117 protein-coding genes and 1 tRNA gene (1 of these 118 cut by a window edge) are annotated in these 108,586 nt (G+C 67.5%); 52 read left to right on the plus strand and 66 right to left on the minus strand.

The window, feature by feature from the left end; genetic code table 11:
• Positions 1-173: 173 nt before the first annotated feature.
• From feoB to AAHM44_RS04635, 4 genes are read right to left on the minus strand one after another with little or no spacing between them, the layout of a single operon-like run.
• A complete protein-coding gene (gene feoB / locus AAHM44_RS04620) occupies positions 174-2,024 on the minus strand; it encodes a ferrous iron transporter B (protein ID WP_342249225.1) in 1,851 nt (616 codons plus the stop codon).
• Entirely contained in the window at positions 2,021-2,293 is a 273-nt protein-coding gene (locus tag AAHM44_RS04625) for a FeoA family protein (RefSeq protein ID WP_269576536.1), read from the minus strand. The genes feoB and AAHM44_RS04625 overlap by 4 nt, the downstream gene beginning before the upstream one ends.
• Before the next feature lie 45 nt (positions 2,294-2,338).
• On the minus strand, positions 2,339-2,998 hold the full coding sequence (locus AAHM44_RS04630; RefSeq protein WP_446745952.1) for a COQ9 family protein: 660 nt from the start codon (positions 2,996-2,998) through the stop codon (positions 2,339-2,341).
• Positions 2,995-3,924: a DMT family transporter gene (locus AAHM44_RS04635; protein ID WP_269573376.1), complete on the minus strand. Its 930-nt coding sequence runs from the start codon at positions 3,922-3,924 to the stop codon at positions 2,995-2,997. Before AAHM44_RS04635 ends, AAHM44_RS04630 begins: the two co-directional genes overlap by 4 nt.
• Positions 3,925-3,980: 56 nt before the next feature.
• Between AAHM44_RS04635 and AAHM44_RS04640 the strand changes: the two genes are divergently transcribed.
• Positions 3,981-5,087 (plus strand): alkene reductase, encoded by a 1,107-nt coding sequence (locus AAHM44_RS04640; protein WP_342249227.1) that lies wholly within the window; start codon positions 3,981-3,983, stop codon positions 5,085-5,087.
• Here AAHM44_RS04640 and AAHM44_RS04645 read toward each other — a convergent pair.
• From AAHM44_RS04645 to gltX, 9 genes are all read right to left on the minus strand, one after another.
• Positions 5,084-5,812: a carboxypeptidase-like regulatory domain-containing protein gene (locus tag AAHM44_RS04645; RefSeq protein ID WP_342249228.1), complete on the minus strand. Its 729-nt coding sequence runs from the start codon at positions 5,810-5,812 to the stop codon at positions 5,084-5,086. The two genes, AAHM44_RS04640 and AAHM44_RS04645, sit on opposite strands and share 4 nt — an antisense overlap.
• A gap of 92 nt (positions 5,813-5,904) precedes the next feature.
• Positions 5,905-6,243 (minus strand): hypothetical protein, encoded by a 339-nt coding sequence (locus AAHM44_RS04650; protein ID WP_342249229.1) that lies wholly within the window; start codon positions 6,241-6,243, stop codon positions 5,905-5,907.
• Between the two features lie 142 nt (positions 6,244-6,385).
• Positions 6,386-6,805, minus strand: coding sequence for a 6,7-dimethyl-8-ribityllumazine synthase (gene ribH / locus AAHM44_RS04655; protein WP_184163183.1), 420 nt, complete (start codon positions 6,803-6,805; stop codon positions 6,386-6,388).
• A 1-nt stretch (position 6,806) separates the two neighbouring features.
• Positions 6,807-7,943 (minus strand): 3,4-dihydroxy-2-butanone-4-phosphate synthase, encoded by a 1,137-nt coding sequence (gene ribB / locus AAHM44_RS04660; protein ID WP_269573372.1) that lies wholly within the window; start codon positions 7,941-7,943, stop codon positions 6,807-6,809.
• Entirely contained in the window at positions 7,930-8,538 is a 609-nt protein-coding gene (locus AAHM44_RS04665; RefSeq protein ID WP_269573371.1) for a riboflavin synthase, read from the minus strand. The genes ribB and AAHM44_RS04665 overlap by 14 nt, the downstream gene beginning before the upstream one ends.
• Positions 8,538-9,467 (minus strand): bifunctional diaminohydroxyphosphoribosylaminopyrimidine deaminase/5-amino-6-(5-phosphoribosylamino)uracil reductase RibD, encoded by a 930-nt coding sequence (gene ribD / locus AAHM44_RS04670; RefSeq protein WP_342249281.1) that lies wholly within the window; start codon positions 9,465-9,467, stop codon positions 8,538-8,540. Before ribD ends, AAHM44_RS04665 begins: the two co-directional genes overlap by 1 nt.
• A gap of 14 nt (positions 9,468-9,481) precedes the next feature.
• Positions 9,482-9,829, minus strand: coding sequence for a hypothetical protein (locus AAHM44_RS04675; RefSeq protein WP_184163191.1), 348 nt, complete (start codon positions 9,827-9,829; stop codon positions 9,482-9,484).
• A gap of 65 nt (positions 9,830-9,894) precedes the next feature.
• Positions 9,895-10,572: an energy transducer TonB gene (locus AAHM44_RS04680; protein ID WP_342249230.1), complete on the minus strand. Its 678-nt coding sequence runs from the start codon at positions 10,570-10,572 to the stop codon at positions 9,895-9,897.
• An 85-nt stretch (positions 10,573-10,657) separates the two neighbouring features.
• Positions 10,658-11,983: a glutamate--tRNA ligase gene (gene gltX, locus AAHM44_RS04685; RefSeq protein ID WP_269573368.1), complete on the minus strand. Its 1,326-nt coding sequence runs from the start codon at positions 11,981-11,983 to the stop codon at positions 10,658-10,660.
• 128 nt (positions 11,984-12,111) lie between these two features.
• Here gltX and AAHM44_RS04690 point away from each other — a divergent pair, with 128 nt between their 5' ends.
• Positions 12,112-13,047: a ribose-phosphate pyrophosphokinase gene (locus AAHM44_RS04690; protein ID WP_184163198.1), complete on the plus strand. Its 936-nt coding sequence runs from the start codon at positions 12,112-12,114 to the stop codon at positions 13,045-13,047.
• Positions 13,048-13,078: 31 nt separating this feature from the next.
• On the opposite strand, the gene AAHM44_RS04695 is transcribed toward AAHM44_RS04690, so the two are convergent.
• Positions 13,079-13,828 (minus strand): sulfite exporter TauE/SafE family protein, encoded by a 750-nt coding sequence (locus tag AAHM44_RS04695; RefSeq protein WP_342249231.1) that lies wholly within the window; start codon positions 13,826-13,828, stop codon positions 13,079-13,081.
• 265 nt (positions 13,829-14,093) lie between these two features.
• Between AAHM44_RS04695 and AAHM44_RS04700 the strand changes: the two genes are divergently transcribed.
• Together AAHM44_RS04700 and AAHM44_RS04705 are read left to right on the plus strand one after the other, a co-directional pair.
• Positions 14,094-14,417, plus strand: coding sequence for an antibiotic biosynthesis monooxygenase family protein (locus tag AAHM44_RS04700; protein ID WP_342249232.1), 324 nt, complete (start codon positions 14,094-14,096; stop codon positions 14,415-14,417).
• A 44-nt stretch (positions 14,418-14,461) separates the two neighbouring features.
• Positions 14,462-15,697, plus strand: a complete 1,236-nt coding sequence (locus AAHM44_RS04705; RefSeq protein ID WP_269576534.1) for an MFS transporter — start codon at positions 14,462-14,464, stop codon at positions 15,695-15,697.
• 144 nt (positions 15,698-15,841) lie between these two features.
• Here AAHM44_RS04705 and AAHM44_RS04710 read toward each other — a convergent pair whose 3' ends face one another.
• Positions 15,842-18,136, minus strand: coding sequence for a CDC48 family AAA ATPase (locus AAHM44_RS04710; protein ID WP_342249233.1), 2,295 nt, complete (start codon positions 18,134-18,136; stop codon positions 15,842-15,844).
• 351 nt (positions 18,137-18,487) lie between these two features.
• Between AAHM44_RS04710 and AAHM44_RS04715 the strand changes: the two genes are divergently transcribed.
• On the plus strand, positions 18,488-19,387 hold the full coding sequence (locus tag AAHM44_RS04715) for a LysR substrate-binding domain-containing protein (protein ID WP_184163206.1): 900 nt from the start codon (positions 18,488-18,490) through the stop codon (positions 19,385-19,387).
• 42 nt (positions 19,388-19,429) lie between these two features.
• Here AAHM44_RS04715 and AAHM44_RS04720 read toward each other — a convergent pair whose 3' ends face one another.
• Positions 19,430-19,861: a peptidylprolyl isomerase gene (locus tag AAHM44_RS04720; RefSeq protein ID WP_221416155.1), complete on the minus strand. Its 432-nt coding sequence runs from the start codon at positions 19,859-19,861 to the stop codon at positions 19,430-19,432.
• A 137-nt stretch (positions 19,862-19,998) separates the two neighbouring features.
• Here AAHM44_RS04720 and mgtE point away from each other — a divergent pair, with 137 nt between their 5' ends.
• The gene (gene mgtE / locus AAHM44_RS04725; RefSeq protein ID WP_269573364.1) at positions 19,999-21,402 is read left to right on the plus strand and encodes a magnesium transporter; all 1,404 of its coding nucleotides are present in this window, start codon (positions 19,999-20,001) and stop codon (positions 21,400-21,402) included.
• Between the two features lie 31 nt (positions 21,403-21,433).
• Positions 21,434-21,832, plus strand: coding sequence for a DUF1489 family protein (locus tag AAHM44_RS04730; RefSeq protein WP_269573363.1), 399 nt, complete (start codon positions 21,434-21,436; stop codon positions 21,830-21,832).
• Here AAHM44_RS04730 and AAHM44_RS04735 read toward each other — a convergent pair.
• Genes AAHM44_RS04735 through pabB form a run of 4 tightly spaced genes read right to left on the minus strand, consistent with a single transcriptional unit; the run spans position 21,829 to position 25,994 of the window.
• On the minus strand, positions 21,829-22,293 hold the full coding sequence (locus AAHM44_RS04735; RefSeq protein WP_269573362.1) for a HEAT repeat domain-containing protein: 465 nt from the start codon (positions 22,291-22,293) through the stop codon (positions 21,829-21,831). The two genes, AAHM44_RS04730 and AAHM44_RS04735, sit on opposite strands and share 4 nt — an antisense overlap.
• A 1-nt stretch (position 22,294) precedes the next feature.
• Positions 22,295-22,960 (minus strand): peptide-methionine (S)-S-oxide reductase MsrA, encoded by a 666-nt coding sequence (gene msrA / locus AAHM44_RS04740; protein WP_184163216.1) that lies wholly within the window; start codon positions 22,958-22,960, stop codon positions 22,295-22,297.
• 26 nt (positions 22,961-22,986) lie between these two features.
• Positions 22,987-24,186: a pyridoxal phosphate-dependent aminotransferase gene (locus AAHM44_RS04745; protein WP_342249234.1), complete on the minus strand. Its 1,200-nt coding sequence runs from the start codon at positions 24,184-24,186 to the stop codon at positions 22,987-22,989.
• A 50-nt stretch (positions 24,187-24,236) separates the two neighbouring features.
• Complete coding sequence (pabB, locus tag AAHM44_RS04750; protein WP_342249235.1) at positions 24,237-25,994, minus strand: aminodeoxychorismate synthase component I; 1,758 nt, start codon at positions 25,992-25,994, stop codon at positions 24,237-24,239.
• Positions 25,995-26,074: 80 nt separating this feature from the next.
• Between pabB and AAHM44_RS04755 the strand changes: the two genes are divergently transcribed.
• Complete coding sequence (locus AAHM44_RS04755) at positions 26,075-26,737, plus strand: MBL fold metallo-hydrolase (RefSeq protein ID WP_342249236.1); 663 nt, start codon at positions 26,075-26,077, stop codon at positions 26,735-26,737.
• A gap of 53 nt (positions 26,738-26,790) precedes the next feature.
• Here the strand turns inward: AAHM44_RS04755 and AAHM44_RS04760 are convergent, their stop codons facing one another.
• Positions 26,791-27,219, minus strand: coding sequence for an MAPEG family protein (locus tag AAHM44_RS04760; RefSeq protein WP_269573358.1), 429 nt, complete (start codon positions 27,217-27,219; stop codon positions 26,791-26,793).
• Between the two features lie 186 nt (positions 27,220-27,405).
• On the opposite strand from AAHM44_RS04760, the gene rpmF reads away from it, so the two are divergent.
• The 5 genes from rpmF to AAHM44_RS04785 are packed head-to-tail and all read left to right on the plus strand — an operon-like array spanning position 27,406 to position 30,435.
• The gene (gene rpmF, locus AAHM44_RS04765; RefSeq protein ID WP_184163223.1) at positions 27,406-27,585 is read left to right on the plus strand and encodes a 50S ribosomal protein L32; all 180 of its coding nucleotides are present in this window, start codon (positions 27,406-27,408) and stop codon (positions 27,583-27,585) included.
• A gap of 40 nt (positions 27,586-27,625) precedes the next feature.
• Positions 27,626-28,657 (plus strand): phosphate acyltransferase PlsX, encoded by a 1,032-nt coding sequence (gene plsX, locus AAHM44_RS04770; protein ID WP_184163226.1) that lies wholly within the window; start codon positions 27,626-27,628, stop codon positions 28,655-28,657.
• Between the two features lie 10 nt (positions 28,658-28,667).
• Positions 28,668-29,639 (plus strand): beta-ketoacyl-ACP synthase III, encoded by a 972-nt coding sequence (locus AAHM44_RS04775; RefSeq protein ID WP_342249237.1) that lies wholly within the window; start codon positions 28,668-28,670, stop codon positions 29,637-29,639.
• A 39-nt stretch (positions 29,640-29,678) separates the two neighbouring features.
• Positions 29,679-30,053, plus strand: coding sequence for an integration host factor subunit alpha (locus AAHM44_RS04780; RefSeq protein WP_184163232.1), 375 nt, complete (start codon positions 29,679-29,681; stop codon positions 30,051-30,053).
• 13 nt (positions 30,054-30,066) lie between these two features.
• Positions 30,067-30,435: a MerR family transcriptional regulator gene (locus AAHM44_RS04785; protein ID WP_184163235.1), complete on the plus strand. Its 369-nt coding sequence runs from the start codon at positions 30,067-30,069 to the stop codon at positions 30,433-30,435.
• Positions 30,436-30,439: 4 nt separating this feature from the next.
• On the opposite strand, the gene AAHM44_RS04790 is transcribed toward AAHM44_RS04785, so the two are convergent.
• From AAHM44_RS04790 to AAHM44_RS04800, 3 genes are read right to left on the minus strand one after another with little or no spacing between them, the layout of a single operon-like run.
• The gene (locus tag AAHM44_RS04790; RefSeq protein ID WP_342249238.1) at positions 30,440-30,973 is read right to left on the minus strand and encodes a SixA phosphatase family protein; all 534 of its coding nucleotides are present in this window, start codon (positions 30,971-30,973) and stop codon (positions 30,440-30,442) included.
• Positions 30,974-30,983: 10 nt separating this feature from the next.
• Positions 30,984-33,686 carry an ATP-dependent DNA helicase gene (locus AAHM44_RS04795; protein ID WP_342249239.1) on the minus strand — a complete coding sequence of 901 codons (2,703 nt, stop codon included), beginning with the start codon at positions 33,684-33,686 and terminating at the stop codon, positions 30,984-30,986.
• Positions 33,683-34,762: a hypothetical protein gene (locus AAHM44_RS04800; protein WP_342249240.1), complete on the minus strand. Its 1,080-nt coding sequence runs from the start codon at positions 34,760-34,762 to the stop codon at positions 33,683-33,685. The genes AAHM44_RS04795 and AAHM44_RS04800 overlap by 4 nt, the downstream gene beginning before the upstream one ends.
• A gap of 282 nt (positions 34,763-35,044) precedes the next feature.
• Here AAHM44_RS04800 and AAHM44_RS04805 point away from each other — a divergent pair, with 282 nt between their 5' ends.
• The 3 genes from AAHM44_RS04805 to nhaA all read left to right on the plus strand — a co-directional run bounded on the left by AAHM44_RS04805 (position 35,045) and on the right by nhaA (position 38,579).
• On the plus strand, positions 35,045-35,725 hold the full coding sequence (locus AAHM44_RS04805) for a hypothetical protein (RefSeq protein WP_269573352.1): 681 nt from the start codon (positions 35,045-35,047) through the stop codon (positions 35,723-35,725).
• Positions 35,726-35,823: 98 nt separating this feature from the next.
• A complete protein-coding gene (locus AAHM44_RS04810) occupies positions 35,824-37,401 on the plus strand; it encodes a lysine--tRNA ligase (protein WP_342249241.1) in 1,578 nt (525 codons plus the stop codon).
• The gene (gene nhaA, locus AAHM44_RS04815) at positions 37,398-38,579 is read left to right on the plus strand and encodes a Na+/H+ antiporter NhaA (RefSeq protein WP_342249242.1); all 1,182 of its coding nucleotides are present in this window, start codon (positions 37,398-37,400) and stop codon (positions 38,577-38,579) included. Before AAHM44_RS04810 ends, nhaA begins: the two co-directional genes overlap by 4 nt.
• Here nhaA and AAHM44_RS04820 read toward each other — a convergent pair.
• Positions 38,480-39,664, minus strand: a complete 1,185-nt coding sequence (locus AAHM44_RS04820) for an MFS transporter (RefSeq protein WP_342249243.1) — start codon at positions 39,662-39,664, stop codon at positions 38,480-38,482. The two genes, nhaA and AAHM44_RS04820, sit on opposite strands and share 100 nt — an antisense overlap.
• A gap of 196 nt (positions 39,665-39,860) precedes the next feature.
• Here AAHM44_RS04820 and AAHM44_RS04825 point away from each other — a divergent pair, with 196 nt between their 5' ends.
• On the plus strand, positions 39,861-41,096 hold the full coding sequence (locus AAHM44_RS04825; RefSeq protein WP_342249244.1) for an MFS transporter: 1,236 nt from the start codon (positions 39,861-39,863) through the stop codon (positions 41,094-41,096).
• Here AAHM44_RS04825 and AAHM44_RS04830 read toward each other — a convergent pair.
• The 3 genes from AAHM44_RS04830 to AAHM44_RS04840 form a co-directional block, all read right to left on the minus strand.
• Positions 41,093-41,554 carry a hypothetical protein gene (locus AAHM44_RS04830; protein ID WP_342249245.1) on the minus strand — a complete coding sequence of 154 codons (462 nt, stop codon included), beginning with the start codon at positions 41,552-41,554 and terminating at the stop codon, positions 41,093-41,095. The two genes, AAHM44_RS04825 and AAHM44_RS04830, sit on opposite strands and share 4 nt — an antisense overlap.
• A gap of 85 nt (positions 41,555-41,639) precedes the next feature.
• Entirely contained in the window at positions 41,640-42,569 is a 930-nt protein-coding gene (locus AAHM44_RS04835) for an electron transfer flavoprotein subunit alpha/FixB family protein (RefSeq protein ID WP_269573345.1), read from the minus strand.
• Positions 42,566-43,318 (minus strand): electron transfer flavoprotein subunit beta/FixA family protein, encoded by a 753-nt coding sequence (locus AAHM44_RS04840; protein ID WP_342249246.1) that lies wholly within the window; start codon positions 43,316-43,318, stop codon positions 42,566-42,568. Before AAHM44_RS04840 ends, AAHM44_RS04835 begins: the two co-directional genes overlap by 4 nt.
• 198 nt (positions 43,319-43,516) lie before the next feature.
• Here AAHM44_RS04840 and AAHM44_RS04845 point away from each other — a divergent pair, with 198 nt between their 5' ends.
• On the plus strand, positions 43,517-43,975 hold the full coding sequence (locus AAHM44_RS04845; RefSeq protein ID WP_342249247.1) for a hypothetical protein: 459 nt from the start codon (positions 43,517-43,519) through the stop codon (positions 43,973-43,975).
• A gap of 72 nt (positions 43,976-44,047) precedes the next feature.
• Here AAHM44_RS04845 and sucC read toward each other — a convergent pair whose 3' ends face one another.
• Positions 44,048-45,250, minus strand: coding sequence for an ADP-forming succinate--CoA ligase subunit beta (gene sucC / locus AAHM44_RS04850; RefSeq protein WP_269573342.1), 1,203 nt, complete (start codon positions 45,248-45,250; stop codon positions 44,048-44,050).
• Between the two features lie 167 nt (positions 45,251-45,417).
• On the opposite strand from sucC, the gene AAHM44_RS04855 reads away from it, so the two are divergent.
• The 4 genes from AAHM44_RS04855 to AAHM44_RS04870 are packed head-to-tail and all read left to right on the plus strand — an operon-like array spanning position 45,418 to position 49,106.
• Positions 45,418-45,915, plus strand: a complete 498-nt coding sequence (locus tag AAHM44_RS04855; RefSeq protein ID WP_342249248.1) for a hypothetical protein — start codon at positions 45,418-45,420, stop codon at positions 45,913-45,915.
• Between the two features lie 23 nt (positions 45,916-45,938).
• Positions 45,939-46,439 (plus strand): beta-carotene hydroxylase, encoded by a 501-nt coding sequence (locus AAHM44_RS04860; protein ID WP_342249249.1) that lies wholly within the window; start codon positions 45,939-45,941, stop codon positions 46,437-46,439.
• A gap of 34 nt (positions 46,440-46,473) precedes the next feature.
• Positions 46,474-46,899, plus strand: a complete 426-nt coding sequence (gene msrB / locus AAHM44_RS04865; protein WP_184163282.1) for a peptide-methionine (R)-S-oxide reductase MsrB — start codon at positions 46,474-46,476, stop codon at positions 46,897-46,899.
• Positions 46,900-46,949: 50 nt separating this feature from the next.
• The gene (locus AAHM44_RS04870; RefSeq protein WP_269573339.1) at positions 46,950-49,106 is read left to right on the plus strand and encodes a transglycosylase domain-containing protein; all 2,157 of its coding nucleotides are present in this window, start codon (positions 46,950-46,952) and stop codon (positions 49,104-49,106) included.
• Between the two features lie 36 nt (positions 49,107-49,142).
• On the opposite strand, the gene AAHM44_RS04875 is transcribed toward AAHM44_RS04870, so the two are convergent.
• The 3 genes from AAHM44_RS04875 to AAHM44_RS04885 are packed head-to-tail and all read right to left on the minus strand — an operon-like array spanning position 49,143 to position 50,829.
• A complete protein-coding gene (locus tag AAHM44_RS04875; RefSeq protein ID WP_446745955.1) occupies positions 49,143-49,769 on the minus strand; it encodes a M48 family metallopeptidase in 627 nt (208 codons plus the stop codon).
• 44 nt (positions 49,770-49,813) lie between these two features.
• Positions 49,814-50,248 (minus strand): YcgN family cysteine cluster protein, encoded by a 435-nt coding sequence (locus tag AAHM44_RS04880; RefSeq protein ID WP_184163288.1) that lies wholly within the window; start codon positions 50,246-50,248, stop codon positions 49,814-49,816.
• The gene (locus tag AAHM44_RS04885; protein ID WP_269573337.1) at positions 50,245-50,829 is read right to left on the minus strand and encodes an SCO family protein; all 585 of its coding nucleotides are present in this window, start codon (positions 50,827-50,829) and stop codon (positions 50,245-50,247) included. The genes AAHM44_RS04880 and AAHM44_RS04885 overlap by 4 nt, the downstream gene beginning before the upstream one ends.
• 69 nt (positions 50,830-50,898) lie before the next feature.
• On the opposite strand from AAHM44_RS04885, the gene AAHM44_RS04890 reads away from it, so the two are divergent.
• Entirely contained in the window at positions 50,899-51,516 is a 618-nt protein-coding gene (locus tag AAHM44_RS04890; RefSeq protein WP_269573336.1) for an ankyrin repeat domain-containing protein, read from the plus strand.
• A gap of 188 nt (positions 51,517-51,704) precedes the next feature.
• Here the strand turns inward: AAHM44_RS04890 and AAHM44_RS04895 are convergent, their stop codons facing one another.
• The 11 genes from AAHM44_RS04895 to AAHM44_RS04945 all read right to left on the minus strand — a co-directional run bounded on the left by AAHM44_RS04895 (position 51,705) and on the right by AAHM44_RS04945 (position 58,556).
• The gene (locus AAHM44_RS04895) at positions 51,705-52,202 is read right to left on the minus strand and encodes an MmcB family DNA repair protein (protein WP_342249250.1); all 498 of its coding nucleotides are present in this window, start codon (positions 52,200-52,202) and stop codon (positions 51,705-51,707) included.
• A 50-nt stretch (positions 52,203-52,252) separates the two neighbouring features.
• Positions 52,253-52,861 (minus strand): cell wall hydrolase, encoded by a 609-nt coding sequence (locus AAHM44_RS04900; RefSeq protein WP_269573334.1) that lies wholly within the window; start codon positions 52,859-52,861, stop codon positions 52,253-52,255.
• A gap of 192 nt (positions 52,862-53,053) precedes the next feature.
• A complete protein-coding gene (locus AAHM44_RS04905) occupies positions 53,054-53,392 on the minus strand; it encodes a DUF1491 family protein (protein ID WP_446745953.1) in 339 nt (112 codons plus the stop codon).
• Positions 53,392-53,883: a PaaI family thioesterase gene (locus AAHM44_RS04910; protein ID WP_269576531.1), complete on the minus strand. Its 492-nt coding sequence runs from the start codon at positions 53,881-53,883 to the stop codon at positions 53,392-53,394. Before AAHM44_RS04910 ends, AAHM44_RS04905 begins: the two co-directional genes overlap by 1 nt.
• The gene (locus AAHM44_RS04915) at positions 53,843-54,310 is read right to left on the minus strand and encodes a PTS sugar transporter subunit IIA (protein ID WP_184163303.1); all 468 of its coding nucleotides are present in this window, start codon (positions 54,308-54,310) and stop codon (positions 53,843-53,845) included. The genes AAHM44_RS04910 and AAHM44_RS04915 overlap by 41 nt, the downstream gene beginning before the upstream one ends.
• Positions 54,311-54,353: 43 nt before the next feature.
• A complete protein-coding gene (hpf, locus tag AAHM44_RS04920) occupies positions 54,354-54,956 on the minus strand; it encodes a ribosome hibernation-promoting factor, HPF/YfiA family (RefSeq protein WP_184163307.1) in 603 nt (200 codons plus the stop codon).
• A 74-nt stretch (positions 54,957-55,030) separates the two neighbouring features.
• Positions 55,031-55,723 (minus strand): DNA polymerase III subunit epsilon, encoded by a 693-nt coding sequence (dnaQ, locus tag AAHM44_RS04925; RefSeq protein ID WP_269573333.1) that lies wholly within the window; start codon positions 55,721-55,723, stop codon positions 55,031-55,033.
• 7 nt (positions 55,724-55,730) lie between these two features.
• Positions 55,731-56,336, minus strand: a complete 606-nt coding sequence (coaE, locus tag AAHM44_RS04930; protein WP_342249251.1) for a dephospho-CoA kinase — start codon at positions 56,334-56,336, stop codon at positions 55,731-55,733.
• Entirely contained in the window at positions 56,333-57,142 is an 810-nt protein-coding gene (aroE, locus tag AAHM44_RS04935; RefSeq protein WP_342249252.1) for a shikimate dehydrogenase, read from the minus strand. The genes coaE and aroE overlap by 4 nt, the downstream gene beginning before the upstream one ends.
• Positions 57,139-57,693, minus strand: a complete 555-nt coding sequence (locus AAHM44_RS04940) for a Maf family protein (RefSeq protein ID WP_446745956.1) — start codon at positions 57,691-57,693, stop codon at positions 57,139-57,141. Before AAHM44_RS04940 ends, aroE begins: the two co-directional genes overlap by 4 nt.
• Positions 57,694-57,731: 38 nt before the next feature.
• Complete coding sequence (locus tag AAHM44_RS04945) at positions 57,732-58,556, minus strand: pyruvate, water dikinase regulatory protein (RefSeq protein WP_269576529.1); 825 nt, start codon at positions 58,554-58,556, stop codon at positions 57,732-57,734.
• A gap of 301 nt (positions 58,557-58,857) precedes the next feature.
• Here AAHM44_RS04945 and hemE point away from each other — a divergent pair, with 301 nt between their 5' ends.
• From hemE to AAHM44_RS04965, 4 genes are all read left to right on the plus strand, one after another.
• Positions 58,858-59,907 (plus strand): uroporphyrinogen decarboxylase, encoded by a 1,050-nt coding sequence (hemE, locus tag AAHM44_RS04950; RefSeq protein ID WP_446745957.1) that lies wholly within the window; start codon positions 58,858-58,860, stop codon positions 59,905-59,907.
• A 2-nt stretch (positions 59,908-59,909) separates the two neighbouring features.
• Complete coding sequence (locus tag AAHM44_RS04955; protein WP_342249254.1) at positions 59,910-60,362, plus strand: CopD family protein; 453 nt, start codon at positions 59,910-59,912, stop codon at positions 60,360-60,362.
• Positions 60,363-60,589: 227 nt separating this feature from the next.
• Positions 60,590-61,846, plus strand: coding sequence for a transcription termination factor Rho (gene rho / locus AAHM44_RS04960; protein ID WP_184163328.1), 1,257 nt, complete (start codon positions 60,590-60,592; stop codon positions 61,844-61,846).
• 122 nt (positions 61,847-61,968) lie between these two features.
• Positions 61,969-62,670: a TerC family protein gene (locus AAHM44_RS04965; RefSeq protein ID WP_342249255.1), complete on the plus strand. Its 702-nt coding sequence runs from the start codon at positions 61,969-61,971 to the stop codon at positions 62,668-62,670.
• 87 nt (positions 62,671-62,757) lie between these two features.
• Here AAHM44_RS04965 and AAHM44_RS04970 read toward each other — a convergent pair whose 3' ends face one another.
• From AAHM44_RS04970 to AAHM44_RS04980, 3 genes are all read right to left on the minus strand, one after another.
• Positions 62,758-63,087 (minus strand): SMR family transporter, encoded by a 330-nt coding sequence (locus AAHM44_RS04970; RefSeq protein WP_269573327.1) that lies wholly within the window; start codon positions 63,085-63,087, stop codon positions 62,758-62,760.
• Positions 63,088-63,308: 221 nt separating this feature from the next.
• Entirely contained in the window at positions 63,309-64,010 is a 702-nt protein-coding gene (locus AAHM44_RS04975; protein WP_269573326.1) for a dienelactone hydrolase family protein, read from the minus strand.
• Positions 64,007-64,486, minus strand: coding sequence for a methylated-DNA--[protein]-cysteine S-methyltransferase (locus tag AAHM44_RS04980; RefSeq protein WP_269573325.1), 480 nt, complete (start codon positions 64,484-64,486; stop codon positions 64,007-64,009). Before AAHM44_RS04980 ends, AAHM44_RS04975 begins: the two co-directional genes overlap by 4 nt.
• Before the next feature lie 47 nt (positions 64,487-64,533).
• On the opposite strand from AAHM44_RS04980, the gene AAHM44_RS04985 reads away from it, so the two are divergent.
• The 6 genes from AAHM44_RS04985 to AAHM44_RS05010 are packed head-to-tail and all read left to right on the plus strand — an operon-like array spanning position 64,534 to position 70,222.
• Positions 64,534-64,773: a DUF6489 family protein gene (locus AAHM44_RS04985; RefSeq protein WP_184163342.1), complete on the plus strand. Its 240-nt coding sequence runs from the start codon at positions 64,534-64,536 to the stop codon at positions 64,771-64,773.
• On the plus strand, positions 64,773-66,056 hold the full coding sequence (gene mnmE, locus AAHM44_RS04990) for a tRNA uridine-5-carboxymethylaminomethyl(34) synthesis GTPase MnmE (RefSeq protein WP_342249256.1): 1,284 nt from the start codon (positions 64,773-64,775) through the stop codon (positions 66,054-66,056). Before AAHM44_RS04985 ends, mnmE begins: the two co-directional genes overlap by 1 nt.
• A 56-nt stretch (positions 66,057-66,112) precedes the next feature.
• Complete coding sequence (gene mnmG, locus AAHM44_RS04995; RefSeq protein ID WP_342249257.1) at positions 66,113-67,945, plus strand: tRNA uridine-5-carboxymethylaminomethyl(34) synthesis enzyme MnmG; 1,833 nt, start codon at positions 66,113-66,115, stop codon at positions 67,943-67,945.
• Positions 67,942-68,565: a 16S rRNA (guanine(527)-N(7))-methyltransferase RsmG gene (gene rsmG, locus AAHM44_RS05000; protein ID WP_342249258.1), complete on the plus strand. Its 624-nt coding sequence runs from the start codon at positions 67,942-67,944 to the stop codon at positions 68,563-68,565. The genes mnmG and rsmG overlap by 4 nt, the downstream gene beginning before the upstream one ends.
• Positions 68,562-69,344, plus strand: a complete 783-nt coding sequence (locus AAHM44_RS05005) for a ParA family protein (protein WP_269573321.1) — start codon at positions 68,562-68,564, stop codon at positions 69,342-69,344. The genes rsmG and AAHM44_RS05005 overlap by 4 nt, the downstream gene beginning before the upstream one ends.
• The gene (locus AAHM44_RS05010; RefSeq protein ID WP_269573320.1) at positions 69,341-70,222 is read left to right on the plus strand and encodes a ParB/RepB/Spo0J family partition protein; all 882 of its coding nucleotides are present in this window, start codon (positions 69,341-69,343) and stop codon (positions 70,220-70,222) included. Before AAHM44_RS05005 ends, AAHM44_RS05010 begins: the two co-directional genes overlap by 4 nt.
• A 109-nt stretch (positions 70,223-70,331) precedes the next feature.
• On the opposite strand, the gene holA is transcribed toward AAHM44_RS05010, so the two are convergent.
• From holA to AAHM44_RS05030, 4 genes are all read right to left on the minus strand, one after another.
• Positions 70,332-71,348: a DNA polymerase III subunit delta gene (gene holA / locus AAHM44_RS05015; RefSeq protein WP_342249259.1), complete on the minus strand. Its 1,017-nt coding sequence runs from the start codon at positions 71,346-71,348 to the stop codon at positions 70,332-70,334.
• Positions 71,345-71,860, minus strand: coding sequence for an LPS assembly lipoprotein LptE (gene lptE, locus AAHM44_RS05020; RefSeq protein ID WP_269573318.1), 516 nt, complete (start codon positions 71,858-71,860; stop codon positions 71,345-71,347). The genes holA and lptE overlap by 4 nt, the downstream gene beginning before the upstream one ends.
• Positions 71,857-74,394 carry a leucine--tRNA ligase gene (gene leuS / locus AAHM44_RS05025; protein WP_342249260.1) on the minus strand — a complete coding sequence of 846 codons (2,538 nt, stop codon included), beginning with the start codon at positions 74,392-74,394 and terminating at the stop codon, positions 71,857-71,859. Before leuS ends, lptE begins: the two co-directional genes overlap by 4 nt.
• A 78-nt stretch (positions 74,395-74,472) precedes the next feature.
• The gene (locus AAHM44_RS05030) at positions 74,473-74,910 is read right to left on the minus strand and encodes a DUF3576 domain-containing protein (protein WP_184163369.1); all 438 of its coding nucleotides are present in this window, start codon (positions 74,908-74,910) and stop codon (positions 74,473-74,475) included.
• Between the two features lie 221 nt (positions 74,911-75,131).
• Between AAHM44_RS05030 and AAHM44_RS05035 the strand changes: the two genes are divergently transcribed.
• Positions 75,132-75,869 (plus strand): hypothetical protein, encoded by a 738-nt coding sequence (locus tag AAHM44_RS05035; RefSeq protein WP_269573316.1) that lies wholly within the window; start codon positions 75,132-75,134, stop codon positions 75,867-75,869.
• 48 nt (positions 75,870-75,917) lie between these two features.
• Here the strand turns inward: AAHM44_RS05035 and AAHM44_RS05040 are convergent, their stop codons facing one another.
• Positions 75,918-76,403, minus strand: a complete 486-nt coding sequence (locus tag AAHM44_RS05040) for a thiamine phosphate synthase (RefSeq protein WP_342249261.1) — start codon at positions 76,401-76,403, stop codon at positions 75,918-75,920.
• 58 nt (positions 76,404-76,461) lie between these two features.
• Between AAHM44_RS05040 and AAHM44_RS05045 the strand changes: the two genes are divergently transcribed.
• Together AAHM44_RS05045 and AAHM44_RS05050 are read left to right on the plus strand one after the other, a co-directional pair.
• Positions 76,462-77,130 (plus strand): YggS family pyridoxal phosphate-dependent enzyme, encoded by a 669-nt coding sequence (locus tag AAHM44_RS05045; RefSeq protein ID WP_342249262.1) that lies wholly within the window; start codon positions 76,462-76,464, stop codon positions 77,128-77,130.
• Entirely contained in the window at positions 77,127-77,789 is a 663-nt protein-coding gene (locus tag AAHM44_RS05050) for an HAD family hydrolase (RefSeq protein WP_269573313.1), read from the plus strand. Before AAHM44_RS05045 ends, AAHM44_RS05050 begins: the two co-directional genes overlap by 4 nt.
• Positions 77,790-77,891: 102 nt before the next feature.
• Here the strand turns inward: AAHM44_RS05050 and AAHM44_RS05055 are convergent, their stop codons facing one another.
• From AAHM44_RS05055 to AAHM44_RS05075, 5 genes are all read right to left on the minus strand, one after another.
• Positions 77,892-78,269 carry a hypothetical protein gene (locus tag AAHM44_RS05055; RefSeq protein WP_342249263.1) on the minus strand — a complete coding sequence of 126 codons (378 nt, stop codon included), beginning with the start codon at positions 78,267-78,269 and terminating at the stop codon, positions 77,892-77,894.
• A 59-nt stretch (positions 78,270-78,328) separates the two neighbouring features.
• Positions 78,329-79,372: a GTP cyclohydrolase II gene (gene ribA / locus AAHM44_RS05060; protein WP_342249264.1), complete on the minus strand. Its 1,044-nt coding sequence runs from the start codon at positions 79,370-79,372 to the stop codon at positions 78,329-78,331.
• Positions 79,369-80,151: an exodeoxyribonuclease III gene (locus AAHM44_RS05065; RefSeq protein ID WP_184163387.1), complete on the minus strand. Its 783-nt coding sequence runs from the start codon at positions 80,149-80,151 to the stop codon at positions 79,369-79,371. Before AAHM44_RS05065 ends, ribA begins: the two co-directional genes overlap by 4 nt.
• A 224-nt stretch (positions 80,152-80,375) precedes the next feature.
• Positions 80,376-81,017: a LolA family protein gene (locus tag AAHM44_RS05070; RefSeq protein ID WP_269573311.1), complete on the minus strand. Its 642-nt coding sequence runs from the start codon at positions 81,015-81,017 to the stop codon at positions 80,376-80,378.
• A gap of 87 nt (positions 81,018-81,104) precedes the next feature.
• Complete coding sequence (locus tag AAHM44_RS05075) at positions 81,105-83,435, minus strand: DNA translocase FtsK (RefSeq protein ID WP_269573310.1); 2,331 nt, start codon at positions 83,433-83,435, stop codon at positions 81,105-81,107.
• 195 nt (positions 83,436-83,630) lie between these two features.
• Here AAHM44_RS05075 and AAHM44_RS05080 point away from each other — a divergent pair, with 195 nt between their 5' ends.
• The 3 genes from AAHM44_RS05080 (at position 83,631) to AAHM44_RS05090 (ending at position 85,917) form a co-directional block, all read left to right on the plus strand.
• Entirely contained in the window at positions 83,631-84,848 is a 1,218-nt protein-coding gene (locus tag AAHM44_RS05080; RefSeq protein ID WP_269573309.1) for a UbiH/UbiF/VisC/COQ6 family ubiquinone biosynthesis hydroxylase, read from the plus strand.
• A gap of 128 nt (positions 84,849-84,976) precedes the next feature.
• Positions 84,977-85,606, plus strand: coding sequence for a hypothetical protein (locus AAHM44_RS05085; protein ID WP_342249265.1), 630 nt, complete (start codon positions 84,977-84,979; stop codon positions 85,604-85,606).
• On the plus strand, positions 85,603-85,917 hold the full coding sequence (locus AAHM44_RS05090; RefSeq protein WP_269573307.1) for a hypothetical protein: 315 nt from the start codon (positions 85,603-85,605) through the stop codon (positions 85,915-85,917). Before AAHM44_RS05085 ends, AAHM44_RS05090 begins: the two co-directional genes overlap by 4 nt.
• A 74-nt stretch (positions 85,918-85,991) precedes the next feature.
• Here the strand turns inward: AAHM44_RS05090 and AAHM44_RS05095 are convergent, their stop codons facing one another.
• The gene (locus tag AAHM44_RS05095; RefSeq protein WP_269573306.1) at positions 85,992-86,615 is read right to left on the minus strand and encodes an LON peptidase substrate-binding domain-containing protein; all 624 of its coding nucleotides are present in this window, start codon (positions 86,613-86,615) and stop codon (positions 85,992-85,994) included.
• The gene (locus AAHM44_RS05100; RefSeq protein ID WP_184163407.1) at positions 86,612-87,514 is read right to left on the minus strand and encodes a tetratricopeptide repeat protein; all 903 of its coding nucleotides are present in this window, start codon (positions 87,512-87,514) and stop codon (positions 86,612-86,614) included. Before AAHM44_RS05100 ends, AAHM44_RS05095 begins: the two co-directional genes overlap by 4 nt.
• Before the next feature lie 180 nt (positions 87,515-87,694).
• On the opposite strand from AAHM44_RS05100, the gene AAHM44_RS05105 reads away from it, so the two are divergent.
• The 5 genes from AAHM44_RS05105 to AAHM44_RS05125 all read left to right on the plus strand — a co-directional run bounded on the left by AAHM44_RS05105 (position 87,695) and on the right by AAHM44_RS05125 (position 92,934).
• A tRNA-Gly gene (locus tag AAHM44_RS05105) sits at positions 87,695-87,769 on the plus strand.
• A 141-nt stretch (positions 87,770-87,910) separates the two neighbouring features.
• Entirely contained in the window at positions 87,911-88,312 is a 402-nt protein-coding gene (locus AAHM44_RS05110) for a DUF2147 domain-containing protein (protein ID WP_269573305.1), read from the plus strand.
• 95 nt (positions 88,313-88,407) lie between these two features.
• Complete coding sequence (locus tag AAHM44_RS05115; protein ID WP_269573304.1) at positions 88,408-88,830, plus strand: DUF2147 domain-containing protein; 423 nt, start codon at positions 88,408-88,410, stop codon at positions 88,828-88,830.
• Between the two features lie 60 nt (positions 88,831-88,890).
• Complete coding sequence (locus AAHM44_RS05120) at positions 88,891-89,703, plus strand: DUF72 domain-containing protein (protein ID WP_342249266.1); 813 nt, start codon at positions 88,891-88,893, stop codon at positions 89,701-89,703.
• 279 nt (positions 89,704-89,982) lie between these two features.
• Positions 89,983-92,934, plus strand: a complete 2,952-nt coding sequence (locus AAHM44_RS05125) for a TonB-dependent receptor domain-containing protein (RefSeq protein WP_342249267.1) — start codon at positions 89,983-89,985, stop codon at positions 92,932-92,934.
• Between the two features lie 430 nt (positions 92,935-93,364).
• On the opposite strand, the gene AAHM44_RS05130 is transcribed toward AAHM44_RS05125, so the two are convergent.
• The 6 genes from AAHM44_RS05130 to hemC form a co-directional block, all read right to left on the minus strand.
• Entirely contained in the window at positions 93,365-94,474 is a 1,110-nt protein-coding gene (locus tag AAHM44_RS05130; RefSeq protein WP_269573301.1) for a CaiB/BaiF CoA transferase family protein, read from the minus strand.
• Positions 94,471-94,989, minus strand: coding sequence for a GNAT family N-acetyltransferase (locus tag AAHM44_RS05135; RefSeq protein WP_269573300.1), 519 nt, complete (start codon positions 94,987-94,989; stop codon positions 94,471-94,473). The genes AAHM44_RS05130 and AAHM44_RS05135 overlap by 4 nt, the downstream gene beginning before the upstream one ends.
• Positions 94,989-96,173 carry an acyl-CoA dehydrogenase gene (locus AAHM44_RS05140; RefSeq protein WP_342249268.1) on the minus strand — a complete coding sequence of 395 codons (1,185 nt, stop codon included), beginning with the start codon at positions 96,171-96,173 and terminating at the stop codon, positions 94,989-94,991. Before AAHM44_RS05140 ends, AAHM44_RS05135 begins: the two co-directional genes overlap by 1 nt.
• Positions 96,174-96,260: 87 nt before the next feature.
• Complete coding sequence (locus AAHM44_RS05145) at positions 96,261-97,079, minus strand: hypothetical protein (RefSeq protein WP_269573298.1); 819 nt, start codon at positions 97,077-97,079, stop codon at positions 96,261-96,263.
• Between the two features lie 31 nt (positions 97,080-97,110).
• On the minus strand, positions 97,111-97,779 hold the full coding sequence (locus AAHM44_RS05150) for a uroporphyrinogen-III synthase (RefSeq protein WP_342249269.1): 669 nt from the start codon (positions 97,777-97,779) through the stop codon (positions 97,111-97,113).
• Positions 97,776-98,690, minus strand: a complete 915-nt coding sequence (gene hemC, locus AAHM44_RS05155; protein WP_342249270.1) for a hydroxymethylbilane synthase — start codon at positions 98,688-98,690, stop codon at positions 97,776-97,778. Before hemC ends, AAHM44_RS05150 begins: the two co-directional genes overlap by 4 nt.
• Positions 98,691-98,981: 291 nt before the next feature.
• On the opposite strand from hemC, the gene tsaD reads away from it, so the two are divergent.
• Genes tsaD through AAHM44_RS05170 form a run of 3 tightly spaced genes read left to right on the plus strand, consistent with a single transcriptional unit; the run spans position 98,982 to position 101,514 of the window.
• Positions 98,982-100,007: a tRNA (adenosine(37)-N6)-threonylcarbamoyltransferase complex transferase subunit TsaD gene (gene tsaD, locus AAHM44_RS05160; RefSeq protein ID WP_269573295.1), complete on the plus strand. Its 1,026-nt coding sequence runs from the start codon at positions 98,982-98,984 to the stop codon at positions 100,005-100,007.
• Positions 100,004-100,981: an NAD(P)H-dependent glycerol-3-phosphate dehydrogenase gene (locus AAHM44_RS05165; RefSeq protein ID WP_269573294.1), complete on the plus strand. Its 978-nt coding sequence runs from the start codon at positions 100,004-100,006 to the stop codon at positions 100,979-100,981. The genes tsaD and AAHM44_RS05165 overlap by 4 nt, the downstream gene beginning before the upstream one ends.
• A gap of 11 nt (positions 100,982-100,992) precedes the next feature.
• On the plus strand, positions 100,993-101,514 hold the full coding sequence (locus AAHM44_RS05170) for a DUF1697 domain-containing protein (protein ID WP_269573293.1): 522 nt from the start codon (positions 100,993-100,995) through the stop codon (positions 101,512-101,514).
• Positions 101,515-101,791: 277 nt separating this feature from the next.
• Here the strand turns inward: AAHM44_RS05170 and AAHM44_RS05175 are convergent, their stop codons facing one another.
• Entirely contained in the window at positions 101,792-101,944 is a 153-nt protein-coding gene (locus tag AAHM44_RS05175) for a DUF1674 domain-containing protein (protein ID WP_184163449.1), read from the minus strand.
• Between the two features lie 35 nt (positions 101,945-101,979).
• On the opposite strand from AAHM44_RS05175, the gene AAHM44_RS05180 reads away from it, so the two are divergent.
• From AAHM44_RS05180 to purH, 5 genes are read left to right on the plus strand one after another with little or no spacing between them, the layout of a single operon-like run.
• Positions 101,980-103,266, plus strand: coding sequence for an RsmB/NOP family class I SAM-dependent RNA methyltransferase (locus AAHM44_RS05180; protein ID WP_342249271.1), 1,287 nt, complete (start codon positions 101,980-101,982; stop codon positions 103,264-103,266).
• Between the two features lie 40 nt (positions 103,267-103,306).
• Positions 103,307-103,963: a ribulose-phosphate 3-epimerase gene (gene rpe, locus AAHM44_RS05185; protein ID WP_269573291.1), complete on the plus strand. Its 657-nt coding sequence runs from the start codon at positions 103,307-103,309 to the stop codon at positions 103,961-103,963.
• Positions 103,960-105,693, plus strand: coding sequence for a heparinase II/III family protein (locus AAHM44_RS05190; protein WP_342249272.1), 1,734 nt, complete (start codon positions 103,960-103,962; stop codon positions 105,691-105,693). The genes rpe and AAHM44_RS05190 overlap by 4 nt, the downstream gene beginning before the upstream one ends.
• Positions 105,694-105,900: a hypothetical protein gene (locus AAHM44_RS05195; RefSeq protein ID WP_269573289.1), complete on the plus strand. Its 207-nt coding sequence runs from the start codon at positions 105,694-105,696 to the stop codon at positions 105,898-105,900.
• 41 nt (positions 105,901-105,941) lie between these two features.
• Positions 105,942-107,555, plus strand: a complete 1,614-nt coding sequence (purH, locus tag AAHM44_RS05200; protein WP_342249273.1) for a bifunctional phosphoribosylaminoimidazolecarboxamide formyltransferase/IMP cyclohydrolase — start codon at positions 105,942-105,944, stop codon at positions 107,553-107,555.
• Positions 107,556-107,589: 34 nt separating this feature from the next.
• Here the strand turns inward: purH and AAHM44_RS05205 are convergent, their stop codons facing one another.
• A protein-coding gene (locus tag AAHM44_RS05205) for a lipopolysaccharide biosynthesis protein (protein ID WP_446745954.1) crosses the window boundary here: on the minus strand, positions 107,590-108,586 show its 3' portion. 533 nt of this gene lie beyond the right edge of the window; only the last 997 of its 1,530 coding nucleotides appear in the window; the start codon falls outside the window, past its right edge — the gene reads right to left on this strand; it ends in the stop codon at positions 107,590-107,592.

Raw genomic sequence — 108,586 nt, forward strand, 5'->3', positions numbered from 1 at the left:
GTGCAGGCACCGCCTTGTCGGCGCTGACCCTGGCCACCAGCCTCCTCGCCGTCCCCGCCATCGCGCCGGACACCGCGCCCCCCCCCCCCCCCCCCCCCCCCCCCCCCCCCCCCCCGCCCCCCCCCGCCCGCCCCCCCCCCCCCCCCCCCCGGGGAGCAGGTTAGAGGCAGCCGCTACAACCCCAGCGCCACCGCGCTCCAATAGGTGAGCCCCGCCGCGACATAGGCCAGCGCGAAGAGATAGCCGATCATGAACATCGGCCATTTCCAGCCATTGGTCTCGCGCCGCGTCACCGCGATCGTCGAGATGCACTGGGGCGCGAAGACGAACCACATCAGGAAGGCGAGCGCGGTCGGCAGCGTCCAGCGGGCGCGCAGATTCTCGGTGATCGTCGCCTCACCCCGCGCATCCTCGGGATTGTCGACCGCATAGACGGTGCCGATGGCCGCCACCGCCGCCTCGCGCGCCGCCATCGCGGGGAGCAGCGCCAGCGAGATGTCGTGGTTGAAGCCGATCGGCTTGACCACGACCTCGATCCCGCTCGCGATGCGGCCGGCGATCGAATATTCGCTTTGCTTCTGCCCGGCGGGCGCCTGGGGGAAGGTGGCGAGCAGCCAGAGGATCGCCACGGTCGCGGCAATGGTGGTGCCGGCGCGCTTGAGGAAGATCATCGCGCGCTGCCACAGGCCGAGCAACACGTCGCCGATGCGCGGCGCCTGGTATTTCGGCATCTCCATCATGAAGCCCGACGTCGCGCCCTTGGTCACCGTGCGGCGAAGCAGCAGCGCCGCGCCGAACGCGCCGGCGATGCCGAGGATATAGAGGCCGAACAGCACCAGCCCCTGCAGGCCTATACCCGGGAGGATCGCACGATCGGGGATCAGCGCGCCGATGATGATCGCATAGACCGGCAGGCGGGCCGAGCAGGTCATCAGCGGCGCGATCAGGATCGTGGTGAGCCGGTCCTTCTCGTCGGCGATGGTCCGCGTCGCCATGATGCCGGGCACGGCGCAGGCGAAGCTGGAAAGCAGCGGGATGAAGGCGCGGCCCGACAGGCCGACGCTGGACATCACCCGGTCCATCAGCATCGCGGCGCGGACCATGTAGCCGGTCGCCTCGAGCACCAGGATGAAGGCGAACAGGATCAGGATCTGCGGCAGGAACACCACGACCGCGCCGACGCCGGCGATCAGGCCCTGGGTGAGGAAATCGCGGACGAAGCCGGCGGGCAGCGCGCCCGAAACCGCGTCCTCGATCCAGGCTATGCCGGCCTCGATCCAGCCCATCGGCGCCTCGGCCCAGGCGAAGACCGACTGGAACATGACGAACATCAGCGCGAGCAGGATGATCGGCCCGGCGACCGGATGGAGCACGATCGCGTCGATCCGGTGCGTCCAGCGGCGCGCGGCGGTCTCGGAGATGGTGACCGCGGTGGCGATCTGGCGGGCGCGGCGCTGGAGCACGACCATCTCGTGCTGGACGCCGTCGCTCTTGCGCAGCTTGTGGTCACCGCGGACCACATCGCCCAGCCGCTCCTTGAGCATGTCGAGCCCACGCTTGCGCACCGCGACGGTGGCGACCACCGGCACGCCGAGCTCGCGCTCGAGCGCCTGGGGATCGAGGATCAGCCCGTCGCGCTCGGCCATGTCGACCATGTTGAGCGCGACCACCACCGGCAGGCCCAGCGCGATCAGCTGGAGCGTGAAGCGCAGGTGGTTGTCGAGATTGGTGGCATCGACGACGACGATGATCGCGTCGGGCAGCCGCTCGCCTTCCTGCTTGCCGACCAGCACGTCGCGGGTGACCTGCTCGTCGGGGCTCGAGGGATCGAGGCTGTAGGTGCCGGGCAGGTCGAGCAGCTCGACCGGGCGGCCATCGGGCAGCGAGAAGCGGCCGGCATGGCGCTCCACGGTGACGCCGGGATAGTTGCCGACCTTCTGGCGGGCGCCGGTAAGGGCATTGAACAGGGCGCTCTTGCCGGCATTGGGATTGCCGACCAGCGCAACCAGCGGGGCCGCGTTCATGACCGGGGGCTGACCTGGATCGCCGAGGCGACGTGACGGCGGAGCGCGACGGTCATCCGGCCGATGCGGCAGGCGATCGGCCCGCCGCCGAGCAGGCCGGACTTGTGGAGCAGCTCGACTTCCACGCCCTCATCGAGCCCCAGCTCGCGCAGGCGCCTGCCCTCGGGCTCGCTCAGCTTGCTCCAGTCGACAGTGGCGACGGCACCGGGCTTGTGGCGGGGCAGGCTGGCAAGCGGAATGGGCACGGGAATCGCAGCGGGGGCATTCATGCTGCGAGTCATTATCAATTGCGCCCGGGATGCGCCAGTGCGGTTTTATACGGCGGGATAGCGCAGCCGTCCGATGAAGCGCGACAGGCTGAAATGATGCTCGGGCGGGGTCAGCCACTTCGCCTTGGTCCGCTCGAACTGCATGATGTTCTCGATGCGGCGGGCAAGGAAGGCGCGGGTATCGGCCTGGCCTTCGCTCTCATCGTCGAGGAACACCGCGATCGTCGAGCCATAGACGGCGCCGAGCGTCATGCGCTTGGTATAATGGTTATAGTCGGTGGCGGTATCGCCCGCGGCACGCCAGATCGCATCGGCGGCGCGCCAGCCGAGCTTCGCGCCGCGCGCGGCGTTCTGCGGCATGGCGAGGATGGCGAGCGCCCGGCGCAGCGCCTCGCGGTGCGGAGCGGCGAGATCGAGCCGGGCCTCGACCAGGGCGGTGATGCGGGCGCGGATCTTCATCGCCGCCAGCTGCTCGGGCGTGAAACGGGCGAGCATCGCGGCATCGATATGGGCGAACCAGGCGTCGATCATCGCGACCGGGCCATCGGTGAAGGCGAGATGCGCGACATCGCGGTCGACGCCGAGCGTATCGGCGGCGGCGTCCAGCGCGCGGTTGTTCCAGCCGTCGAACGCCGCATTGGCCGCCACTTGCGGGGCAAGCGCGGCGCGCAGTTCGTCGAGAGTCGCGTCCTTCAGGTCCATCATTGCGATTTAACCCCCTCAGCTTCCGGCGCAAGCCGCGAGCCGCCGCTGCGCACCAGCACGAGCGCGATCGCGACGAGGACGGCACCGATGAAATCGGCCAGGCCGAGCTTCTCGCCATAGGCACTCCAGCCGACGATCCCGGCGACGATCGGCTGGGAGAGCAGGCCGATGCCGACCACCAGCGGCGGGAGATGGCCGATCGCGTAGATCATCAGCCCCTGCCCCACCACCTGGCTCGCCAGCGCGAGGCCGACCAGGATTCCCCAATGCTGGGGCCAGAAGGTCTCGCCCATCAGATGGGCAGCGAGCGCCAGCGGCAGGATGCCGGCGAGCGTGGAGAGCGCAAGCGCCGGGATCGGCGCCATCGCCTCGCGCGCCTTGCTCATCAGCACGAAATAGACGGTGTAGAGCGTGCCGGCGAGCAGGCAGAGCAGGTCGCCGACAAGATGATCGGGCGAGAGCTGGTAGGAGCGCCCGAGCAGCAGCCCGGCGCCGGCGGCGGCGAGCGCGAGCGCGAGGCCCTGCGTCCGCGTCGGCCACATGCGGGCGACGAGGAAGCCATAGATCGGGTACATCAGGGTCGCCGAATTGCCGAACAGCGTGGCGTTGGCGAGCGTGGTCTGCAGGATGCCGACATGCCAGCTCGCCAGATCTGCGGCGAAGGCGATGCCGCCCAGCGCGATCGCCGGCCACAGGCCGCCTGCCGCGGCGAAGGGGCGCTTCTGCCCGGCAAAGGCCAGCGCAATCAGGATCGGCGCGGCGATGGCGAGGCGCCAGAAACCGGCGGATACCGGCCCGACATCGGCAAGACGCACGAACCACGGCCCGAAGGCGAGCGCGATGTTGCCGGCAAGCAAGGCGAGGATCGGCAACGCAGAGCCGGTTTGCGGCGACGAAGCTTTTCTTGAAGGGGCGGGCCGATGCATGCGCCCCCTTAGCCACCTATTTGGCCGTCGTCACAGTCGTTAGGGAATTTGCGACGATGCCGAACCTGTTCGATCCGATCCAGCTGGGCGCGATCCATGCGCCGAACCGCCTGTTCATGGCCCCCCTCACCCGCGGCCGCGCGACGCGCGCGCATGTGCCGACGCCGATCATGGCGGACTATTATGCCCAGCGCGCCAGCGCCGGCCTCATCATCTCCGAAGCCACCGGCATCAGCCAGCAGGGCCTTGGCTGGGCCTATGCCCCGGGCCTGTGGAGCGACGCGCAGACCGATGCGTGGAAGCCGGTGGTCGAGGCGGTGCACGCAGCCGGCGGCCGCATCGTCGCCCAGCTGTGGCACATGGGCCGGCTGGTCCATCCCGATTTCCTCGGCGGCGAAGCCCCGGTCTCGGCCTCGGCGAACACCGCGCCGGGCAGCGTCCGCACCTATCCGGCCGAGGAGAGCGGCGAGATCAAGCGCCCCTATGCCCAGGCCCGGCCGCTGCGCACCGACGAGATCCCCGGATTGCTTGACGATTATGCCCGCGCCGCCCGCAACGCGATCCGCGCCGGCTTCGACGGGGTGCAGGTCCATGCCGCCAATGGCTATCTGATCGACAGCTTCCTGCGCGACAATTCGAACTTCCGCGAAGACCAGTATGGCGGCTCGATCCCCAATCGGGTGCGGCTGCTGAAGGAAGTCACCCAGCGCGTGGTCGACACGATCGGCGGCGATCGCACCGGCGTGCGGCTCTCGCCCAATGGCGAAGTGCAGGGCATCAACGACAGCAACCCGGCGCCACTGTTCGAAGCGGCGGCGGCGACGCTCGACGAGATCGGCATCGCCTTTCTCGAGATGCGCGAGCCGCGCCCGGGCGGCACGCGCGGCCTGCCCGATCATCCGCCGGTCCATCCGGGGATGCGCAAGGTCTTCAAGGGGCCGCTGATCCTCAACGCCGATTATCACCTCGACGACGCCCAGGCCGCGCTCGATGCGGGCGAGGCCGATGCGATCGCCTATGGCCGCACCTTCCTGGCCAATCCGGACCTGCCGCTGCGCCTGCGTGAGCGCCTGCCGCTCAACCCGCAGCGCGAGGAGCTGTTCTATATCGGCGGGACCGAGGGCTATACCGACTATCCCGCCTGGGATGCCAAGGCCGCCTAAGGCTGCTTGATGTCGATCCGCATCTCGTAGCTGGATGCGCCGAGCGGCTTGAACCTGCCCACGAAGCTGTCGACCCAGGGGCCGCTGCCGCCGTCGCGGACGAGCAGCTGGCGGCCCTGGTGGCGAACGCTGACCCGGTAATCGTCGAACGGCACGCCCGTCGCCACCCAGCCCTCTCCGGTCTGGCGCAGGCGGCGGGTGAGCGGTGCGCCGCCCTTCGAGGGGACCAGCGTCACCTCGACTTCGCCGAGCGGGGTGAAGTCCATCACCGCGGTCTGCACCAGCACGATGCCGCCGACGCCGTAGCTGCTCTCGCCGCTGCCTTCGGTATAGCCGAGCCGGAAGTTGCGCACGGTCGCGGCGGTGCTGGCGAAGTTCGCTTCATTGGTAGGGATCAGCTTCACCTGGATGCGCTGCCCGTTGACGTTGAGCGTGGCATAGCCGGAGACGCTGTATTCGCCCGGCGCCATGTCGGCGACGCGGATCCGGTAGGTGCCGTTGGGGCCGGTCCTGGTGCCGCGCTGGTGGCTGGCGCCATATTGCATCGCCCGGCCGCCGCCGAAGGACTGGTAGTTCACATAGATCTCGGCGCCGGCGACCGGCCTGCCCTGGTCATCGACCACCCGGCCGCTCACGCTGCCCTGCTGGGCCTGGGCCTGGCTGGGCGAGGGCGCGCAGGCACAGCCGAGCGAGATCAGGGCAAAGGCAATGGCATAGCGGAACATGGATCCCTCCCGAAGGTGTCCCGCGCGGGCTGCCGCGCGGGAGGATCGGGAGCAATCGAACCGCGACGGGCGCGGACCATGTCTCGACGGAGCTATTGCGGCCGGTCGATCGCGGTCAGCCAGGTAGCGCCGGCGGTGCGCAGGCCGGCGCGGGTCTTGGGATTGAACGCCAGGAAGCCGAGCACCAGCAGGATCGGCCAGCCGATCAGCGTGACGAAGAAGCCCAGGACGACAAGACCGATCAGCAGCACCGCAACAAGCTGCGTGACTCCGTCCTGGTCGAGCCGGATACGCCGCGGCCCCTCGCCATCATACCAGCGCGCGCTGACGAAACTGAATCCCTCCCCTCCAGCATAGCGCCCAAGGGGTTCGGGCGCGCCTGACGGGCGGGGTGGGGATTGAACCTGTGATTGCGGTCGCGGTGCTTCCATGGCGCGCCGCCGGTCCGCAAATAGTTCGGGCCTGGATACGACAACAGGCGGGGAGGAAGACCGCCCCGCCTGCGTATCGATCACGATCAGGCGACGCCCCTGCTCCACTACACGGTAGCGGGTCGGGGGCATGTCCATCGGATCAGCCGAACTTGCTCTTGAGCGCCAGCATCGCCAGCGCCGCCTTGGCAGCCTCGCCGCCCTTGTCCTTCTCGTCCGGCTTGGCGCGGGTGAGCGCCTGGGCCTCGTTCTCGACAGTGAGGATGCCGTTGCCGATCGGCAGCGAATCCATCGCCAGCGCCATCAGGCCGCGGGCGCTTTCGTTCGAAACGACCTCGAAGTGATAGGTCTCGCCGCGGATCACCACGCCAAGCGCGACGAACGCGTCGTAGCGGCCGCTCTCCGCCGCCATCGCCACCGCGCCGGGAATCTCGAGCGCGCCGGGGACGGTGATGGTCTCGTGGCTGTGGCCCGCTTCCTCGATCGCGGCGCGCGCGCCTTCGAGCAGCAGGTCATTCAGATGCGCGTAGAAACGCGCTTCGACGATCAGGACACGTGCCAAGTCATTCTCCGGTATCGATGGGACGCTCGCCGACGATCGACAGGCCATAGCCGTCGAGTCCCACGAGCGTGTGGTGCGTATTGGTGAGCAGGACCATGTCCTGCACGCCGAGTTCGGTGAGGATCGTCGCGCCGACGCCATAGTCGCGCAGCTCGTCCATGTCCTTTTCCTCGAGCGTGCCGGCGCGTGCCTGGAGCGCGACGGTGAACTGATCGGGGCGCGGCTTGTTGATCACCACGACCACGCCAGAACCCTCCTCGGCAATGAGCTCCATCGACCGGCGCAGCAGACCGCCGCGCGCACCGCCCTCGCCGAAGATGTCGGAGAAGGGCGACAGCGCGTGCATGCGGACGAGCGTGGGCTTGGCGGGATCGATCTTGCCCTTGACCAGCGCGACCTGCTCGCTCTCGGTTGCCTTGTTCCAGAAAGTCAGCGCGGTCCACTCGCCGCCCCACTCGCTCTCGAACCGCGTCTCGGCACGCTTCTCGACGAGATGGTCGTGGCGGCGGCGATAGGCGATCAGGTCGCGGATCGTGCCGAGCTTGAGATTGTGGAACTGGGCGAAGGCGATGAGATCGTCGAGACGGGCCATGGTGCCGTCGTCCTTCATGATCTCGCAGATCACACCCGACGGATTGAGCCCGGCAAGCCGCGCCAGATCGACCGCAGCCTCGGTATGGCCGGTGCGGACGAGAACACCGCCGTCCTTGGCGATCAACGGGAAGACATGGCCGGGCGAGGTGATCGCATCCGGACCGTTGGTCGCATCGATCGCCACCGCGACGGTGCGCGCACGATCGGCGGCGGAGATACCGGTCGAGATGCCTTCCTTCGCCTCGATCGAGACAGTGAAGGCGGTGCCCAGCGGGGTGCCGTTGATGCGTGCCATCGGCTCCAGCTGAAGCTGTCGGCCGCGCTCGGCGGTAAGCGCCAGGCAGATCAGGCCACGGCCGAAGCGCGCCATGAAATTGACCGCGTCGGGCGTCGCCATCTGGGCGGGGATGACGAGGTCGCCCTCATTCTCACGGTCCTCGTCATCGACGAGGATAACCATGCGGCCGTTACGGGCCTCGTCGATCAGCTCCTCGGGCGAGGAGAGGAAACCATGCTTCAGGCGGGCGAGTTCAGGCTTTGCCACGGAGCGCCTCCATGCGCTGCAGGTAACGGGCGAGCACGTCGATCTCGAGATTGACGGCCTGCCCTGCTTCAAGTGCGCCGAACGTGGTAACGGCGGCGGTGTGCGGAATGATGTTGAGGTCGAACTCGACGCCGGCATCGGTGTCGCGCACCGCATTGACGGTGAGCGAGACGCCATCGACGGTGATCGAGCCCTTGGGCGCGACATAGGGCGCTAGCTCGGGGCCGGCGGCGATCACGATGTGATGCGAGCCGCCGATCTCCTCGATCGACTTGACCGTGCCGATGCCATCGACATGGCCGGTGACGATATGGCCGCCCAGCTCGTCGCCGAGCTTGAGCGCGCGCTCCAGGTTGAGCTTGCGGCCCGAGGTCCACATGCCCTCGGCCGTGCGGCTGATCGTCTCGCCCGACACGTCGAACGCGACCCAGGCCGGGCCCTTGTCGACCACGGTCAGGCAGACGCCCGAGCAGGAGATGGACGCACCGAGATCGATGCCCCCGGTTTCATAGGCGGTGGAGACGCGGACATGCAGGTCGCCCTGCTTCTCGGTTGCCTCGACGGTGCCGATATCGGTGACGATTCCAGTAAACATCAGGCGCGCTCGTAGGCCTCCATCCTGTCCTTGCCAAGCATGCGGCTTTCTACCAGCCGCCAGCGATCCTGGGCATCGCCCAGCCGGGTGAGACCAATATCCCCAAGCGCCGGCCGCCCGTCGCCGCCGATCAGGATCGGCGCGCGGTAGAGCAGCAGCCGATCGACCAGGTCGGCGCGCAGGAAGGACGCTGCGGTCTCGGCCCCGCCCTCGACGAACAGATGGTTGATGCCCTCCAGCTTCGCAATGTCCGCCGGGGATTTCAGTTCACCGGCAGCAGAAAGCACCAGCCTGCGCGGCGAACGATCCTCGAGGCCGGGCAGGCGGACGTCGAGCCGGGGGGTGTCGATCTCCATCGTCCGCCGGCCGACCAGGATCGCCTCGTGCCGGGCACGCTCGAGATGGGTATGCGCCCGCGCCTGTTCACCGGTGATCCATTTGCTCTCGCCCGAAGCAAGCGCGATGCGGCCGTCGAGCGAGGTGGCGAGCTTGAGCGTGACGAACGGGCGCCCCCGCTCCAGCCGGGTGAGGAAACCGGCCATCGAACGCCGCGCCTCTTCGGTGCGGACGCCTTCGGTCACTTCGATTCCGGCGGCACGCAGGCGGGCGGTCCCTGCCCCATTGGTGCGTGGATCTGGATCGCCAAGTGCGATTACCACGCGGGCGACGTCGGCAGCGGCCAGCAGGTTGGAGCAGGCCGGTCCGCGCACCGACTCATGCGCGCAGGGTTCGAGCGTGACGTAGGCAGTTGCGCCGCGCGACTTCTTGCCGGCCTGCGCCAGTGCCATCGCTTCGGCATGCGGCCGGCCGCCGGGTTGGGTCCAGCCGCGTCCGACGGCGATTCCATCGCGCACGATCACGCAGCCGACATTGGGATTGGGCGCAGTCCGCCCCCTGCCCCGCTCCGCCAGCGCGAGCGCAGCCCCCATCCAGCGCGTGTCGCTCAGAAGCCGTGCTGGGTCAGCCAATCGTCATATTTCTTGAATTCGGCCTGACGCTTCTTCTGCGCCGCCTCATATTCGGCCTTGCGCTTCAGCTCCTCGGGCAGGTCCTTGGCCTGCTGCGCCTTGATATCGGCGTCGCTGCGATCGAGGCGCCATTGCTGCACATAGATGATGTCGCGCTTGTAGGGCGCCTCGACGGCCGAATCCTTCACGAACATGTAGAGGATCACCAGCGTGACCACCATGGCGAGCATCATGAACCACAGCTCATAGGTCTTGCGGGTGGCAAGCCAGCGCCTGAAATCGCCAAAGGCGAGCAGCGGGTTGAATCTCTTGAGGTAGTCCATCTTGGTGCCGAAGATAGGAGCGCGGGGGCCCGAGAGCCAGCCCCCGCGCTATCAAGAACGTCCCGTTACTGGTCCTTGATCTCGAAGGTGACGCTGAGCGTCATCCAACTTTCCTCCGCGACGCCGCCGCGCGTCGCCGGCTTGAAGCGCCATTTGGACAGTGCCTGGCGCTTGGTCGCGTCGAAGAAGGCGGCGCTGGTGGCACTGACCTGCTCGACCGATTTCACTCGACCATCGGCGCCGACCAGCACCCGGACCGAGACGCGTCCGTCGCGCTGGGCACGCAGTTCGGAGGCGGGATAGGCGGGCTGGAAGTCCTCGGCGTAGCGCGGGTCACGGCGCGCGCCGACCAAAGGCAGCACCGCGGGCTCGACGCGCGGTTCCGGCTTGAACACCGGGCCAGTTTCGACCGGCTTGCTGTTGTCCGGTGTGACCGACGGGATATCCGGCGTGGTTTCGATCCTGTTGTCGGTGGGCATGGTCTTGATGACCGGATCGGGCGCAGTGACGGGCGGCTGCATTGCCGGCTTGGGATCGGGCTTGGGCTGTTCCTTGGGTTTCTCGACCGGCGGCGGCAGCCGCTCCTCGACCGGATAGGTGGTGAGGGTGGTGTCCCTGATGATCCGGACGAAGTTGGGCGAGGAATAGATCATCCCGATGATGATCGCCCCGCTGAAGAGCAGCGACGCCCCGATACTGACGGTGCGCGATTGCTGGGGCCGGTAGCGAGTTTCAGCGTACATGGCGTTGCACTCCATCTCCATTGCCGGACTGAGCCGACTCCAGTGATGATACAACATTACATTTTGCGTGCAAATGTTTTTGCGATCATGTGCCGCGCAGGCGCTCCAGGGCAGCATCCTTGCCGATCAGCGGGAGCAAAGCCGCCATGTCCGGGCCATGCTCGCGGCCGGTAAGGGCGAGGCGCAGGGGCAGGAACAGCGCGCGGCCCTTGCGGCCGGTCGCTTCCTTGAGCGCGCCGGTGAGCGCCGGCCAGGGGTCTGCCCAGTCGAGCCCGGTGGCGATCCCGGCGGCCTGGGCGAGGAAGGCGCGGTCCTCCTCGGCGATCTCGGCATGCACCGGGCCTTCGACCACCTGCCACCAGTCGGCGGCTTCGGCGACAGTGGAGAGGTTGGGGCGGATCGCGTCCCAGCCTGCTTCGCTCATGCCGGCGGGCAGGCGATCCTGCACGGCTGCATAGCCGAGCTGGTGGACGATGCGGGCGTTGAGCTGGGCCAGTTCCTCCTCGTCGAACCGCGCGGGCGCGCGGCCGAACCGGGCGAAGTCGAAGCTTTCGACCAGCGGCGCCGAATCGACAAAGGGCTCGACGGGATCGCTGGTGCCGAGTCTGGCTAGCAGGGCGCGCAGGGCCTGGGATTCGATCCCTGCTCCGCGGAAATGATCCAACCCGAGCGAACCGAGCCGTTTGGAGAGCTTGCCTTCGCTGCCGGTGAGCAGGGCCTCATGGGCAAAGCGGGGCGGCTCGGCACCGAGCGCGGCGAACATCTGGAGCTGGGTCGCGGTATTCGAGACATGATCCTCGCCCCGCACGACATGGCTGATGCCCATATCGATATCGTCGATCACCGAGGGGAGCAGATAGAGCCAGCTGCCGTCGGCGCGGCGCACCACCGGATCGCTCATCGTCTTCGGATCGAAGCGCTGCGGGCCGCGGACCATGTCGTCCCACTCGATCATGGCGTCATGGTCGAGCTTGAAGCGCCAGTGCGGGCGGACGCCCTCGGCCTCCAGCTTCGCCTTGTCCGCATCGCTCAGCGCCAGCGCAGCGCGGTCATAGACCGGCGGCAGGCCGCGCCCGAGCAGCACCTTGCGCTTGAGCTCCAGCTCCTGCGCCGTCTCGTACGCCGGATAGACCCGCCCCGCGGCCGCCAGCTCGGCCAGCCGCGCCTCGTAGCGATCGAACCGGGCCGACTGGCGTTCCTCGCCATCGGGATGCAGCCCCAGCCAGGCGAGATCAGCGCGAATCGCCGCGACGAAGCGCTCCTCCGAGCGCTCGCCATCGGTATCGTCGATCCGCAGCAGGAACCGCCCGCCATGCCGCTTCGCGAACATCCAGTTGTGGAGCGCGGTGCGGATATTGCCGACATGGAGCGTGCCGGTGGGGCTCGGCGCGAAGCGGGTGGTGACGGTCATGTGCTGCCCTTAGCCGTGCCGTGAAAGCCACGCCACCGATGCATTAGCCGTGTATAAGCACTTCCCCGTCTTGCCCCGCCGGGAATCGGCTGACAAAGGGGCGCAACGGGACACGCTGGAGATTTTCGATGAAATTGTTGGCCGGCAATTCGAACGCGCCGCTCGCCAAGGCGATCGCCGAGTATCTCGAGATTCCGCTGACCCAGGCGAATGTCCGCCGCTTCGCGGATGAGGAGATCTTCGTCGAGATCCTCGAGAATGTCCGCGGCGAGGACGTCTTCGTGCTCCAGTCGACCAGCTATCCGGCGAACGACAACCTGATGGAGATGCTGATCATGATCGATGCGCTGAAGCGTGCATCGGCCAAGCGCATCACCGCGGTGCTCCCCTATTTCGGCTATGCCCGCCAGGACCGTAAGCCGGGTCCGCGCACGCCGATCTCGGCCAAGCTGGTCGCCAACCTGGTGACCACCGCCGGCGCCGACCGTGTCCTCTCGGTCGACCTGCATGCCGGGCAGATCCAGGGCTTCTTCGACATTCCGACCGACAATCTCTTCGCCGCACCGGTGATGAGCGCCGACATCCACAGCCGCTTCCCCGACAAGAAGTGGATGGTGGTCTCGCCCGACGTGGGCGGCGTGGTCCGCGCCCGCGCGCTGGCCAAGCGGCTGGAGAACGCTCCGCTCGCCATCGTCGACAAGCGCCGCGAGCGCCCGGGCGAATCGGAAGTGATGAACATCATCGGCAATGTCGAAGGGCGCTTCTGCATCCTGATCGACGACATCGTCGATTCGGCGGGCACGCTGTGCAACGCCGCCGCCGCGCTCAAGGCGGCGGGCGCCGAGGACGTGGTCGCCTATTGCACGCACGGCGTGCTTTCGGGCGGTGCCGTCGCCCGGGTCGATGGTTCGGCGCTGGCCGAGCTGGTCATCACCGACTCGATCGGCAACCACGCCGTGATCGCCGAGAGCAGCAAGATCCGCCACCTGACGATCGCGCCGCTGCTTGCCGAAGCGGTCAAGCGCATCGCGGACGAGAGCTCGGTCTCCAGCCTGTTCGACTGATCTGCTTCCCCTCCCTGGAAGGGAGGGGAGTTCAGCGGATCGCCTCGGCGACGAGAGCGATGCCGACGCCGATCATCAGCACATAGATCGCGGTATAGAAGCGCGCCGCATCGACCTTGCGCACCAGCCAGACGCCGGCGACGGTGGAGACCAGCGCGAGCGGCAGCAGCGCGGCCGAGGTCATGAGGTTGGCCCGGGTGAACTGGCCGAGCGCGAGATAGGCCGGCACCTTGATCCAGTTGGTCGCGGCGAAGAAGATCGCGGTGGTGCCGACAAGCACGTCGCGCGGCAGGTTGCGCGGCAGCACCCAGAGCTGGAAGGGCGGCTGGCCGGCATGGGCGATCTGGCTGGTGAAGCCCGAGGCGATTCCGAACAGCGATCCGATCCAGTCCGGCCAGCGCGCGGTGTCCCTGGGCGTCGCGTTGCGGGCGGCCCAGAGCCGATAGGCGCCGAACAGGATCGAGATCGCCCCGACCATCGCCATCACTGCCGCCGACGAAACGCTGGCCGCGAACCAGTAACCGAGCGCGATGCCGAGCATCGAGCCTGGCAGCATCCAGCCGAGCAGCCGCCAGTCGACCGTGCGGCGGAACGCCCAGACGCCGACCACGTCCTGCGCGATCAGGATCGGCAGGGTGATCGCGGCGGCGCGGACCGGATCGATCGCGAAGGCGAGCAGGGGGAGGGAGAGGGCGCCCATGCCGGCGAACCCGCCCTTGCTGAGCCCGAGCAGGATCACCGCGGGCACGGCGAGCGCGTAGAAATGCCAATCGGTAATCATGGCGCAGGCGCTACGGACAAATGCCGGCAAGCGAAAGTGGGCGCTGCGATCCTCCTTCGTCATGCTGAACTTGTTTCAGCATCCAAGGCGCCGCGAGGGATATCGTTCGTGGATAGTTGGACCCTGAAACAAGTTCAGGGTGACGGGGAATTGCGGGTAGCGCTGCCCTTCGGCGCCATCGGAGGTTGGCGCGGGGCGGCGTCATGCGCCTTCGCCTGAGACCCCGGCTTTCGCCGGGGTGACGGTTAGGTTAGGGGCAGGGTCCATGGCAGAGGATCGCAGCGGGCAAACCGTCGTCATGTTCATTTCCGCGCGCACCGGCACGGACCCGGCGGGCTATGCGGAGGCCGCGGCGCGGATGGATGCGCTGGCGGCGCAGCAGCCGGGCTATCGCGGCGTCGATCATGTCGGCAACGACCAGGCCCAGGCGATCACGCTCAGCTATTGGGCCGACGAAGCCAGCGCCGTGGCCTGGCGCCAGCATCCCGAACATGCCGAGACGCGCGAGGCCGGGCGCGGGCGCTGGTATAGCTGGTACATGCTCCATGTCGCCGAGATCGGGCGCAGCTATAGCTGGCAGCGACCGTGAAGTTCCGGCGGGTCGACGGCACCTTCGGGCTGCTGTTCACCGTCATGCTCGTCATCGCGGCGGGCAATACCGCGCTGCAATCGGTGCTGCCGGCGCTCGGCCGCTCGCTCCATGCGCCCGACAGCGCCGTCGCCGCGGTCTTCTCGGTCTCCGCCCTGCTCTGGGTGATCTCCGCCCCCTTCTGGGCCAACCGGTCCGACCGGCATGGCCGCCGCCTGATGGTGCTGATCGGCATCGCCGGCTTCACCGTGTCGCTGGGCCTGTGCGGCCTGTGCCTGGCGCTGGGGATCAATGGCTGGCTGGGGCCGGTGGCGACCTTCATCGCCTTTGTCGCCGGACGGGTGATCTACGGGACCTTCGGATCGGCGGCGCCGCCGGCGGTGCAGGCGATCGTCGCCGGGCGGACCAGCCGCGAGGAGCGGACCCAGGCGCTGACCCTGCTCGCGTCCGCCTTCGGACTCGGCACGATCCTGGGCCCGGCGATCGCACCCTATCTTGTGATGGGGCATCTCTGGCCGGGAGGACCCTTGATAGGGCTCGCCGGCCCCGCCTTTGCCGCCAGCGCGATCGGCGCGGTGATCTGGATCGCCGCCGCCCGGGGCCTGCCCAAGGACGAGGGCCATGCCCATGGCGCCGCGATCTCCTATCCCTCGATCGGCGGGCAAGGCACCGGCGCCACGGTGACCGCCGCCACCGCCGAGGAGACCAGCGAGAATGTCCGCTATTTCGATCCGCGCATCCGCGCCTGGATCATCGCGGGCCTGATCATCGGCCATGCCCAGGCGATGACCGGCCAGGCGATCGGCTTCCTGGTGATCGACCGGATGCAATTGCCCCCGGTGGAAGCGCTGCACCCGACCGGGCTGGTGCTGATGATCGGCGCCGGCGCGTCGCTGCTCGCGCAATGGGGACTGATCCCGATGCTCGACCTGCGCCCGCGCGCGCTGATCCTGACGGGTGCCGCGCTGGGGCTGCTCGGCTGCGTGGCGACCGGCACCGCGACGACGCTGTACGGCATCGCGATGGGCTATGCGCTGATCTCGCTGGGGATGGGCTTCGCCCGGCCGGGATTCACCGCTGGCGCCTCGCTGGGGGTGGGGGCGGAATCGCAGGGATCGGTGGCGGGCAAGGTCACATCGGTGAACGGCGCGGCGTTCGTGCTCGGGCCATCGATCGGGGTGGGGCTATACGAGGTGTGGCGGCCGCTGCCGTACCTGACCGCGGCGGGGGCGCTGGGGTGCCTGCTGGTCTATGCCTGGGTGGCGACGCGGCGGGCATGAACGCGCCTCCCCTCCCTTCCAGGGAGGGGATCGAGGGGTGGGTAGAGGCCTGGCAATACGGATGCCGCATCGCCAGGCCATTCCGGAACGCGAGCACTCCACCCACCCCCAGCCCCTCCCTTGCAGGGAGGGGAGCGATAGGGGTCAGTCCGCACCCTTCGGGCCGCGGCCCTGGAGCATGCCGGGAGCGATGAACCCCAGCGGCTGGATCGCCGAGGCCTGCTGCTTCAGCCGGCCCGACATCGCCTGGTACTCATTCTCCATCTCGGGCGTGACCGTGGCGCGCGAATCGGCGAGTGCCTCGTCGAAATGCGCCTGCGTCACTTCCTTGGTCTGGAGCGACTGGCGCAGCGCGACCAGGCCGGCGCGGCGGACTACATCCTCCAGATCGGCACCGGTATAGCGCTCGGTCTGCTCGGCGATCGCCTTGAGATCGACGTCGCCGGCGAGCGGCATCTTCTCGGTCTGGATGCGCAGGATCCTTTCCCGTCCGGCAGCATCGGGCACGCCGACATAGATCAGCTCGTCGAACCGTCCGGGACGCAGCAGCGCCGGGTCGATCAGGTTCGGCCGATTGGTCGCCCCGATCACCACCACAGACTGCAGCTCCTCGAGCCCGTCCATCTCGGACAGGATCGTATTGACCACGCGCTCGGTCGCCTGGGGCTCGCCCAGGCCGCCGCCACGCGCCGGCACCAGCGAATCGAGCTCGTCGATGAAGATCACGCAGGGCGCGACCTGGCGGGCACGGGCGAACAGGCGCGCAATCTGCTGCTCCGATTCGCCATACCATTTGCTGAGCAGGTCGCTCGACTTGGTGGCGATGAAGTTCGCCTCCGCCTCGCGCGCGACGGCCTTGGCGAGCAGGGTCTTGCCGGTACCCGGCGGCCCATAGAGCAGGAAGCCCTTGGCCGGGCGGATGCCGAGGCGGCGGAACGCGTCGGGATCCTTGAGCGGCAGCTCGACGCCTTCCTTGAGCCGCATCTGGGCATCGTCGAGCCCGCCGACATCCTCCCAGCGGACGCGCGGCGCCTCGACCATCACTTCGCGCATCGCCGAAGGCTGGACGCGCTTGAGTGCCTCGAGGAAGTCCTCGCGGGTGACGGCAAGGGTATCGAGCACCTCGGGCGGGATCGTGCCCTTCTCCAGATCGAGCTTCGGCATGATCCGGCGCACCGCCTCGATCGCCGCCTCGCGGGCGAGCGCCGACAGGTCGGCGCCGACAAAGCCGAAGGTGGTGCGGGCGAGCTCGCCGAGATCGACCTTGTCGCCGAGCGGCATGCCGCGGGTGTGGATGCCGAGAATCTCGCGGCGGCCCCGCTCGTCCGGCACGCCGACGACGATCTCGCGGTCGAACCGGCCCGGCCGGCGCAGCGCCTCGTCGATCGCATCGGGGCGATTGGTCGCGGCGATGACGACGATGTTGGCGCGCGCCTCGAGCCCGTCCATCAGCGTGAGCAGCTGGGCGACGAGGCGCTTCTCCGCCTCGCCCGAAACCTGGCCGCGCTTGGGCGCGATCGAATCGATCTCGTCGATGAAGACGATCGACGGCGCCGCCTTGGCCGCTTCCTCGAAGATCTGGCGCAGGCGCCCCTCCGATTCGCCATAGGCCGAGCCCATGATCTCGGGCCCGTTGATCAGGAAGAACTGCGCGTCCGACTCGTTGGCGACGGCGCGGGCGAGCCGCGTCTTGCCGGTGCCGGGCGGGCCATGGAGGAGCACGCCCTTGGGCGGATCGACGCCCAGGCGCTGGAAGAGCTCGGGATAGCGCAAGGGAAGCTCGACCATCTCGCGGAGCTGGTCGATCGTGCCGGCCATGCCGCCGATATCGTCATAGGTGACGTCGGCGCGGCGGCCGTCGCCGCCGACCTCCTCATATTCGGGGCGCAGCTCGACCTCGGTATTCTCGTCGATATGGACGATGCCCTTGGGGCTGGCCGAGACGACGTTGAGGCGAATCTCCTGCAGCGCATAGGCGGGCGCGCGGAGGAACTGGGCGACCTGGGGCGGGATGTCCGCGCGCTGCTGGGCGTTCGTGTTGACGACATCGCCCTGGGCCAGCGGGCGCTGGAAGAAGACGCGCTTGAGCGCCTCGCCGCTGCCCTGGAGGCGGAGATTCTGCTGGGCAGGCGCGAACACCACGCGAGTCGCGGGCTTGGACACCGCCTTGCGCACCTCGACGAAATCGCCCGAGCCGACGCCGGCATTGGCGCGCTGGAGGCCGTCGATGCGCAGGATCTCGAGGCCCTCGTCCTCGGCATAGGGCAGCACGGCAAGCGCCGGGGTGGCGCGCTTGCCGACGATCTCGATCACATCGCCTTCGGTGAGGCCGAGCCGCGCCATCAGGGCGCGCGGCAGATGCGCGAGGCCACGGCCGCTGTCCTCGGGCCGGGCATTGGCAACTTGCAGCTTGATCGGCTGCGCTTCTTCGTCCGCCATGTTTCTGTTCTCCGCAGGCGTTGTGCGGGGAACATGGGGTGCGGATTTCGCCGCCGCAACGGCGGAGGCGGCAGCGCCCGGCACCGGGCATGGCCCGGCGCGAATCGCGCGGCCAAAAAAAAGGCCGATCTCGAGGACCGGCCGGGAAAGTTTTAGGAGAGGATGCCTGAAAGGCACGTGCTTTGTGCAGTGCGGCCGGTTTTTGTGCAAGTGCGAAAAGAAACATTAACGCGTGCACAACTTGCAATCGGTGATAACAAAGGTGATATATGGCTAACACCCAAAAGGGCATTGGCGTGGAGCAAAACCCACGCCAAGGATAATGACGCAGCGCAACAAAAAGAGAGCGAGATGCGACGACTTCCTCCCCTGACGGCAATCGAGGCGTTCGTGCAGGTCGCGCGACTGGGATCGATCAAGGCTGCCGCCGAGGAGCTGGCGCTTTCCTCGCCGGCACTGAGCCGCCGCGTCCAGGCGCTCGAACGCTTCATCGGCAAGCCGCTGTTCGAGCGGCGCCACCAGGCGCTCAAGCTCAACGACGACGGCGACCGGCTGCTCGGCATGATCGCCCCGGCGCTCGATACCATGGCGGATGCAGTGGAGACGATGACCAGCGGCACCGAGCTGCTGCGCCTGCGCCTCGGCCTGTTGCCGCTGTTCGCGACCCAGCGGCTGATGCCGCACATGGGCGACCTCAAGCGCAAGCATCCCGAGCTGCACCTCGACGTCGACACCGGCGGCCATGCGGTGGCGCGGCTGGGCGACGGGCTCGACGCGGCGATCGTGGTGGCGCGCGACATCGACCCGACGCTCTACGCCAAGCGGCTCGACCGCAACCGCGTCTATGTGATCGGCGCGCGGTCGTTGCTGGAAGGGGCCGACCCGATCACCCGGCCGGAGCAATTGTCGAAGCTGACCGCGCTGGTCCACCGCGACATGGCGGATACGTTCACGGCATGGCGCGCGGCGGCGGGGCTCTCGGAGCAGGAAATCGAGCCGGCCGCGATCGACCATTTCGATTCGGGCACGCTGATGCTCGAGGCGGCCGCGCAGGGCTTGGGCGTCGCCTTCATGCTCGAATCGCATTTCGAGGCGGCGCGCGACGACCGGCTGGTCCAGCTCTTCGACCTGACCGTGGAGAGCGATTACAGCTACTGGTTCGTCTGCCGCCCGCGCGCGCTGACCACGCGGCCGGTGAAGCTGTTCCACGACTGGCTGATCGACGTGCTCGAAGCCGATCGCGTCGCCTAGATACAAAAAGCCCCTCCGGATCGGGAGGGGCTCTTCGTTCGATCAGGCCTCGGTACGGGCCTTGACGATCTTGCCCGGCTCGCGCGGCGGCTCGCCCTTGGGAAGCGCATCGACATGCTCCATGCCCTCGGTGACCACACCCCAGACGGTGTACTGGCCGTCGAGGAAGGTCGCGTCGTCGAGGCAGATGAAGAACTGCGAGTTGGCGCTGTTCGGATCCATCGTGCGCGCCATCGAGCAGACGCCGCGGACATGCGGCTCGCGGCTGAACTCGGCGGGCAGGTTGGGCAGCTTCGAGCCGCTCATGCCGGTGCCGGTGGGATCGCCGCCCTGCGCCATGAAGCCGTCGATCACGCGGTGGAAGATCACGCCGTCATAAAAGCCTTCGTCGGCAAGGGTAGCGATGCGCTCGACATGCTTGGGAGCGAGATCGGGACGCAGCTGGATGTGCACGTCGCCGGTATCGAGGGTCATGACGAGCTTGGTGGGTTCGGACACGCAGATTACTCCTGAGAAGGATTTGCACTGCACCTAGTAGCGCGCGGGGCGACTTGCAAATCACGGCCGGCAATGGCAGCGGCGAAGGAGGGGCGAACAAGGGAGGTCGAACCGTGAGCGAGACCGAACTTCAGGCGGACAACAGCGCGCCCGAGCCCCAGCTCGACGAGGATGATCGGCTGCGCCCCGAGTTCGTCGATGCGGTGCTCGACGCGGTCCATGACGGCGATGCCGCGCGCGCGCACGAACTGGCCGAGCCGCTCCACCCCGCCGACATCGCCGACCTGGTCGAGCTTGCGCCGTCCGAGGAACGCCCCGCGCTCGTCGCCGCGATCGCGGACCTGATCGACGGCGACGTGCTGGCCGAGATGAACGACTGGGTCCGCGAAGCGCTGGTCGAGTCGCTCACCGCCACCCAGGTCGCCGACATCGCGGCCGAGCTCGATACCGACGATGCCGTCGCGATCATCGAGGACATGGATGTCGAGGACCAGCGCGAGGTGCTGCGCGCGCTGGACCCCGACGACCGCGCCGCGATCGAGGAAGCGCTCTCCTATCCGGAGGAATCCGCCGGCCGCCTGATGCAGCGCGAGCTGATCGCGGTGCCCGAGCATTGGAGCGTGGGCGACGTCCTCGACTATCTCCGCAAGAACGAGGACCTCACCACCGATTTCTGGGAGATCTTCGTGGTCGACCCGGGCCACAAGCCGGTCGGCACCTGCCAGCTCTCCTGGGTGCTGCGCACGCCGCGCGTCGTCTCGATGGGCGATGTGATGAAGCGCGAGCAGACGCTGATCCCGGTCGACATGGACCAGGAGGAAGTGGCGCTGCGCTTCCAGAAATACGCGCTGATCTCCGCCGCCGTGGTCGATCCGAGCGGCCGCCTGGTCGGCATGATCACGGTGGACGACATCGTCCACATCATCTCCGAGGAAGCCGGCGAGGACGCGTTGCTGCTCTCCGGCGCCGGCGAAGGCGACATCAACGAGCCGGTGATCGACTCGTACAAGGGCCGCGTCCGCTGGCTGCTGACCAACCTGCTGACCGCGCTGGTGGCTGCGACGATCATCAGCCTGTTCGAAGGCACGATCCAGAAGATGGTCGCGCTGGCGGCGCTGATGCCGATCGTCGCCGGCGTGGGCGGCAATGCCGGCACCCAGACCATGGCGGTGACGGTGCGCGCACTCGCCACCAACCAGCTGACCCAGTCGAACACGCTGCGCGCGATCCAGCGCGAGATCTCGATCGCGCTGCTCAACGGCGTGACCGTTGCCTGTGTGATCGGCACGGCGGTGGGGCTGTTCTATCACCATGCGGCGCTGGGCGGGGTGATCGCGGCGGCGATGATGACCAACATCTTCATCGCGGGACTTGCCGGCGTGGTCGTCCCGGTCACGCTCGACCGGCTCAAGGCCGATCCCGCGGTGGCCAGCTCGATCTTCGTGACGATGACCACCGACTCGATGGGGTTCCTCGCCTTCCTGGGCCTGGCCAGCGCGAGCGGGCTGGTCGGTTGATTGGGGCGGGCCGAACGCCCAGATTAGCGCCGTGCCACTCCATCTGACCAAGGTCGCCTTTGGCTGCGACTCCGTAGACTATCTCGCCCAGCGCCTCGCTTCGCGCGGCGACGTCTGGGGGCTGACCACCCGCTACCTGCCCAAGCGCCACGAGGAGATCGGCGGCGAGGGATCGCTGTTCTGGATTCTCAAGCACCAGCTGGTCGGCCGCACCCCGATCGTCGGATTCGGCGAAGCCGAAGGCGGGCGCACCGCAATCCTGATGGAACCGCGGCTGATCCTGGTCGCCAACCGCCCCAAGCGTGCCCACCAGGGCTGGCGCTATCTCGAAGGGACGGACGCGCCACCCGACCTGGGCGAGGCCGGGGCAGGGATGGAGGAACTTCCGCCGGCACTGATGGGCCAGCTGGCGGGGCTGGGGCTGATCTAGTTCGTGATCTTCTCGCAGGCGGCGAGCGCTTCGCCGGCGAGGTCGTCCAGAAGCGGCATGTCCGAAGGCTCCGCCCATATGCGGAGATCCCCGATCAGCGAGGGATGCGCGCACAGCAGCGCGGCCTCAAGCATCGGCGCGCACACGCTTTCCCCGCCGAGCGCCTCCTGCACCAGCGGCAGGGCGATCTCGGGATCGCGGATCGCCAGGCCGAGCATGGCCTCTCCGCGAATCACATCCTCCTCGTCCGACGCAGCGCGGAACAGCGCCTCGCGAACGGCCGGCGTATCGATCTCCTCCTGGGCGAGCAGCATGGTCGCCCAGTCGCGGTTCGATGCATCGTCATCGCGGGTCAGTGCGATGACCTGTTCGAGATTGGCATCGTCGGCAAGCGCCTGCTCCTCGGCGAGGATCGCCTTGAGCAGGGCGGACGAAGGCTCGTAGCGCTCGCCCTTCGCCATCTCAGTTCACCAGCAGCGGATAGGCGTTGCGGAACGCCGCCACTTTCGGCTTGTCCCAACGCACGATGTAGGGGTGCGTCGGGTTCCGCCAGAAGAAGTCCTGGTGATAGGCTTCGGCCGGATAGAAAGTGCCCGTCTCCAGCTTCGTGACGATCGGCCGGGCGAAGGACCTGGCCTTGGTCAGCTGGTCGATATAGGCGGCGGCGACGCGGCGCTGGTCCTCGTCCTGCGGGAAGATCGCCGAGCGATAGCTGGGTCCGCGATCCGGGCCCTGGCGGTTGAGCTGGGTCGGATCGTGCGCCACCGAGAAATAGACGCGCAGCAGCGTGCCGTAGCTGACCTTGCGCGGATCATAGGCGATGCGCACCGCCTCGGCATGGCCGGTGCGCTCGGTCGACACCTGGCGATAGGTCGCGGTCTGCGCGGTGCCGCCCGCATAGCCGTTGGTCACCGAATGGACGCCCTTCACCGACTGGAAGACCGCTTCCATGCCCCAGAAGCAGCCGCCCGCCAGCACCGCGACCTGCTCGCCCTTGCTCGGCTTCACGTCGAGCGTGGGGACCGGCACGGGAACGGCACGCTCGACAACGCCCGCCGTCGATAGCGCAGGGGCAACGAACAGCGCGGCTCCAAGGAGCGCGGCAGCGGGAAGCGACCATTTCAGCATGACCGCAATGTCGGGCTTGTTCGCCCTCAGCGCAAGGCCGCGCACGCTTCCTGGATTCGGCCGCACGCCTCGGTGAGCAGCGCGTCCGACGTCGCGTAGCTGATCCGCAACGCCGGCGAGAAGCCGAAGGCCGCGCCGTGCACCGCCGCGACCCGCGCCTCGGTGAGCAGATAGCCGACCATTTCCTCGTCGGTGGTGATCACCTGGCCCTTGGGCGTGGTCTTGCCGATCAGCTGGCTGAACTCGGGATAGACGTAGAAGGCGCCTTCCGGACGCGGGCAGGTCATGCCGTTGATCTGGTTGAGCATCGAAACGACGAGATCGCGGCGGCCCTGGAAGGCGGCGACGCGGTCCTTGAGGAAGCTCTGATCCCCGTTCAGCGCCGCGACCGAAGCCGCCTGCGAAATGCTGCACGGGTTGGAGGTCGACTGGGACTGGAGCTTGCCCATGGCCTTGATCAGCCATGCGGGGCCGCCCGCATAGCCGATGCGCCAGCCGGTCATCGCATAGGCCTTGGACACGCCGTTGGCGGTCAGCACGCGATCGTAGAGCGACGGGCAGACCTGCGCGATCGTGGCGAATTCGAAGCCGTCGTAGAGGATGTGCTCATACATGTCGTCGGCATAGATCAGCACATGCGGGTGCCGCTCGAGCACCTCGCCGATCGCGCGAAGCTCGGCCGCGCTGTACGCAGCGCCGGTCGGGTTCGACGGCGAGTTGAGCACCACCCACTTGGTCTTGGCGGTGATCGCCGCATCGAGCTGCTCGGGCTTGATCTTGTAGCCTTGCTCGGCGCCGGCCGAGATGAAGACCGGCTTGCCGCCGGCGAACTCGACCACGTCGGGATAGCTGACCCAATAGGGCGCCGGGATCACGACTTCGTCGCCCGCGTCGATCGTCGCGCAGAAGGCGTTGAACAGGGTGTGCTTGCCGCCCGAGTTCACGCTGATCTGGTTCTCGGCATAGGCGAGGCCGTTGTCGCGGGCGAACTTGGCGACGATCGCCTGCTTCAGCTCGGGCGTGCCATCGACATTGGTATATTTGGTCTTGCCCGCGCGGATCGCTTCGATCGCGGCTTCCTTGACGAAATCGGGCGTATCGAAATCGGGCTCGCCGGCGCCGAGGCCAATCACGTCGATCCCCTGGCGCTTCAGCTCGAACACCTTGCTCGTCATCGCGAGCGTGGCGGAGGGCTGGATACGATTGAGCGCGGCCGAGGTCTGCATGAATGGCGCCTTTTCCGGGAGGGGAGACGCCGGGCCTATAGGACCGCGTTCTAGGCTTTCGCAACCGTTACGGCTGAAACCAATCCGCGCAGCGCATTGCCGACATAGAAGCCGCCCTGGAGATCGGCCGGGGTGAGATCCCCCTCGACCGCGCGGCCGCTCTCGATCAGCTCGGCGCGCAGCACCCCCGGCAGCAGGCCGCGGGCGAGCGGCGGGGTGACCAGCATGTCGCCGCGCTCGACGAAGATCGAGGTGAAGCTGCCCTCTGTCAGGAAGCCCTGGTCGTCGGTGAACACCACTTCCCAGGCGCCGGACTCGCGCCGCGCCGCGTCATAGAAGCCGCGTCGGCTGGTCTTGTGCGCCAGGCGGAAGTCGTCCCGCGCGACTTTGCGGGGCTGAATCGCCACCTGCACCGGCGTGGCGGGTGCTTCGGGCAGCGGCGCGATGCCGATCGCGATCGCCCCCGACGGGGCGAGCAGCAGCCGCACCCGCGCCGGCGCGCGCAGGCGGAAGGTCGCCGCCTGCAGCTCGTTGCGCGCCTCGTGCCGGTCGAACTCGAAACCGAAGACGCGGGCGCTCGCCTTCATCCGCGCCAGATGCCGCTCGAGCAGCACCAGCCCGGCAAGCGGATCGAATCGCATCGTCTCGATCAGGTCGAAGGGCTGTTCGCCGGCCGTGACGAAGGCGCCCTTGGCGAGGCACTCGTCCCATTCCTCCAGGGCGTTCGAATCAGCGACCACGCCCGATCCTAACCCGAGCACCGCGCTTGTCGCCCCCTGATCTATCGTCAATGTGCGGATAGCCACGTTGAAACTGGCGTCGCCGTCCGATGCGATCGCGCCGATCGCCCCGGTATAGATGCCGCGCGGCCCCTGCTCGACCTCGGCGATCACCTGCATCGCGCGCAGCTTGGGCGCGCCGGTGACCGAGCCGCAGGGGAAGAGCCCCGCCAGCACCTCGACCGGCCCGGCATCGCCCGAGGGATAGGCGGTGACGGTGGAGACCATCTGGTGGACGGTCGGGTAGCGCTCGACCTGGAACAGCGACGGCACCTTCACCGTGCCCGGCTGGGCGAGGCGCGTGAGATCGTTGCGCATCAGATCGACGATCATCAGATTCTCGGCGCGCTGCTTGGGATCGGCGGCCAGCGCGGCGGCGATCGCGTCGTCCTCGGCCGGAGTCGCGCCCCGCCGCGCGGTGCCCTTCATCGGACGTACGGTGATGCCGTCCCCGTCCTCATTATACTCGAAGAACAGCTCGGGCGAGAAGGACAGCACCCACTCGCTGCCGGTGAAGACCAGCGCGCTGTGCCCGGCGGCGGCGCGGCGGCGGATCAGCGCGTAAAGCGCGGCCGGGTGGCCGGCGAAGGGGACATCGGCGCGGAAGGTGAGGTTGGCCTGATAGATATCGCCCGCCTGGATATAGTCGGCGACGCGATCGAACTGGCCGCGATAGGCGGCACTGTCGATCCGCGGCACCGGTGCCCCCGCCCAGGCCCCCGCCGGATCGGGAAGCAAAGCTTCGGCATCGACGCGCTCGGCATGCGGGAAGATGCCGAACCACATGCACGGCCCTTCGCCGCGCTGGACCCGGGCGTGCGGCTCGATCCCCGGCGAGGCTTCGTAGGAACAGAAGCCGGCGAGATGGAAGCCGTGATCGAACCAGAGCTGCATCTGCTGGAAGGCGCGCTTCACCTCCTCCGGCGAATCGGCGCGCACCGCGCCCTGCGGCGTGTGGAACAGCCGGGCGCCGGCGCCACCGGGCCGGGCATCGTCGAGCAGGACGAAAGGAGTATCGGGCAGGGTCATGCCGTGCCCCGCATGCAGCCGCTTCGCACCGACGGCAAGCCTGTGTTGCGGCGCGGGGCACTGCGGCCTATCTCCGCGCCATGGCAAATCCCCCGATGCGCGCCGCGGTGATCCCGGTCACCCCGCTCCAGCAGAATTGCACGCTCCTGTGGTGCACCGAGACGATGCGCGGCGCATTCGTCGATCCGGGCGGCGACCTGGACAAGCTGCGCGCGGCGGCGAAGCAGGCGGGGGTGACGATCGAGAAGATCCTCGTCACGCACGGCCATATCGATCATTGCGGCGCCGCCGGCGAGTTCGCCAAGGAACTGGGCGTGCCGCTGGAAGGGCCGCACGAGGCCGATCGCTTCTGGATCGCGCGGCTCGACGAGGATGGCCGGAAATACGGCATCCGCGGCACCGTGTTCGAGCCGGACCGCTGGCTGGAGCAGGGCGACCAGGTGACGGTCGGCAACCTGACCCTCGACGTCTATCACTGCCCCGGCCACACGCCGGGCCATGTCGTGTTCCACCACCCCGAATCGAAGTTCGCGACGGTGGGCGACGTGCTGTTCCAGGGATCGATCGGTCGCACCGACTTCCCGCTGGGCAACCACCAGGACCTGCTCGACGCGATCGTGCAGCGGCTGTGGCCGCTGGGGGACGACACCGCCTTCGTCCCCGGCCACGGGCCGCTGAGCAATTTCGGGCACGAACGAAAGACGAATCCGTTCGTGGCCGATTCGGTGCTGGCACGAGGGTGATCCAAAATCCTTCGTCACCCTGAACGCGCTTCAGGATGACGAAGCAGAAAGGCTCAGCTCTTCGGACCGACCTTGAACACGGTCACCGGCGCTTCGCGGTACTGGCTACCGATATAGATGCCGTAGCCGGCGAGGCCGAGCATGGTCAGCAGGGTGAGTACGATGCCGATTCGGCGGCCCAGGCCCCAGCCGTCCATGCCGAAGGCGTGGAGGACGCGGCCGAGAATCAGCGCGAAGCCGACACCCCACAGCCAGATGCTGGGGCCACTCGCCAGCTCGACCAGCGCGAGCAGGACGAGAATCAGCGGGACATATTCGGCGAAATTGAGCTGGGCGCGCATGCGGCGGACGAGCCGATCGTCGCCGCCATCGCCGATGAAGACCTTTTCTGCGAGTCGCAGCCGGCTGATTCGCAGCGCGAGCCAGAAATTGACCACGGCGGCGGCACCGGCGGTGCAGAGCGTAACGGGCAGGATGATCATATAAGGTGTCCCCTCCAGAGGGTTCCTCCTACACTCCCTTGCGTCGCCCGCAAGAATCGCTATAGGCGCGCACTCGCTTTCGTGACCGTCCGCTGGTCCGGCGAGCGCCGGAGCTTCCGTCGCTTGCCCGCTGGGCCGTGCGGGCGTATCGCGATTTTGACTTTTGTTTCGTTAGAAGGTGCCGAAATGGCCGTTCCCAAGAGAAAGACTACGCCGTCGCGGCGTGGCATGCGTCGCTCTCATGACGCTCTGGTTCCGCAGGCGTTCCAGGAATGCCCGAACTGTGGCGAGCTGAAGCGTCCGCACGTGCTGTGCGGTTCGTGCGGCCACTATAACGGCCGTGAGATCGTCTCGGCCGAAGACTGATCGGCAACGATCGGGCTGAGATGCGCGGGGGCATGCGGGTATGACGAATTCCTCTCGAATCGCCGTCGATGCGATGGGCGGTGACGAGGGAATTGCGGTCATGCTCGCCGGTGTCGCGCGCGCGCGCCGTCGATTCGAGGGCATGGAGTTCATCCTCGTCGGAGACGAGGCGCAGATCCGCGAGGGTCTGAAGAACCACCCGAACCTGACGGCCGCCTCCGAAATCGTCCATGCGCCGGACGTCGTCGCCTCGGAAGAGAAGCCGAGCGCGGCGATTCGGCGTGCCAAGACCACCTCGATGGGAATCGCCATCGACCTGGTGAAGAAGGGGCAGGCGGGCGCCGCCGTCTCTTCGGGCAATACCGGCGCGCTGATGGCGATGGCCAAGCTCTCCCTGCGCACCATGCCGGGGATCGACCGGCCGGCACTCGCCGCGCTGATGCCGACTCTGGGCGAGAACGACACGGTGATGCTCGACCTGGGCGCCAACACCGAAGTCGACGCCCGCAATCTCGTCCAGTTCGCCGTGATGGGTGCCGCCTATGCGCGCACCGCGCTCGACCTGCAGAACCCGCGGGTCGCGCTGCTCAACATCGGCACCGAGGACATGAAGGGCACCGACTCGATCCGCGAAGCCGCGGCCGAGCTGCGCAAGGCCGATCATCTCCGCCTCGATTTCCAGGGCTTCATCGAAGGCAACAAGCTTTCGCGCGGTGATGTCGACGTGATCGTCTGCGACGGTTTCTCGGGCAACATCGCGCTGAAGACGGTGGAAGGCACCGCCCGATTCGTCGCGGACTTGCTCAAGCGCGCCTTTTCCAGCTCGACCCGCTCGAAGATCGGCTTCCTGATCTCCAAGCCGGCGACCGAGCTGCTGCGCACGCACCTCGATCCCAACAATCATAATGGCGCGGTCTTCCTCGGCCTGAACGGCATCGTCGTGAAGAGCCATGGCAGCGCCAACGAACTCGGCGTCGATACCGCGATCGGCTTCGCGGCGAAGATGCTGCGCGACGATCTCAACCGGCGCATCGCCGAGGATCTCGGGAACTTCGAAGCAAAGGCGGCGTAGACACAACAAGATGACCCTGCGTTCCGTCATCATCGGCACTGGCTCCGCCCTGCCGCCCCGCCGCGTTTCCAACGCCGAACTCGCCCAGGAAGTGGATACGAGCGACGAGTGGATCGTCGAGCGCACCGGCATCCGCTTCCGCCATATCGCGGCACCCGACGAAACCACCGGCACGCTGGCGGCCGAGGCGAGCAAGGCCGCGCTGGCCAGCGCCGGCATCGCCGCCGCCGATATCGACCTGATCGTACTCGCCACCGCGACGCCGGACCAGACCTTCCCCGCCACCGCCACCAAGGTGCAGGCGCTTCTGGCGATCGACGATTGCGTGGCGTTCGACGTCGCCGCCGTCTGCTCTGGCTTCCTTTATGCGGTGCAGGTCGCCGATTCGATGCTGCGCGCCGGCGTCCACAAGCGGGCGCTGGTGATCGGCGCCGAGACGTTCAGCCGCATCCTCGACTGGGAAGACCGCGCGACGTGCGTGCTGTTCGGCGACGGCGCCGGCGCGATCGTGCTCGAGGCGCAGGACAGCGCCGACGAGGGCGGGCGCGGCATCCTGGCGACCAAGCTCCATGCCGATGGCCGCTACAACGACATGCTCTATGTCGATGGCGGGCCCTCGACCACCCAGACCGTGGGCAAGCTGCGGATGAAGGGGCGCGAGGTGTTCCGCCACGCCGTGGTCAACCTCGCGTCGGTGATGCAGGAATCGCTGGCGCTGGCCGGGCTCAAGCCGAGCGACGTCGACTGGGTAGTGCCGCACCAGGCCAATGCCCGCATCCTCGATGCGACCGCGCGCAAGCTCGACCTGCCGGCCGAGAAGGTGATCGTCACGGTCGACCAGCATGCCAATACCTCCGCCGCTTCGGTTCCGCTCGCGCTTGACACCGCGGTGCGCGACGGGCGTATTCGCCAAGGAGACCTGCTGGTTCTGGAAGCGATGGGCGGCGGCTTTACCTGGGGCGCGGCGGTCGTCCGTTTCTGATAGCTGCGAAAAATCGAAGATATTCGTTGCGGAACCTCAATGTTCCCGTTTGCTGTGTCGAAACAATCTGATAGGACAGACTCGACAGAGATCAACTCAAGGGGGAGTTGCCGAATGACGGCCGCGGGAACGCTGACCAGAGCCGATCTAGCCGAATCGCTGCACCGGGAGGTGGGCCTTTCGCGCGCCGATGCCGCGCGCCTCGTCGAGCAGATCCTCAGCCATATGTGCGAGGCGCTGGCCGAGGGGCAGAACGTCAAGATCTCGGGCTTCGGCAGCTTCATTCTGCGTGACAAGGGCGAGCGCGTCGGTCGCAACCCCAAGACCGGCGTCGAAGTGCCGATCGCGCCGCGCCGAGTCCTCACCTTCCGTGCAAGCCAGATGATGCGCGACCGCATCGTCTCGGCGAGCTGAGGGGGATTAGCCCATGCCGGGGGCCGAAAAGGCTGCTGGCGCGCTACGGACGATAGGGGAGCTCGCCCAGGAAATCGGGCGCCCCCAACACATCCTTCGCTACTGGGAAACGCGCTTCCCCCAGCTCCGCCCGCTCACCCGGGCGGGCAATCGCCGTTACTACCGCGCCGAGGATGTCGCGCTGGTGCGACGGATCCACGACCTGCTCTCCAACCAGGGCTATACGATCCGCGGCGTGCAGAAGCTGCTCGCGGCGGAGAAGGGCACCAAGGTAGCGCGGGCCGCCGCCGGCACCGCCACGCCGGGCGCCACCGTCGACAAGCAGGGGTTGAAGGCCGTGCGCGATTCGCTCAGCCAGGCGCTGGACGAGGACGGCAGCTAGAAGCTCAGTTGTAATCCGGCCCCAGGGTCGGATCGAGGTCGCGCGGACGGGTGAAGCGGACCAGCACGCCCTTGCCGGGCTTCACATCGCCCCAGTCCGCCACGTCGAAGCGCATCTCGGCCAGGGTCGCCGTGGGGTATTTCTGCTCGACCGAAAGGCGCAGGTCACTATCGGCCGAGAGCAGCAGCACCAGCTCCTCCAGCCCCGGATTATGGCCCGAGACCAGAACCGAATCGGCACCTGCGGGCAGCTCGTGGACGAGATCCAGCAGCGTCGCCGCCGAGGCGAGGTAGAGGCGCTGGTCCCAGTGCGGGGCGAGATCGCTGCCATAGCCGGTGGCGACCTGCGCCAGCGTCTCGACAACCCGCACCGCAGGCGAGGCGAGGACATGGTCGAAGGCCAGCCCCTCGGCCCTGAGGTGCCGGCCCATCATCGCGGCGGCGCGCTGGCCCTTGGGATTGAGCGGCCGATCGAAATCGCGGGCGACCGGATCGTCCCATCCGGACTTGGCATGGCGGAGCAGCGTGAGCGTCTTCATGGATTCCCCGTCAGGCGTTCGCGGGGGCCTCTTGCCCCAGCTTTGACGCCAAGGAAAGCCGGACGCGATCAACTGCCTGATCCAGCGTGACGCGCGTCACCCGCGTGCCCGGCGGAAAGGCATCGAGCAGGCGCGACGGGCTGGCGGCGGAAAGCAGCACGAAGGTGCCGCGATCGTCCGCCCGGCGAATCAGCCGGCCGAACGCCTGGGCGAGACGCGCACGGACGATACGGTCATCATAGGCGGTGCCGCCCCCGGCCAGGCGCCGCGCGGCATGGAGCACGCTTGGCTTGGGCCAGGGAATACCCTCCATCACCACCAGCCGCAGCGAATCACCGGGCACGTCCACGCCGTCGCGCAGCGCATCGGTGCCGAGCAGCGAGGCACGCGGATCGTCGCGGAAGATGTCGACCAGCGTGCCGGTGTCGATCGGATCGACATGCTGGGCGAGCAACGGCAGCCCCTCGCGCGCCAGCCGATCGGCGATGCGGGCATGGACGGCGCGCAGGCGCCGGATCGCGGTGAACAGCCCGAGCGTGCCGCCCTCGGCCGCGACCACCAGCCGGGCATAGGCATTGGCGAGCGCGGCGGTGTCGCCCCGCTTCACATCGGTGACGATCAGCACTTCGGCCTGGTCGGCATAGTTGAACGGGCTGACCGCCGAGAAGCGCTGGGGCGGACGCATCAGATGGACCGCGCCCGACCGCGCCTCGGCCACGTCCCAGTCGCCCCCGGCACGCAGCGTCGCCGAGGTGATCAGCGCGCCATGCGCCTGCTTGAGCACCGTCTCGGCAAAGGGCTTGGAGGGATCGAGCCAGTGGCGGTGCAGGCCGATATCATATTCGCGCCCCTCGACCCGATCGACCGCCAGCCAATCGACGAACGCCGAATCGGCAGGGCCGCCGATCCGGGCGATCAGCGCGAGCCAGGCGCCGACAGTGTCGGCACGCCAGCCGAGCGACGCGACCGCGCCTTCGATCCGGGCACGTGCAGGGCCATCCATCCAGTCGGGCGCCTCGGTAAGCACCGCTTCGAGCCGGCGGCCGAGATGGACCAGCGGGCGAAGCAGCGCGTCGAGCGCTTCGCCGGCAGGACCTGCAGCCTCGACCAGCGCCGCATCGGGCTCGGCCAGTTCGGTCTCCAGGCCATAGCCCGCTTCGGCCGCGCCATTGACGTCCCGCGCATAGACCAGCCCGCGCACCGCAGCGAGGAGATGCTCGACCGGGCCGAAGGGCTCGCCCTCGTTCAGGCGCTGCAGCCAGCCGTCGCTGGGCAGCGCCTGCGCGGCATTTACCGCCTCGGCAATCGCGCGGCCGCCTTCCTCGTCATAGCCGGCCACATCGGACAGGCGGGCGGCAAGGCCCCGGCGCCGGCCGCGCGAACCCGATTCGGGACCAGTCACCCAGCGGCGGATCTCGATCGCTTCCTGCCCCGTCAGCGCGGCGGCGAACATCGCGTCCGCCGCATCGAACAGATGATGTCCCTCGTCGAAGACATAGCGGGTCGGGCGGCTCGCCGTCTCGCGGCCGCGCGCCGCGTTGACCATCACCAGCGCATGGTTGGCGATGACGATGTCCGCGTCCGCCGAGGCGCGGGCGGCGCGCTCGATGAAGCATTTCCGGTAATGCGGGCAACCGGCATAGATGCATTCGCCGCGCCGATCGGTGAGCGCGGTCGAGCCGTTGCGGCGGAACAGGGTGGGAAGCCAGCCCGGCAAGTCGCCGCCGACCATGTCGCCATCGGCGGTATAGGCCGCCCAGCGCGCGACCAGCTGCGCGAGGATCGCCGCACGGCCCGCGAATCCGCCCTGCAGCGCATCCTCGAGATTGAGCAGGCAGACGTAGTTCTCGCGCCCTTTTCGGGTGACGATCTTCTTCTTGCGTTGCTCGGGATCAGCGACCAGCCGCTCGCCCTCATGGCCGAGCTGGCGTTGCAGCGCCTTGGTGAAGGTGGAGACCCAGACCGCGCCACCGGCCTGCTCGGCCCAGAGCGAGGCGGGGGCGAGATAGCCGAGCGTCTTGCCGATGCCAGTGCCCGCTTCGGCCAGCACCAGATTCGGCGATTCGCGCATGTCGCGCGGAGCGAAGGCGCCGGCCGCGGCGGCGGCATAGTCGCGCTGGCCCTGGCGCTGCTCGGCACCGCTGCCCGTAAGACGCGCCAGGCGGTCGGCGACGTCCGAATCGCTGAGCGTGACGGTGCGCGGCGCGACTCGGGGCGGCTGCTCGGTCCATTCGGGCAGCCTGGAGAACAGCCAGCGCTCGGCCTGGGCGGGCTTGGCCAGCCGCTGGCTGAGCGCGGGCGCCCAGGGCCAGCGCAGCCGGAACAACGACTGCACTGCGTTCCAGGCGCCTTCGCGCTCGGGCCAATCGCCTTCGGTGACCGCCAGCAGCTTCGCCGCCGCGGCGCGCAGGAAGGGGGCGATGTCGGCGTCATTCATGGGCGCTTCGAGCCCGGAGGCGCGCGCCAGCCCCTTGGGCGTGGGCACCATGAAGCGTGCGGGATGGAGAAAGGCGAACAGCTCGAGCAGATCGAGGCCGGACAGATCGGCATAGCCGAGCCGCTGGCCGATCAGCGGGGCGTTGAGCAGGATCACCGGCGTATCGGCGGCGATGCGGATCGCCTCGCCCCGGCTGATCGCGCGGCAATCACCGTCGGGCGTCGCGATCCAGACGCCGCCATGGCTGGCGTGGAGGGCGGGATAGGGCAGGGTCATTGCGCGCCCGGCCGCAACACGGCGAGGAAGCGATCGGCATCGGGCAGGCCGCGCAGATCCTCGTGGCGCACGTCATCCCTGGTGCGGATGGTGAGCGCGACCCAGGCGCGGCGGCCTTTGCGCTCGACGATCGCGGCCTCGATCAGCTCGGCAAAGGCGAGATCGCGGTAGAAGTGCCCGGACAGGGGAACCGCCCAGGCGATGCGGCGATCGGTCACCACCACCGTGCCGAACAGGTCGAAGAACCAGGCGCGCAGCCGCTCATGAAAGACAGCGAGCACATAGAGCGCGAGATAGCCGAACAGGCAGAATGTCATGCAGGAGAAGAACAGGCCGACGATCACCATGGGCTCCGCGCTCCAGATCATCCATTGCGCGCCAAGGAAGAAGAGCAGCGGCAGGCAAACCGCGAACAGCAGAAAGGCACGGCCGGTATCGAACGAGGCGAGGCCGGGCCGCCCGCGCCATCGCACCGACTCGCCGGGGAGGAGCGTGTCGATTTCGGCGGGCTGCTCGATCGCATCGAGCGCACCGCATTCGACGCCCAGCCCGCGCAACGCGGTCAGCACCCGCGCGGCGTCGCGGCTGCCGAGCAGCATGAGAATCCGCTGCCGGTTGCTGCCGACAATGCGCACCCGGTGCCAGGCGCCATAGCCGTGCACGATGACACGGCGGATATCGGCGATCGCGATCCGATCGGTCATGCCATCGAAACGGCTTTCCGCCGCCTGCCCATCGACGCGGTAGAGCTGGTTGCCACTCCGTACGATCGTCAACAGGATCGCCCCAAGGGCAAGCCCCAGGACCAGCAGGACGAGCCCAATGGCACCCCAGCTGACCGCGGCGGCGGTTTGATCGTCGAGCGGGAAGCTTTGCCCGCCGATCTGCAACTGCGAAGTGCCGGGAATCCGCGGCATGAGCCCGGCAGCCAGCCAGCCGCCGGCGAACAGCCCCAGCGCGATGAACGGCGGCAACCAGAACGCCAGCGCGGCGCTGCGCGAGCTGTGCCCCTCCCAAAGGGCCGGCCCGGGCAGATCGTCGCCATGGCTGGCCGGAAGGGCGGGTTGCGCGGTCATGTACGCCTTTCGTTCTAGCGCCGCTTGCCCGCCAAAGTGAAGGGAGCGCGGCATATTCTTTTCGCTCCGCTCTCGCGGGGACGCGCCGGAGCGGATGCCGGCACGGAGTTTTCAGTAAATGCTCGGATAACTTCGAATATTTTTCCAGTCAGTTCCATATGGGACTGCGGCAATGCTTCGAAATTCGATTAGCGATCGACAGTCGCAAACCGCCGGAGATTCGGATTCCGGCGCTCCCACAAAAGAAAAGATTCAACCATCCTTTCATCGTGGAGACTTGTCATGCCTGATACACTTCCCGCGTTCCCGACCATCGACAGCCTGAACTGGTCGCCGCCTTCGCAGACCGACCCCGTCGAAATGGTCCGGTCCACGCGCAACCTGATCATCTATGCAGATGCGGACAACGCCAACTACCAGGACAATGTCTGGGACCAGGAAAGCGGCGACGGCGCGCCGCGGCTCAACAATTGGTGGGACGGCAGCGCGCCGGTGGCCCGCCAGTTCGTGCTGCGCAAATATTGGAAGATGGTGCCCGGCACCTTCACCCATCTCTCCCCCGGCACCCAGCTGCAGAAGAGCTGGGAATATGACCATGGCATCTCGACCACCGACACCGAATCGATCACCGCGCAGATGGGCTTTTCGGGCGGCGGGCTCAGCGCCAGCCTGAGCGCGACGCTTTCGCATTCGGTGACGATCAACGACCTGCAAAAGACCACCACCCAGTTCACCATCCAGCCGCCCGCCTCGGGCACCCGGGTGTGGCTGCTATGGGACCTGATGTACCAGTTCATGATCGTCCGCAGCGACAGCAACGACCCGATCCCGCAGGGTACCTATCGCGGCGACGTCGATTTCAGCAACGACGACCATTATTCCGGCGCCTATCTCAACTATCGCTGGACGAACCTGACCGTGTCGGCGGGCATATTGTGCCCGCAGGACCGGGTCTTCGCCTGACGCGTTCCGGCCCCTTCCATCGCGGAGGGGCCGGATTTGGTCCCTGACGCTTCCGAAAACTTGCAAAAACGCGGTGTTTCGCGCACGCGCGACCGATCATGACAGACGATAGCATCCTGCGCGCAGCCGCACTCGAATCCAAGGCCTGGCCCTACGAAGAAGCGCGCAAGCTGGTGAAACGCTATCCGCAGGGCAAGCCCGACGGTTCGCCCGTGCTGTTCGAGACCGGCTACGGCCCCTCGGGCCTGCCGCATATCGGCACCTTCCAGGAAGTGCTGCGCACCACCATGGTGCGCCACGCCTATGAGGAGATGACCGGCAACAAGACGCGGCTGATCGCGTTCAGCGACGACATGGACGGCCTGCGCAAGGTGCCGGACAATGTGCCGAACCAGGCGCTGCTCGCCGAGCATCTCGGCAAGCCGCTGTCGCGCATCCCGGATCCGTTCGAGAAGTTCGAAAGCTTCGCCGCGCACAACAACGCGATGCTGCGCGAATTCCTCGATCGCTTCGGCTTCGAGTATGAATTCGCGTCCTCGACCGACTATTATGGCTCGGGCCGCTTCGACGAGACGCTGCGCAAGGTGCTGCGCAACTACCAGGCGATCATGGAGGTGATGCTGCCGACGCTGCGCGCCGAGCGCCAGGCGACCTATTCGCCGGTGCTGCCGGTGAGCCCGAAAAGCGGCGTCGTGCTGCAGGTGCCGGTGGAAGTGATCGATGCCGAGGCCGGCATCATCCGCTTCGAGGATGAAGGCGAGACGATCGAGCAGTCGATCTTCGGCGGCCAGGCCAAGCTTCAGTGGAAGCCCGACTGGGGCATGCGCTGGGCGGCTCTCGGCGTTGATTATGAGATGTACGGCAAGGATCTGATCGACAGCGGCGTGCAGAGCGGCAAGATCACCCAGGTGCTCGGCGGCAGGCGCCCCGAGGGGCTGATCTACGAGCTGTTCCTCGACGCCAAGGGCGAGAAGATCTCCAAGTCGAAGGGCAACGGTCTCTCCATCGAGGAATGGCTGACCTACGGGCCGGACGAGAGCCTGGCCTTCTACATCTATCGCGAGCCCAAGAAGGCGAAGTCGCTGCACCTGGGGCTGATCCCGCGCGCGATCGAGGAATATTGGCAGTTCCGCGCCAACTATCCGACCCAGGAGATCGCGCAGAAGCTGGGCAACCCGGTCCACCATATCCATGGAGGCAAGGTGCCGGCCGAAACGCTGCCGGTGACCTTCGGGCTGCTGCTCAACCTGGTCAGCCTGCCGGGCGTGGGCAATCGCGAGACGATCTGGGGCTTCCTGCGCCGCTATTCGCCGGACCTGTCGCCGGAGAGCCATCCCGAGCTCGACCGGATGGTCGGCTATGCGATCCGCTACGCTAAGGACTTCGTCGAGCCGACGCTGCAGCGCCGCGCGCCGAGCGAAGCCGAAGCGGGTGCGCTGCGCCAGCTCGACGCGCAGCTTGCCGAACTGCCCGAGGACGCCTCGGCCGAGGATATCCAGAACATCGTCTACGAGATCGGCAAGACCGATGCGTTCAAGAACCTCCGCGACTGGTTCAAGGCGCTCTACGAGACGCTGCTGGGCAGCGAGCAGGGGCCGCGCATGGGCAGTTTCATCGCGCTCTACGGGATCGAGAACAGCCGCAAGCTGATCACCGAGGCGCTGGCCAAGGCATGAGCCGCATCGCCGCCGCCACACGCGCCTTCATCGCGAGCGAGGCGGCGGGCGGCGTGGTGCTGATGGCGGCATCGGCGTGCGCGCTGATCGTCGCCAATTCGCCGCTGGCAGCGGATTATTTCCATGTGCTCCACGTGGAACTGGGGCCGCTCAGCCTGCATGGCTGGGTGAACGACGCGCTGATGGCGGTGTTCTTCCTGCTCGTTGGCCTGGAGATCAAGGCGGAGATCACCGAGGGCCAGCTCGCCAGTTGGTCACAGCGCACCCTGCCGGTGATCGCGGCGGCGAGCGGCATGGCAGTGCCGGCGCTGGTCTATATCGCCGTCACGGCCTCCGCACCCGGACTGACGCGCGGCTGGGCGATTCCGGCGGCAACCGACATCGCCTTTGCGATGGGGCTGCTCGGGCTGCTCGGCAAGCGCGCGCCGGCATCGCTCAAGCTCCTGCTCACCACCATCGCGATCGTCGACGACATGGGCGCGGTGATCATCATCGCGCTGGCCTATACCGCCAAGCTCAACCTGGTCGCGCTGGCCGGCGCGGGCGTGGTGCTGGCAGCGATGCTCGCCTGCAGCCGCATGCGGGTGACACGGCTCGGGCCCTATCTGGTGCTGGCGGCGCTGCTGTGGCTCTGCGTCTTCGCCTCCGGCGTGCATGCGACCATCGCGGGCGTGGCGGCGGCGCTGGCGATCCCCCGCGCCGCCGGACTGAAGCTCGAACATGCGCTCAACCCCTGGGTGGCGTTCGGAATCGTGCCGCTGTTCGGCTTCGCCAATGCGGGCGTGGCGCTGCCCGGATGGGAGGCACTGCTGGCGCCGCTGCCGCTCGCCGTCGCGCTCGGGCTGTTCGCCGGCAAGCAGGTCGGCGTGTTCGGAAGCATATGGCTGGCGGTGAAGGCCGGCATCGCCCCGAAGCCACATGCGCGCTGGGGGCAGATCTATGGCATGGCGCTGCTCGCCGGCATCGGCTTCACGATGAGCCTGTTCATCGGCGGGCTGGCCTTCCCGGGCAACGCCGTGCTGACCGACCAGGTGAAGATCGGCGTGCTCGCCGGATCGCTCCTGTCGGCGCTGGCCGGTTACCTGGTCCTGCGCTCGACCAGCACCGCTACCACCAGCACACCGAACCCGCCGAGCGAGAGCAGCGCACCGACCCAGCCGGTCGACGTCCAGCCATAGCCGGCGGCGATCGCAAGACCGCCCAGCCAGGGGCCGAGCGCATTGGCGGTGTTGAAAGCGGAGTGGTTGAGCGAAGCTGCGAGCCCCTGGGCTTCGCCGGCCACGTCCATCAACCGGGTCTGCAGCACCGCGCCGAGCGCGCCGAGGAACCCTATCGCGAAGATATCGAGCGCGATGCTCCATAGCTGATGCGCGGCGAGCGGATAGAAGGCGAGCGCAACCGCACTGCCGAGCAGCAGCACCGCGGCAGTGGGCATCAGCGCCCGGTCGGCGAACTTGGGCACGATGATGCTGCCCAGCGTCGCGCCCATGCCGAAGATCGCCAGCACCAGTGGGATCATCGCCGGCGACGCCTTGGTCACCTCGAGCATGGTCGAAGCGACATAGGTGTAGACGCAGAACATGCCGCCAAAACCGATCGCGCTGATGCCGAGCGTGAGCCACACTTGGCCATTGGCGAGCGCGCCGAGCTCCTTGAGCGGGCTCGCGCCATGCTGGGGCGGATCGCGCGGGGCGAGCGCCGCGACCAGCACCACCGTCGCCAGTGCCAGCACGCCGACCACGACAAAGCCCCAGCGCCAGCCGACTGCCTGGCCCAGCCAGTTGGCGAGCGGCACGCCGAGGATCGTCGCCACCGTGAGGCCGAGCATCATCCTGCCAACTGCCTGCGACCGCTTGTTCATCGGCACCAGCGAAGCGGCGACCAGTGCAGCGATGCCGAAATAGGCACCGTGCGGCAGGCCGGAGAGGAAGCGGAACAGCAGCAGCCAGTGATAATTGGGCGCCGCCGCGCTCAGCGTGTTGAACAGGGCGAAGGCGCCCATCAGCAGGAGCAGCGTGAAACGGCGCGACAGCTTGGCCGCACCCACCGCAATCAGCGGCGCGCCAACCACCACGCCCAGCGCATAGGCGCTGATGACATGGCCGGCCGAAGGCGCGTCGATGCCGAGCCCCTGCGCCATGTACGGCACCAGGCTCATCGTTGCGAACTCGGTGGTGCCGATGGCAAAGCCGCCCATCGCGAGCGCGAAATGGACGAGGCCGACATTATGGGTCGGTGCGCTGGTGCTGGTGGGGGCGTGCATTGGCGCCCAAGTGGCCATGCTGCACTGCAGCGTCAATGCCTGTAGGGCGCAACATACGAATGCAGAAACTGCATTTGTCCAGGCCGGCTTCAACGAGCCACCGCATCCCCTCGCCAAGCTTGCCCTATAAGGAACTGTAACTGCGAAAAATGCAGGTGCGCCGTGCACTTGAGAGGCGCAGGCGCGTTGGCGGACGATGACTGAAACTGGCGGCTATTCCAGCGGCACTCCCGGATACAGGCGCCTGACGCTCGCGATGCTGTTCGCCGGCTTCTCGACCTTCTCGCTGCTCTATTCCGCCCAGCCGCTGCTGCCGCTGTTCGCCGGCGAATTCCATCTGAGCGCCGAGGTCGCCAGCCTCGCCATCTCGCTCGCGACCGGACCGCTCGCGGTGGCGATCGTCGTTGCCGGCATGCTCTCCGATAAGCTCGGGCGGAGGCCGCTGATGGTAGGCGCGATGTTCGGCGCGGGGTTGCTGACCATGCTGACCGGCCTGGCGCCGGGCTGGGACGCGCTGCTGGCCTTGCGCTTCCTCACCGGTATCGCGCTGGCCGGCATGCCGGCGGTCGCCATGGCCTATGTCAGCGAGGAGATCGAGCCGCGCTCGGTGGGGCCGGCGATGGGCCTCTATATCGCGGGCAGCGGGATCGGCGGCATGGCCGGACGCCTGGGCGTGAGCCTCATCACCGAACTGGTCGACTGGCGCTGGGTGCTGATCGGAGTGGGGCTGGCCGGGCTGGCAACGGCCGAGGGCTTTCGCCGTCTCGCCCCGCGCTCCCGCCGCTTCGTGGCGCAGGAAGTCCATCCCAGCGCCGTGATCGCCGCCGGACGTGGCCTGTTCCGCGACCGCGCCATGCCTTTGCTCTATGCCGAGGCGTTCCTGCTGATGGGCGTGTTCGTCACCATCTACAATTATGTCGGCTTCCGCCTGCTCGCGCCGCCCTTCGGGCTGAGCCATGCGGCGATCGGCGCGATCTTCCTGCTCTATCTGCTCGGCTCGGTAAGCTCGACCTGGTTCGGACATTTGGCAGAGAAGCGCGGACGCCGGCTGATCTTCTGGATCCCGACTGCGATGCTGCTGGTCGGCGTGGCGCTGACTGCCTCGACCTGGCTGGCCCTGGTGGTGGCGGGGATCGGCATCGTCACTATCGGCTTTTTCGGCGCCCATTCGATCGCCTCGAGCTGGGTCGGCAGGCGCGCACGGGCCAGCCGGGGGCAAGCGGCGGCCTTCTACCTGTTCTTCTACTATCTGGGATCGAGCGTGCTCGGCTCGGCGGGAGGCTTTGCCTGGACCGGCTGGGGCTGGGGCGGCGTTGCCCTCTATTGCGGGGTGCTGACCGTGCTCGCGCTGGCCATTGCTGCCAAGCTCTCGACCATCCCACCGCTGCCGTTGCCCGAGGTCACGCCGCCGCGAGCGATGGGAACGGACTAGGCATCGAAATCCCCTTCCGCCTTCAACACCACCAGCGGCTCCAGGCACGCCGAAGGATTGCCGCCTTCTCGGCCGATCTCGCGCGAAAGGCAGGCACCGGCAGCCTGCACCAACCTGATCCGCTCGGCATAGCGCCGCGCCTCGCAGATCGCCGCGAAGCTGCCCGATGACGGACCATTGGCACCGGTCATGACCCCGACCAGCCCGCATTCGCGCTGGATATAGCCACGCCAGCCGGCGAGCAGCGCGGCGACGCTTTCGGCGGGAAAGGCATTGCCGTGCGAGGGCGGAAGCTGCGCGACCTGGCGCAGCAGCACGGCATCGGCGCGATCGAGTTGTTTCGCCGCCTTCACCGCCTCCATCTGGTCGCGACGCAATTCGTCGATCGACTGGGCCCGCACCGGCAGGACCGGGAACAGCGCCAGAGCAGCAAGCAGGGGAGCAAGTCGTCCTATCATGGGGGACGACTATGCCGGGACCTGAACAAAACAAAAGGGGGCGTTCCGGCGAGGAACACCCCTATATTGTTCGCCCGAGAAGGGATCAGAGCTTCTCGGTCAGCTCCGGGACGATCTTGAACAGGTCGCCGACCAGGCCGATGTCCGCGACCTGGAAGATCGGGGCATCCTCGTCCTTGTTGATCGCGATGATCGTCTTGGAGTCCTTCATGCCGGCGAGGTGCTGGATCGCACCCGAGATGCCGATCGCGACATAGACTTCCGGAGCGACGATCTTGCCGGTCTGGCCGACCTGATAGTCGTTCGGGGCATAGCCCGCGTCCACCGCGGCGCGCGAGGCGCCGACGGCGGCGCCGAGCTTGTCCGCCAGCGGATCGATCTGCGCGTGGAACTGCTCCGACGAGCCGAGCGCGCGGCCGCCCGAGACGATCACCTTGGCGCTGGTCAGCTCCGGACGCTCCGACTTGGCGATCTCGGCACCCGCGAAGGTGGAGAGGCCCTTGTCGCCTTCGCCCGATACGGCTTCGATCGCGCCCGAACCGCCGGTGGCCGCCGCCTTGGGGAAGGCGGTGCCGCGCACGGTGATCACCAGCTTCTTGTCGCTGGTCTGCACGGTGGCGATCGCGTTGCCGGCGTAGATCGGACGGGTGAAGGTGTCGGCACCCTCGACCGAGAGGATATCCGAGATCTGCATCACGTCGAGCGCGGCAGCCACGCGCGGCGCGATGTTCTTGCCGGTGGTGGTCGCCGGGAAGAGGACCGCGTCGTGCGTGCCCATCAGCGACACGATCAGCGGCGCGATGTTCTCTGCCAGGAAATGCTCATAAGCCGCGTCATCGGCGACATGGACCTTGCCCACGCCTTCGATCGCCGCCGCCGCCTGGGCAACGCCATCGACGCCCTTGCCGGCGACGAGGAGATGGACTTCACCGAGCTTCGCCGCAGCGGTGACCGCCGAGAGGGTGGCGTCCTTCAGGCTCTGATTGTCGTGCTCGACCCAAACCAGCGTCTTCATTTCGCGACTCCCAGACCCTTGAGCTTTTCGACCAGCTCGTCGACCGAGCCCACCTTGATGCCGGCCGTGCGCTTGGCCGGCTCGACGACCTTGAGCGTCTTGAGGCGCGGGGTGACATCGACGCCGTAATCCGCGACGGTCTTCTTCGCGACCGGCTTGGACTTGGCCTTCATGATGTTCGGCAGCGTGGCGTAGCGCGGCTCGTTGAGGCGAAGATCGGTGGTGACGATCGCCGGCAGCTTGAGATCCACGGTCTCGAGGCCACCATCGACTTCGCGGGTGACCTGTACGCCGTTGCCGCCCAGTTCGACCTTCGAGGCGAAGGTGCCCTGGGGCCAGCCGAGCAGCGCGGCGAGCATCTGGCCGGTCTGGTTGCTGTCGTCGTCGATCGCCTGCTTGCCGAGGATGATCAGCCCGGGCTGCTCTTCTTCCGCGACCTTGGCGAGGAGCTTGGCGACGGCCAGCGGCTCGATTTCGTCATCGGTCTGGATCAGGATGCCGCGATCGGCGCCCATGGCGCGTGCGGTGAGCAGCACATCGGTCTCCGCCTTGGCGACGCCGATGGTGACGACGACCACCTCGGTCGCGGCGCCCTTTTCCTTGAGGCGCACGGCTTCCTCGATCGCGATCTCGTCGAACGGGTTCATGCTCATCTTGACGTTGGCGAGATCGACCCCCGTCCCATCCGCCTTCACGCGGGGCTTCACATTGTAGTCAAGCACGCGCTTGACCGGCACCAGAACTTTCATCGAAATCCTCTCCATCGCTGGAAGAACGGCAATGCCAACCGCTAATGCCCGAGATTCCGGCCAAGTCCACCCCAAACAGTGATAGGGCATACCCAATCATCGAAAAATCGGTGCGGATGGCCGTTTTGCCGAGGCACCGCGAGTTCACCCGAAATTCAGACGCGAACATGCAGCTTCGTGAAGAAAGGGAGAGGACAGATGGGGAAGTACCAGCTGATCATCGGAGCAGCGCTGGCCGCAAGCGTCGCCACCGCGCCCGCGCTTGCGCAGGATGCGCCGGTTTCCGCCAAGGAGAAGAAGCCGCCCGCAACCATCGCCAGGCCGGGCGGCGCGGTCTCGTCGAGCTATGCGCGCTGCGCGCCCGGCAGCCCGATCGGCGGCATCGTGGTGAAGGGCGGGGTGAACCCGACCAGGCGGGAGGGCGCGGCCGAGCCCGAATGCCAGTCCACGACGGACGGCGAAGCGGTGGAGGGCCGAACCTATACCGGCGGCCGGCGCAACCAGGACGCGCCCGCAGCTGCGGTTGAGGCGACGGCGGCCGGGGACATGCCTGCGCGCCTGTCGATGACGCCGACCACGGCCAAGGCAGTCACGCCATCCGCGCCGGCGGGCAAGAGCATTAGCGAGAAGGGCTTGCCCACATCGAAGCCGCACTGAACGAAAAGGGCGGGAGAGACCCGGTCTCTCCCGCCCCTTCGATCCAGGACGACTGTCAGCCAGTCAGGTCGCTCAGGCGGCGACCTTCTTGACCTCGGCCACGATCTTCTTGGCGGCGTCGCCCAGATCGTTGGCGGGGACGATCGCCAGGCCCGAATTGGCCAAGATGTCCTTGCCCTGCTGGACGTTGGTGCCCTCGAGGCGCACGACCAGCGGCACCGAGAGGTTCACTTCCTTCGCCGCGGCGACAATGCCCTCGGCGATGATGTCGCAGCGCATGATGCCGCCGAAGATGTTGACCAGGATGCCCTTCACCGCCGGATCGCTCAGGATGATCTTGAACGCCGCGGTGACCTTCTCCTTGTTGGCGCCACCGCCCACGTCGAGGAAGTTGGCCGGGAACATGCCGTTGAGCTTGATGATGTCCATCGTGGCCATCGCCAGGCCAGCGCCGTTGACCATGCAGCCGATGTCGCCGTCGAGCTTGATGTAGGCGAGGTCGTACTTCGACGCCTCGAGCTCCATCGGATCCTCTTCCGACTCGTCGCGCAGCTCGGCGAGGTCCTTGTGGCGGAACATCGCGTTCGAATCGAAGCCGACCTTGGCGTCGAGGACGAGGAGGTTGCCCTGCTCGGTCAGCGCGAGCGGGTTGACTTCGATCTGCGCGGCATCGGTCGCCAGGAAGGCGGCGAACAGCGACGACGCGACCTTGGCGGCCTGCTTGCCCTGGTCGCCGGTCAGGCCCAGCGCGGCAGCGACGGCGCGGCCGTGGTGCGGCATGAAGCCGGTCGCGGGATCGACGTCGAAAGTGTGGATCTTCTCGGGAGTCGAATGCGCGACTTCCTCGATGTCCATGCCGCCCTCGGTCGAGACGACAAAGGCGACGCGGCCGGTGACGCGGTCGACGAGGAGCGCGAGGTAGAACTCCTTCGCGATGTCGGCGCCGTCGGTGATGTAGAGGCGGTTGACCTGCTTGCCATGCTCACCGGTCTGGATCGTCACCAGCGTGTTGCCGAGCATGTCGGTGGCGTGGGCACGGACCTCGTCCAGCGAGAAGGCGAGGCGGACGCCGCCCTTCGCATCGGGGCCGAGCTCCTTGAACTTGCCCTTGCCGCGGCCGCCGGCATGGATCTGCGACTTCACGACGAAGAGCGGTCCGGGCAGCTTCTTGGCGGCCTCGACGGCCTCCTCGACGGTGAACGCGGCGAAGCCGGCAGCGATCGGCGCGCCATACTTGGCGAGCAGTTCCTTGGCCTGATATTCATGGATGTTCATGGGACGCGCCCTCGTCTTTTGTGGCGGGAAGGAGTTTGCGGGTGCCTTAAGCACGGCGCGCGCGCGAATCCAAATCTTTTCGCAGTAAATGCGATTGCGACAAACTTGCAATAAGTCGTCGTAAAGCCGGTATGGCGGGAAGTGCCGCCCACCGCTAGGAAATCGCCATGACCCTCGTCCTTGCCGCTGCACTGCTGCTCTCGCCCTCTGCCGAACCTGGTGTTGCCCATCAGGCGCTCGACCGGCTCATCGGGTGCTGGGACGCGCCGGGCGAAGTGATGGGCAAGCGCGTCGCGACTCGGGTGCGGGCCGCGTGGCGGCTGGGCGGGCGCTACCTGCTGCTGGAATCGCACGGCCTCGATCCGGCCGATCCCTATGACGCGGCGATCATGATCGGTGACCATGACGGGGACAGGCTAAGCGCGTGGTGGATGGACAGTTTCGGCGCGGGCTACAGCGCCGCCGGCAAGGGCCAGGCCGACAAGGCCGGCGCCATCGCGATCGACTATGCCTATCCCGATGCGCTCTACGCCGATCGGCTGACGCCGCAGGGCAAGGGCTGGCGCTGGACGATCACCGAGCGCAAGCTCGACGGCAGCGAGAAGCCCTTTGCCAGCTATACGCTGAGCCCGGCCAAATGCGACGGCACGGCCTTCGCCTTCTGAGCCGGAACGCCTATCTAATGCTCATGTCGCCCTGGATCGGCCTTGCCCTGTTCCTTGCCACGCTCGCCGGGATGGAGCTGTTCGCCTGGGCGATGCACCGCTGGGTGATGCACGGCCCGGGCTGGTTCCTGCACGAGAGCCACCACCGTGCCCGCACCGGCTGGTTCGAGTGGAACGACCTCTACGCGGTGATCTTCGCGGTGCCCTCGATCATCCTGATCTATGGCGGCGTACAGGCGGGCTGGTGGCCTGGTTCCACGTGGATCGGTGCCGGAATCGCCGGCTATGGCGCGATCTATTTCGGCTTCCACGACGTGATCGTCCACCAGCGGGTGCGCCATCGCTATGTCCCGCGCTCGCGCTACATGAAGCGGATCGTCCAGGCGCACCGACTGCATCACGCGGTCGAATCCAGGCAAGGCGCGGTCAGCTTCGGCTTCCTCTGGGCCGCGCCCGCCGACGAGCTGAAGCGCCAGCTCAAGGCCCGTGGCAGTTCGGCCCGCATCCGCACGAACCCGGATTGACGACTCATCCAGTGCCGGACACATGCTTGTGTCCATGGAGCATCTGAACCTCCCCGAGTCCGAATGGCGCAAGCGCCTCAACCCGGAACAGTTTCACGTGCTGCGAGAGGCCGGGACCGAACCCGCCTTTTCCGGCCGCTTTACCGACAACAAGGCCGATGGCCTGTATCTCTGTGCCGGCTGCAAGCTCGAGTTGTTCGACAGCGCCGACAAATATGATTCGGGATCGGGCTGGCCCAGCTTCACCCGGCCGCTCGATTCGGAGAACGTCACCGAGCATGCCGATGTCAGCCATGGCATGCGCCGCGTCGAACTGCGCTGCGCCCGTTGCGACGGGCATCAGGGCCATGTCTTTCCCGACGGGCCGCCGCCGACCGGCCTGCGCTACTGCATCAACTCGGCCAGCCTCGATTTTCGTTCACGTGGTGGCAACCACAATGCCGCTAGCGACCGGGCTTGAGCGCCTGATCCTTGTGAGCGGGCCGAATAGGGCTTAATCGCACTCCCCCGATGCCATCGAAAAACCTGCCAGCCGTGATCCGCACGCCCAAATGGCGTGACCTTGCCTTCTGGAAGCGCCTTGCCTTCTGGACTCTGATCAGCGGGGGCAGCCTGGCGCTGCTTGCATTCATCGCGCTGCTGATCGCAGTCTATTCGACCAAGTCGACGCTGCCGAGCTTCGACGAACTCAAGTCGTCGCCGAACGGCCAGATGATCCGCGTCCATGCCGCGGACGGCACCGTGCTGGTCTCGCTCGGGCCGAGCTATGGCGAGTGGATCAAGTACGACCAGATCCCGCAGGTGATGAAGGACGCGATCATCGCCACCGAGGATCGCCGCTTCGAATCGCACTGGGGCGTCGATCCGGTCGGTGTCGCCCGCATGTTCTGGCGCGCCAAGCAGCTGCATGACGAAGGCCGGCGCCTCCAGGGCGGCTCGACCATCACCCAGCAGGTGGCACGCACCATCTTCCTGTCGAACAAGTATGATCTCGGCCGCAAGGTGCGCGAAGGCATCATCGCGCTGTCGATGGAGCGCAAGTTCACCAAGAACGAGATTCTCGAGCTCTATCTCAACAAGGTCTATTTCGGCGGCGGCGCCTATGGGATCGACGCGGCGAGCCGGAAGTTCTTCGGCCATCCGGCGACGAATCTGAGCCTGGCCGAGGCGGCGGTGATCGCCGGCCTGGTCAAGGCGCCGTCGCATTATTCGCCCACCGCCGACGCCGACGCTGCGATCGGCCGCGCCAGCGTAGTGCTCGACCTGATGGCCGAGACCGGCAAGATCACCGAGGCGCAGGCCAAGGGCACCGATCCGCGCACCGTGGCACTTGCGCCCGAACCCAAGCAGAACAGCGTACGCTACTTCACCGACTGGGCGCTGCCGCAGCTCGAAGTGCTGATCGACGAGACCGAAGCGCCGCTCGAGGTGTGGACCACGCTCGACCTGGGCATGCAGCGCGCCGCCGATGACGCGATCCGCGCCAATGCCCCGAAGAACGCGCAGGGTGCGCTGGTCAGCCTCGACCGCGACGGCGCCGTCCGCGCAATGGTCGGCGGCAAGGACTATGTCGCCTCGATCTACAACCGCGCGACCCAGGCGACGCGCCAGCCGGGCTCGGCGTTCAAGCTGTTCGTCTATCTCGCCGCGCTGGAATCGGGCCACAAGCCCGACGACCTGGTGGTCGACGAGCCGGTGACGATCAATGGCTGGAGCCCCCGCAACAGCTCGGGCGCGTTCCGCGGCGAGATGAACATCCGCACCGCCTTCGCCTATTCGGTCAATACGATCGCGGCGAAGCTCGGCCAGGAGGTCGGCTTCGGCGCGATCGCCGACATGGCGCGCCGCTTCGGCATCACCACGCCGGTGGACACGCATCCGGCGATGGTGCTCGGCACTTCGGACGTGCGCCTGATCGACATGACCCGCGCCTTCGCCTCGGTGGCGAACAAGGGCGTGGCGGTGACGCCCTATGGCATCACTCGAGTGACTGCGAACGGCGCGGTGATCTACCAGCACGAGGTGGACACCAGCCATGTGCTCGTCGCGCCTTATGTCGCGGCGCAAATGACCGACCTGATGCAGACCGCGGTCGCCACCGGCACCGGGCGCGCCGCGCAGATCGGCCGCCCGGTCGCAGGCAAGACCGGCACCACCACTTCGAACAAGGACGGCTGGTTCGTCGGCTTCTCCTCGGGCCTTACCACGGGCGTTTGGATGGGCCGCGACGATGCCAGGGTCGTCCCCGGCCTGCAGGGCGGCACCGCCCCGGCGCGTGCCTTCCATGACTTCATGATCAAGGCCGTGGCCAAGCGCCCGGTCGAGCAGTTCGACACCCAGGTGACCCTGCCCGAGTACCAGCTCGACGAAGAGAACGCCGCCTATGGCGAGCCCGACAATGGCGTGTTCGTCGATGAGGACGGCAATCCGGTGCCCGAAGACCAGCAGCCGCGCGGCGACGGCACCGAACAGGTCCAGCCGATTCCCGGCCAGCAGGGCGGCCAGGGCGACGAGCAGCTCGACCAGGACTGGATCGACCGGATGACCGGCCGCCGTCCCTCGGCGCCTGCGCAGCCACAGCGCGATCCCCGGGACACACCGCGCGACGCGCCGCGCCAGCAGGCGCCCCAGCCGCGGGACGCGGCGCCTCGCGGCGAACAGCAATAACACTTTGTGAGCCCCCTCCCGGAAAGGGAGGGGAAATTACCGCCCGTACCAGTGCAGCCCGGCACCGTTGCGCTTGAGCCAGGCCCGGGCCCGCTCGGGATCGCCCTCGTAGAGCTCGGCCACCACCCGGTGAAACGCTGGCGAGTGGTTCATATGGATGCGGTGCGCCACTTCATGCGCCACCGTGGAGCGGCGGACGAAACTCGGGGCGAGCAGCAGCCGCCAGCTGTAGCGAATCTGGCCCGACGAAGCGCAGCTGCCCCAGCGGCCGCGCGGATCGCCGATCGATACCTTGGTGACCGTCACCCCGGCACGCTCGGCATATTCGGCGGTTTCCTCGCTCAGCAGATCGAGCGCCGCCTGGCGGAGCCAGCGCTCGATGCGCTTCTCCAACCCCTCGCGCGGGCCACCGCAGAGCAGCTGGTCGCCGATCAGGCGCGGGGTGCGGCCGGCACCGGTCGCGGGCCAGACGATCTCCACTTCGGCATCGCCGATCGGAATCCGCGCGCCCGGCTCGAACGGCCGTGCCTCGGGCATCTTGGCCTGCTGCGCCGCAATCCAGCCCTGATGCTCACGCGCCCAGTCCATCGCCTTCTTGAGCGAAGCGCGTGGCGGCAAAGTGAGCTTTATCCGGCCACTGCGCGGATCGACCGAGAGCCGCATCCGCCGCGAGCGGGCGTTGCGGACCACCTCGATCTCGGGGTCGCTCAAAGCTCGCGGTCCACCAGGTGATGCTCGAAGTCGATCACGTCGTCCTCGCTGACCGTCCAGCCGCGAGTCGATTCACCGGCCTTGTGGACGGCTTCGGGATCGCCGCTCACGAGATAGTGCCAGTCGGGCAGCGGCTTGCCCTCGCTGCGCAGGCGATAGGCACAGGTGGAGGGAAGCCACTCGATCTCGGGCACGTTGCGCACCGTCAGCCGCACGCATTCGGGGACATAGGCGTGGCGGTGCTTGTAGTCCGAACAGCGCCCCATCCGCCGATCGAGCAGGCGGCAGGCGACGTTGGTGGCGTGCAGCTCACCCGTCTCCTCATCCTCCAGCTTGTGGATGCAGCATTTGCCGCAGCCGTCGCAAAGGGCTTCCCATTGCGCACGGTCGAGCTTTTCCAGCGGCAGGTCTTCCCAGAATTTCCCGGTCATTTCACCCAGTGTTCGAGCTCCGCCACAAGGGCCGGAGCATCCTTCTCGATCGGCAGCGACGTGATTGGCTTGCCGTCCCGGTCCATCAGATAGGCAATCTGGCTGTGTCCTACCAGATAGGCGCCGCCCGGACCGGGTGCTTCCTTCTTGGCATAGACCGCATATTGCCTGGTAACCGCCTGGATCGCCGCCGGAGTGCCGGTGAGCCCGACGATCCGGTCGTCGAAATTGCGGACGAACTCGCCGACCACCTTGGGCGTGTCGCGCTCGGGATCGACGGTGATGAAGATCGGCACGATCGCCTTCGCCTTGTCCGGCGCCTGCTTGTCGAGCGTCTTCATCGCCTGGCCGATCTTGAGCATGTCGTTCGGGCAGATGTCCGGGCACCAGGTGTACCCGAAATAGACGATGCGATATTTGCCGGCGAAATCGCCGTCGCGAACCGTCTTGCCCGCGGGATCGGTGAGCGCGAACGGCCCGCCGATCCGCGCCCCGGCCAGCGGGGGCTCATCGGCCGCGCCGCCGCTGCAGCCTGAGACGATCAGTAGCAAAGGCGCAAAGGCCTGAAATATCCTGCTCATGGTATCGCCAGCCATGATCTGATAGTTCGGGGCTTGCAAGCACTGCCGCTATGGGGTTTGGGCAAACACATGATCGTACGCGTAATGGGCGCCGCCGGCGCCGCCCTGCTGATGCTCGCCGCCGTGCCGGCATCGGCCCAGCAATTCTCGGACAGCTACAACTTCCTCAACGCCATCCGCGAGACGGACGGCGCCAAGGTGAACAAGTATCTCGAGAACAAGTCGCTCCGCATCGTCAACGCGAAGGATCGCACGACCGGCGAGGGCGCGCTGCACATCGTGACCAAGCGCAATGACGCGACCTATCTGCGCGTGCTGCTCCAGCAGGACGATATCAACGCCAACCTGCCGGACGGCCGCGGCAACACCGCGCTGATCATCGCCGCCGAGCGGGGCTGGGGCGAGGGCGTGCAGATCCTGATCAAGTACGGCGCCAATGTGAACATGGCGAACAGCAGCGGCGAGACCCCGCTGATCCGCGCCGTGCAGGTCCATGACATCGACGTGGTCCGCCAGCTGCTCGATGCCGGCGCCAATCCGGACCGCACCGACAATGTCACCGGCAAGTCCGCCCGCGACTATGCCCATGACGAGACCCGCTACCCGCAGATCGCCAAGCTGCTCAACGAAGCACCCAAGGGCGGCAAGAGCAGCGGCGCTGCCGCGCCGGCAGGCCCGAAGCTCTAAGCCCCGGCACGGAAGCCGGGCCCTTCCCGGCTTCCCCCCTCGAACATCGAAGCTGCGGCCGGGCGCCAAAGTACACGAAGTACAGGCCAAGAGCGGGTTTGTGCGCGCCTTTGGACGGCCCGGCACCGGCCGGAAGCGCGCCCCAAGCAGCCCTATTGCGCGCGCGGGATCCTATTCTTCCAACAGGCCTAGAACGCCGCCTCCGCATCGGGATCCAGCATCTGGATCACCCGGCGCGCGGCGCGGCGGGCGAAGGCGAGCGTAGTCTTCTTGCGGGTGGGTGCCGGCAGCGGCACCGTCGCCGCTTCACGCATCACCGCCGCATCATAGCGATCGGCGACGATCAGCCCGGCGCGCGCCGGCAGGAAGCCTTCCTGCTCGAAGGGCCGCAGGTCGAAGCCTTCCGGCACCGCCCAGAAGAAACGGTCGCAATGCGCGAGATAATCGGTCCATTTGCCGTCACCGAGCAGATCGGCGCGCGAGACCTTGATCTCGACGATGACGATGTTGCCGCGGGAATCGATCGCCACCAGATCGGCGCGACGGCCGCCCTCGAGCGGCACTTCGGCCAGCGCGACGCAATCATGGCGCAGCAGCAGGCGCGTTACCCCGCGCGCCACATCGGCGGCGATCAGGGGGCCATCTGGCAGCGGGTCTTCCGAAAGCGAAACGGCCGGGGAGGTCATCCCCGGCCGTTTAGAACATTAAGCGAACGCGGGGAACCCCGCGACTCGGCTCAACGATAGAAAACATGGTTGCCGACCGAGCCGACACGGGCGCGCTTCCAGCTCGGCTTCACGTAGCGGGCATGGAAATACAGCGCTTCCGGCACCGGCGAATCCCACTGGTCCTTCATTGCGACCTGGGCGACCGCGAGCGCCTTCTTCCACTGGCCGTTCGACGGCGGGGTCGGCAGCTTGCCGCCGCGCACGAAGGAGAACTGGCCGCGCTGGGTGACGACGCCGCACACCGAAGTGGGGAAACGGCCCGACTCGGTGCGGTTGAGGATCACATCGGCAACCGCGAGCTGGCCCGAAAGGGGCTCGCCCTTGGCTTCGTAATAGATGCTGACGGCAAGGCAGTTGAGTTCGCGGTCGAGCGACGCGGGCGCATCCTGCGCAGCCACGGCATCAGACAGCGAAGCGAAATCTTCGTCCGCATCCACATTGGGGATCGGCTGGACGATTTCCGTCTTTTCCTGGACCGGAGTCGGCGCGGCCTGGGGGGCCGGCGCGGGAACCTGCTGGAGGTTCTGGACGTTGACCTGATGAACCGGCGCATCCTGCACGGTGTTGGTCACGTCGAGCGTGGCGGCATTCGCAAGTGCGCCAGCGCAAAAAGTCACGGCCGCGAAACCCGCGGCGCGATGGATGAACTTCATTAGGGTTCGTTACTGTGCGGTTGGTGCGCGGCCGGCCCTGTTTCTCATATGGGCCGCCGGGCTTCCCCCCCGACTGCGTAACCGACCGACTTCACACCCCGGCAGGCACAACGCGATTGAAAGTGGTCGGCCCTTTCGCCGCGCGCGAGGCTTATGTCAATTCAATGTCATCGTTTCAGCGGCGAACCGTTCGCCGTCTGCGATATCCAGTTCAATCACCCAAAGATCTGAATCGCGCGCTCGACGCCGCTGCCAATAGGCGGTGACTTCGCCGTCGTCGGCAAATAACTGGGGTCCCGAGCGAATTAGGGCGGCGCCCCCATCAGGACCAAGGCCACGCTCGAAGAAGCGCGGATTGGCGCCGCGTTCGACCAGCAGCAACAGCACCGCTCCGGCCGTCGCGTCCCCCTTGGCCAGCACCATCGCGCTGCCGCCGGCACCCTCGGCACGGCGGATCAGCGCGTTGACCAGCACGCCGGTGGCGAGCCGCGCCATCAGCCCTGCGCGTAGCCGGGAAGCGTGGCGAGCGGGATACGCGAGCGCATGAACGTGCCGGTGCCGCGTGCCGCTTCCTCGCCGGTCGCATCGATCAGCCGCGCCTCGCCCACGAACACGCGACGCTGCCCGCTAACCCAGCGCCCCTCCGCCACCACGGGGCCAGGCCCCAGAGGCTTGGTGAGCAGCAGGTTGAACTGGGTGGTCAGCACGAAGCGATCGGTGACCAGGCTGTTCACCGCGTAAAAGGCGGCGTCATCGAGCATCTTGAAATAGCTCGTGCCATGCGCCGCGCCGGCGGCGTGGAAATAGCGTTCGTCGATATTGAAGCGGATGCGCGCGACGCCGGGTTCCGGGATCTCGAGCACGGACTCGAACAGCCGGTTGATCGGCGCCGCGGCATAAAGGGATTCGAGCGCACGGAAATGCGCCTCCGCCCCCGTGGGAGACTCAGGCTGCGTCACGCGTCTCCACGCCAGCGAGCAGGGCATAGAGCGCATCGCGCGAGCCCGCGCCGCGCAGCTTGGCGGCGATGGTCTTGTCGCGCAGCAGCCGCGAGACACAGGCCAGCGCCTTGAGATGCTCGGCACCCGCGCCGACCGGCGAGAGCAGCATGAACACCAGGTCGACCGGCAGTTCGTCCACCGCGCCGAAATCGACGGGTTTGTCGAGCCGGACGAATATGCCGCAGACGCGGCGGATGGATTCGAGCTTGCCGTGCGGGATGGCGATACCGGCGCCAAAACCGGTCGAACCGAGCTTCTCGCGCTCGGAAAGCGTTTCGGCCACACCGCGGGCGTCGAGGCCGTAAGCCTCGGCCGCCGCGGCCCCCAGCGCCGCGAACAGCGCCTTCTTGCTGGCAACACTCACGCCGGAGAGCACTGCCTCCGGCACGAGCAAATCACTGATCGTCGTCATCGAAATTCCAGTTGAGGTCCGCCCCCCGGGGCCTGCCTAATACTCAGGCGGCGCGATTGGGTTCCACCCATCCGATCGTCCCGTCGCCGCGCCGATACACCATGTTATGGGCGCCCGTCGCGCTGTTTTTGAACAGCAGCGCGTTGGTATTCCGCAGGTCGAGCATCATAACTGCGTCCGAAACGGTGGCATCCGGCACATCGACGCGGGTCTCCGCGATGATCAGCGGCGCATCCGACGCCTCGTCCTCATCCACGCTTTCCTGGAACAGCGTGTAGCCGGCATTGTTGTCATAGGATCCGTTGTCATAGGCGCCATTCTCGGCGAAGGCGTTGACCACGCCATTCTGCCGATCCTTGAGCCGGCGGGTATAGCGGCGAAGCTGCTTGTCGATCCGGTCGGCCGCGCCGTCGAACGCGCCATGTGCCTCCATGCCCTTGTTGGTCGCCTTGAGGACCAGGCCCTGCATCACGTGCATCACGATGTCGCAGGTGAAGCCGTTATCGTGCGGCCCCTTGCCGAAGGTCGCCTGGGAGGAGAGGGCGCGCGAGAAATATTTGTCGGCGATCCCCTGGAGTCGTTCGGTCACCTGCTCCTTGAGCGCGGCGCCAGTCTCGACCTGATGCCCAGAAACCCGAATGTCCATCGTTCACCTCCACTTTTATGAGGACCCTAGCTGGGGCGGGGTCCGGACCGATTGACCGCGGTCAACTACCGGGATCAACTGGTCGGGGCGGTGCCCCAGAGCGGCTCCTCCATCTTGGAAAGAAAGGCTGCGTGGCGTTCGAGTTCCGCCGGACTCGCAGCAAATTGTCGTGCGGGACGCACATGTACCCGTGTCGGCGCTTCGGCGGCCGTCTCGCGGACCACCGGCGCGTCCACCGCCAGGCCAAGCGTGATCTGCCGGCCGCCGGTCAGCTCGACATAGACCTGCGCCAGCAGCGAGGCGTCGATCAGCGCGCCGTGCAGCGTGCGCTGGGTCAGATCGATGCCATAGCGCGAGCAGAGCGCATCGAGCGTATGCTTGGCGCCGGGATGCTTCACCCGCGCAATCGCCAGCGTATCGACCATGCGGCTGAGGTCGACGATGGGCCGGCCGCTGCGGATCAGCTCGCCATTGATGAAGCCGAAGTCGAAATTGGCGTTGTGCGCGATCATCGGGCTGTCGCCGATGAACTCGAGCATGTCCTCGACCACATCCTCGAACAGCGGCTTGTCCGAGAGGAACACGTCCGACAGGCCGTGGACGTTGAACGCCTCGATCGGCATCGGCCGCTGGGGATTGATATAGACGTGGAAATTGCGCCCGGTGAGCACGCGATTGACCAGCTCGACACAGCCGATCTCGACCAGCCGGTCGCCACCAGAGAAGCTGAGCCCGGTGGTTTCGGTGTCGAACACGATTTCACGCATTGCGGCCTTATCCTCCCGCGCGGCCCGCTAGGCAAGCGATGACATTACGTACCACCGCGCGCGTCTCCCCGATCGTCCCGCCGGTGGGGATGACGAAGTCCGCGCGGTCGCGCTTTTCCGAGTCGGGCAGCTGGCGGGCGAGGATCGCTTCGAATCGCGCCTCGGTCATGCCCGGCCGGGCCAGCACGCGCTCGCGCTGCACTTCGGCGGGTGCGGAGACCACGGCGATCTTGTCGACATGGCGCCAGCCGCCCGCTTCGAACAGCAAGGGTATGTCGAGCACCACCAGCGGCGCATCGCGATTCGCCTGGAGAAAGGCCTCGCGCTTGTCGGCGACAGCGGGGTGGAGGATCGCTTCCAGCCGGGCAAAGGCAGTGGGATCGGCCATCACCGCCTCGCGCAGCAGCGTGCGGTTCACCCCGAGTTCGCTGGTGGTGTCGGGAAACTCGGCCTCGATCGCGGCGACGGCTTCGCCGTCCGGGCCCTGGAGCCTGTGGACCTCGGCATCGGCGTCGAACACCGGCACGCCGCTTTCCGCGAACATCGCCGCCACGGTCGACTTGCCCATGCCGATCGACCCGGTGAGGCCCAGGGTGACCGGACGATCGCTCATTTCAGCAGCAACTCGCGCAGTTCGTCGTCGCGGTCGCGCGGAGGCTCGGCGCCGAAGAACAGCTCGAAGGCGAGCGCGGCCTGGCCGACCAGCATCTCGAGCCCGTCGACCGTATCGAGATCGCGGTCGCGCGCCTGGGCGAGCAGCTCGGTCTCGAGCGGGGCATAGACCGCGTCATAGACCACCGCATCCTCGGGCAGCGGCGACAGGTCGATCTCGAGCGGCGGCTGGCCGACCATGCCGAGCGCACTGGCATTCACCAGCAGCGCGGCCGGGGGCAGCTTGGCGGTGAGCGGCAGCGCCTCGCCCCTGATCCCGAAGCTGGAGAGCAGGGCCGCGCCCTTCAGCACGTTGCGGTTGAGCAAGGTGACCTTGCCGACGCCGACACGCGACAGCGCGAACAGGATCGCGCGGGCGGCACCACCCGCACCGATGACCACGACATGCTGGCCCTCGAGATCGAGCCCGGCGATCGGCGCATAGAAGCCGCCGGCATCGGTGTTGGTGCCGATCAGCGCACCATCCTCGGCGCGGACCACCGTGTTGATCGCGCCGATCGAATCGCGGACGCCGCCGCGATCCTCGACGAACTCGAGCGACGCCTGCTTATGGGGCAGGGTGATGTTGCAGCCGCGCCAGTCCGGATCCGCCTTCCGCGACTCGAAATAGCCGGCAAGCTCCTCGGGCTTCACATGCGCGCGGCGATATTCGGCTTCGATGCCGAGCTGCTCCAGCCAGAAGCCATGGATCAGCGGCGACTTGGACTGGGCGATGGGGTCGCCGATCACCTCGGCATATGCAGTCATGACGTCAGAACCCCGCGGGTGCGCAGATAGGAAAGGATCGGCAGCAACGGCATGCCGAGGATGGTGAACTGGCTGCCGTCGGTGCGGCTGAACAGCTGGACGCCCGGCCCCTCGATCCGGAAGCAGCCGACGCACCCGGCGATCGCAGGCCATTCGACATCGAGATATTCCTCGATGAATTCCTCGGACAGCGGCCGGACATGGAGCTTGGCGCGATCGACAAACCGCCACACTGCACGGCCACCCTCGGCGATCACCGCGGCGCTGTAGATGTCGTGCGTCTTGCCCGACATGCGGCGGAGATGGTCGGCCGCCTGCTCGCGGCTCTTCGGCTTGTCGAGCAGCGAGCCGTCGTCGAGCGCGACCAGCGAGTCGCCGCCGAGTACCAGCGCCGTGGGGACAAGGCCGGAGACCTTGAGCGCCTTCAGCTCGGCCAGCGCATCCGCCAGGTCGCGCGGCGCGATGCCGCTCGCGAGCAAAGATTCCTTGGCCGAGGCTTCGTCGACCTGTGCCGTCACGGCTTCATGCGGCACGCCGGCATCGTTGAGCATCGCGCGGCGCGAGGCGCTTTGCGAAGCGAGTACGAGTTTCATGCTTTTCCTTTTTCGAGCGTCCGCTCGTTGCACAGCTGGATGATCGCCGCCGCGGTTTCCTCGATCGAACGCCTTGTGACGTCGATCACCGGCCAGCCATTGTCGGCGAACATCCGCCGCGCATAGGCGACTTCGCGGGTCACCGCATCCTGCTCGACATAGCTCGTCTCGGTGGCCTGGTTGAGCGAGAGCAGGCGGTTGCGACGGATCTGGATCAGCCGGTCGGCGCTGGTGGTGAGGCCGACGATCAGCGGATGCTTGAGCTTGTAGAGCTCGGGCGGCGGCGGCGATTCCACCACGATCGGGATGTTAGCGGTCTTGTAGCCACGGTTCGCCAGGTAGATCGACGTCGGCGTCTTGGACGAACGCGAGACGCCGGCGAGGAGGATGTCCGCCTCTTCCCAATCCTCGGCGAGCAGCCCGTCATCGTGCGCGATGGTGAACTGGATCGCATCGACACGGGCGAAATAGGCGGCATCCAGCGTATGTTGCCGGCCCGGCCGCGCCTTGGCTTCCTGGCCGAGCAGGTTGGACAGCGCGTGGTTGACCGGATCGAGCGGCGCGATCGCCGGCAGGCCCATCGCGCGGCAGCGGCTCTCCAGCGTGCGGCGGATTTCCGGGTTCACCAGCGTGTAGAGCACCAGCCCCGGATTCTGGGCGATCTCCTGGAGGATCCGCTCGAGATGCGCTTCGCTGCGCACCATCGGCCAGAAGTGGCGGAGCGTTTCGACATCGTCATATTGGGCGAGTGCCGCCTTGGCGATGTTCTCCAGCGTCTCGCCGGTGGAATCGGAGAGGAGGTGGAGGTGAAGCCGCATCAGTGACCCTTGTGGAAGGCGCGGAGCGCCGCTGGGTGTGAATCTGTGGATAACATGGCTGACAGCCACTAGCGCAACCCGGCGGATGAACCAATCGGGTCAGTTTGATGACTCCCACTGGTGATTCGTCCACAGCCGCGTCCCCAACTTGTGATTCCAATCCACAGCCTGTTGAAAACGGGGACGGCGTGCGCGAATCCGAGGACTCCCGAGGGGCCGCCAGAGTCAAACTGTTGGCAACTCGCGGACGAGTGCATAAGCCCCGGCTTTCACGCGCCAACAGACTCCAACAATCTCTAGATTCATTCTTTATTGTTTTAGGAACGAGGCCCTGACCGACTCCCATCCCAAGCCGCTGCTCGAGACGCTCCAGGGTGTTCGACAGGAGACTCCGCCCGTCTGGCTGATGCGTCAGGCCGGTCGCTATCTGCCCGAATATCGCGCGCTCCGGGCCGAGAAGGGCGGATTCCTCGAACTCGCGCTCGACCCTGAAGCTGCGGCCGAGATCACCCTCCAGCCGATCCGCCGCTTCGGCATGGACGGCGCGATCCTGTTCTCCGACATCCTGATGGTGCCGATGGCGCTGGGCCAGAAACTCTGGTTCGAAACCGGCGAAGGTCCCCGCCTCGCGCCGACCGTGACGGCCCGTCAGATCCTGGATGGCCTTGAATCGCGTCCTGAGGCCCTGCAGCCGGTCTATGAGACCGTTCGGCAGGTATGGGCCGCCCTCGACCCGCGAACCACCTTCCTGGGCTTCGCAGGCAGCCCCTGGACCGTTGCCACCTATATGATCGCCGGACAGGGGAGTCGCGAGCAGGCCGAGGCGCGCAGACTCGCTTATGCCGATCCCGGACTCATGCAGGCGCTGGTCGATCGCATCGCCGACTGCACGATCGACTATCTGGCGGCACAGATCGATGCCGGCGTCGAAGCCGTACAACTGTTCGACAGCTGGGCCGGCAGCCTTTCGCCCGAGCAGTTCGAGCGCTGGGTGATCGCGCCGACCGCCCGCATCGCCGCGGCGGTGAAGGGCAAGGCACCGGTGATCGGCTTCCCCAAGGGCGCCGGTGGCAAGCTGCCCGCCTATGCGCGCGAGACCGGCGTCGATGCGATCGGACTCGACGAGACGGTCGATCCGGCCTGGGCCGACGCCGTGCTGCCGGAAGGGCTGCCGGTGCAGGGCAATCTCGATCCGCTCGCGCTGATCGCCGGCGGCGATACGCTCGATCGCGCGGTCGACCGGATCCTTTCGGCCTTCCCAACTCGTCCGCATGTGTTCAATCTCGGGCACGGCATCCAGCAGGACACGCCAATCGAGCATGTCGAGCGGCTGCTGGCGCGGATCAGGGGGTAGAGATGGCGGGATTCCTCGGTGGGGCGTATCTTTGGGTCAAGGCGTTCCACATCATCTTCGTGATCTTCTGGATGGCCGGCCTGTTCCTGCTGCCGCGCTATCTCGTCCATCACCAGGAAGCGCTGGGCACGCCCGAGGCAGTCGCCTGGGAAAAGCGCGAGGCGCTGCTCCGTCGAATGATCCTCACGCCCTCGATCGGGATCGTCTGGCTGCTCGGCCTGATGCTCGCCGCCAATCTCGGCCTGTTCGAAGGCGGAGCAGGGCTCGGCTGGCTCCATGCCAAGCTGCTGATCGTGTTCCTGCTTTCCGGCTATCACGGCTGGGCGGTCGGCTATTCGAAGAAGCTGGCGAAGGGGCAGGGTGCGATCGCGCCGCGGACGCTGCGGATGGTCGGCGAAGTGCCGGCGCTGGCGGTGATCCTCATCGCTATCCTCGCGGTGGTGAAGCCCTTCTGAGCGTTGGCGCAATTTAGTTGCGCCATTTCGGTTTGTCGCCGCAACTTACCGCTTGCCGCAAAAGCGCATACCAGACCGCGGAGACCGGTTGACTTGGGGGTAGGCCACTCCTAATTCGACGCTGTGGACCGGGTCACCGGGCCATCCCTCCTCCAAGCATCGTTATTCGCGCGCGACTCTACCCGCCGACCGACGCTCCCCCCAGCATCCAAGCACCCGGACTCCCAATGCATCTCAAGGACCTCAAGAAGAAAGCCCCCGCCGAACTGGTCTCGATGGCCGAGGAGCTCGGCGTGGAGAGCGCTTCGACGCTGCGCAAGCAGGACCTGCTGTTCGGCATCCTCAAGGCCGAGGCCGAGAATGGCGAGCAGATCCTGGGCCTGGGCACGATCGAGGTGCTGCCGGACGGCTTCGGCTTCCTGCGCAGCCCCGAGGCGAACTATCTCGCCGGCCCGGACGACATCTATGTCTCGCCCAACCAGGTCCGCAAGTTCGGCCTGCGCACCGGCGATACGGTGGAAGGCGAAATCCGCGCGCCCAAGGATGGCGAGCGCTATTTCGCCCTGGTCCGCCTGGTCTCGGTCAATTTCGATGATCCCGACGCGGTCCGTCACCGCGTCAACTTCGACAACCTCACCCCGCTCTATCCCGAGAGCAAGCTGACGCTCGACCAGCTCGACCCGACCCAGAAGGACAAGTCGGCCCGGGTCATCGACATCGTCTCGCCGCAGGGCAAGGGCCAGCGCACGCTGATCGTCGCGCCGCCGCGCGTCGGCAAGACGGTGATGCTGCAGAACATCGCCAAGGCGATCACCGACAACCATCCCGAAGTCTTCCTGATCGTGCTGCTCATCGACGAGCGCCCCGAGGAAGTCACCGACATGCAGCGCTCGGTGAAGGGCGAGGTGATCTCCTCGACCTTCGACGAGCCGGCCCAGCGCCACGTGCAAGTCTCTGAAATGGTTATCGAAAAGGCAAAGCGCCTGGTCGAGCACAAGAAGGATGTGGTCATCCTGCTCGATTCGATCACTCGTCTCGGCCGCGCCTACAACACCGTGGTGCCTTCGTCGGGCAAGGTGCTGACCGGCGGTGTCGACGCCAACGCCCTGCAGCGCCCGAAGCGCTTCTTCGGCGCCGCGCGCAACATCGAAGAGGGCGGTTCGCTCTCGATCATTGCCACTGCGCTGATCGACACTGGCAGCCGCATGGACGAAGTCATCTTCGAAGAGTTCAAGGGCACCGGTAACTCGGAAATCGTCCTCGACCGCAAGGTGGCGGACAAGCGCATCTTCCCGGCGCTCGACGTCGGCAAGTCGGGCACCCGCAAGGAAGAGCTGCTGGTCGACAAGGCCAAGCTCACCAAGATGTGGGTGCTGCGCCGCATCCTCATGCAGATGGGCACCGTCGATGCGATGGAGTTCCTGCTCGACAAGATGAAGGACTCGAAGACCAACGAGGATTTCTTCGACTCGATGAACCAGTAAGCTGTCCCACGCTCCACGTGGAACAGGACGAAAAGGCCGGGCCCAGCGCCCGGCCTTTTTCGTTTTGATGCTGGACGCGCCCGACGCTTGCATGCCGCTGCAAGCGCGTTAGGGCTTAGCCGATGCTCGACATGCTCCTCAGCGCCGCCGCAGCCGGAATCGGCTCTCCTGCCGATATCTGGCAGCATATCCTCGCCGATTTCTCGAACCTGGGCGATCCGTCCGCCCTGGCCGCCTTCGGCTCGGTGCTGATGATCGACCTGGTGCTGGCGGGCGATAATGCGATCGTTGTCGGTGCGCTTGCCGCGGGGCTCCCCGCCGAGCAGCGCAAGAAGGTCATCCTGATCGGCATCGGCGCCGCGCTGGTCCTGCGCATCGCCTTTGCGCTGATCGTCAGCTGGTTGATGGGCATTGTCGGCCTGATCTTCGCCGGTGGCCTGCTGCTGCTCTGGGTGAGCTGGAAATTCTGGCGCGAGATCCGCGAGGGCGGCCCGCACGCCGATGAGGTGGAATCGGGCCTGAAGCCCGCCAGGAGCTTCGCCGCGGCCGCCTGGGCGGTTGCGGTCGCCGACGTCTCGATGAGCCTCGACAATGTCCTGGCGGTCGCCGGCGCGGCCCGCGAGCATCCCGGTATCCTCGTCGTCGGGCTGCTGCTCTCGGTGGCGCTGATGGGCATCGCGGCAAACCTGATCGCCAAGCTGATCAACCGCTATCCCTGGATCGCCTATATCGGCCTGATCGTGATCGTCTTCGTGGCGTTCCGCATGATCTATGAAGGCTGGGTGGGCACGCACCAGACGCCGGGGATCACCAGCTTCTTCTGAAGATGATTACCAGGTCTCCCGTGCTTGCGGGAGGAGAGGGAAGGCCGGGCATTGCCCGGCCTTTTCCGTTTCACAGGCTGGTGCGACCTAATGCGCCACTGCCTTGGAAAACAGGTTCATCACCACCACACCGGCGATGATCAGTCCCAGCCCAAGCATTGCCGGCATATCGAGCTTCTGCCCCTGGAAAATCCAGGCGATCGCCGTGATCAACACGATCCCCACGCCGGACCAGATCGCATAGGCGATTCCCGTCGGGATCGTCCGCAGGGTGAGCGACAGGCAGTAAAAGGCAGCCGCATAGGCAATGACCGTGACCAGGCTCGGCACCAGGCGGGTGAAGCCTTCGGACTGTTTCATGAAGCTGGTGCCGAGTACTTCGGCAGCGATGGCGATACTCAGGAAGAGATAGTTCATGGCGGACTCCGATTGGGTTCGGAGCCGCAGGCCATGCGTCGCGCCGAACCGGGTTCGTTGGACGCCGAGGCTGAGAAGAACCCGCGTGCGGGCGCAGGAGCCACCACCCTGCTGCTCTATTTTCGACGGCTCGAACTCTAGGCTGATGCGATCCGCCTGTCACGTCGCCGGCAGGAGCGAAAGGCGGTGCGCTCACAGGAACACGCCGCCTTCAAAACAACTTATCCCAGGTTCTTCGCAAAGAACTCGGCAGTGCGAGCGTCGGCCAGCCTGGCAGCTTCATCCGAGCGGCGCTTGCCGAAGGTGTCGGCGAAGCCGTGATCCTCGCCGGCATAGTCGTACAGCGTGACCTTGGGGTGATCGTCCAGGCCGGCATGCATCGCCGCCTGGGCTTCCGGGGTCACGAAGTGATCGGCTTGGGGAATATGCATGAGCACCGGGCGCGAGATGCCGTGCTTCTCGCCGAGCAGATTGTCGATGCCCACGCCATAATAGCCGACGCTTGCATCGCTGTCGGTCCGGGTCGCGCTCATGAATGCCAGGCGTCCACCCAGGCAGAAACCGACCACGCCGACCTTGCCGCCCTCGCCGAGCTGGGCACGCGCCGCGCGGATCGTTGCCTCGATATCGCGGATCCCGGCGTCCTGGTTGAACTTGCCCATCAGCGCGAGCGCCTGCTGGAACTGCTCGGGCACATCGGCATCGAGCTGGATGCCCGGCTCGAGGCGCCAGAACAGATCGGGCGCGAGGCTGAGATAGCCCTTCGCCGCCCAGTCGTCGCACTTTTGGCGGATGCCCGGGTTCACGCCGAAGATCTCCTGGATCACGATCACCGCTGCCTTGGGCGTGCCCTCGGGCCGGGCGACATAGGCCTGGAAGCTGCCGCTGCCGTCGATCGTATCGATGCTGATCATTTCGCTCACAATAGAGTCCTTCCGGAATGAAGCCGCTCATGTTCGAGCAGCCAGGATTTGGTCTTGGGTCCGTCGCCGCCCGAATAATTGCCGAGGCGGCCGCCATCGGCGAGCACGCGGTGGCAGGGGACGAGGATGGGAAAGGGGTTGCGCGAGCAGAGCTGGCCGATGGCGCGGGCGCTGGAGCCGGTCTGGCGGGCGAGTTCGCCGTAGCTCAGCGTCTCGCCATAGCCGATGCCGATCATCGCGGCGCGCAGCTCTGTTCCACGTGAAGTCGGCAGCGGCTCGAGCGGCAGGTCGAAGTCACGGCGATCACCCGCGAACCAGGATTCGAGTTGCTCGAGCGCGGCGCGGACGGCAGTGGCGCGGGCAGGGCGGGGCGCGTCGATGCCACCGATCGTCACGGAAACCAGCATGTCTTCGCTACCTTCGACCCGCACCGGGCCGATGGGCGTTGCGATCACACCATGGTCGCGCGCATACATGCATCCGAACTAGCAGCCGCATCGCGGCGCGCGCAACGGAGATAGCCATGAAGATCAACGTCGAGGTGGATTGCACGCCCGAGGAAGCGCGCCGGGCGATGGGCCTGCCCGATCTGGGGCCGGTGCATGAGCGCTATGTCTCGATGATGGTCGATGCGATCAACAAGCATGGCAGCCCCGAGGCGTTCCAGCAGATGCTGCAGAGCTGGTCGCCGATGGGCGAGGCGGGGATGGGGTTCTGGCGCGCGATGTTCGATGCCGGCACCGGGAGCAAGACCGACAAGTAATGGATACGATCTACGCGGTTTCCAGCGGCGCTCCCCCCGCCGCGATCGCGGTGCTGCGGGTGAGCGGCCCGCAAGCGTTTGAAGTGGTGCAGGCGTTCGCCGGCGATCTGCCGAAGCCGCGCCGTGCTGCGGTGCGCGCGTTGCGGGATCCCGCGGATGGCGCGCTGCTCGATCGTGCGATCGTGCTCTGCTTTCCGGGGCCGAACACCGCGACGGGCGAGGACCTGGCCGAATTCCATCTCCATGGTGGCCGCGCCGTGGTCCGCGCGGTCGAGGCGGCGCTGGCTGCCCGGCCGGGGCTCCGGTCGGCCGAGCCGGGCGAGTTCACCCGGCGCGCGCTGATCCATGGCCGGATCGACCTGAGCGAAGCCGAGGGGCTGGGCGACCTGCTGATGGCCGAAACCGAGGCCCAGCGCCGGTCGGCGATCCGGTCGGCGGAAGGCGCGGTGCGTCGCGCCGTCGAGGGTTGGACGGATCGGTTGCTCGGGCTTGCCGCCCGGGTCGAGGCCGAGCTCGATCATAGCGATGAGGATGACGTCGCCGACGCAGCGCTGCTCCCGGTGATCCGATCGGGTGCGGCTTCCCTGGCGGCGGATATCGAAGCGATTGCCGATCGGCCGCCGGTCGAGCGGTTGCGCGACGGCATAAGGGTCGTGCTCGTCGGACCGCCCAATGCCGGCAAGTCGTCGCTGCTCAATGCGATGGCGGGCCGTGATGCGGCGATCGTCTCGCCGATTTCGGGTACCACGCGCGATCGGATCGAGGCGCCCGTGGTGCGTGGCGGGATCGCCTGGCTACTGATCGACACTGCCGGCCTGGCGGCGCTGCCCGGCGACGAGATCGAAGCGATCGGCATCGCCCGCGCCCAGGCAGCCCAGGCGGAGGCAGACATCCTGCTCTGGCTTGGCGACGAGACCCCGCCCGCGCACGATCATCTGCTTTGGCTCAATCCTCGCGCCGATCTGCCGGGGCGGGGAGCAAGCGAGGGGCGGCTATCGCTGTCCTCGCGAACGGGCGAGGGCATGGATGCGCTCTGGCAGGCCCTGGCGAGGCTTGCGGGCGATCTGCTGCCACCACCCGATCAGATGGCACTCAATGCGCGTCAACGGGAGCTGTCCCAGGGCGCGGCCGCAGCGTTGCGGGCGATTGAGCGCGAAAATGACCTGCTGCTGATCGCGGAGCATCTCCGCTCCGCCATGCGCGCCTTCGACGCGATCACGGGCCGTGCGGGGGTGGAGGCGATGCTCGATGCGCTGTTCGGGCGTTTCTGCATAGGTAAATAGATGTTCCACGTGGAACGCTTTTGACGCGGCGCGTGCGATTCTGTAGCGCGCCGGCAATGGATTTCGACGTCATCGTCATTGGCGGCGGGCACGCCGGCACCGAAGCGGCTGCCGCCTCGGCCCGCCGCGGCGCGCGCACCGCCCTGCTCAGCTTCGACCTGTCCAAGCTCGGGGCGATGTCGTGCAACCCGGCGATCGGCGGCTTGGGCAAGGGACATCTGGTTCGCGAAGTCGATGCGTTCGACGGGCTGATGGGTCGCGCGACCGATGCCGCCGGCATCCACTACCGCATGCTCAACCGGTCCAAGGGCACTGCCGTACAGGGTCCGCGCGTCCAGGCGGATCGCGTCCGCTATGCCGCCGCGATCCAGAAGATGCTCGGCGAGCAGCCCAATCTGCATCTCGTCGCTGGCGAGGCCGAGGCGCTGGAGCTGGTCAACGGCGCGGTCGCCGGCGTCCGCCTCGCCGATGGCAGCCTGCTCGAATGCCGCGCCGTGGTCCTCGCCACCGGCACCTTTCTCGGCGGCCGCATCTTCCGCGGCGAGGAGCGCGAGACTGGCGGCCGCGTCGGCGAGGGCTCGGCCATCCGCCTGGCCGGGCAGCTTCGCGAACTGAACCTGCCGATGGCGCGTCTCAAGACTGGCACCCCGCCGCGTCTCGACGGCCGTACGATTGACTGGGCGCGGATCGAGGAGCAGCCTTCCGACGGCGATCCCTGGACCATGTCGCCGCTCACCCCAAGCCGCGTCCTGCCCCAGCTTCATTGCGGCGTCACCCGCACCACCCAGGTCACGCACGATGCGATCCGCTCGGGTCTCGATCGCTCGCCGCTGTTCACCGGCGCGATCGATGCGCAGGGGCCGCGCTATTGCCCGTCGATCGAGGACAAGATCCACCGCTTCGGCGATCGCGACGGCCACCAGATCTTCCTCGAGCCCGAGGGCTTGGACACCCATCTGATCTACCCGAACGGCATGTCGACTTCGCTGCCGGTCGATATCCAGGTGGCGATGGTCAATTCGATCCCGGGGCTGGAGCGGACGGAGATTGTCACGCCCGGCTATGCGGTCGAGTATGACCATATCGATCCGCGCGCGCTCGATGCCACGCTGGGGCTTCCCGCAATTCCGGGTGTCTGGTGCGCCGGGCAGATCAACGGCACCACCGGCTATGAGGAGGCAGCGGGGCAGGGGCTTGTCGCGGGCCTCAACGCCGCCGCCTACGCCTGCGATCTCGCGCCGCTGATCCTTGATCGTGCGACGTCCTACCTCGGCGTGATGGTCGACGACCTGGTGCTGCAGGGCGTCACCGAGCCCTATCGCATGCTGACCGCCCGTGCCGAGTTCCGCCTCCGCCTGCGCGCCGACAATGCCGGCACCCGGCTGGGCCCGATCGCGGCTGAGCTGGGTTGCCTCGGCCCCCAGCGTCTCGCTTGGCTCGTGGCGCGGGCAGAGGGCAGGGCAGCGCTCGACCAGGTCTTTACCGCCGAACGTACCGCCAGCGCCCTGGCAGTTCGTGGCGCTTCGGTCGCCCAGGACGGCGCCAGGCGTCCCGCCCGCGAATGGCTGCGCTTCCCCGGGATCGAGCTGCACCATCTCGACCTCCATCCGAACGCCGATCCGGACCTGCTCGCCGAATATGTCGAGGACGCCCGCTACGCGCCCTATCTCGAGCGCCAGGAAGCCGAAGTTGCCCAGCTCCGCGCCAATGACGCGGTCAAGCTCCCCGCGACCATGGACTTCGCCGCAATCGCCGGGCTCTCCAACGAGATGATCGAGAAGCTCACCGCCTCGCGCCCCGAGACGATCGGCGCCGCGGCACGCATCCGCGGCATCACGCCGGCGGCATTGTCCGCCATCCTCCTTCACGCGAAACGGCGCGCCGCATGACCGAAGACGAAGCACGCGACTGGATCCGTGCACATTTCAATGTTTCACGTGAAACGCAGCTACAGCGCTTCGGCGAGATCCTCCGCGAGGAGTCCGCGCGGCAGAACCTGATCTCGGCCGCATCGTTCGACGAGCTCTGGACCCGCCACTTCGTCGATTCCGCCCAGTTGATCCCGCTCGCGGTGGAAGCCGGGGAGGGCGCCTGGGTCGATGTCGGCACGGGTGCGGGCATGCCCGGGCTGGTCGTCGCGATCCTGATCGATCGCCCGGTGGTGATGGTCGAGCCGCGCATCCGCCGGGTGGAGTTCCTCCGCGCTGCGGCGGAGCAGCTGGGCATCACCGACCGCGCCACCGTCGTCCATGGCAAGATCGAAAGCTATCAGCCGGAGCAGAAAGCGGCGATCGTCTCGGCCCGGGCCGTTGCCGCTTTGCCCGACTTGTTCAAGACAACCGCGCATTGCACCGACTCTTCCACAATATGGTTGCTCCCAAAGGGCCGAAGCGTGCAATCGGAGGTGGAAGCGGCGCGCGCGAAATGGCAGGGTGCGTTTCACGTGGAACCCAGCATCACGTCGCCGGAATCGGGGATCGTGGTCGCGCGAAAGGTACGCCCCAAATGATCTGCATCGCTATCGCCAATCAGAAGGGCGGGGTGGGTAAGACCACCACGGCGATCAATGTCGGCACCGCGCTTGCGGCGACTGGCCAGCGCGTCCTGCTGATCGATCTCGATCCGCAGGGCAATGCCTCGACCGGCCTCGGCATCAGCCGGGCCGAGCGCGAGCATTCGAGCTATGACCTGCTCGTTACCGATGTCGACCTGGTCGATGTCGCAACGCCGACCAAGGTCCCCGGGCTCGATATCGTCCCGGCAACGCAGGACCTGTCGGGCGCCGAGATCGAGCTGATCGAGTTCGATGCGCGCACCCACCGGCTCGACAGCGCGATCGCGCGCCATCATGCCCAGCGCTGGGACGTGATCCTGATCGATTGCCCGCCCTCGCTCGGCCTGCTGACGGTCAATGCGATGGTCGCCGCGCACGCGCTGCTGGTGCCGCTCCAGTGCGAATTCTTCGCGCTGGAAGGCCTTGGTCAGCTGCTCAATACGGTCGAGCGCATTCGTGGCCGGTTCAACCCAGGCCTGTCGATCCTCGGCGTGGTGCTCACCATGTATGATCGCCGCAATCGCCTGACCGACCAGGTTTCGGACGATGTCCGCGCGGTGCTCGGCCGGGTCGTGTTCGACACCGTCATCCCGCGCAACGTGCGTCTCTCCGAAGCGCCCAGCCACGGCCTGCCGGCGCTGATCTACGATCATCGCTGCCCGGGCTCCGAAGCCTATATCGCGCTCGCACGTGAAGTGATCGATCGCCTGCCCAAGCTCAAGAAAGCCGCATGACCGAACCCACCCGCAAGCCTCGCCCCGGCCTTGGCCGCGGGCTGTCCTCGCTGCTCGGCGAAAATGTTCCCGAAGCACCGGTCTCCGGCACGCCTGATGTCGCCTCGGGCCTGCGCATGCTGCCGGTCAGCTCGCTGGTGCCCCACCCGGACCAGCCGCGCCGCCATTTCGACGAGGAGGCGCTGGAAGAACTGGCCCAGTCGCTCAAGCTGCGCGGGCTGATCCAGCCGATCGTCGTCCGCCCGACCGGCCATAATTACCAGATCGTCGCCGGCGAGCGCCGCTGGCGCGCGGCGCAGCGCGCCCGGCTGCACGAGGTCCCGGTCATCGTCCGCGACTTCAACGAAGCCGAGACGATGGAAATCGCGCTGGTCGAGAATATCCAGCGCCAGGACCTCAACGCGATCGAAGAGGCCGAGGCCTATGCCCGGCTGATCCGCGAGTTCGGCCATAGCCAGGAAGCGCTGGGCAAGCTCGTTCACAAATCGCGCAGCCATATCGCCAACCTGCTCCGCCTGCTCGATCTGCCCGAGGGCGTGCGCAACATGGTGGTGGTCGGCGAGCTCGACATGGGCCATGCCCGTGCGCTGATCGGCGCGCCGGAGGCGGAGAGGCTCGCGCGCGAAGTTGCGACCAAGGGGCTTTCGGTGCGCGAGACCGAGAAGCTCGCCCGCCACGCCAAGCCCAACAGCAAGCGCAAGCCCGAGCCGAAGATCCGCGACGCCGATATCTCGGCGCTTGAGCATCAGCTGGGCGACGTACTGGGCCTCAACGTCCGCATCGCCCACGGTGCCAAGGGCGGCACGCTGACGCTTTCCTATTCGACGCTCGATCAGCTCGACATGGTCTGCCAGCGGCTGAGCGGCGAGCGGATCTGACGACCTAGCCTAGCGAGAAGCAACGCACTGTGCTTTCCCGGCGAAAGCCGGGGCCCAGGGTTTCTATGCGGTCCCGCTTGTGACTCTGGGCCCCCGGCAGGCCGTGGCCTCAGCCCTTCGCCCGTGCCGCCTGGCGGGCGATCGTCACTGCTTCGGCTTCGGCCAGAACCTCGCCGGCACTGCCCGAATGCATCATCGCCCGCTCGGCCGCGCGCACCCGGTCGATCGCGCGAATCAGCTGGGCGCCATTCCAGCGGCGCAGGGCGCGGCCGGTAGCGGCCTTCTCGCGGAAGAAAACACGATGCTTTTCAAGTACTTCGTCCATATCACCGCCGCGGTCCAGGTCGATCCGCATCTCGGCCATCGCCTGTAGCCGCCGGGCGAGCTGGCGCATCAGCGGCACGCCGATGCCCTCACCCAGCCGGGCCAGCTCTTCTCCAACATCGCCAACACGACCGTCGACCACCGCAGTGATCGCGTCACTCAGGTCCGAATCCCCCAGGTCCGCGCCGATCGCGTCCAGAGCGGCGCTGTCGGCGTCCCTGGGGCGATCCGGCGCCGCATCGAGGAAAAGGGCCAGCTTCTCGATTTCGCGCGCCAGGATGGCCCTGTCGCCGCCCGTAGCGGCTGCCAGGCGCTGGGGCACCTCACCCATCAGCCGCAGGCCATGCTCGCGCGCGACATTGGAGGCGAGGCGGGTCGCATCCACGCCCTCGGGCACATAGCAGGCATGGGCATAGGCGTTCTGCGCGGCGATCACCGACTTCACCAGCTTGCCGCTCGCCTTCAGTCCCGGGCCGATCGCCACGACGGGGTTGCCGGCCTTTTCGGCGGTCAGCAACAGCCCGATCGCCTCGGCCGCGCCTTCCTCGACGCCGAGCACGCGGACATATCGGGTGCCGCCGAACAGCGAGAGCGAGGCCGCTTCATCGGCGAGCCGGCCCGGCTGCTCGCGCAGCGCCTTCATGTCGAGGTCGATGCGCTCCGCCTCGGGTCCCAGCGTCTTGCCGAGCTTCGATGCCAGGTCCGCGGCACCCGCTTCGTCGGGGCCGTGGAACAGATAGAGCCGCGTATCGGGGTTGAGCTTCTCGATCGCGGCGCGGATCTGCGTCGCGTTGGCCTTCACTGGCCGCCCGCCCCGGGCGCGGTCTGCGCATAGCGGGCGACGCGCGCGACGATCTGGTCGGCGACGATGCCCGAAAGCCGCTCGAGCGCGCTCTTCTCGGCCGCGATCGTCGCATATTCGCTGCCGACCACGTCGATACCGGCATCGGAGCCGGCAGTGGCGTCGAGCACGACATTGCCGTTGCTCAGGTCGATCAGCTGGTATCGGGCGCGCAACGTGCGGCGCTCACGCGCCACCGAATCGTCGCGCTTCACGCCCAGGCCCGAGATCTGGTCGTCCAGCTTCACTTCCAGCCGGAAGCGGGCAGGCACGTCATTATGATCGAGCCGGTCCTTGAGCGCATTGGCGACCAGCCAGCCCGACTGGCCCTGGATCGGCGCGACTTCGACCGCGGAAAGCGTGGAGCGCACCGCACCGTCCGGCCCGCCGCCATAGAGCGGACGCAGGCCACAGCCCGACAAGGAGCCGGAAAGCGCCAGGGCGCCGGCGACGAGGAGCGCGACATGCTTCATGCGACGATGTTCACCAGACGATCGGGCACCACGATCACCTTCTTCGGTTGCTTGCCTTCGAGCGATCGAACGATCTTGTCGCTGGCAAGTGCCGCGGCCTCGACGATATCCTTGGCCGCGCCCTTCGGCATTAGCAGCGTATCGCGCAGCTTGCCATTCACCTGGACGGCGATGGTGACCTCGTCATCGACGAGCAGCGCGCTGTCCACGGCGGGCCATTCGGCGTCGGCGATCAGCCCGCTTTGGCCCATATCGGCCCAGGCCTGCTCGGCGATATGCGGCACCATCGGCGCGACGACGCGCGCAAGCGTGCGGATTGCATTCGTTCTGGACGCGGAAGGTTGCGCCTTCTCGATCGCGCCGACCAGTTCGTAGAGCTTGGCGACCGACTTGTTGAAAGACAGCGCCTCGATATCCTCGGCTACGCCGGCGATCGTGCGGTGCAGGCGCTTGTCGAGCTCTCGATCCTCGCCCGTGCCAGCTTCGCCATCCGCAACGCTATGGAACAGCCTCCAGAGGCGGTTCACGAAGCGCCAGGCGCCCTCGATGCCGCTCTCGCTCCACTCCAGGTCACGTTCCGGCGGGCTGTCCGACAGCATGAACCAGCGCGTCGCATCCGCGCCATACTGATCGACGATCTCGGTGGGATCGACGGTGTTTTTCTTCGACTTCGACATCTTCTCGATGCGGCCGACGATCACGTCGTCGCCCGTCGAGGTCAGATATGCCGTACCGTCGCCGCGGCGGGTGATCTGGGTTGGCTCGAAATAAGCCTTCCGTTCCAGCCCGTCATGCTCCTCCATCTGGTAGTAGCTGGCGTGCGTCACCATGCCCTGCGTGAACAGGCCGGCGAACGGCTCGGCCACGTCGAGCTTGCCGATATGGCGCAGCGCGCGGGTGAAGAAGCGGGCATAGAGCAGGTGCAGGATCGCATGCTCGACGCCGCCGATATACTGGCCGACCGGCAGCCACTGCTCGGCCACTGCCTTGTCGAACGGCTTGTCCGTGGGCTGGCTGGCGAAGCGGATGAAATACCAGGAGGAATCGACGAAGGTGTCGAGCGTGTCGGTCTCGCGGCGCGCGGATGATCCGCACTTGGGGCAGTCGACATGCTTCCAGGTCGGGTGCCGGTCGAGCGGGTTGCCGGGCACGTCGAAGCTGACGTCCTCGGGCAGCACCACCGGCAGCTGGTCGCGCGGCACCGGCTGGGCGCCGCAGCTCTCGCAATGGATGATCGGGATCGGCGTGCCCCAATAGCGCTGGCGGCTGACGCCCCAGTCACGCAGGCGCCACACCGTCTGGCCCTTGCCCCAGCCACCTTCCTCGGCGCGCTGGATGACGGCGCGCTTGGCGTCGGCCACGTCCATCCCGTCGAGGAAGTGCGAGTTCACCAGCGTTCCCGGGCCGGTATAGGCCTCGGCATCGTGGAATTCGGGCGCGGTCTTGTCGCCTTCGGAGACGACGCGACGGATCGGAAGCGAATATTTGCTTGCGAACTCGAAGTCGCGCTGGTCGTGCGCGGGCACGCCGAACACCGCGCCAGTGCCATAGTCCATCAGCACGAAATTGGCGATGTAGACCGGTACTTGCCAAGCGTTATCAAAGGGATGCGTCGCGGTGAGGCCGGTGTCGAAGCCCAGCTTCTCCTGCGTCTCCAGTTCGGCCGCGGTGGTGCCGCCCTGCTTGCACAGCTCGATGAACGCGCCAACTTCCGCGTTCGAAGCGGCCAGTTTCTGCGCGATCGGGTGATCCGCCGCCACCGCGATGAAGCTCGCCCCGAAGATCGTGTCCGGCCGGGTCGTGTAGACTTCGATGCTTTCGCCGTCTGAAAGCGTCCAGTTGAACTGCAGGCCCTCGGACTTGCCGATCCAGTTCTCCTGCATCAGCTTGACCTTGTCGGGCCAGTGCTCGAGGCCCTGGACGCCGGTCAGCAGGTCGTCGGCGAATTCGGTGATCTTGAGGAACCACTGGCTCAGCTTGCGCCGCTCGACCAGCGCGCCCGAGCGCCAGCCGCGACCGTCGATCACCTGCTCATTGGCGAGCACGGTCATGTCGACCGGGTCCCAGTTGACCGCCGATTCCTTGCGGTAGACTAGGCCATTCTCGAAGAAATCGAGGAAGATAGCCTGTTCGTGGCCATAATAGTCCGGCTCGCAGGTGGCGAGCTCGCGGGTCCAGTCGAGCGCGAAGCCGAGCCGCTTCAGCTGCGCTTTCATCGTCGCGATATTGGCGCGGGTCCAGCTGCCCGGATGGACCTTCTTCTCCATCGCGGCATTCTCGGCCGGCATGCCGAACGCGTCCCAGCCCATCGGGTGGAGCACTTCCATGCCCTTCATCCGCCGGAAGCGCGCGAGCACGTCGCCCATCGTGTAGTTGCGGACATGCCCCATATGGATGCGCCCCGAGGGATAGGGGAACATCTCGAGGACGAAGCTCTTGGGCTTGGGCGAATCGTCACGCGCGGCGAAAGTGCGGTTCTCTTCCCACACCTTCTGCCACGCGGCGTCCGCCTTCAACGGGTTGAAGCGAGACAAAGTCAGTTCCTGCAATCTTCTCGCGGCTCCGGCCTGCTTCGCCGGGCGGAGGAGCAGGCTGGAACCGACACTAGGGGATTAGTCGTTGGTCACCGCAGCACGGCGAAGGTCGCGGGCGCGGGTGAGGATGATGTCCTCGAGCTTCTGCACCGTCGCGGCCTGCACGGGCGCTGCGACCCAGGCGCCGTTGCGATTGACTTCGCGCAGGGCGGCGACACGCAGCGCATCGGCGCGCAGATCCTGGTCGAGGATCGTCACGGTCACCTTCATGCGCTCGGTCTGCACGTTCGGGTTCACATACCAGTCGGTGACGATGACGCCGCCGTTGGAGTCCGTCTGCAGCAGCGGCATGAAGCTCAGCGTGTCGAGGCTGGCGCGCCACAGATAGGAGTTCACGCCGATCGTGGTGATCTTCGACGCCGCGAGATCCGCCTCGGGGCGCTTGTTGTGACCGCCGCACGCGGTGATCGAAAGAGCAAGCGACCCCAGGATCGCAGTGCGCAACAGGCGGTTCATCGTCACATTCCTAGCAGGCGAGAAAAGTCGGGGAGCATCTATAGTGGCGCATGTGGCGGGAGCAAGGCGGGAAGCCATGCCCCGATTCGCACGATTGAAACACTTCTCGTTAATGGCCCCGCAAGCAGATTCTGTGGGTCTGATGCAACACCGTCACGAAATTTGTGCCACCGGTGGAACCTCGCTTCGGAATCATGGTAGTCGGACCTATCTAGGGAATCATGACGATGCGAGTCGGACGGATCAGGACGGGAATTGCACTGGGGGCGCTTGGCGCTGCCGGTCTCCTGCTTGCGCCGTCGATTCAGGCCCAGACCAGCAAGGCCGAGCGCGTTGCGGCGGCCAAGCGCGCGGCGATGCCGGCGCGCGGTGGCATGGGCATCTTCACCCCTGCCGCGGCGGATCCCAAGCTCGCCGCCGTACTCGCCCGTTCGGGCCTGCCCGAGGGCAGCTTCCGCTTCACCCCGGCCGAATCGCGCGGCAATGCCCGCGGTGTGACGGTCGCGGTCCGTGCCAGCTCGAGCCGCGCGCTGCGCAGCCGCGACGTGACGCGGGACGTCGCTGCGGCGGCCACCCCGGTCAGCCTGGCCCCGATCTCGTACAATCTCGGCGTCTCGGTCGGCTGGAAGCGTCTGGCCGTCTCGGGTGACGTCACCCGCGTCGAGCTGGTCGACCAGCCGGGCAGCCGCGAGCGCGCCGATATCGGTGTCAGCTACACCGGCAAGCGCCTGAGCGGCCGCGTCACCGCCACCTCGGATCGTCCGCTGAACAACACCCCGGTGCTGATCGGCGACAAGCCGAGCTACTCGATCGACGTCGGCGGCAGCTATTCGCTGACCCGCAACCTCGATGTGACTGCCGGCGTGCGCTATCGCAGCGAGGAAGATCGCCTGCCCAAGCTCAACGAGAGCCGCCGCGAGAGCCAGGCGGTCTATGTGGGCACCGCCTTCCGCTTCTGACGGTGCAGCCGTCATCCCGATGAAAGTCGGGATCTCGGGCAGCTAGTCCTACGCCTTCGTCCACGCGTCGATTGCCGCCCATCCATATATCCCGAACGGCCTGAGGCTCGCCGCCTTGCGCGCGTCCATGCCGCCCAGCGCGATCACCGGCACGCCAAGCCCGCGCACCAGCATTCCGAAGCGGGCCCGTCCCAATGCCCGCGCGCCAGGGTGCGAGCGGGTAGGGAAGGCGGGCGAGACGAACAGCGCATCGGCACCGGCCCGGATTGCGGCGACCGCTTCGCGTCGATCATGCGCCGGCGCGGTGCGGAGCCCGTGGCCGCGCCGGCCATGTACGCCCGCCTCGCCACGCATCGGTTCGATTCCGGCTCGGACCAGCACCAGCCCCCGCCGCCGCGCTACCTTCCGCACCCGGGCAAACAGCGCCCGGCGCTCGGCCACCGGCAGGCCATAGTGCCGGAACACCACGCCCGATCCCCACGGCAGCCGCTCCAGCGCCTCCCAAAGCGCATCGCCCACGCGCTCGTCGGTCATCAGCCAAAGGCGCGGGAGGGGGTGGCGGCGGCGCATTGCCCTGCCTATAGCGCGCTTCATGCCGATAGACGAAGCCAGCCAGCGCCTTGCCGATGTGCGTGCCCGGATCGTGCGTTCCGCCAAGATCGCAGGCCGCAAGCCCGACAGCATCACCCTGATCGCCATCTCCAAGACGCAGGATGCCGAGGCGATCGCCCCGCTGATCGCCGCCGGCCAGCGCGTGTTCGGCGAGAACCGTGTCCAGGAAGCCGAGGCCAAATGGCCGAAGTTGCGCGAGACGACTCCCGATATCGCGCTTCACCTCGTCGGCCAGCTCCAGTCGAACAAGGCCGAGGATGCGGTCGCGCTGTTCGATGCGATCCATTCGGTCGACCGCCCCTCGCTGGTGGGCGCACTGGCCAAGGCGATGGACAAGGCCGGCAGGCGCCCCGCCTGCTTCCTCCAGGTCAATATCGGCGACGAGGAGCAGAAAGGCGGCTGCCCGGTGCTCGAGCTGCCGGCGCTGCTCAGGGAAGCACAAGCGGCTGACTTGCCGGTCCAGGGCCTGATGTGCGTGCCGCCGCTTGAGCTGGAGCCGGCGCCCCATTTCGCGCTGCTCGCCAAGATCGCCCGCGATCACGGGCTCGAGGGCCTGTCGATGGGCATGTCTGGCGATTTCGAAACCGCCGTGACGATCGGCGCCACCCATGCCCGCGTCGGTACCGCGCTGTTCGGCGCCCGCGCATGAAGTACGACGCCATATTGTTCGACTTCGACGGCGTGCTGCTGGAGAGCGAAGCGGCCGGCAATCGCCAGATCGCCGCCTATCTCACCAGCATCGGCCACCCGACTTCGCCTGAGGATTCGATGGCGAACTTCATGGGCCTGGCCGGTGCCGATTTCCTGGGCGCGATCGAGAACTGGATCGGCCGGGCAATCCCCGACGACTTCCACGCCGTGCGGGCGGAGGAAGACGCGCGCGTGCTCGAAGAGGGGCTTCCAGCCGTGGCCGGGGCCATACGCTTCGTCGAGGACCTGCCCAGGTCGCTGCCCCGCGCGATCGCCTCGTCCAGCCGCACCGAATGGATCGACCGGCATCTGCGCCATCTCGGCATCCGCGATTGCTTCGGTGACCATATCTATAGCGGCCGCGAGCATGTGACGCGCGGCAAGCCGGCGCCGGACCTCTATCTCCATGCGGCTGCGGCGATCGGCGTGCCGATCGAACGCTGCGTGATCCTCGAGGATTCGCCGGTGGGCGTCACCGGCGCGGTTGCCTCGGGCGCAGACGTCATCGGCCTGTGCGCCGGCTCGCACTGCGCGCCCGACCATGCCGAGCGCCTCCGCGCGCTGGGCGTGAAGCTCATCGCCCACGATTTCGACGAAGTGGCCCGGCTGGTCGCCTGACTCTTCCTTCTTCGTCATCCCCGCGAAGGCGAGGATCCAGAGTCACGAAGGACTTGGCGCCATTACCATGGATCGCCGCCTTCGCGGGATAGCGGGAGGGGCCTAGAACCCTCGCGCTTCCCTCGCGAGCAAGTATTCCCGCAACGCCATGGCGTCACTCAGCGCATTGTGCGGCCGCCGGCTCAGCGCCGCGCTGTCGAAGCCGAAGGCGTCGCACAGCTCGAAGCGGATGCGGTCGATCGGATAGCGGTGCCCCGGCGCGACGATCAGCAGCTGCGCGGCATGGGCGATGTCCTCGGGCCAGTCGGCGACCAGCACGGGATCGGGATCATTTCCCAGATAAGCGGCAAAGCCATGCCCCATCGCCGCGCGGCTGATCGGCGCCACATCGAGCGCCGGCAGGATATGCTCCGCTACCCAGGGCGTCGGATCGGGGCAGGGGAGCGCGGCGTAGAAGGGCGCGCCGCTATCCTCCGGCACCAGCGCCAGCGAGATCAGCGGCCCGCCGAACCCGTTGAACTCGGTGTCGAGGAAATACCTCAGAGCTGGTGCCCCGTCCGGTCGCGCTTGGTCGCGAGATAGCGTTCGTTGTGCGGGTTGGGCGGCAGGAAGTGGGGGACGCGTTGGGTCACCGTCACACCTGCGGCTTCGAGTGCCGCTACCTTGTCGGGATTGTTGGTGAGCAGCCGGATGCGGTGCTGGCCGAGCAGCGACAGCATCTTCGCCGCCGTGGCGAAGTTGCGCGCGTCCACCGCGAAGCCCAGCCGGGTGTTGGCATCGACCGTGTCGAAGCCCTGGTCCTGCAGCGCATAGGCGCGCAGCTTGTTGATCAACCCGATCCCGCGCCCTTCCTGGCGGAGGTAGAGCAATATGCCCCAGCCGCTTTCCCGGATCGCCCGGATCGCCGCCTGAAGCTGCGGTCCGCAATCGCATTTGAGCGAGCCCAGTACGTCGCCGGTCAGGCATTCGCTGTGCAGGCGAACGAGCGGCGGATTGCCGTTGGGCTCGCCGATCAGCAGCGCGACATGCTCGCCGGGCATCTCGTCGGTGCGGAAGGCTACGATCTCGCTGTCCTCGGCGTCGAGCACGGGGAGGCGCGCGCGGGCGACGATGCGCAGGCGATCGGCATCCTCATGCGCGTCGATATCGGCGGCGGTGATCGTCTCCTCGCCGGCAGCCTTGCGGACGAAGAAGGCCGGCAGCAGCCCCGCCACCCGGGCAAGGCGCAGCGCGGCGGCGGAAAGCTCGGGCTCGGCCAGTGGGATCGCCCGGAAGGGGCCCTTGAGCGGCGTGGCGAGGTCGAATTGCGGGTCGGCAAGCGCGGTCGCGGTGTCGAAATCGAGCCAGGGCGCGCGCTGGACCAGCACCGGGGCGTCGGGCGTCGCGGCATCGCGCTGGTTGGCAAGCTTCAGCGTCGCCGCGCGGCCGGCGGAGAGCAGCAGATCGGCCTCGCCGCCCGCGTCGAACGCCGCCAGTCGCGGCGCGTCGGCGGTCTCAACCGCGAGCAGCGCCAGGTCGCCGATCGCGATCGGCCATCCCCGGCGCAGCGCGTCGACCGCGCGGGCGGCGTCATGCGCGCTCAAAAGTCGAACTCCGTGATGATCGGCACATGGTCCGAAGGCTTGAGCCAGGAGCGGCAGGGCTCGCACACCTTGTGGCTGGTCGCCTTCGCGGCGACGTCTGGGCTTGCCCACATATGGTCGAGCCGGCGCCCGCGATCCGATGCGGCCCAGTCCTTCGCGCGGTAGCTCCACCAGCTGTAGTAGCGCGCCGGGGCAGGCACGAAGTGGCGGCCAAGATCGACCCAGTCGTTCGCCGCCTGCAGTCGGCCGAGCGTCTCGACTTCGATCGGGGTGTGGCTGACCACGTCGAGCAGCTGCTTGTGGCTCCACACATCGCTTTCCAGCGGTGCGACGTTGAAGTCGCCGGTCAGGATCGAGGGGACGCTGAGGTCCTTGGACCAGGCGATCATCCGCTCGAGAAAGTCGAGCTTCTGGCCGAACTTGGGGTTGAGCTCGCGGTTCGGGATGTCGCCGCCCGCGGGCACATAGACATTCTCGAGCCGCACGCCGCCCGGCAGCCGCACGCCGACATGGCGCGCCTCGCCATTGGCCTGCCAGTCGAACCGGTCGTCCTCGACCACCGGTACCCTGGCAATGATCGCCACGCCGTGGTGCATGCGCTGGCCGTGCTTGATGATGTGGTCATAGCCGAGCGCGCGGAAGGCGCCTTCGGGGAAGTCGCCGTCGATGACCTTGGTTTCCTGCAGGCAGAGCACGTCGGGCGCTTCCTCGCGCAGGAACTGCTCGACGATCTCGATGCGGAAGCGGACGGAGTTGATGTTCCAGGAGGCGATCTTCATCGCGCCGGATTTAGGGAGTGTTCCGGCTCCGCACCAGTGGGGGAGCGCCAGACATGGAAAGGCCCTCGTCCCGGGGGCAATGGAACGAGGGCCGACCTAGCGTTCGTCACGCAGGCGGGAAGTGGAAATCCCGGGTAACAGGGGGAAAATCCCGGGTACGCCCCACATCCGCAAGACTGGTTCTAGGGCAGGCAACCTGTCGCCAGCATGAACGATGTTCAGTTTCAGCGCGGGCCCTGGCGCCGCGGGTCGTTCCAGCGGAACGTTCCGTCGCTCACATTGGTGTTGAACTGCTGGTTCGACAGCCGGATCGAGGTCCGGTTGTTCTGCGAATCCAGCGCCACCCAGCCCTGGAGCATCAGCCCGGCCGGGGCCGAGGCGTTCTTCTGGAAGATCAAGGTGATCCGGCCATATTCAGGGTGCTTCGAATCATAGACCTCGACCGAGACGACCTGGTCGCTTCCGGTCGGGATTACCTTGGCGAAGCCGGCGATGTCCTTTTTCGGGTTGAGCAGCACGGCAAGCGGCGAGTTGCCGATCGGCCAGCGCTCGACCTGGCGGACCTGGTAGTCGATAAAATAGAGGCTGCGCCCGTCCGCGACGATCAGCTGGGGCACGCCCTTCTGATACTGGAAACGGATCTTGCCCGGGCGCTTGAGCGTCATCGTGCCGGTCAGCGTGCGGCCGTTGCGATCGGTCTGCGCGAAGCCGGCGACCATCGAGTTCACCGCCTGGAGATGCTGCTGCACCTGGGCGAGCTCATTGGCCGGGGCGGGCGCCGCGGCCGAGACCAGCGCCGGCGCCGTAGCCGAGATCAGCGCTGGCGCGCCAAGGGCGAGGCTGAGAGCGAGGGGCCGTGCAAACACGTGTCGTTTCTCCAAATTGCGGGGAAATGCCCTGGAAGGCGGGGCTTGAATGTCCCCTGAACCCCCAGGCCCTGCGATTCGATCCCGTTACAATTGCCGGCCGTCGGTATCCATCAGCACTTCGCGGCGGCCGACATGGTCGGGGCGCGAGACCAGCTCGTCCTTCTCCATCCGCTCGATCAGCCGCGCGGCGGAGTTGTAGCCCACGCGCAGCTGGCGCTGCAGCCACGAGGTCGATGCCTTCTGGCTCTCCGCCACCAGCTGGATCGCGCGGCGATAGAGCTGGTCCTCCGGCGAATCGTCGCCCTCGGGCGCGCCGTCGAGGCTGAATCCGCCATCTTCGGGCTCCTCGGTGACCGCCGAGATATAGTCCGGCGTCCCCTGCGAGCGCCAGAAATCGGCGACGCCCTGCACTTCGTCGTCGCTGACGAAGGGCCCGTGCACGCGGACCAGCTGCTTGCCGCCCGGCATGTAGAGCATGTCGCCCTTGCCCAGCAGCTGCTCGGCGCCCTGCTCGCCCAGGATGGTGCGCGAATCGATCTTGCTGGCGACGTAGAAGGACAGGCGGGTCGGCAGGTTCGCCTTGATCACGCCGGTGATGACGTCGACCGAGGGGCGCTGCGTCGCCATGATCAGGTGGATGCCCGCGGCGCGCGCCTTCTGCGCCAGCCGCTGGATCAGGAATTCGACTTCCTTGCCCGCGGTCATCATCAGGTCGGCGAGCTCGTCGACGATCACCACGATCTGCGGCAGCGGCTGCAGCTCGAGCGCTTCCTCCTCGTACATCGGCTTGCCGGTGTCGGGGTCATAGCCCACCTGCACCTTGCGCCCGAGCTTCTGGCCCTTCGCCTTGGCCTGGCGCACCTTGTCGTTGAACGAGGCGAGGCTGCGGACATTGGCATGCGCCATCATCCGGTAGCGGTCTTCCATCTGCTCCACCGCCCATTTGAGCGCGCGCACCGCCTTGGCCGGCTCGGTGACGACGTCGGCGAGCAGGTGGGGGATGTCCTTGTACATGCTCAGCTCGAGCATCTTCGGATCGATCATGATCATCCGGCACTGCTCGGGCGTCAGCCGGTAGAGCAGCGACAGGATCATGCAGTTGAGGCCGACCGACTTGCCCGAGCCGGTGGTACCCGCGACGAGCAGGTGGGGCATCGGCGCCAGGTCGGCGATCACCGCGTCGCCGGCGATGTTCTTGCCGAGCACCAGCGGCAGCGTCGCGCCCTGGTCCTCGAAGCTCTGGCTGCCGATCAGCTCGTGCAGATTGACCGATTCGCGCACCGCATTGGGCAGCTCGATGCCGATCACGCTGCGCCCCGGGATCGTCGCGATGCGCGCCGAGGTGGCGGACATGTTGCGCGCCACGTCGTCGGCGAGCTGGATCACGCGGCTCGCCTTGATGCCGGCGGCCGGCTCGAACTCGTACATGGTGACGACCGGACCCGGCCGTACCTCGACGATCTGGCCCTTCACGTTGAAATCGTCGAGCACGCTCTCCAGCAGCCGGGCGTTGCGCTCCAGCGCTGCCTTGTCGATTCCCGCATTCTTGTTAACCGGCGGCGCCTTGAGCAGGTCGATCGAGGGCAGCTGGTAGCTGTCCTTGAAGTCGAGGCTGGTCTGGGTCGGCGGCTTGGTCCGCGCCGGCGAGGGCGTGACGTTGCGGTCGGCGATCACCGGGCCCGGGCGATTGTCGGGCACCACCGTCTTGCGCGGCTCGCGGCCGTCGCGGATCTTCGGCTCGGCGAATTCGCGGTCGTCGAACACTTCCTTCTGCGGCGCGCCGAGCAAAGGCGCCTTGGCCGGGCCCTTCAGGTTCGGGATGCTCGGCAGAATCACCCGCTCGGGCAGCGAGAAGTCGAGGCTGCGCCACCAGATGAACAGGCCGATCAGCCCGCAGACCAGGCCGAGCCCGCGCGCCGCCCACCAGCTGATCGCCGGATCCCCGGTGAAGCCGATCAGCCAGTTGAAGAAGCTGGCGATGCTCAGGCCGACCACACCGCCCCAGCCGCCGGTAAGCGACAGCAGCGCATCGCTGGAGAAAAAGGCGAGGGCGGTGGCGATGAACACCACGCCGATCGCGACGCCGCGCGTCATCGGCCCCCAATTGCCGACGGGCCGGTCCTTGAGCAGCCGCATCGCGACGATCAGCCCTACCGGCAGGAACAGCCACACCGCGGGGCCGAGCAGCGCATAGAGCAGGTCGGCGATCCACGCGCCGGGATCGCCCATCCAGTTGCGCGCGGGCCCTGCCGCGGCAGTGTTCATCGACGGATCGGTCGGGTGATAGCTGCCCAGCGCCACGCCGAGCGCCAGCACGCCCAGGAACAGGGCTGCTCCGCCGATAACCGCGCCGCTGCGGCGCGCGCCGGCCTTCATGGTTTCGCGCCAAAGCGGCGCTTGTGCCCGGGACGCCATGCCCAGCCTCCAGATTTTCAGGGGTGCGAACCGGTTAATCGCGCGAGCGGACTCCGCCGTCAAGCGTTCCCGCCACGTTCCGCCGCATTGGGGTACGCCCTCGCCCCTTCATTCTTCCTCGTCATCCCCGCCTTCGCGGGGATGACGGGAAGGAGTGGGGATGACGGGAGGAAAGCGAGGCGCTACGGCACGCCAATGGATCGCGCAGATGTCCTCATTCTCGGCGGCGGGCTGGTCGGCTCGGCGCTGGCCACCGCGCTCGATGCGCATGGCATTTCCTCGATCGTGGTCGATCCGGCCGATCCGGAGCAGATCCTCGCCGCCCGGCATGACGGCCGCGCCTCGGCGATCGCCAGCGCGCCGATGCGCATGTTCGAAGCGATCGGTGTGGCCGATCGGCTGGCGGGAAAGGGCTGCCCGATCCAGGGCATCCGCGTCTCGGACGGGCTCGAACCCGGCAAGCTCGATTTCGCCCCCGGCGAAGGCGACGGCGCGCTCGGCCACATGTTCGAGAACCGCATCCTGCGCACCGCGCTTTACGAGGCCGCGGTCGCCGCGCCGCTCGCGGATGTCCGCATGCAGACCCGCGCGCTTCACGTGGAACGTGGCGAATTCGGCGTCACCGCGACGCTCAGCGACGGCAAGCAGGTTTCCGCCCAGCTGCTGATCGGTGCCGAGGGCCGCAACTCGCCCACCCGCGAGGCCGCCGGGCTCAACACGGCGCGCTGGAGCTATGACCATGCCGCCATGGTCGCCACGCTCGGCCACGAGCACAGCCACGAGAATATCGCCTTCGAGATCTTCTATCCCGAGGGTCCCTTCGCGATCCTGCCGCTGCTCGACGACGAGAACGGCCATCGCTCGGCGGTGGTGTGGACGGTCAATGCGCGCGACGCCGCCGGCATGATGAAGATTTCCGAGCGCGCCTATCTCGCCGAGGCGGAGAAGCGGATGGGCGGCTTCCTGGGCAAGCTCGGGCCGCTCACCGCGCGCTTCAGCCACCCGCTCGGCTTCCACCACGCCGCCTGGATCACCAGCGACCGGCTTGCGCTGGTCGGCGACGCCGCGCACGGCATCCATCCGATCGCGGGGCAGGGCGTCAATGTCGGCTTCCGCGATGTCGCCACGCTGGTCGAGGTGCTGGTCGACGGCAAGCGTCTCGGGCTCGACATGGGCGATCCCCAGCTGCTCGCGCGCTACCAGCGCTGGCGCGGGCTCGACACCTTCATGGTCGCCGCCGCCACCGATGGGCTCACCCGGCTGTTCGGCATCCCCGGCAGGACCGCGAGCGCGGTTCGTCGCTTCGGTCTTTCCGCGGTCGACCGCCTGCCGCCATTGAAGCACTGGTTCATGGCCGAGGCGCGCGGCGAAAGCGGCGATGTGCCGAAGCTGCTGCAGGGAATCACGGCTTAGAATTCGCACTTGCTCCCCGGCGAAGGCCGGGGCCCAGTTGCAATGTCATTCGAGAGTTCCCTGCGCCGTCGACAGTGCGCGGAGCCTAGGCCCCGGCCTTCGCCGGGAAGGAGCTGAAAGGGACCCATATGCCGGTGCTGCCGTTCGCATTGCTGTTGCTGCTCCAGGACGCTCCCGCGCCGATCGCCGCCGAACTGGTCGAAGTCGCCCCCGGCCCGAAGCGCTATTTCCACGCCGGCGATGAGCGGGAAGGGTGCCCGGCACCCAGCGCCGCCTGCCGCCGCAAGGGCTATGTCGTCGCCGGAGACAGGCTGGTCGCCTGGGAAGCCAGCGGAGCGCTCACTCGCGTCACCTATCTTGCCCCAGGCAGCACCCGTCCGAGCGAAGGCTGGGTCGAGACTGCCGCGCTGCGCCGGGTGGCGCCGGCCCCGCCGAAAGCCAGTGACTGGATCGGCGGCTGGAGCGGCTGGGAATCGGAGATCGACATCACCCGGGGGGCGAAACCCGGCACTTTCCATCTCGGCGGCAACGCCACCTGGGGGGCGCATGATCCCGAGCGGGTGAAGCGCGGGGGTGTGAACTCCGGCATGTTCAGCGCCGATCTGCCCGAACCCAAGGGCGGCAGCCTCGCATTCGCCGATTCGGAAGAGCCCGCTTGCCGCATCACCCTCCGCCTGCTTGGTCCCTATCTGCTCGCTCGCGACAATGGCCAGTGCGGCGGGATGAACGTGACCTTCAGCGGCATCTACCGGAAATGAGCGATCGGCTCATCGCCCTGCCGAACTGGCAGTTCGCCCTGCTGCCCGCGGCACAACTCCTGGTCTGCCTGTTTGGCTGGCAGCTCCTGCTCGGCTCGCTGCTGTGCAACAGCTCGCCCTGGACGTCGCTCAGCGTGGCGGCGGGCCTTCTCTGGTGCCTGGCCGCGGCGTCGTTGCCGCTCGGCTTTGTCGCGATCGGGCTGCGCCAGTTCCGGCTGAGCTATCTGGTGCTGGTCGTGCTGGGAACGGTGACGCTGGCGGCACAGCAGCTGCTGATCGGCCAGGGCCTGCTGCGCTGCAACTGGTTCTAGGGCGCCGGAGAATGCCGCGGCGTGCCGTGGCGCACCATGCGCAGGGGATCGCAGCCGCTTCCGACGATCGCTGATTATTGCAGCGTGACTTCGTCGTCCCCGTCGTGGCGGCCGTAGAATTGCATCAGCTGCACCACCAGCTCGCTGCGCTCGGCCAGCGTGTCCGCCTCGAGCAGCGCCTGTTTCGATGCCGCGTCGAACGGCGCGATCTGGGCGATGCCGTTGACCAGCGATTCGTCGTCGAGCCGGCTCACCGATTCCCAGTCGACCGCATAGCCGAGCACGTCGGCGAAGCGGCGCGATTCGATCTCCAGCGCGGCGCGCTCGGCCATCGCGAGCACTTCGATGTCGCCCACCGCCTCCAGCTCGGCCTCGACCTGGCGGAACGGCGTCGTGACGTCGAGCTCGCGCCGGATGATGAAGCGTGCCAGCCCCTCGAGCACGATGTCGAAGCGCCCGTCGTCGAGCGCCTCCACCTCGGCGATGCGGCCGACACAGCCGATCTCGAACAGGCCGGGCGGGTTGGCGGCGTCGCGCGGCTGGATCATCCCGATGCGCCGGTCGCGGACCAGCGCGTCGGAGACCATCGCCCGGTAGCGCGGCTCGAAGATGTGCAGCGGCAGGTGCATCCGCGGGAAGAGCAGCGCGCCGGCCAGCGGGAATACCGACAGCCGCGTGATCTTCCCCGAAGGCGTCATCCGAACAGGATCGCCGAAAGCTTGCGGCGCTGGGCGGATACCCAGGGATCTTCCAGGCCGACTGCCTCGAACAGCTTGAGCAGCCGCTGGCGGGCGGCGCCTTCGTTCCATTCGCGGTCGTCTCGCACCATGGCGAGCAGCGTCTCGGCGGCGCCGTCGCGGTCGCCCGAGGCCATCTGGCCGCCGGCGAGTTCGTAGCGCGCTTCCATGTCGCCGGTGGCGGCCTGGGCGGCGAGGCCCGACAGGTCCTCTACCGGCTGGGCTTCCTTGGCGAGTGCGATCGCGGCGCGGGCCTGCTCGATCTCGGCACCCTTGGCGTCCTCGGGCAGGGCCGCGAGCACCGATTCGGCTTCCTCGGCGCGGCCCAGCGCCAGCAGGGCACGGGCGCGGCCGGCGGCGACCACGGGATGCTCGGGCACCAGCTCGGCGATCTGCTCGAAGATCGACAGGGCGCGTTCCGGATCATTCTCGGCCAGCGACTGCTCGCCCATCTCGATCAGCGGCTCCAGCTCGGCTTCGGCCTGGGCCTCGGTGCTCTGCACCGGCAGCTGGCGCAGCAGCTGGTCGAGCATGGTGCGCAGCTGCGATTCGGTGCGTGCCGAACTCAGGTCGGCGACCAGCTGGCCCTGGAACATCGCATAGACGGTCGGGATCGAGCGGACCTGGAACTGGTTGGCGATGAACTGGTTCGCGTCGACATCGACCTTGGCGAGGATCACGCCCTTGCCGGCATAGTCGGTCGCCACCTTTTCCAGGATCGGAGTCAGCGCCTTGCAGGGGCCGCACCATTCCGCCCAGAAATCGATCATGACGAGGCTGGTCATCGAGGGCTCGACGACGTCCCGGCGGAAGCCGTCCACGGCTTCCTTTTCCGCGGGGGTGAGTCCAAGCGTGGCCAAGGTGTCTGCTCCTGAAAAAGATGCGCTTCGGTTCGTCGCGATATGTGGGCTTTCAGGGGCGATGCGCCAAGCCTTTAAAAAAACTGTGGCGATAGGGGTTGCGGACCCAAAAAGCCGGTGCTAGTGGCCGCGCCTCACCCAGCCCGGTGGCGCTTCGCTGCCCCGGACTAGAACGCCAGAGCGGGCGTAGCTCAGGGGTAGAGCACGACCTTGCCAAGGTCGGGGTCGAGGGTTCGAATCCCTTCGCCCGCTCCAGCGTTTCCCACCGGATTTCCGGTGCCTGGGAAACGAACTTCAGAAAATCTGTCACCTTCCGCCGGCGTTCGACGATTCGATCCGCGCCTAGCCTATCGGATGGCTTGCGCGGGCCCGGGGTCGGATGACAAAGTGTTGCCGATGATCGCACGGCTCGCTCTGGCGCTTGGCGCCGCTCTTCTCGCTTCCGCCGCTTCCCCGCCCGACGGGATCGAGGGCGTATGGCGCAACCCGCACAACAGCGTCCACATCCGCTACGAGCCCTGTGGCAAGGGCGCGATCTGCGGTACCGTCGTCTGGGCCAGCGACAAGGCGATCGCGGATGCCAGGCGCGGCGGCACCGAGAACCTGATCGGCACCCCGATCTTCCGCAATCTCTACAGGAACGGCCCGAATCGCTGGAAGGGCAGCGTGTTCGTCCCCGATATCCGCAAGACCTTCTCGGGCACCGTGACGATCGACGGCGACCAGATGATCGGCCGGGGATGCCTGGTGCTCGGCGTCGGCTGCAAGTCGCAGACCTGGTCGCGAATCACCGAGTGATTCGGAACGCTGGGTTTCCGTAAGCGGCCTTGTTCGAGGGGGCCGGGCTTTCCACTTCAGCGGGCATACAGGTTCCAACCGCAAGAAGCCCCGCCATGTTCGGAAAAGTCCTTCGGGCGATTCTGCCCGCATTCGTGCTGTTCTCGCTCGCCACCCCCGCATCGGCAGGTTCGCCGCCCGACGCGCCGATCGCCAGCGAGTGGCGCAATCCCAGCAACAGCGTCCACATCCGCATCGACAATTGCGGCGGCGCGGTCTGCGGCACGATCACCTGGGCCAGCGACAAGGCGATCGCCGACGCCAGGCGCGGCGGCACCACCCAGCTGGTCGGCACCCGGCTGTTCCGCGACCTCAAGCCCGCCGGCCAGGGCAAGTGGAGCGGCAAGGTGTTCGTCCCCGACATCCGCCAGACCTTCTCGGGCACGATCCAGTTCCAGGACGGCGACAAGATGGTCGGCAAGGGCTGCGTGCTGTTCGGCATCATCTGCAAGGCCCAGACCTGGTCGCGGGTGCGCTAAGCGGGTTTGACCGCCAGCTTCGGGCTGGCGGCCTCCCGGCAAGCGGCTAGGGTGCGCGACATGAGCAGTGCACCCATTCGAGTCGGCATCGGCGGCTGGACCTTCGAGCCCTGGCGCGGGACCTTCTATCCGGAGAAGCTCTCGCAGAAGAAGGAGCTGGAATACGCCTCGCGCCAGCTCACCGCGATCGAGATCAACGGCACCTATTATTCGAGCTTCAAGCCCGCCACCTTCGAGGGCTGGGCGAAGACCGTCCCCGACGGCTTCGTCTTCGCGGTCAAGGGCTCGCGCTTCTGCACCAATCGCAAGGTGCTGGCGGACGCCGGCGAATCGGTCGCCAGGTTCGTCGGCCAGGGCGTGGTCGAGCTCGGCGACCGGCTCGGCCCGCTGATGTGGCAGTTCATGGCCACCAAGAAGTTCGACGCCCAGGATTTCGGCGCGTTCCTCGACCTGCTCCCGCGCACCCATGAAGGCGTAAAGCTCCGCCACGCCGTCCAGGTGCGGCACGAGAGCTTCGCGGTGCCCGAGTTCGTCACCCTCTGCCGCAAGGCCGGCGTGGCGATCGTCTATGCCGATTCGCCGCAATATCCGGCGATCGCCGACATCACCGGCGACTTCGTCTATGCCCGGCTCGAGGCGGGCGAGGACGACAATCCCCATTGCTATCCTGAAGCCGAGCTGCCGCGCTGGACCGAGGCGGCACGGACCTGGGCCTCGGGCGGCCGCCCGGCCGGTCTCCCCTATGTCGAGGACCAGGACCCGCCCGCGGCGCGACGTGAAACCTTCATCTTCTTCATCCATGGCGGCAAGGTCCGCGCACCGGCGGCGGCGCAGGAGCTGATCCGCCGGCTCGACGAGTCGAGCCAGGCCTGACGTCAAACCGTCGGCCCCGGTCGCGAGACTGCCCGAATCCGTCGCAATTCCGCCGTTTTCTCGCGGCGGGCGCGCATTTGCGAAATGCCACGGAAACAACCCAGTAAAAATGCGTGCCTTTCGGGATACAGCCGATTGGCAAAGCGCAACTTTATACCAACCGCCGCTTTACGCGCGAAACCCCTGCTCTCATCCAACGCACCGCACATGCCGTTTCAGGCGGTTTGAGCCAGTTCGTACCCACGCAATGTGCGCGTGGGGCAGTATGAAAAGGGTATCATGTTTACGCGTAACATCGCTCGCACGCTGCGTGCAGGCACCGCCTTGTCGGCGCTGACCCTGGCCACCAGCCTCCTCGCCGTCCCCGCCTTCGCGCAGGACACCGCTCCCACCCCCACCGCCGACCAGACCGCTCCGGCGGCCGACGAAGCCCCCGAAATCGTCGTCACCGGCTCGCTCTTCGCGACCAAGGTCACCACCTCGCCGGTGACCACCGTCACCGCCGACACGCTCGATGCCAAGGGCATCACCACCGTGCAGGACGGCCTGCAGCGCCTCGCCGCCAATAACGGCCCGACGCTCACCAACAGCTTCTCGGCAAACGGCGCGTTCGCCGGCGGCGCCTCGGCGATCTCGCTGCGCGGCCTGTCGACCAACTCGACGCTGGTGCTGTTCGACGGCATGCGCGCGGCCTATTATCCGCTCGCCGACGACGCGACCCGCAACTTCGTCGATCTGAACACGATTCCGGACGACATCATCGACCGCGTCGAAGTGCTCAAGGACGGCGCTTCGTCGAGCTACGGCGCCGATGCGATCGCGGGCGTGGTCAACATCATCACCAAGCGCAGCTTCCAGGGCGTCTCGGCCCGCGCCGAGGCCGGCGTCTCGCAGGACGGCATCGCCGCCAGCCAGCGCTTCTCGGTCACCGCCGGCACCGGCGATCTCGATCGTGACGGCTTCAACGCGTACATCAGCGGCTTCTATTTCCACTCGGACGCAGTCTACACCAAGGACCTGCGCGCGCCGTTCAACTCGGACGACCAGACCAGCATCGGCGGACCGAACAACCTGGTGAACGGCGACAATTTCGCACCGACCTATGCCGGTTCGAACATCTATGCCGCGCCGGGTTCGGGCGGTCGCTACCAGCTGCTCCAGTCGGGCTGCGCCAATGGCAACCTGACCCAGACGACCGCCGCCCAGCAGGCGGCCAGCGGCCTGCTGCCGACCTCGATCTGCCAGCAGGACCTGACCAACCAGTATGGCGTGGTCGCGCCGCAGGTCGATCGCTTCGGCGTCTCGGCGCATGTCGCCAAGACCTTCGGCGATTCGACGGAAGCCTATCTCGAAGTGAACTTCCAGCAGTCGCGCAGCCAGTATAGCGGCGCTGCCTCGTCGATCTACGCCAACGCGCCGGCCGGCATCTACTATGCGCCGTTCTCGACGCGTGGCACCGGCGCCGCCTTCGCACCCGGCTCGGGCGCGCTGACCCTCCCGGTCTATGTCTGCGCCGCGCGCGTGAACTGCACCGCGGCCAACGGCACGCTCAACCCGAACAACCCGTTCGCGGCTTCGGGCCAGACGGCGACGATCATCGGCGCGATGCCGAACCTGACCCGCCAGGACGAGACGCGCAGCCGCGTGTACCGTGCCGCCGCGGGCATCAAGGGCACGTTCGGCGACGACTGGAACTACAAGGTCGACGCGACGGCGATGCACACCGACCTGCGTCGCACGATGAACGGCTATGTCTATATCCAGCACCTGCTGGATGTGATCGCCGACGGTTCGTACAACTTCGTGAACCCGGCGGCGAACAGCCAGGCGACGCTGAACTATCTGGCGCCGGAACTGAACGTCGATGCGTCCTCGGATCTCTACCAGGTCCAGGCGAGCGTCAACAAGTCGCTGTTCGAGCTGCCGGGTGGCCCGGCGCAGCTCGGCTTCGGCGGTTCGTTCTTCTACGAAGCGGTCGATTCGCCCTCGGCGAACAGCGACATCAACGGTCCGACCCAGCGCTACTTCACGATCAACGCGTTCGGCACCAAGGGCAACCGCACGGTCACCTCGGGCTTCGGCGAGCTGAGCCTGCCGATCCTCCAGCAGGTCGAGCTCAACCTGTCGGGTCGCTATGACCATTACTCGACCGGTCAGGGCTATTTCTCGCCCAAGGTCGGCGCGAAGATCACCCCGATCGACATGCTGACGGTGCGCGGCACCTGGTCGCGTGGTTTCCGTATCCCGTCCTTCGGCGAGTCGAACGCACTCCCGACGACCGGCTACGTGACCAACTCGGCCGGCCTGTTCAACGATGCGTACCTGGCCCAGTATGGCTGCTCGGTCGCGACGTTCAGCACCGCCTGCCCGCAGTATCTGCGTACCGCGAGCTACGGCCAGACCACGCTCGCTTCGCCGGATCTGAAGCCGGAGAAGTCGCGCAGCATCACGCTGGGCGCGGTGTTCACGCCGATGCGCAACGTGTCGCTCTCGGTTGACTACTTCAACATCAAGAAGACCGACGCGATCACCTCGCTGTCGTCGGCCGCGGCCCTCCAGGCCTATTATTCCGGCCAGGCGATCCCGGCTGGCTACACGGTCATCCCGGATGCGGTGGATCCGGCCAACCCGTCGGCGCTGCCGCGCGTTGCCTATGTCCAGTCGCACTATGTCAACGCCAACACCCAGAAGGCGGAAGGCATCGACTTCGGAGCGAACGCTCGCTTCAACGTCGGCGCGGTGACCTGGACGAGCAACCTCGACGCCACGCTCATGCTCGAGCTCAGCACCACGCTGGCAGACGGCACGCGCGAGACCTATGTCGACACGCTCGGCAACTACAACCTCACCGCGGGTTCGGGCACCTTCCGCTGGAAGGGTAGCTGGATGAACAGCTTCGCGATCGGCAACTACACGGTTACCGGTACGGCCAACTACACCTCGGGCTATGACCTCTCGGCCATGGACCAGGGCAATGCGTACAAGGATTGCGGCCTTGCGCCGTCGCCCGCGTACACCGGTTGCCGCGTGAAGAGCTACTTCACCTTCGACCTCAACATGACCGCCAAGGTCGCGGACAAGTTCACGATCTACGCGAACGTGCTGAACCTGTTCGATCGCCTGCCGGACTATGATCCGGTCACCTATGGCGCGTATCTCTACAACCCGGTCCAGGCCGGCGACGGCATCTATGGCCGCCGCTTCTCGGTCGGCGCGAAGGTCAATTTCTGATCTTTCGTCAGGACTGATACGAAAGAGGGCGGTCCCGAAAGGGGCCGCCCTTCTTCTTTGGGAAGGCGGCTGTCCCTATCGCGCGCTCCTATCGCTCCCAGTAATCCGCCGCCCTGTCACTCCGTCGCCATGCTACTCCGTCATCCCCGCGCAGGCGGGGATCCATTGCCGCTGCGGGCAATGAGACTCGCTTCGGCAGCCAGAATGGATCCCCGCCTGCGCAGGGATGACGATGGAATGCTTTCCAGCGTTACCGTTCCCCGGCGAAGGCCGGGGCCCAGTTTCGGCGCAGCATCGATGGCGCAGGAACTCTCGAACGACGTTGCGACTGGGGCCCGGCCTTCGCCGGGGAACAGTCAGGCGGTGACGGGTGAATCCGACTGCAATCCTCCCCCGGGGGGAGGATTGCACGCGTGTCCTATATCGCCCCCTAAGGCCGCTTCGGGCTCGCCCGGTCCGCCACCATCCGCTCGCCGTCGATCGTGATAGGCGAGGCGATGCCCGGCAGCCCGTCGCGCTCGATCCTCATGCCGCGCGCCACCACCTGCGGATCGGCGAACACTTCGCCGACATTGTTGATCGGCCCGGCCGGCACGCCCTCGGCCTCCAGTGCCTCGTACAGGTCGGCCTTGGCCCATTGCCGGATCGCCGCGTCGAGCAGCGGGATCAGCGTATCGCGATTCATCACCCGCGCCGGATTGGTCGCGAAGCGCGGGTCGCTGCCATAGTCGAGCCCCAGCACCCCGCAGAGCTTGCGGAACTGCGAGTCATTGCCCACCGCGATGATCAACGCGCCGTCGCGGGTGTCGAACGCCTGATAGGGCACCAAGTTCGCATGGCCGTTGCCCATCCGCCCCGGCACCTTGGCTGGGTTGGCCATCCAATTGAGCGCCTGGTTGGCGAGTACGCCCACCTGGGTGTCGAGCAGCGCCATGTCGATATGCGCGCCTTGCCCGGTGGCGTCACGGCGTCGCAGCGCCGCGAGGATCGCCACCGCCGAATAGACGCCGGTGAAGATGTCGGCATAGGCGATGCCGGCCTTTTGCGGCGCGCCGTCGGGCTCGCCGGTCAGGCTCATCGCGCCGCCCATGCCCTGGATGATGAAGTCGTATCCCGCGCGCGGTGCATAGGGGCCGGTCTGGCCGAAGCCGGTGATCGAGCAGACCACCAGCCGCGGGTTGAGCGCGCGCAGGCTCGCGGCGTCGAGCCCGTATTTGACCAGCCCGCCGACCTTGTAGTTCTCGATGACGACGTCCGCCTCGGCCACCAGCGCGCGCACCGCCGCCTGCCCCTCCGGGGTGGCGATGTCGATCGCCCGGCTCTCCTTGCCGCGGTTGCAGGCATGGAAATAGGCGGCGTCAAGAGTCGAGCCGTCCGCGTCGTGCAGGAAGGGCGGGCCCCAATGGCGGGTATCGTCGCCTTCGCCCGGCCGCTCGATCTTGATCACCTCGGCGCCCAGGTCGGCGAGCAGCTGCCCGCACCAGGGTCCCGCGAGGATCCGCGCCAGCTCGACGACCCTGATCCCCTCCAGCGGCTTCACGGCCGGTGGATCTCGTAGATCAGGTGCGGCTTCATCTCGCCGGCCATCAGCCGGTCGACAATGCCCGGCCGCGCGGTGCCGCCGATCTTCTCCATGGCCTTGCGCGAACGCACATTGTCCACGCCGACGGTGAACACCGCGGTGCGCACATAGCGGTGGATATGATTGAGCATCAGCCGCTTGATCTCGCGGTTGTACGTCCCGCCCCAGAATGCGCGGGCGAGATAGGTCCAGCCGATCTCGATCTCGTCGGCCTCGGGCTCCCAATTGTCGAAGCGCGACGATCCGATCACCTGGCCGCTGGCCTTGTCGATGATCGTCAGCGCGCCGCCACTGGCCAGGCCGGCGTCGAAATAGGCGCGGAACACCGGCTCCTGCCAGCGGTCATGCGCCGGGTGGACTTCCCAGACGAGCGGATCGCTCGCCACCGCGTAGAGCGCGTTCCAGTCCTCCGGCGTGCTGGGACGCAGCGTCACCAGCGCGCCTTCGAGGGTCGGCTGCCGGTCGGGCGTCATCAGAACGCCGCGATCCCGGTGATCGCGCGGCCCAGGATCAGGCCGTGGACGTCGTGGGTGCCTTCGTAGGTGTTGACCGTCTCGAGGTTGATCGCATGGCGCAGCACATGGAATTCGGCCGAGATGCCGTTGCCGCCATGCATGTCGCGGGCGATGCGGGCGATGTCGAGCGCCTTGCCGCAATTGTTGCGCTTGATGATGCTGATCGCCTCGGGCGCGAGCGTGCCCTCGTCGAACATGCGTCCGGCCCGCAGCGCCGCCTGCAGGCCGAGCGCGATCTCGGTCTCCATGTTGGCGAGCTTGAGCTGGACCAGCTGGTTGGCGGCGAGCGGCTTGCCGAACTGGGCGCGGTCGAGCGTGTATTGCCGCGCGGCGTGGAAGCAGGCCTCGGCGGCGCCCATGCTGCCCCAGGCGATGCCGTAGCGCGCGCGGTTGAGGCAGCCGAACGGCCCCTTGAGCCCCTGCACCTCGGGCAGCAGCGCGTCCTCGCCCACTTCGACGCCGTCCATCACGATCTCGCCGGTGATCGACGCGCGGAGCGACAGCTTGCCCTCGATCTTCGGCGCGGAGAGCCCCTTCATGCCCTTTTCGAGCACGAATCCCTTGATCCCGCCGCCATGCGCCTCGCTCTTCGCCCAGACGACGAACACGTCGGCGATCGGCGAGTTGGTGATCCACATCTTCGAGCCGGTGAGGCGATAGCCGCCGTCGATCTTCGCCGCGCGGGTACGCATGCCGCCCGGGTCCGAGCCGGCATCCGGCTCGGTCAGCCCGAAACAGCCGACCCATTCGCCGGTCGCCAGCTTGGGGAGGTATTTCCGCTTCTGTTCCTCGGTGCCGTATGCGCTGATCGGGTGCATCACGAGCGAGCTCTGCACCGACATCGCCGAGCGATAGCCCGAATCGACCCGCTCGACCTCGCGCGCCACCAGCCCGTAGGACACATAGCCCAGCCCCGCGCCGCCATAGGCCTCGGGAATCGTCGCGCCGAGCAGCCCCAGCGCGCCCATCTCGGACATGATCTCGCGGTCGAAATGCTCGTCGAGATAGGCCCGCGTCACTCGCGGCAGCAGCTCGCCCTGCGCGTAGTCCCGCGCGGCATCGCGGACCATCCGCTCCTCATCGGTCAGCTGCGCATCGAGCCCGAAGGGATCCGCCCAGTCGAACCGGCCCATCTCCGCCATTTCCTCGTCCTTCTCTAGTTCTCGGCCGTCCTAACGGCTCCGCATCCCGCTGCGTGTCGGGATGGCTTCATGGGGTATAGGATGCGGCTATCCCGCCGGGGGCGCAGGCGGCGGCGTATCCATCGCCGCCCGCTCGATATCGGTGAGCGCCACCCGCGCCGCGACATAGCGCCGCGCCGCCGCGGTCCAGCTCTCGGCGCTCGACACGCCCGGCATGTGCGCCACTTCCGCCAGCGCCGCCTCGACATCGCCGCGATCGAGCGCGCGCCGCGCCCGGCGCAGCCGCTCGGCCGGCAGCGGGCTCGGCGTATCGGCCTGGCGCAGCACCACCAGGTTGCCGAGCATCCGCCGCACCTTGTTCCACAAACTGTCGTTGGGATCGTTCGCCAGCCGCACCGCCAGCGTATCGAGCGCGAGCCGCAAATCCTCCAGCGTCACCGGCTGTGCCGCCGCGCGCAGGATCGCGGCGACCGATTCGCCGTTCCGCTCGCCGAAGCGCTGCTTGAGCTGCCCCTCGAGCGGCCCCAGCGGCTGGCCGCGCTCGATCGCGCGCCGCGTCGCAAAGGCCACCAGGATCCGTTCCGCCCGCGTCGCATAGGCCGCGGCTCCCCGCGAACTCGCCTCGGAATCGCGGATGCGCAGCTCGATCTGGTCGAGCTTGCCCGCCAGCATCGTCTCGCGCGCCGCCAGCGTCGCCAGGTCGGTGCCCGGCGGCAGCGCCGGCACGGACACGCTGGCAGGCGCGGGCAGCGGCGCGGGCGCCGGCGCGCGCGGGGAAAATCCGCCGGCCAGGCCGACCGCGCCGATGCTCACGCCGATGCCGGCGGTAAAGGCGATGGTGCCGATCAGGCTGGCGCTCCGCCACCACGGCACGCGCGGCTGGGGCGCGAGGGTCTCGTCGCTCATATGCCCTTAATCGCTGCCCGCACCCGCCCGGTCAATCGGCGAGGTGCAGCGCAAGCGCGATCAGCGTGTCCGGCCGCATGTCGCCGGCGACTTCGACCCGCCGCCAGCCGGTGCCCGCCGCCGCGGCCGCCCGCGCGCTGATCGCGGCGATGCTGGTGATCGCGCGGTGGTCGGGCGCCACCAGCTCGGCGAGCCGCGCCCCGGCCCGCGCCGACTGGACCAGCGCCACACTGCCGCGCAGCCGCACCGCCTGCCCGGGCGCAACGTCGAGCGGCGCGCTGGCATAGACGGGGATCGCCCGCGTCACTACGCCGCCCGCCCGCAACACCGCCTCGCGCCCGCCCAGCCACAGCGCCCGCGTCACCCCCGCCGCCTCGGCCGCGACGACCAGCGCGTCCGCGCCGCCTTCCCCGACATGCGCCACCCGGAAGCCCGCCCGCGCCGCGGCCTCGGCGGTCACCCGCCCCACCGCATATACCGGCAGCCCGAGCAGCCCGCCCAGCTGGCCGCCCCCGTGGCGCAGCGCATTGGCGCTGGTCAGCAGCAGCGCGTCGAACCCGGCCGGATCGGGCGCGTCCCACGCCACCGGCGCCGCCGCGAACAGCGGCAGCCGGATCGCCGTCCGCCCCGCCGCCTCGATCGCCGCCGCGGTCACGCGGTTGCCGGGCTCGGGCCGGAGCACGGCGATCGGCCGGCTCATCCCTCGAACAGGCGGCGCACCGTTTCGGGCGCGCGCTCGAGCAGGTCGCGCGCCAGTGCCGCCGGCAGGTCATGGTCGAGTGGCGCGCCTTCGATCGCGCCATGGACATGCGCGGTGCCATCCTCGCTCAGCAGCTCGGCCTCGAGCGTCAATATGCCGCCCTCGATGGTCGCCAGCGCCGCCACCGGCGAATGGCAATCGGCCTTCAACGCCGCGAGCAGCGCCCGCTCGGCGGAGACACAGCCATGCGTCACCGCATCGTCGATCGCGCCTACCAGCTCGCGGGCATGCGCGTCGTCGGCGCGGATTTCCACGCCCACCGCGCCCTGTGCCGGTGCCGGCAGCATCACATTGGTGGGGATCTCGACGCCGACGTCATGACGTCCCAGCCGCGCCAGCCCCGCCGCCGCCAGCAGCGTCGCATCGGCCTCGCCGGCGGCCAGCCTGGCCAGCCGCGTATCGACATTGCCGCGGAACAGCACCGTCCTGAGGTCCGGCCGCAGTTTCCGCACCTGGGCGGCGCGGCGTGGCGAGCTGGTGCCGAGCACGCCGCCCTGCGGGATCGCGTCGATCGATTCGGCCCCCACCAGCCGGTCGCGCACATCGGCGCGCGGCAGCATCGCGGCGATCGCGATCATGTCGGTGCGGAAGGTCTCGACGTCCTTCATCGAATGGACGCAGGCATCGATCTCGCCGGCGAGCAGCGCCCGGTCGAGTTCCTTGGTCCACAGCGCCTTGCCGCCGATCTCGGCGAGCGCGCGGTCCTGCACCTTGTCGCCGGTGGTCTTGATCACGACGATCTCGAAGGCGGAATCGGGCAGGCCATGCGCCGCCATCAGCGCATCGCGCACCATGTTCGCCTGTGCCAGCGCCAGCGGCGAACCCCGCGTCCCGAGTTTGAAAACGGTCATGCGAAATGCCTTACCGGCTGATGCGCCGCTTGTCGAAGCGGCTGCTCCAAACTGCTTCCTCGGCTGATATTGAAGCGTATACCCCTCCGCCGTCATCCCCGCGAAGGCGGGGATCCATTCTGGCTGGCCGCAGTGAGTCTCACCGAACGCAGCGGCAATGGATCCCCGCCTGCGCGGGGATGACGATCGCTGCGGGCAAGACGCCCCACACCCACCAAAATCCCCCCGCCACTTCGACAATCGCTCCGCGACACCCTAGATGCGCAACCAACGGAGCATGAAGAGAACACAATGGCCCTGATCCTCGGCCTCGAATCGAGTTGCGATGAAACCGCCGCCGCCCTGGTCACCACCGATCGGCAGGTGCTGGCGCACAAGCTTGCGCGCCAGGAAGCCGCGCATCGTCCCTATGGCGGCGTCGTCCCCGAAATCGCGGCGCGCGCGCATGTCGAGGCGATCGGCCCGCTGATCCAGGGTGCGTTCGAGGAAGCCGGCGTCACCCTCGCCGATGTCGATGCGATCGCCGCCACCGCCGGCCCCGGGCTGATCGGTGGCGTCATGGTTGGCCTGGTCACCGGCAAGGCGCTGGCGCTCGCCGGCAACAAGCCGCTGATCGCGGTCAACCATCTCGAAGGGCACGGCCTGTCGCCGCGCCTCACCGATCCCGATCTCCACTTCCCCTATCTGCTGCTGCTCGTCTCGGGCGGCCATTGCCAGCTGCTGCTGGTCGAGGGCGTCGGCAAATATCAGCGTCTCGCCACCACGATCGACGATGCCGCCGGCGAAGCCTTCGACAAGACCGCCAAGATGCTCGGCCTCGGCTTTCCCGGCGGCCCGGCGGTCGAGGAAGCCGCCGCGCGCGGCAACCCCAAGGCGGTGCCGCTGCCCCGCCCGTTGCTCGGTTCGGCCGAGCCGCATTTCTCCTTCGCCGGCCTCAAGAGCGATGTCGCCCGCAAGGTCGGCCTCTACAGCGCCGAGGATATCGCCGCGTCCTTCCAGCAGGCGGTGGTCGATTGCCTGATCGATCGCACCCGCCGCGCCATCGAGCGGGTCGAAGCGACCGCTTTGGTCGTCGCCGGCGGGGTCGCCGCGAACAAGGCGGTGCGCACCGCATTGGAGCAGCTTGCCGTCGAATCGAACCTGCGCTTCGTCGCGCCGCCGCTCTGGCTGTGCACCGATAATGCGGCGATGATCGGCTGGGCGGGAGCCGAACGCTTCCTCGCCGGTTTCAGCGATCCGCTCGACGTGGCGGCGCGGCCGCGCTGGCCGCTCGATCCGGATGCGGAAAAGGTCCGTGGTGCGGGAGTAAAGGCATGAAGATTGGCGTCATCGGCGGCGGTGCCTGGGGCACGGCGCTCGCCCAGGTCGCGGCACGCGGCGAGCAGGACGTGCTGCTCTGGGCGCGCGAGCCGGAAGTGGTCGAGAGCGTCAACGCGCGCCACAGCAACGATCTGTTCCTCGCCAACGTCCCGCTCAGCCCGAGCATCCGCGCCACCGGCAACCTCGCCGATCTGGCCGGCATGGAAGCGCTGCTGGTCGTCGCCCCCGCCCAGCATGTCCGCGCGGTCCTGTCCGAAACCCCGGTCGGCAACACGCTGCTGGTACTCTGCGCCAAGGGGATCGAGGCCGGCACCAAGCTGCTGGTCGGCGAAGTCGCGCACCAGGTCGCGCCCGATGCCCCGCTCGCGGTGCTCTCCGGCCCCACCTTCGCGCACGAGGTCGCCGCCGGTAAGCCCACTGCCGTCACGCTCGCCTGCGAGCATGAGGCGCTGCGCACGCGCCTGTCCGATCGCCTCGCCGGCCCGGCCTTCCGCACCTATGGCTCGGACGATGTCGTCGGCGCGGAGATCGGCGGCGCGGTCAAGAACGTCCTCGCCATCGCCTGCGGCGTGGTCGAGGGCGCCGGGCTCGGGCTCAACGCCCGCGCCGCGCTGATCGCGCGCGGCTTTGCCGAGATGACCCGCTTCGGCATGGCCCGCGGTGCCCAGGCGGAAACGCTCACCGGCCTGTCGGGCCTTGGCGATCTCGTCCTCACCTGCTCCTCCACCAATTCGCGCAACTTCTCGCTCGGCCTCGGGCTGGGGCAGGGCCGGAGCGCCGCCGAGTTGATGGCCGATCGCAAGACCGTGGCCGAAGGTGCCTTCACCGCGCCCGTCCTCCGCGAAGCCGCCCGCGATGCCGGAGTCGACATGCCGGTCACCGAAGCGGTCAACGCGCTGCTCGAAGGCGCGCCGGTGGCCAAGGTGGTCGAAGCCTTGCTCAGCCGCCCCTTGCGGGAAGAAAAGCTGTGAAATGGGCGGCGATGCTGCGGGGGATCAACCTCGGCAAGCGCCAGCTCAAATCGGCGGAGCTCAAGGCCGTGGTCGAGGGGCTCGGCTTCACCCAGGTGAAGACGATCCTCGCCTCGGGCAATGTCGTGTTCGAAGCGGGGGACGCCACGCCTGAGGCACTCGAGCGCGATCTCCATGCCGCGCTGGAAAAGGCGACCGGGCTCAAGTCCGATGTCTATGTCCGCAATCGCGCCGATCTTGCGACGCTGGTCGCGGCCAATCCCTTCCCGAAGGAAGCCGAGGAGCGCCCGAGCTTTCTCGTCGTCACCTTCCACCGCGAACCGCCAAGCCAGGCGGCGATCGACAAGCTCCTCGAAAGCCATGACGGCCCCGAGCGGATGGTGATCCTCGGCCGCGAGCTGTTCACCGATTTCCCCGAAGGCCAGGCCCGCTCGAACCTGATTCCCGCGATGCAGAAGGCCAAGCTCGCCCACGCCAATACCGGCCGCAACTGGAACACGGTGCTCAAGCTGCTGACGGCGCTGGGGGAGTAACCTTCCTCAATTCCTTCCAAATTCCGTCATTCCCGCGAAGGCGGGAATCCATTCTGGCTGGTTTTGGTGAGACTCACTGCATTCAGCGGCAATGGATCCCCGCCTTCGCGGGGATGACGAGGAAGAAGAGGAAGAAGAAGTTCTGGGTCAGCCACCACCCAGTTCCCCGGCCCAGTTCCCCGGCGAAGGCCGGGGCCCAGTCTCGGCGCACTGTCGATGGCGCGGGAACCTCTCGAACGACATGGCAACGGGACCCCGGCCTTCGCCGGGGAACATGCTAGAAGTCGACGGCGATACCCTTGCGCTCCCAATCGCCATAGCGAGTCGGGTCGAGCGCATCGGGCTCCTTCTCCGCCGGCGCGGGCTTGGGCACGGGCGGGCTGGGCGTCAGATACGCAGGCGGTTTCACATTTGCGGGGCGCTGGGCCATAGGCTGCAGATCGTCCTTCCAATCCACGAGGTCAAGTGAAGCCCCCACGTCGCCCCAATCCCCGCCAGTCCGCGCCCGATGGCCCCGGCGTCCCCACCCGTCGCGCGGCGCTGAAGCTGCTCGATGCGGTGCTCCGGCGCGGGCTGGCGCTGGAGCAGGCGCTCGATTCGGCGGCGCAGGGTCTCGCGCCCAATGATCGCGGGCTTGCCCATGCGATTGCCGCCGAAGTGCTGCGCCGCTTGCCCGATCTCGATGCGCTGATCGATTCGGCGACCAGGCAGACGCTACCCGAGGATGCCAAGGCGCGCTTCGCCTTGCGCATCGCTTTGGTGCAGGCGCTGGCGCTCGGCACACCGGGCCATGCCGCGATCTCCACCGTGCTGCCCTTGGTCGATGGCGGTCCGCGCAAGCTGGTCCATGGCGTGTTCGGCACTTTGGTCCGCCAGGGCGTGACCCTGCCCGAGCCGCCGGCGCTGCCCGATGCGGTGGCGCTGCGCTGGCACGCCGCCTGGGGCGACCAGATGATCGAGGATGCCGAGCGCGCGATCGCGGTGCCGCCGCCGCTCGATCTGACGCTGCGCGATCCCGCGGTCATGCCAGACCTGCCCGGCACCAGCCTGATCGCCGGCCAGCTTCGTCTCGACGAGAAGGGGCCGGTGGCGATGCTGCCGGGCTATGCCGAGGGCGACTGGTGGGTGCAGGATCTCGCCGCCTCGATGCCGGCGCGGCTTTTGGGCAAGGGCGCGGGCACGGTGCTCGACCTGTGCGCGGCGCCGGGGGGCAAGACGCTGCAATTGGCGGCGGCGGGCTGGCAGGTGACGTCCGTGGACGTGTCGGAAAGTCGTCTGGCGCGACTTCACGAGAATCTGGAGCGCACCGGTCTTGAAGCGCAGGTGGTCGAGGCCGATCTCCTGAAATGGGCGCCTTCGGGGCCGGTGGATGCGATCCTGCTCGATGCGCCGTGCAGCGCGACGGGCATCTTCCGCCGCCACCCCGATGTGCTCCACCGGGTACGGCCCAGCCTGATCCGCGAGATGGCCGAGTTGCAGGGCAAATTGCTCGCCCGCGCGGCCGAGTGGGTAAGGCCCGGCGGCACGCTGGTATACGCGACTTGCTCGCTGGAACCGTCGGAGGGCGAAGAGCAGCTCGAATCCTTCCTCCTGCGCGACCCGCGATATAAAATTGCGCCGATCGCGTCGGAGGAGCTGCCTCAGGGCGTGCATGCGAAGGAAGATGGAACGCTGCGGTTGCTGCCGGGAATGCTGGCGGATGCCGGCGGGCTGGACGGCTTCTTCATCGCGCGGCTGGTCCGCATGGCCTGATAAGGTTGCGCGCGAATCGCGGGGTGCCTAAGGCTTTGTCATGGCCGTCCGCATCGCACCTTCGATCCTCTCCGCCGATTTCGCCAAATTGGGCGAGGAAGTCCGCGCCATCGACGCCGCCGGCGCCGACTGGATCCATGTCGACGTGATGGACGGGCATTTCGTCCCCAACATCACGATCGGCCCGGCGGTGATCAAGGCGCTCCGCCCGCACACCGCCAAGCCGTTCGACGTCCACCTGATGATTGCGCCGGTCGATCCGATGCTCCAGGCCTTCGCCGATGCGGGCGCCGACTGCATCTCGGTGCATCCCGAGTCAGGCCCGCACCTCCACCGCACGCTCCAGACCATCAAGGGCCTGGGCAAGCGCGCCGGCGTGGTGCTCAATCCGTCCACGCCGGTGGAGTCGGTCGACTATGTCATGGACATGATCGACCTGATCCTGGTGATGAGCGTCAACCCCGGCTTCGGCGGGCAGAAGTTCATCGAGAGCCAGCTCGGCAAGATCGCCGAGTTGCGCAAGCGGATCGATGCCAGCGGCCGCGCGATCGACCTCGAGGTCGATGGCGGCATCGATCGCGAGACCGCACCGCGCGCGATCGCGGCAGGTGCCGACGCACTCGTCGCCGGCACCGCGACCTTCACCGGCGGGCCGGGTCAGTACGCGGCGAACATCGCCGCGCTACGAGGCGGGTGAATGACCAACCGATCGACTCCGGGGCCGACGGAGTCGAGCAGGGCAAGCGGCTCATCCGCACCGGCGGCGAGCGCGGCCTCAGCCTCGCCGAGCGGCTGTCCGAACATTTCCAGCGCCTCGCCTGGCGGAGCCCGCTCCACAATATGCGCCTGAAGGGCCGGCACCCCCTCAAGCTGATCGCGGTTGGCGAAGACCCGTTCTTCGGCGATGTCGAGCGCGGCAATGCCCTGCTCGACGGCGCCGTCTGCTTCCGCGGCGAGCAGCGCTCGATCGCCAGTCTCGATTTCGCCCGGCCGGACTGGTCGGTGGCGATGGGCGAGTATCTCCACGGCTTTGGCTGGCTGCGCGACCTGTCGAGCGTCACCACCCGCGTCACCGCCGCGCCGATCGCCGAGGCGCTGATGCAGCGCTGGCTGTCGGCACATGGCGACAAGGTTTCCGAGCCGGCATGGCGGGCCGATCTGGTCGGCCGGCGCATCCTCGCCTGGACGGCGCATGCGCCGCTGATCCTCTCGGCCAACGACCTCGTCTATCGCTCCTCGGTGCTCCACGCGCTGGCCAAGGGCGCGCGCCACCTCGACCGCGCCGCCGATCGCGTCGCCCCTGGACCGGGGCGGATCGCGGCCTGGTGCGGCGTGCTCGTCGCCGGGCTGATGATCCCGGGCGGCGATCCGCGCCGCTCCTTCGGCGAGACCGGGCTCAAGCGCGCGCTCGAACAGTCGATGTTCGACGATGGCGGCACCGTCGGCCGCTCGCCCTGGGGCCAGCTCGACGCGGTGCAGCTGCTGGCGATCCTGTCCAACGCCTATGAAGCGCGCCGGCTCGAGCCGCCCGCCTTTGTCGCCTCGGCGCTGAACCGCATGGTCACCGCGCTGCTCGGCGTCTGCCATGGCGACAAGGGGCTGGGCAGCTGGCAGGGCTGCGCCCCGGTTTCCGGCGCGATGATCGAGCAGGTCGTGGAGGCGACCGGTGTGCGTACCCGCCCGCTCAAGCAGGCGCGCGAATGGGGCTATCAGCGGCTGAACGCCGGCAGCACCGTGCTGATCATCGATGCGGCCCCGCCGCCGCTCGCCCGGCTTGCCGCCGGCGGTTGCGCCTCGACGCTTGCCTTCGAGCTTTCCGACGGACCGCACCGGATCGTGGTCAATTGCGGTGGCGCGAACATGGCGACGGCTTCGTTGCCGAACGCGCTCACCGAAGGGCTGCGGACCACTGCCGCGCACTCCACGCTGGTGCTCGCCGACAGCAACTCCACCGCGATTCATCCCGACGGCTCGCTTGGCCGCGGCGTCGTCGAAGTCGAGCTGGCGCGTACCGAGAGCGAGAATGGCAGCCGGGTCGAGGCCAGCCATGACGGTTATGTCCGCCGCCTCGGCTTCACCCATCGCCGGTTGATCGCGCTGGGCGGCGACGGGCGCGACGTGCGCGGCGAGGACATGCTGCTCCCCGCCGACAAGCGGAAGCGCAAGGCCAACACGCCCTTCGCGATCCGCTTCCACCTCGCCCCCCAGGTCGAGATCTCGCCGACTGCGGACGGGCAGGCCGCGATCCTGCGCCTGCCGAGCGGCCATCTCTGGCAGTTCCGCTGCAAGGGCGGTTCGCTGGCGTTCGAGGATTCGATCTGGATCGACGGCGCCGGCAAGCCGATGGCGACCAAGCAGCTCGTCATTACCGGTGAATCGCTGGCGGGCGGCGCCAATGTGAGCTGGCTGTTTCACAGGGCGAAATAGGTGGCGCGGGTCGAGATATTCCAGGGCAAGGACGACCTTGAGCCGTTCCTCACCAGCGAATTCGGCTTTCTTCCCCGTATCGGCGAATATCTTGCGATCGAGGCCGATGGCTATTTCCATCACTATAACGTCGTCGAGATCTGGCACCGCCGCGATGAGGGCGGGGGCGACTTTATCCCCTGCATCCGCGTCGAACTTGACGACTAGGGGTTGCCAGCACCGCCTTGATCCGTAGAGGGGCATGCCGCATGGACCAGATCAAGATCAGCCGTGCGCTACTCTCCGTCTCCGACAAGACCGGGATCGTCGAACTCGCAACCGCGCTTGCCGCACAGGGTGTCGAGCTAGTCTCGACCGGCGGCACCGCCACTGCCCTGCGCGATGCCGGGCTGGCCGTTCGCGACATCTCTGATCTCACCGGCTTTCCCGAGATGATGGACGGTCGGGTGAAGACGTTGCACCCCAAGGTCCATGGCGGCCTGCTCGCGGTGCGCGGCAATGCCGAGCACGAGGCCTCGATGGCCGAGCATGAAATCGGCGCGATCGATCTCGTCGTGGTGAACCTTTATCCCTTCGCCCAGACCGTGGCGCGCGGCGCCGATCGCGAGACGATTATCGAGAATATCGATATCGGCGGCCCGTCGATGGTCCGCTCGGCCGCGAAGAACCATGAGAGCGTCGTGATCCTCACCGATCCGGCCGATTATCCGCTGGTGCACGGTGCCACGACGACGCTCGAGCAGCGCCGCAAGTTCGCCGCCAAGGCCTATGCCGCCACCGCCGCCTATGACTCGATGATCTCGAGCTGGTTCGCCTTCGCCGATCAGGGCGAGGCCTTCCCCGAGATGCTCAACCTCAGCCTCAAGCGCGGCGCGGCGCTCCGCTATGGCGAGAACCCGCACCAGTCGGCCGCCTTCTATGCCGCGACCGGCCCGGCGGCGCAGGGCATCGGCCAGGCGCGCCAGGTGCAGGGCAAGGAGCTGAGCTACAACAATTACAACGACGCCGACGCGGCGCTAGAGCTGATCAGCGAATTCCGTGATGGCCCGCCGAGCGTGGTGATCGTCAAGCACGCCAATCCCTGCGGCGTGGCGAGCGCGGACACGCTGGCCGAGGCCTATGCGGCTGCCTTTGCCTGCGACACCGTCTCGGCGTTCGGCGGCATCATCGCGGTCAACCGCCCGCTCGATCGCGCTACGGCCGAGCAGATCACCTCGATCTTCACCGAAGTCGTGGTCGCGCCGGGGGCCGATGAGGAGGCGCTCGCGCTGTTCGCCGCCAAGAAGAACCTGCGCCTGCTGCTCACCGGCGGCCTGCCCGATCCGAAGCGCCCGGGCCTGATGGCCAAGTCGATCACCGGCGGCTGGCTGGTCCAGAGCCGCGACAATGGCGGGATCGGTATCCCGGGCCGGCCCGTGAATCTGCAGCGTGATTTGACCATCGGCGGTGATCTTAAACTGGTCACTAAGCGAGAGCCGACGCCCCAGGAACTCGCCGACTGCCTGTTCGCCTGGACGGTGGCCAAGCACGTCAAGTCGAACGCGATCGTCTATGCCAAGGACGGCTCGACCGCGGGCGTCGGCGCCGGCCAGATGAACCGTCTGGAATCGGCGCGCATCGCTGCGTGGAAGGCCAAGGACGCCGCCGAAAAGGCCGGCTGGGACGAGACCCGCACGATCGGCTCGGCCGTGGCCTCGGACGCCTTCTTCCCCTTCGCCGACGGTCTGCTGGCGGCTGTGGAGGCGGGAGCCACCGCGGTGATCCAGCCGGGCGGCTCGATCCGCGATGATGAAGTCATTGCCGCCGCCGACGAAGCCGGGCTCGCGATGATCTTCACCGGCATGCGCCACTTCCGGCACTGATCCGATCTCCCCCCTCCCTTTCGGGGGAGGGGGCTTACAGTTTCTCTTCGGTCGGCAGCGTCGCTTCGCCCGCGCGCGGCATCTTGCGGAACAGCGCCTTGTCCTCGGGGCCGAAGCCGAACTTGATGATCACGAACAGGTAAGTGACCAGGATCGCCGGCATGCCGAAGCTCAGCTCGGCCCATTCGGCGCTCTTGGGCAGCGAAGTGAACGCGCCGCCGACCAGGCAGGCGATCGCGATCGCGGCGAAGAAGCTCGGCCGGATCGAGACGACAGGTGCGCCGGTAAGCCGGTAGAGCAGCGTGGCCTTCACCGCCGATCCGATGGTCAGCGACACGGCGAGCGCCAGTGCAGGGCCGGCGGCCTGGATCGGCTCGGACCAGCCCTCGGTCCGCGCCACCACCACGAAGACGAAGCTCAGCACGATCTGCAGCAGCAGCACGCAGACCGAGATCGCCAGGTTCTTGTGCCGGGCGATATAGACCAGCCCGGTCTCGCAGACCGCGCCGGTCGAGGCGAGCACCTCGGCGACGAGCAGGATGCACAGGGCACCCGCGCCGATCACGAACTCCTTGCCGATCAGCCCCATCACGCCCTCGGCGGGGATCGAGAACATCACGGCGAGTGCCGCCTGCGCGCTGGTCACCCAGAAGCCGACCTGGCGGACCTGCTTGGCCACCGCCACCTTGTCGTCCTCGGCCAGCGCCTTGGTGACGACCGGCCCCAGGATCGGATCGAAGCTCGACTTGAGCCGCTGCGGCACCGAGGCGACCTGCTGCGCCATGTAATAGACGCCGACCACCGCCGGGCTGAACAGCAGCGCGAGGATGAAGCGATCGACATTGCGCGTCGCCCATTCGATCGCGTCGGCGCCGGCGAGCGGGGCGTTGGCGCGCGCCAGCCCCCAGATCGAGGAGGGCCGCGGACGCCAGCCATGCGGCAGGCCGTAATCCTTGACGAACGGCACGATCGAGGCACCAAGCGCGGCGATCATCGACAGCGCATAGGCGTAAAGCAGCCCATCGCGTGCC

Origin of the sequence: Sphingomonas sp. OTU376, assembly GCF_038440415.1 — a bacterium.
Lineage (GTDB): Bacteria > Pseudomonadota > Alphaproteobacteria > Sphingomonadales > Sphingomonadaceae > Sphingomonas > Sphingomonas kyeonggiensis_A.

What these genes read in the sequence shown, in the direction of transcription:
- AAHM44_RS04795 (WP_342249239.1), bottom strand. Translation starts at nt 33,686, where the DNA reads ATGACCCTGCCCTATCCCGCCCTCCACGCCAGCCATGGCGGCGTCTGG.
- AAHM44_RS04855 (WP_342249248.1), top strand. Translation starts at nt 45,418, where the DNA reads ATGACCCTCGTCCTTGCCGCTGCACTGCTGCTCTCGCCCTCTGCCGAA.
- rpmF (WP_184163223.1), top strand. Translation starts at nt 27,406, where the DNA reads ATGGCCGTTCCCAAGAGAAAGACTACGCCGTCGCGGCGTGGCATGCGT.
- AAHM44_RS04690 (WP_184163198.1), top strand. Translation starts at nt 12,112, where the DNA reads ATGAAATTGTTGGCCGGCAATTCGAACGCGCCGCTCGCCAAGGCGATC.
- AAHM44_RS04840 (WP_342249246.1), bottom strand. Translation starts at nt 43,318, where the DNA reads ATGAAAGTTCTGGTGCCGGTCAAGCGCGTGCTTGACTACAATGTGAAG.
- msrA (WP_184163216.1), bottom strand. Translation starts at nt 22,960, where the DNA reads ATGCTGAAATGGTCGCTTCCCGCTGCCGCGCTCCTTGGAGCCGCGCTG.
- AAHM44_RS05035 (WP_269573316.1), top strand. Translation starts at nt 75,132, where the DNA reads ATGACGATGCGAGTCGGACGGATCAGGACGGGAATTGCACTGGGGGCG.
- rpe (WP_269573291.1), top strand. Translation starts at nt 103,307, where the DNA reads ATGGCCGTCCGCATCGCACCTTCGATCCTCTCCGCCGATTTCGCCAAA.
- ribD (WP_342249281.1), bottom strand. Translation starts at nt 9,467, where the DNA reads ATGGGGGCTGCGCTCGCGCTGGCGGAGCGGGGCAGGGGGCGGACTGCG.
- AAHM44_RS04650 (WP_342249229.1), bottom strand. Translation starts at nt 6,243, where the DNA reads ATGGAAGCACCGCGACCGCAATCACAGGTTCAATCCCCACCCCGCCCG.
- AAHM44_RS04870 (WP_269573339.1), top strand. Translation starts at nt 46,950, where the DNA reads ATGCCATCGAAAAACCTGCCAGCCGTGATCCGCACGCCCAAATGGCGT.
- AAHM44_RS04965 (WP_342249255.1), top strand. Translation starts at nt 61,969, where the DNA reads ATGCTCGACATGCTCCTCAGCGCCGCCGCAGCCGGAATCGGCTCTCCT.
- AAHM44_RS04695 (WP_342249231.1), bottom strand. Translation starts at nt 13,828, where the DNA reads ATGATTACCGATTGGCATTTCTACGCGCTCGCCGTGCCCGCGGTGATC.
- AAHM44_RS04775 (WP_342249237.1), top strand. Translation starts at nt 28,668, where the DNA reads ATGACCCTGCGTTCCGTCATCATCGGCACTGGCTCCGCCCTGCCGCCC.
- gltX (WP_269573368.1), bottom strand. Translation starts at nt 11,983, where the DNA reads ATGACCGTCACCACCCGCTTCGCGCCGAGCCCCACCGGCACGCTCCAT.
- nhaA (WP_342249242.1), top strand. Translation starts at nt 37,398, where the DNA reads ATGAGCCGCATCGCCGCCGCCACACGCGCCTTCATCGCGAGCGAGGCG.
- AAHM44_RS04675 (WP_184163191.1), bottom strand. Translation starts at nt 9,829, where the DNA reads ATGGACTACCTCAAGAGATTCAACCCGCTGCTCGCCTTTGGCGATTTC.
- AAHM44_RS05120 (WP_342249266.1), top strand. Translation starts at nt 88,891, where the DNA reads ATGAGCAGTGCACCCATTCGAGTCGGCATCGGCGGCTGGACCTTCGAG.
- AAHM44_RS04810 (WP_342249241.1), top strand. Translation starts at nt 35,824, where the DNA reads ATGACAGACGATAGCATCCTGCGCGCAGCCGCACTCGAATCCAAGGCC.
- AAHM44_RS04895 (WP_342249250.1), bottom strand. Translation starts at nt 52,202, where the DNA reads ATGACCTCCCCGGCCGTTTCGCTTTCGGAAGACCCGCTGCCAGATGGC.
- AAHM44_RS04915 (WP_184163303.1), bottom strand. Translation starts at nt 54,310, where the DNA reads ATGACGACGATCAGTGATTTGCTCGTGCCGGAGGCAGTGCTCTCCGGC.
- feoB (WP_342249225.1), bottom strand. Translation starts at nt 2,024, where the DNA reads ATGAACGCGGCCCCGCTGGTTGCGCTGGTCGGCAATCCCAATGCCGGC.
- AAHM44_RS04720 (WP_221416155.1), bottom strand. Translation starts at nt 19,861, where the DNA reads ATGACCCTCGATACCGGCGACGTGCACATCCAGCTGCGTCCCGATCTC.
- AAHM44_RS04705 (WP_269576534.1), top strand. Translation starts at nt 14,462, where the DNA reads ATGCTCGTCATCGCGGCGGGCAATACCGCGCTGCAATCGGTGCTGCCG.
- AAHM44_RS04955 (WP_342249254.1), top strand. Translation starts at nt 59,910, where the DNA reads ATGGCGGGATTCCTCGGTGGGGCGTATCTTTGGGTCAAGGCGTTCCAC.
- AAHM44_RS04830 (WP_342249245.1), bottom strand. Translation starts at nt 41,554, where the DNA reads ATGATAGGACGACTTGCTCCCCTGCTTGCTGCTCTGGCGCTGTTCCCG.
- AAHM44_RS05005 (WP_269573321.1), top strand. Translation starts at nt 68,562, where the DNA reads ATGATCTGCATCGCTATCGCCAATCAGAAGGGCGGGGTGGGTAAGACC.
- AAHM44_RS05065 (WP_184163387.1), bottom strand. Translation starts at nt 80,151, where the DNA reads ATGAAGATCGCCTCCTGGAACATCAACTCCGTCCGCTTCCGCATCGAG.
- aroE (WP_342249252.1), bottom strand. Translation starts at nt 57,142, where the DNA reads ATGACTGCATATGCCGAGGTGATCGGCGACCCCATCGCCCAGTCCAAG.
- AAHM44_RS05085 (WP_342249265.1), top strand. Translation starts at nt 84,977, where the DNA reads ATGCCGGTGCTGCCGTTCGCATTGCTGTTGCTGCTCCAGGACGCTCCC.
- AAHM44_RS04910 (WP_269576531.1), bottom strand. Translation starts at nt 53,883, where the DNA reads ATGCCCTGCTCGCTGGCGTGGAGACGCGTGACGCAGCCTGAGTCTCCC.
- AAHM44_RS04835 (WP_269573345.1), bottom strand. Translation starts at nt 42,569, where the DNA reads ATGAAGACGCTGGTTTGGGTCGAGCACGACAATCAGAGCCTGAAGGAC.
- AAHM44_RS04700 (WP_342249232.1), top strand. Translation starts at nt 14,094, where the DNA reads ATGGCAGAGGATCGCAGCGGGCAAACCGTCGTCATGTTCATTTCCGCG.
- msrB (WP_184163282.1), top strand. Translation starts at nt 46,474, where the DNA reads ATGGAGCATCTGAACCTCCCCGAGTCCGAATGGCGCAAGCGCCTCAAC.
- AAHM44_RS05145 (WP_269573298.1), bottom strand. Translation starts at nt 97,079, where the DNA reads ATGAGCGACGAGACCCTCGCGCCCCAGCCGCGCGTGCCGTGGTGGCGG.
- AAHM44_RS05150 (WP_342249269.1), bottom strand. Translation starts at nt 97,779, where the DNA reads ATGAGCCGGCCGATCGCCGTGCTCCGGCCCGAGCCCGGCAACCGCGTG.
- AAHM44_RS05010 (WP_269573320.1), top strand. Translation starts at nt 69,341, where the DNA reads ATGACCGAACCCACCCGCAAGCCTCGCCCCGGCCTTGGCCGCGGGCTG.
- AAHM44_RS04940 (WP_446745956.1), bottom strand. Translation starts at nt 57,693, where the DNA reads ATGCTCAACGATGCCGGCGTGCCGCATGAAGCCGTGACGGCACAGGTC.
- AAHM44_RS04665 (WP_269573371.1), bottom strand. Translation starts at nt 8,538, where the DNA reads ATGTTTACTGGAATCGTCACCGATATCGGCACCGTCGAGGCAACCGAG.
- AAHM44_RS04800 (WP_342249240.1), bottom strand. Translation starts at nt 34,762, where the DNA reads ATGACCGCGCAACCCGCCCTTCCGGCCAGCCATGGCGACGATCTGCCC.
- rsmG (WP_342249258.1), top strand. Translation starts at nt 67,942, where the DNA reads ATGACCGAAGACGAAGCACGCGACTGGATCCGTGCACATTTCAATGTT.
- AAHM44_RS04760 (WP_269573358.1), bottom strand. Translation starts at nt 27,219, where the DNA reads ATGATCATCCTGCCCGTTACGCTCTGCACCGCCGGTGCCGCCGCCGTG.
- AAHM44_RS04980 (WP_269573325.1), bottom strand. Translation starts at nt 64,486, where the DNA reads ATGTATGCGCGCGACCATGGTGTGATCGCAACGCCCATCGGCCCGGTG.
- AAHM44_RS04875 (WP_446745955.1), bottom strand. Translation starts at nt 49,769, where the DNA reads ATGCGGCTCTCGGTCGATCCGCGCAGTGGCCGGATAAAGCTCACTTTG.
- mnmE (WP_342249256.1), top strand. Translation starts at nt 64,773, where the DNA reads ATGGATACGATCTACGCGGTTTCCAGCGGCGCTCCCCCCGCCGCGATC.
- AAHM44_RS04970 (WP_269573327.1), bottom strand. Translation starts at nt 63,087, where the DNA reads ATGAACTATCTCTTCCTGAGTATCGCCATCGCTGCCGAAGTACTCGGC.
- AAHM44_RS05075 (WP_269573310.1), bottom strand. Translation starts at nt 83,435, where the DNA reads ATGGCGTCCCGGGCACAAGCGCCGCTTTGGCGCGAAACCATGAAGGCC.
- sucC (WP_269573342.1), bottom strand. Translation starts at nt 45,250, where the DNA reads ATGAACATCCATGAATATCAGGCCAAGGAACTGCTCGCCAAGTATGGC.
- AAHM44_RS04635 (WP_269573376.1), bottom strand. Translation starts at nt 3,924, where the DNA reads ATGCATCGGCCCGCCCCTTCAAGAAAAGCTTCGTCGCCGCAAACCGGC.
- AAHM44_RS04755 (WP_342249236.1), top strand. Translation starts at nt 26,075, where the DNA reads ATGGCAAATCCCCCGATGCGCGCCGCGGTGATCCCGGTCACCCCGCTC.
- AAHM44_RS04880 (WP_184163288.1), bottom strand. Translation starts at nt 50,248, where the DNA reads ATGACCGGGAAATTCTGGGAAGACCTGCCGCTGGAAAAGCTCGACCGT.
- AAHM44_RS04630 (WP_446745952.1), bottom strand. Translation starts at nt 2,998, where the DNA reads ATGATGGACCTGAAGGACGCGACTCTCGACGAACTGCGCGCCGCGCTT.
- AAHM44_RS04985 (WP_184163342.1), top strand. Translation starts at nt 64,534, where the DNA reads ATGAAGATCAACGTCGAGGTGGATTGCACGCCCGAGGAAGCGCGCCGG.
- AAHM44_RS04710 (WP_342249233.1), bottom strand. Translation starts at nt 18,136, where the DNA reads ATGGCGGACGAAGAAGCGCAGCCGATCAAGCTGCAAGTTGCCAATGCC.
- AAHM44_RS04680 (WP_342249230.1), bottom strand. Translation starts at nt 10,572, where the DNA reads ATGTACGCTGAAACTCGCTACCGGCCCCAGCAATCGCGCACCGTCAGT.
- AAHM44_RS05135 (WP_269573300.1), bottom strand. Translation starts at nt 94,989, where the DNA reads ATGACGCCCGACCGGCAGCCGACCCTCGAAGGCGCGCTGGTGACGCTG.
- AAHM44_RS04780 (WP_184163232.1), top strand. Translation starts at nt 29,679, where the DNA reads ATGTTCCCGTTTGCTGTGTCGAAACAATCTGATAGGACAGACTCGACA.
- hpf (WP_184163307.1), bottom strand. Translation starts at nt 54,956, where the DNA reads ATGGACATTCGGGTTTCTGGGCATCAGGTCGAGACTGGCGCCGCGCTC.
- AAHM44_RS04885 (WP_269573337.1), bottom strand. Translation starts at nt 50,829, where the DNA reads ATGAGCAGGATATTTCAGGCCTTTGCGCCTTTGCTACTGATCGTCTCA.
- AAHM44_RS05115 (WP_269573304.1), top strand. Translation starts at nt 88,408, where the DNA reads ATGTTCGGAAAAGTCCTTCGGGCGATTCTGCCCGCATTCGTGCTGTTC.
- AAHM44_RS04625 (WP_269576536.1), bottom strand. Translation starts at nt 2,293, where the DNA reads ATGAATGCCCCCGCTGCGATTCCCGTGCCCATTCCGCTTGCCAGCCTG.
- AAHM44_RS05175 (WP_184163449.1), bottom strand. Translation starts at nt 101,944, where the DNA reads ATGGCCCAGCGCCCCGCAAATGTGAAACCGCCTGCGTATCTGACGCCC.
- tsaD (WP_269573295.1), top strand. Translation starts at nt 98,982, where the DNA reads ATGGCCCTGATCCTCGGCCTCGAATCGAGTTGCGATGAAACCGCCGCC.
- AAHM44_RS05090 (WP_269573307.1), top strand. Translation starts at nt 85,603, where the DNA reads ATGAGCGATCGGCTCATCGCCCTGCCGAACTGGCAGTTCGCCCTGCTG.
- AAHM44_RS05080 (WP_269573309.1), top strand. Translation starts at nt 83,631, where the DNA reads ATGGATCGCGCAGATGTCCTCATTCTCGGCGGCGGGCTGGTCGGCTCG.
- coaE (WP_342249251.1), bottom strand. Translation starts at nt 56,336, where the DNA reads ATGAGCGATCGTCCGGTCACCCTGGGCCTCACCGGGTCGATCGGCATG.
- AAHM44_RS04715 (WP_184163206.1), top strand. Translation starts at nt 18,488, where the DNA reads ATGCGACGACTTCCTCCCCTGACGGCAATCGAGGCGTTCGTGCAGGTC.
- rho (WP_184163328.1), top strand. Translation starts at nt 60,590, where the DNA reads ATGCATCTCAAGGACCTCAAGAAGAAAGCCCCCGCCGAACTGGTCTCG.
- AAHM44_RS05095 (WP_269573306.1), bottom strand. Translation starts at nt 86,615, where the DNA reads ATGACGCCTTCGGGGAAGATCACGCGGCTGTCGGTATTCCCGCTGGCC.
- pabB (WP_342249235.1), bottom strand. Translation starts at nt 25,994, where the DNA reads ATGACCCTGCCCGATACTCCTTTCGTCCTGCTCGACGATGCCCGGCCC.
- AAHM44_RS04860 (WP_342249249.1), top strand. Translation starts at nt 45,939, where the DNA reads ATGTCGCCCTGGATCGGCCTTGCCCTGTTCCTTGCCACGCTCGCCGGG.
- AAHM44_RS04785 (WP_184163235.1), top strand. Translation starts at nt 30,067, where the DNA reads ATGCCGGGGGCCGAAAAGGCTGCTGGCGCGCTACGGACGATAGGGGAG.
- mnmG (WP_342249257.1), top strand. Translation starts at nt 66,113, where the DNA reads ATGGATTTCGACGTCATCGTCATTGGCGGCGGGCACGCCGGCACCGAA.
- AAHM44_RS04890 (WP_269573336.1), top strand. Translation starts at nt 50,899, where the DNA reads ATGATCGTACGCGTAATGGGCGCCGCCGGCGCCGCCCTGCTGATGCTC.
- AAHM44_RS05170 (WP_269573293.1), top strand. Translation starts at nt 100,993, where the DNA reads ATGCTGCGGGGGATCAACCTCGGCAAGCGCCAGCTCAAATCGGCGGAG.
- purH (WP_342249273.1), top strand. Translation starts at nt 105,942, where the DNA reads ATGGACCAGATCAAGATCAGCCGTGCGCTACTCTCCGTCTCCGACAAG.
- plsX (WP_184163226.1), top strand. Translation starts at nt 27,626, where the DNA reads ATGACGAATTCCTCTCGAATCGCCGTCGATGCGATGGGCGGTGACGAG.
- AAHM44_RS04820 (WP_342249243.1), bottom strand. Translation starts at nt 39,664, where the DNA reads ATGCACGCCCCCACCAGCACCAGCGCACCGACCCATAATGTCGGCCTC.
- AAHM44_RS04745 (WP_342249234.1), bottom strand. Translation starts at nt 24,186, where the DNA reads ATGCAGACCTCGGCCGCGCTCAATCGTATCCAGCCCTCCGCCACGCTC.
- AAHM44_RS04735 (WP_269573362.1), bottom strand. Translation starts at nt 22,293, where the DNA reads ATGGCGAAGGGCGAGCGCTACGAGCCTTCGTCCGCCCTGCTCAAGGCG.
- AAHM44_RS04805 (WP_269573352.1), top strand. Translation starts at nt 35,045, where the DNA reads ATGCCTGATACACTTCCCGCGTTCCCGACCATCGACAGCCTGAACTGG.
- dnaQ (WP_269573333.1), bottom strand. Translation starts at nt 55,723, where the DNA reads ATGCGTGAAATCGTGTTCGACACCGAAACCACCGGGCTCAGCTTCTCT.
- AAHM44_RS04825 (WP_342249244.1), top strand. Translation starts at nt 39,861, where the DNA reads ATGACTGAAACTGGCGGCTATTCCAGCGGCACTCCCGGATACAGGCGC.
- AAHM44_RS04905 (WP_446745953.1), bottom strand. Translation starts at nt 53,392, where the DNA reads ATGGCGCGGCTCGCCACCGGCGTGCTGGTCAACGCGCTGATCCGCCGT.
- AAHM44_RS04645 (WP_342249228.1), bottom strand. Translation starts at nt 5,812, where the DNA reads ATGTTCCGCTATGCCATTGCCTTTGCCCTGATCTCGCTCGGCTGTGCC.
- AAHM44_RS05165 (WP_269573294.1), top strand. Translation starts at nt 100,004, where the DNA reads ATGAAGATTGGCGTCATCGGCGGCGGTGCCTGGGGCACGGCGCTCGCC.
- AAHM44_RS05140 (WP_342249268.1), bottom strand. Translation starts at nt 96,173, where the DNA reads ATGGCGGAGATGGGCCGGTTCGACTGGGCGGATCCCTTCGGGCTCGAT.
- AAHM44_RS05040 (WP_342249261.1), bottom strand. Translation starts at nt 76,403, where the DNA reads ATGACCGACGAGCGCGTGGGCGATGCGCTTTGGGAGGCGCTGGAGCGG.
- AAHM44_RS04845 (WP_342249247.1), top strand. Translation starts at nt 43,517, where the DNA reads ATGGGGAAGTACCAGCTGATCATCGGAGCAGCGCTGGCCGCAAGCGTC.
- AAHM44_RS05050 (WP_269573313.1), top strand. Translation starts at nt 77,127, where the DNA reads ATGAAGTACGACGCCATATTGTTCGACTTCGACGGCGTGCTGCTGGAG.
- AAHM44_RS04790 (WP_342249238.1), bottom strand. Translation starts at nt 30,973, where the DNA reads ATGAAGACGCTCACGCTGCTCCGCCATGCCAAGTCCGGATGGGACGAT.
- AAHM44_RS05125 (WP_342249267.1), top strand. Translation starts at nt 89,983, where the DNA reads ATGTTTACGCGTAACATCGCTCGCACGCTGCGTGCAGGCACCGCCTTG.
- AAHM44_RS05110 (WP_269573305.1), top strand. Translation starts at nt 87,911, where the DNA reads ATGATCGCACGGCTCGCTCTGGCGCTTGGCGCCGCTCTTCTCGCTTCC.
- AAHM44_RS04640 (WP_342249227.1), top strand. Translation starts at nt 3,981, where the DNA reads ATGCCGAACCTGTTCGATCCGATCCAGCTGGGCGCGATCCATGCGCCG.
- hemC (WP_342249270.1), bottom strand. Translation starts at nt 98,690, where the DNA reads ATGACCGTTTTCAAACTCGGGACGCGGGGTTCGCCGCTGGCGCTGGCA.
- AAHM44_RS05030 (WP_184163369.1), bottom strand. Translation starts at nt 74,910, where the DNA reads ATGAACCGCCTGTTGCGCACTGCGATCCTGGGGTCGCTTGCTCTTTCG.
- lptE (WP_269573318.1), bottom strand. Translation starts at nt 71,860, where the DNA reads ATGAAGCATGTCGCGCTCCTCGTCGCCGGCGCCCTGGCGCTTTCCGGC.
- AAHM44_RS05045 (WP_342249262.1), top strand. Translation starts at nt 76,462, where the DNA reads ATGCCGATAGACGAAGCCAGCCAGCGCCTTGCCGATGTGCGTGCCCGG.